This window comes from Enterobacter cloacae complex sp. IR5428, from assembly GCF_049238585.1.
Classification (GTDB): Bacteria; Pseudomonadota; Gammaproteobacteria; order Enterobacterales; family Enterobacteriaceae; genus Enterobacter; species Enterobacter intestinihominis.
The window spans coordinates 1-112,950 of the sequence record NZ_JBMKHV010000006.1; the positions used below are offsets into that span (position 1 = coordinate 1).

The 112,950-nt window shown below is 54.9% G+C and carries 113 protein-coding genes, 2 tRNA genes and 1 other RNA gene (1 of these 116 only partly in view); 68 read left to right on the top strand and 48 right to left on the bottom strand.

Going from position 1 to position 112,950, the window contains the following annotated elements; genetic code table 11:
* Nucleotides 1-151: 151 nt before the first annotated feature.
* The 8 genes from rutG to ACOTXC_RS10045 form a co-directional block, all read right to left on the bottom strand.
* A complete protein-coding gene (gene rutG, locus ACOTXC_RS10010) occupies nt 152-1,468 on the bottom strand; it encodes a pyrimidine utilization transport protein G (protein ID WP_063149022.1) in 1,317 nt (438 codons plus the stop codon).
* 21 nt (nt 1,469-1,489) lie between these two features.
* Nucleotides 1,490-1,984: an NADH-dependent FMN reductase RutF gene (rutF, locus tag ACOTXC_RS10015; protein WP_023299762.1), complete on the bottom strand. Its 495-nt coding sequence runs from the start codon at nt 1,982-1,984 to the stop codon at nt 1,490-1,492.
* A gap of 9 nt (nt 1,985-1,993) precedes the next feature.
* Nucleotides 1,994-2,584, bottom strand: coding sequence for a malonic semialdehyde reductase (locus ACOTXC_RS10020; RefSeq protein ID WP_022647679.1), 591 nt, complete (start codon nt 2,582-2,584; stop codon nt 1,994-1,996).
* Nucleotides 2,585-2,593: 9 nt separating this feature from the next.
* The gene (rutD, locus tag ACOTXC_RS10025) at nt 2,594-3,394 is read right to left on the bottom strand and encodes a pyrimidine utilization protein D (protein ID WP_022647680.1); all 801 of its coding nucleotides are present in this window, start codon (nt 3,392-3,394) and stop codon (nt 2,594-2,596) included.
* Nucleotides 3,395-3,401: 7 nt separating this feature from the next.
* On the bottom strand, nt 3,402-3,788 hold the full coding sequence (gene rutC / locus ACOTXC_RS10030) for a pyrimidine utilization protein C (protein WP_015570870.1): 387 nt from the start codon (nt 3,786-3,788) through the stop codon (nt 3,402-3,404).
* Nucleotides 3,789-3,799: 11 nt separating this feature from the next.
* A complete protein-coding gene (gene rutB, locus ACOTXC_RS10035) occupies nt 3,800-4,489 on the bottom strand; it encodes a pyrimidine utilization protein B (protein ID WP_332953642.1) in 690 nt (229 codons plus the stop codon).
* Nucleotides 4,489-5,580 carry a pyrimidine utilization protein A gene (gene rutA / locus ACOTXC_RS10040; RefSeq protein WP_421767609.1) on the bottom strand — a complete coding sequence of 364 codons (1,092 nt, stop codon included), beginning with the start codon at nt 5,578-5,580 and terminating at the stop codon, nt 4,489-4,491. Before rutA ends, rutB begins: the two co-directional genes overlap by 1 nt.
* Nucleotides 5,581-5,921: 341 nt before the next feature.
* Nucleotides 5,922-6,401, bottom strand: coding sequence for a hypothetical protein (locus tag ACOTXC_RS10045; RefSeq protein ID WP_058647427.1), 480 nt, complete (start codon nt 6,399-6,401; stop codon nt 5,922-5,924).
* A gap of 620 nt (nt 6,402-7,021) precedes the next feature.
* Here ACOTXC_RS10045 and ACOTXC_RS10050 point away from each other — a divergent pair.
* Complete coding sequence (locus ACOTXC_RS10050) at nt 7,022-7,762, top strand: hypothetical protein (protein ID WP_421767610.1); 741 nt, start codon at nt 7,022-7,024, stop codon at nt 7,760-7,762.
* A gap of 951 nt (nt 7,763-8,713) precedes the next feature.
* On the opposite strand, the gene ACOTXC_RS10055 is transcribed toward ACOTXC_RS10050, so the two are convergent.
* Both ACOTXC_RS10055 and ACOTXC_RS10060 read right to left on the bottom strand, forming a co-directional pair.
* A complete protein-coding gene (locus ACOTXC_RS10055; protein WP_421767611.1) occupies nt 8,714-9,016 on the bottom strand; it encodes a VOC family protein in 303 nt (100 codons plus the stop codon).
* Nucleotides 9,017-9,294: 278 nt separating this feature from the next.
* Nucleotides 9,295-9,480: a GNAT family N-acetyltransferase gene (locus ACOTXC_RS10060; protein WP_421767612.1), complete on the bottom strand. Its 186-nt coding sequence runs from the start codon at nt 9,478-9,480 to the stop codon at nt 9,295-9,297.
* A gap of 502 nt (nt 9,481-9,982) precedes the next feature.
* Between ACOTXC_RS10060 and rutR the strand changes: the two genes are divergently transcribed.
* Nucleotides 9,983-10,621, top strand: a complete 639-nt coding sequence (gene rutR, locus ACOTXC_RS10065; RefSeq protein WP_022647683.1) for an HTH-type transcriptional regulator RutR — start codon at nt 9,983-9,985, stop codon at nt 10,619-10,621.
* Between the two features lie 435 nt (nt 10,622-11,056).
* Here rutR and ACOTXC_RS10070 read toward each other — a convergent pair whose 3' ends face one another.
* Both ACOTXC_RS10070 and putA read right to left on the bottom strand, forming a co-directional pair.
* Nucleotides 11,057-11,449, bottom strand: a complete 393-nt coding sequence (locus ACOTXC_RS10070) for a lysozyme inhibitor LprI family protein (protein WP_063853802.1) — start codon at nt 11,447-11,449, stop codon at nt 11,057-11,059.
* Nucleotides 11,450-11,549: 100 nt separating this feature from the next.
* Nucleotides 11,550-15,512 carry a trifunctional transcriptional regulator/proline dehydrogenase/L-glutamate gamma-semialdehyde dehydrogenase gene (gene putA, locus ACOTXC_RS10075; RefSeq protein WP_063149021.1) on the bottom strand — a complete coding sequence of 1,321 codons (3,963 nt, stop codon included), beginning with the start codon at nt 15,510-15,512 and terminating at the stop codon, nt 11,550-11,552.
* 422 nt (nt 15,513-15,934) lie between these two features.
* Between putA and putP the strand changes: the two genes are divergently transcribed.
* Together putP and ACOTXC_RS10085 are read left to right on the top strand one after the other, a co-directional pair.
* The gene (gene putP / locus ACOTXC_RS10080; protein WP_022647686.1) at nt 15,935-17,443 is read left to right on the top strand and encodes a sodium/proline symporter PutP; all 1,509 of its coding nucleotides are present in this window, start codon (nt 15,935-15,937) and stop codon (nt 17,441-17,443) included.
* A gap of 72 nt (nt 17,444-17,515) precedes the next feature.
* Complete coding sequence (locus ACOTXC_RS10085) at nt 17,516-17,932, top strand: DUF3574 domain-containing protein (RefSeq protein ID WP_421767613.1); 417 nt, start codon at nt 17,516-17,518, stop codon at nt 17,930-17,932.
* 70 nt (nt 17,933-18,002) lie between these two features.
* Here ACOTXC_RS10085 and ACOTXC_RS10090 read toward each other — a convergent pair whose 3' ends face one another.
* Complete coding sequence (locus ACOTXC_RS10090; RefSeq protein ID WP_048965883.1) at nt 18,003-19,187, bottom strand: NupC/NupG family nucleoside CNT transporter; 1,185 nt, start codon at nt 19,185-19,187, stop codon at nt 18,003-18,005.
* A 251-nt stretch (nt 19,188-19,438) separates the two neighbouring features.
* Between ACOTXC_RS10090 and efeU the strand changes: the two genes are divergently transcribed.
* The 5 genes from efeU (at nt 19,439) to ACOTXC_RS10115 (ending at nt 25,944) form a co-directional block, all read left to right on the top strand.
* Nucleotides 19,439-20,272: an iron uptake transporter permease EfeU gene (efeU, locus tag ACOTXC_RS10095; protein WP_038415809.1), complete on the top strand. Its 834-nt coding sequence runs from the start codon at nt 19,439-19,441 to the stop codon at nt 20,270-20,272.
* A gap of 41 nt (nt 20,273-20,313) precedes the next feature.
* Nucleotides 20,314-21,441 carry an iron uptake system protein EfeO gene (efeO, locus tag ACOTXC_RS10100; RefSeq protein ID WP_421767614.1) on the top strand — a complete coding sequence of 376 codons (1,128 nt, stop codon included), beginning with the start codon at nt 20,314-20,316 and terminating at the stop codon, nt 21,439-21,441.
* 3 nt (nt 21,442-21,444) lie between these two features.
* On the top strand, nt 21,445-22,728 hold the full coding sequence (efeB, locus tag ACOTXC_RS10105; RefSeq protein ID WP_421767615.1) for an iron uptake transporter deferrochelatase/peroxidase subunit: 1,284 nt from the start codon (nt 21,445-21,447) through the stop codon (nt 22,726-22,728).
* A 499-nt stretch (nt 22,729-23,227) separates the two neighbouring features.
* Nucleotides 23,228-24,019 (top strand): phosphate starvation-inducible protein PhoH, encoded by a 792-nt coding sequence (gene phoH / locus ACOTXC_RS10110; RefSeq protein ID WP_017384762.1) that lies wholly within the window; start codon nt 23,228-23,230, stop codon nt 24,017-24,019.
* Between the two features lie 419 nt (nt 24,020-24,438).
* Nucleotides 24,439-25,944 (top strand): alanine/glycine:cation symporter family protein, encoded by a 1,506-nt coding sequence (locus ACOTXC_RS10115; RefSeq protein ID WP_022647693.1) that lies wholly within the window; start codon nt 24,439-24,441, stop codon nt 25,942-25,944.
* A 213-nt stretch (nt 25,945-26,157) separates the two neighbouring features.
* On the opposite strand, the gene ACOTXC_RS10120 is transcribed toward ACOTXC_RS10115, so the two are convergent.
* The 4 genes from ACOTXC_RS10120 to ACOTXC_RS10135 form a co-directional block, all read right to left on the bottom strand.
* Nucleotides 26,158-26,295, bottom strand: a non-coding RNA gene (locus ACOTXC_RS10120) — RtT sRNA.
* Nucleotides 26,296-26,340: 45 nt separating this feature from the next.
* A tRNA-Ser gene (locus ACOTXC_RS10125) sits at nt 26,341-26,428 on the bottom strand.
* A 137-nt stretch (nt 26,429-26,565) separates the two neighbouring features.
* Nucleotides 26,566-27,243: an isochorismatase family protein gene (locus tag ACOTXC_RS10130; protein ID WP_003858068.1), complete on the bottom strand. Its 678-nt coding sequence runs from the start codon at nt 27,241-27,243 to the stop codon at nt 26,566-26,568.
* Between the two features lie 20 nt (nt 27,244-27,263).
* Entirely contained in the window at nt 27,264-28,124 is an 861-nt protein-coding gene (locus tag ACOTXC_RS10135) for a pirin family protein (RefSeq protein ID WP_199008414.1), read from the bottom strand.
* A 109-nt stretch (nt 28,125-28,233) separates the two neighbouring features.
* Here ACOTXC_RS10135 and ACOTXC_RS10140 point away from each other — a divergent pair, with 109 nt between their 5' ends.
* On the top strand, nt 28,234-29,139 hold the full coding sequence (locus ACOTXC_RS10140; RefSeq protein WP_032622131.1) for a LysR family transcriptional regulator: 906 nt from the start codon (nt 28,234-28,236) through the stop codon (nt 29,137-29,139).
* Nucleotides 29,140-29,428: 289 nt separating this feature from the next.
* Here the strand turns inward: ACOTXC_RS10140 and ACOTXC_RS10145 are convergent.
* Nucleotides 29,429-29,516, bottom strand: a tRNA-Ser gene (locus ACOTXC_RS10145).
* Between the two features lie 229 nt (nt 29,517-29,745).
* Here ACOTXC_RS10145 and ghrA point away from each other — a divergent pair.
* The 4 genes from ghrA (at nt 29,746) to ACOTXC_RS10165 (ending at nt 32,659) form a co-directional block, all read left to right on the top strand.
* Nucleotides 29,746-30,684 carry a glyoxylate/hydroxypyruvate reductase GhrA gene (ghrA, locus tag ACOTXC_RS10150; protein ID WP_421767616.1) on the top strand — a complete coding sequence of 313 codons (939 nt, stop codon included), beginning with the start codon at nt 29,746-29,748 and terminating at the stop codon, nt 30,682-30,684.
* Between the two features lie 84 nt (nt 30,685-30,768).
* Nucleotides 30,769-31,506, top strand: coding sequence for a phosphatase (locus tag ACOTXC_RS10155; RefSeq protein WP_421767617.1), 738 nt, complete (start codon nt 30,769-30,771; stop codon nt 31,504-31,506).
* Between the two features lie 19 nt (nt 31,507-31,525).
* A complete protein-coding gene (locus tag ACOTXC_RS10160; RefSeq protein WP_022647698.1) occupies nt 31,526-32,080 on the top strand; it encodes a TorD/DmsD family molecular chaperone in 555 nt (184 codons plus the stop codon).
* Nucleotides 32,081-32,176: 96 nt separating this feature from the next.
* Nucleotides 32,177-32,659: a DUF1097 domain-containing protein gene (locus tag ACOTXC_RS10165; RefSeq protein WP_072200882.1), complete on the top strand. Its 483-nt coding sequence runs from the start codon at nt 32,177-32,179 to the stop codon at nt 32,657-32,659.
* 43 nt (nt 32,660-32,702) lie between these two features.
* Here ACOTXC_RS10165 and csgG read toward each other — a convergent pair whose 3' ends face one another.
* Genes csgG through csgD form a run of 4 tightly spaced genes read right to left on the bottom strand, consistent with a single transcriptional unit; the run spans nt 32,703 to nt 35,050 of the window.
* Nucleotides 32,703-33,536: a curli production assembly/transport protein CsgG gene (csgG, locus tag ACOTXC_RS10170; RefSeq protein WP_023299773.1), complete on the bottom strand. Its 834-nt coding sequence runs from the start codon at nt 33,534-33,536 to the stop codon at nt 32,703-32,705.
* A gap of 26 nt (nt 33,537-33,562) precedes the next feature.
* Nucleotides 33,563-33,979 carry a curli production assembly/transport protein CsgF gene (gene csgF, locus ACOTXC_RS10175; RefSeq protein ID WP_003858054.1) on the bottom strand — a complete coding sequence of 139 codons (417 nt, stop codon included), beginning with the start codon at nt 33,977-33,979 and terminating at the stop codon, nt 33,563-33,565.
* 26 nt (nt 33,980-34,005) lie between these two features.
* The gene (gene csgE, locus ACOTXC_RS10180; RefSeq protein ID WP_105322630.1) at nt 34,006-34,395 is read right to left on the bottom strand and encodes a curli production assembly/transport protein CsgE; all 390 of its coding nucleotides are present in this window, start codon (nt 34,393-34,395) and stop codon (nt 34,006-34,008) included.
* A 4-nt stretch (nt 34,396-34,399) separates the two neighbouring features.
* Nucleotides 34,400-35,050, bottom strand: a complete 651-nt coding sequence (gene csgD / locus ACOTXC_RS10185) for a biofilm master transcriptional regulator CsgD (RefSeq protein WP_006809293.1) — start codon at nt 35,048-35,050, stop codon at nt 34,400-34,402.
* A 742-nt stretch (nt 35,051-35,792) separates the two neighbouring features.
* On the opposite strand from csgD, the gene csgB reads away from it, so the two are divergent.
* From csgB to ymdB, 5 genes are all read left to right on the top strand, one after another.
* A complete protein-coding gene (gene csgB / locus ACOTXC_RS10190) occupies nt 35,793-36,248 on the top strand; it encodes a curli minor subunit CsgB (protein ID WP_023299774.1) in 456 nt (151 codons plus the stop codon).
* A gap of 39 nt (nt 36,249-36,287) precedes the next feature.
* Entirely contained in the window at nt 36,288-36,743 is a 456-nt protein-coding gene (gene csgA / locus ACOTXC_RS10195) for a curli major subunit CsgA (RefSeq protein ID WP_003858043.1), read from the top strand.
* Nucleotides 36,744-36,799: 56 nt separating this feature from the next.
* Nucleotides 36,800-37,132, top strand: coding sequence for a curli assembly chaperone CsgC (gene csgC, locus ACOTXC_RS10200; protein ID WP_206227142.1), 333 nt, complete (start codon nt 36,800-36,802; stop codon nt 37,130-37,132).
* Between the two features lie 153 nt (nt 37,133-37,285).
* Nucleotides 37,286-37,606, top strand: coding sequence for a type 1 fimbrial protein (locus tag ACOTXC_RS10205; protein ID WP_206227145.1), 321 nt, complete (start codon nt 37,286-37,288; stop codon nt 37,604-37,606).
* A gap of 81 nt (nt 37,607-37,687) precedes the next feature.
* Nucleotides 37,688-38,224, top strand: coding sequence for an O-acetyl-ADP-ribose deacetylase (ymdB, locus tag ACOTXC_RS10210; protein ID WP_022647704.1), 537 nt, complete (start codon nt 37,688-37,690; stop codon nt 38,222-38,224).
* Nucleotides 38,225-38,265: 41 nt separating this feature from the next.
* Here ymdB and mdoC read toward each other — a convergent pair whose 3' ends face one another.
* Nucleotides 38,266-39,405 carry a glucans biosynthesis protein MdoC gene (gene mdoC / locus ACOTXC_RS10215; RefSeq protein WP_022647705.1) on the bottom strand — a complete coding sequence of 380 codons (1,140 nt, stop codon included), beginning with the start codon at nt 39,403-39,405 and terminating at the stop codon, nt 38,266-38,268.
* Nucleotides 39,406-39,660: 255 nt separating this feature from the next.
* Here mdoC and mdoG point away from each other — a divergent pair, with 255 nt between their 5' ends.
* The 3 genes from mdoG (at nt 39,661) to ACOTXC_RS10230 (ending at nt 44,047) form a co-directional block, all read left to right on the top strand.
* Complete coding sequence (gene mdoG / locus ACOTXC_RS10220) at nt 39,661-41,214, top strand: glucans biosynthesis protein MdoG (protein WP_032622136.1); 1,554 nt, start codon at nt 39,661-39,663, stop codon at nt 41,212-41,214.
* Entirely contained in the window at nt 41,207-43,735 is a 2,529-nt protein-coding gene (mdoH, locus tag ACOTXC_RS10225; RefSeq protein ID WP_023299777.1) for a glucans biosynthesis glucosyltransferase MdoH, read from the top strand. The genes mdoG and mdoH overlap by 8 nt, the downstream gene beginning before the upstream one ends.
* A gap of 84 nt (nt 43,736-43,819) precedes the next feature.
* Nucleotides 43,820-44,047, top strand: a complete 228-nt coding sequence (locus ACOTXC_RS10230) for a YceK/YidQ family lipoprotein (protein WP_003858030.1) — start codon at nt 43,820-43,822, stop codon at nt 44,045-44,047.
* 7 nt (nt 44,048-44,054) lie between these two features.
* Here the strand turns inward: ACOTXC_RS10230 and ACOTXC_RS10235 are convergent, their stop codons facing one another.
* The 3 genes from ACOTXC_RS10235 to ACOTXC_RS10245 form a co-directional block, all read right to left on the bottom strand.
* The gene (locus tag ACOTXC_RS10235) at nt 44,055-44,429 is read right to left on the bottom strand and encodes a MysB family protein (protein WP_003858026.1); all 375 of its coding nucleotides are present in this window, start codon (nt 44,427-44,429) and stop codon (nt 44,055-44,057) included.
* Between the two features lie 79 nt (nt 44,430-44,508).
* Nucleotides 44,509-45,744, bottom strand: coding sequence for a multidrug efflux MFS transporter MdtG (gene mdtG / locus ACOTXC_RS10240; protein WP_022647708.1), 1,236 nt, complete (start codon nt 45,742-45,744; stop codon nt 44,509-44,511).
* 141 nt (nt 45,745-45,885) lie between these two features.
* On the bottom strand, nt 45,886-46,812 hold the full coding sequence (locus ACOTXC_RS10245; protein ID WP_022647709.1) for a Kdo(2)-lipid IV(A) acyltransferase: 927 nt from the start codon (nt 46,810-46,812) through the stop codon (nt 45,886-45,888).
* Between the two features lie 218 nt (nt 46,813-47,030).
* Here ACOTXC_RS10245 and ACOTXC_RS10250 point away from each other — a divergent pair, with 218 nt between their 5' ends.
* Entirely contained in the window at nt 47,031-48,080 is a 1,050-nt protein-coding gene (locus ACOTXC_RS10250) for a rhodanese-related sulfurtransferase (RefSeq protein WP_023299780.1), read from the top strand.
* Nucleotides 48,081-48,118: 38 nt separating this feature from the next.
* On the opposite strand, the gene ACOTXC_RS10255 is transcribed toward ACOTXC_RS10250, so the two are convergent.
* The 9 genes from ACOTXC_RS10255 to mdtH all read right to left on the bottom strand — a co-directional run bounded on the left by ACOTXC_RS10255 (nt 48,119) and on the right by mdtH (nt 54,803).
* Nucleotides 48,119-48,697: a YceI family protein gene (locus tag ACOTXC_RS10255; protein WP_022647711.1), complete on the bottom strand. Its 579-nt coding sequence runs from the start codon at nt 48,695-48,697 to the stop codon at nt 48,119-48,121.
* 1 nt (nt 48,698) lies between these two features.
* Nucleotides 48,699-49,265 carry a cytochrome b gene (locus ACOTXC_RS10260; RefSeq protein WP_421767618.1) on the bottom strand — a complete coding sequence of 189 codons (567 nt, stop codon included), beginning with the start codon at nt 49,263-49,265 and terminating at the stop codon, nt 48,699-48,701.
* Nucleotides 49,266-49,491: 226 nt separating this feature from the next.
* The gene (locus ACOTXC_RS10265; protein WP_022647713.1) at nt 49,492-49,605 is read right to left on the bottom strand and encodes a YceO family protein; all 114 of its coding nucleotides are present in this window, start codon (nt 49,603-49,605) and stop codon (nt 49,492-49,494) included.
* A 50-nt stretch (nt 49,606-49,655) separates the two neighbouring features.
* Nucleotides 49,656-50,774, bottom strand: coding sequence for an N-methyl-L-tryptophan oxidase (gene solA, locus ACOTXC_RS10270; RefSeq protein WP_048966095.1), 1,119 nt, complete (start codon nt 50,772-50,774; stop codon nt 49,656-49,658).
* 114 nt (nt 50,775-50,888) lie between these two features.
* Entirely contained in the window at nt 50,889-51,143 is a 255-nt protein-coding gene (bssS, locus tag ACOTXC_RS10275) for a biofilm formation regulator BssS (RefSeq protein WP_023299782.1), read from the bottom strand.
* Between the two features lie 274 nt (nt 51,144-51,417).
* On the bottom strand, nt 51,418-51,663 hold the full coding sequence (gene dinI / locus ACOTXC_RS10280; protein WP_022647715.1) for a DNA damage-inducible protein I: 246 nt from the start codon (nt 51,661-51,663) through the stop codon (nt 51,418-51,420).
* A 75-nt stretch (nt 51,664-51,738) separates the two neighbouring features.
* Nucleotides 51,739-52,785, bottom strand: coding sequence for a dihydroorotase (pyrC, locus tag ACOTXC_RS10285; protein ID WP_063853809.1), 1,047 nt, complete (start codon nt 52,783-52,785; stop codon nt 51,739-51,741).
* Between the two features lie 128 nt (nt 52,786-52,913).
* Nucleotides 52,914-53,474, bottom strand: a complete 561-nt coding sequence (locus ACOTXC_RS10290; RefSeq protein ID WP_023305855.1) for a lipoprotein — start codon at nt 53,472-53,474, stop codon at nt 52,914-52,916.
* 120 nt (nt 53,475-53,594) lie between these two features.
* A complete protein-coding gene (gene mdtH, locus ACOTXC_RS10295; protein ID WP_022647718.1) occupies nt 53,595-54,803 on the bottom strand; it encodes a multidrug efflux MFS transporter MdtH in 1,209 nt (402 codons plus the stop codon).
* A 236-nt stretch (nt 54,804-55,039) separates the two neighbouring features.
* On the opposite strand from mdtH, the gene rimJ reads away from it, so the two are divergent.
* The 4 genes from rimJ (at nt 55,040) to murJ (ending at nt 58,875) form a co-directional block, all read left to right on the top strand.
* Nucleotides 55,040-55,624, top strand: a complete 585-nt coding sequence (rimJ, locus tag ACOTXC_RS10300; RefSeq protein WP_003858007.1) for a ribosomal protein S5-alanine N-acetyltransferase — start codon at nt 55,040-55,042, stop codon at nt 55,622-55,624.
* Between the two features lie 9 nt (nt 55,625-55,633).
* Nucleotides 55,634-56,284: a YceH family protein gene (locus tag ACOTXC_RS10305; RefSeq protein WP_045307934.1), complete on the top strand. Its 651-nt coding sequence runs from the start codon at nt 55,634-55,636 to the stop codon at nt 56,282-56,284.
* Nucleotides 56,285-56,286: 2 nt separating this feature from the next.
* Nucleotides 56,287-57,210 carry a Gfo/Idh/MocA family protein gene (locus ACOTXC_RS10310; RefSeq protein WP_058647113.1) on the top strand — a complete coding sequence of 308 codons (924 nt, stop codon included), beginning with the start codon at nt 56,287-56,289 and terminating at the stop codon, nt 57,208-57,210.
* Between the two features lie 129 nt (nt 57,211-57,339).
* On the top strand, nt 57,340-58,875 hold the full coding sequence (gene murJ / locus ACOTXC_RS10315; RefSeq protein WP_017384735.1) for a murein biosynthesis integral membrane protein MurJ: 1,536 nt from the start codon (nt 57,340-57,342) through the stop codon (nt 58,873-58,875).
* Nucleotides 58,876-58,933: 58 nt separating this feature from the next.
* Here murJ and flgN read toward each other — a convergent pair whose 3' ends face one another.
* The 3 genes from flgN to flgA form a co-directional block, all read right to left on the bottom strand.
* A complete protein-coding gene (gene flgN / locus ACOTXC_RS10320; protein WP_421767619.1) occupies nt 58,934-59,359 on the bottom strand; it encodes a flagella biosynthesis chaperone FlgN in 426 nt (141 codons plus the stop codon).
* A gap of 4 nt (nt 59,360-59,363) precedes the next feature.
* Nucleotides 59,364-59,657 (bottom strand): flagellar biosynthesis anti-sigma factor FlgM, encoded by a 294-nt coding sequence (gene flgM, locus ACOTXC_RS10325; RefSeq protein WP_003858002.1) that lies wholly within the window; start codon nt 59,655-59,657, stop codon nt 59,364-59,366.
* A 93-nt stretch (nt 59,658-59,750) separates the two neighbouring features.
* Nucleotides 59,751-60,410, bottom strand: a complete 660-nt coding sequence (gene flgA, locus ACOTXC_RS10330) for a flagellar basal body P-ring formation chaperone FlgA (protein ID WP_421767620.1) — start codon at nt 60,408-60,410, stop codon at nt 59,751-59,753.
* 157 nt (nt 60,411-60,567) lie between these two features.
* Here flgA and flgB point away from each other — a divergent pair, with 157 nt between their 5' ends.
* From flgB to flgL, 11 genes are all read left to right on the top strand, one after another.
* Entirely contained in the window at nt 60,568-60,984 is a 417-nt protein-coding gene (gene flgB, locus ACOTXC_RS10335; RefSeq protein WP_022647724.1) for a flagellar basal body rod protein FlgB, read from the top strand.
* Between the two features lie 3 nt (nt 60,985-60,987).
* Nucleotides 60,988-61,392, top strand: coding sequence for a flagellar basal body rod protein FlgC (gene flgC, locus ACOTXC_RS10340; protein WP_003857997.1), 405 nt, complete (start codon nt 60,988-60,990; stop codon nt 61,390-61,392).
* 11 nt (nt 61,393-61,403) lie between these two features.
* Nucleotides 61,404-62,114, top strand: coding sequence for a flagellar hook assembly protein FlgD (flgD, locus tag ACOTXC_RS10345; protein ID WP_003857994.1), 711 nt, complete (start codon nt 61,404-61,406; stop codon nt 62,112-62,114).
* A 26-nt stretch (nt 62,115-62,140) separates the two neighbouring features.
* The gene (gene flgE, locus ACOTXC_RS10350) at nt 62,141-63,391 is read left to right on the top strand and encodes a flagellar hook protein FlgE (RefSeq protein ID WP_276170111.1); all 1,251 of its coding nucleotides are present in this window, start codon (nt 62,141-62,143) and stop codon (nt 63,389-63,391) included.
* Between the two features lie 20 nt (nt 63,392-63,411).
* Entirely contained in the window at nt 63,412-64,167 is a 756-nt protein-coding gene (locus ACOTXC_RS10355; protein WP_022647727.1) for a flagellar basal body rod protein FlgF, read from the top strand.
* Nucleotides 64,168-64,178: 11 nt separating this feature from the next.
* Entirely contained in the window at nt 64,179-64,961 is a 783-nt protein-coding gene (flgG, locus tag ACOTXC_RS10360) for a flagellar basal-body rod protein FlgG (protein ID WP_000625853.1), read from the top strand.
* Nucleotides 64,962-65,018: 57 nt separating this feature from the next.
* The gene (gene flgH / locus ACOTXC_RS10365; RefSeq protein ID WP_023299788.1) at nt 65,019-65,717 is read left to right on the top strand and encodes a flagellar basal body L-ring protein FlgH; all 699 of its coding nucleotides are present in this window, start codon (nt 65,019-65,021) and stop codon (nt 65,715-65,717) included.
* A gap of 12 nt (nt 65,718-65,729) precedes the next feature.
* Nucleotides 65,730-66,827 carry a flagellar basal body P-ring protein FlgI gene (locus ACOTXC_RS10370; protein WP_022647728.1) on the top strand — a complete coding sequence of 366 codons (1,098 nt, stop codon included), beginning with the start codon at nt 65,730-65,732 and terminating at the stop codon, nt 66,825-66,827.
* Entirely contained in the window at nt 66,828-67,781 is a 954-nt protein-coding gene (flgJ, locus tag ACOTXC_RS10375) for a flagellar assembly peptidoglycan hydrolase FlgJ (RefSeq protein WP_023305862.1), read from the top strand.
* 75 nt (nt 67,782-67,856) lie between these two features.
* Nucleotides 67,857-69,497, top strand: coding sequence for a flagellar hook-associated protein FlgK (flgK, locus tag ACOTXC_RS10380; RefSeq protein ID WP_154051624.1), 1,641 nt, complete (start codon nt 67,857-67,859; stop codon nt 69,495-69,497).
* A 16-nt stretch (nt 69,498-69,513) separates the two neighbouring features.
* Complete coding sequence (gene flgL, locus ACOTXC_RS10385) at nt 69,514-70,467, top strand: flagellar hook-associated protein FlgL (protein ID WP_063146112.1); 954 nt, start codon at nt 69,514-69,516, stop codon at nt 70,465-70,467.
* 75 nt (nt 70,468-70,542) lie between these two features.
* Here flgL and ACOTXC_RS10390 read toward each other — a convergent pair whose 3' ends face one another.
* Entirely contained in the window at nt 70,543-71,754 is a 1,212-nt protein-coding gene (locus ACOTXC_RS10390) for an MFS transporter (protein WP_063152017.1), read from the bottom strand.
* Nucleotides 71,755-71,863: 109 nt separating this feature from the next.
* Here ACOTXC_RS10390 and ACOTXC_RS10395 point away from each other — a divergent pair, with 109 nt between their 5' ends.
* Nucleotides 71,864-72,802, top strand: coding sequence for a LysR family transcriptional regulator (locus tag ACOTXC_RS10395; RefSeq protein WP_022647733.1), 939 nt, complete (start codon nt 71,864-71,866; stop codon nt 72,800-72,802).
* Between the two features lie 40 nt (nt 72,803-72,842).
* Here the strand turns inward: ACOTXC_RS10395 and rne are convergent, their stop codons facing one another.
* A complete protein-coding gene (gene rne, locus ACOTXC_RS10400; protein WP_023305866.1) occupies nt 72,843-75,950 on the bottom strand; it encodes a ribonuclease E in 3,108 nt (1,035 codons plus the stop codon).
* A 570-nt stretch (nt 75,951-76,520) separates the two neighbouring features.
* Between rne and rluC the strand changes: the two genes are divergently transcribed.
* The gene (rluC, locus tag ACOTXC_RS10405) at nt 76,521-77,468 is read left to right on the top strand and encodes a 23S rRNA pseudouridine(955/2504/2580) synthase RluC (protein WP_003857970.1); all 948 of its coding nucleotides are present in this window, start codon (nt 76,521-76,523) and stop codon (nt 77,466-77,468) included.
* Between the two features lie 79 nt (nt 77,469-77,547).
* Here the strand turns inward: rluC and ACOTXC_RS10410 are convergent, their stop codons facing one another.
* Nucleotides 77,548-78,132, bottom strand: coding sequence for a Maf family protein (locus ACOTXC_RS10410; protein WP_421767621.1), 585 nt, complete (start codon nt 78,130-78,132; stop codon nt 77,548-77,550).
* A 140-nt stretch (nt 78,133-78,272) separates the two neighbouring features.
* On the opposite strand from ACOTXC_RS10410, the gene yceD reads away from it, so the two are divergent.
* The 14 genes from yceD (at nt 78,273) to ptsG (ending at nt 90,600) form a co-directional block, all read left to right on the top strand.
* A complete protein-coding gene (yceD, locus tag ACOTXC_RS10415) occupies nt 78,273-78,794 on the top strand; it encodes a 23S rRNA accumulation protein YceD (RefSeq protein WP_003857966.1) in 522 nt (173 codons plus the stop codon).
* Nucleotides 78,795-78,810: 16 nt separating this feature from the next.
* Nucleotides 78,811-78,984 (top strand): 50S ribosomal protein L32, encoded by a 174-nt coding sequence (rpmF, locus tag ACOTXC_RS10420; RefSeq protein WP_003857964.1) that lies wholly within the window; start codon nt 78,811-78,813, stop codon nt 78,982-78,984.
* Nucleotides 78,985-79,065: 81 nt separating this feature from the next.
* A complete protein-coding gene (gene plsX / locus ACOTXC_RS10425; RefSeq protein WP_152811225.1) occupies nt 79,066-80,100 on the top strand; it encodes a phosphate acyltransferase PlsX in 1,035 nt (344 codons plus the stop codon).
* A gap of 6 nt (nt 80,101-80,106) precedes the next feature.
* On the top strand, nt 80,107-81,060 hold the full coding sequence (locus tag ACOTXC_RS10430; protein ID WP_003857960.1) for a beta-ketoacyl-ACP synthase III: 954 nt from the start codon (nt 80,107-80,109) through the stop codon (nt 81,058-81,060).
* Nucleotides 81,061-81,075: 15 nt separating this feature from the next.
* The gene (gene fabD, locus ACOTXC_RS10435) at nt 81,076-82,005 is read left to right on the top strand and encodes an ACP S-malonyltransferase (protein WP_022647738.1); all 930 of its coding nucleotides are present in this window, start codon (nt 81,076-81,078) and stop codon (nt 82,003-82,005) included.
* A 12-nt stretch (nt 82,006-82,017) separates the two neighbouring features.
* Nucleotides 82,018-82,752, top strand: coding sequence for a 3-oxoacyl-ACP reductase FabG (fabG, locus tag ACOTXC_RS10440; protein ID WP_022647739.1), 735 nt, complete (start codon nt 82,018-82,020; stop codon nt 82,750-82,752).
* 154 nt (nt 82,753-82,906) lie between these two features.
* The gene (gene acpP / locus ACOTXC_RS10445; protein ID WP_003857954.1) at nt 82,907-83,143 is read left to right on the top strand and encodes an acyl carrier protein; all 237 of its coding nucleotides are present in this window, start codon (nt 82,907-82,909) and stop codon (nt 83,141-83,143) included.
* 91 nt (nt 83,144-83,234) lie between these two features.
* A complete protein-coding gene (gene fabF / locus ACOTXC_RS10450; RefSeq protein WP_022647740.1) occupies nt 83,235-84,476 on the top strand; it encodes a beta-ketoacyl-ACP synthase II in 1,242 nt (413 codons plus the stop codon).
* A gap of 120 nt (nt 84,477-84,596) precedes the next feature.
* Complete coding sequence (pabC, locus tag ACOTXC_RS10455) at nt 84,597-85,406, top strand: aminodeoxychorismate lyase (protein ID WP_421767622.1); 810 nt, start codon at nt 84,597-84,599, stop codon at nt 85,404-85,406.
* Between the two features lie 2 nt (nt 85,407-85,408).
* Nucleotides 85,409-86,431: a cell division protein YceG gene (yceG, locus tag ACOTXC_RS10460; protein ID WP_017384722.1), complete on the top strand. Its 1,023-nt coding sequence runs from the start codon at nt 85,409-85,411 to the stop codon at nt 86,429-86,431.
* Nucleotides 86,421-87,062, top strand: a complete 642-nt coding sequence (gene tmk / locus ACOTXC_RS10465; RefSeq protein WP_022647743.1) for a dTMP kinase — start codon at nt 86,421-86,423, stop codon at nt 87,060-87,062. The genes yceG and tmk overlap by 11 nt, the downstream gene beginning before the upstream one ends.
* Nucleotides 87,059-88,030, top strand: a complete 972-nt coding sequence (gene holB / locus ACOTXC_RS10470; RefSeq protein ID WP_126490368.1) for a DNA polymerase III subunit delta' — start codon at nt 87,059-87,061, stop codon at nt 88,028-88,030. Before tmk ends, holB begins: the two co-directional genes overlap by 4 nt.
* Nucleotides 88,031-88,073: 43 nt before the next feature.
* Entirely contained in the window at nt 88,074-88,868 is a 795-nt protein-coding gene (locus ACOTXC_RS10475; protein WP_023299800.1) for a metal-dependent hydrolase, read from the top strand.
* 298 nt (nt 88,869-89,166) lie between these two features.
* Complete coding sequence (ptsG, locus tag ACOTXC_RS10480) at nt 89,167-90,600, top strand: PTS glucose transporter subunit IIBC (protein ID WP_006809245.1); 1,434 nt, start codon at nt 89,167-89,169, stop codon at nt 90,598-90,600.
* A gap of 138 nt (nt 90,601-90,738) precedes the next feature.
* Here ptsG and fhuE read toward each other — a convergent pair whose 3' ends face one another.
* A complete protein-coding gene (fhuE, locus tag ACOTXC_RS10485; RefSeq protein WP_032622149.1) occupies nt 90,739-92,928 on the bottom strand; it encodes a ferric-rhodotorulic acid/ferric-coprogen receptor FhuE in 2,190 nt (729 codons plus the stop codon).
* Between the two features lie 353 nt (nt 92,929-93,281).
* On the opposite strand from fhuE, the gene hinT reads away from it, so the two are divergent.
* The 8 genes from hinT to ACOTXC_RS10525 all read left to right on the top strand — a co-directional run bounded on the left by hinT (nt 93,282) and on the right by ACOTXC_RS10525 (nt 99,366).
* Nucleotides 93,282-93,641 carry a purine nucleoside phosphoramidase gene (gene hinT, locus ACOTXC_RS10490; protein WP_006809243.1) on the top strand — a complete coding sequence of 120 codons (360 nt, stop codon included), beginning with the start codon at nt 93,282-93,284 and terminating at the stop codon, nt 93,639-93,641.
* 1 nt (nt 93,642) lies between these two features.
* Entirely contained in the window at nt 93,643-94,017 is a 375-nt protein-coding gene (locus ACOTXC_RS10495) for a YcfL family protein (RefSeq protein ID WP_022647747.1), read from the top strand.
* A 13-nt stretch (nt 94,018-94,030) separates the two neighbouring features.
* A complete protein-coding gene (gene lpoB, locus ACOTXC_RS10500) occupies nt 94,031-94,675 on the top strand; it encodes a penicillin-binding protein activator LpoB (protein ID WP_085929697.1) in 645 nt (214 codons plus the stop codon).
* Nucleotides 94,656-95,480 carry a thiamine kinase gene (gene thiK / locus ACOTXC_RS10505; RefSeq protein ID WP_045307947.1) on the top strand — a complete coding sequence of 275 codons (825 nt, stop codon included), beginning with the start codon at nt 94,656-94,658 and terminating at the stop codon, nt 95,478-95,480. The genes lpoB and thiK overlap by 20 nt, the downstream gene beginning before the upstream one ends.
* Nucleotides 95,481-95,491: 11 nt before the next feature.
* The gene (gene nagZ, locus ACOTXC_RS10510) at nt 95,492-96,517 is read left to right on the top strand and encodes a beta-N-acetylhexosaminidase (RefSeq protein WP_063163632.1); all 1,026 of its coding nucleotides are present in this window, start codon (nt 95,492-95,494) and stop codon (nt 96,515-96,517) included.
* A gap of 31 nt (nt 96,518-96,548) precedes the next feature.
* On the top strand, nt 96,549-97,091 hold the full coding sequence (ycfP, locus tag ACOTXC_RS10515; protein WP_022647750.1) for an alpha/beta hydrolase YcfP: 543 nt from the start codon (nt 96,549-96,551) through the stop codon (nt 97,089-97,091).
* 236 nt (nt 97,092-97,327) lie between these two features.
* Nucleotides 97,328-98,632, top strand: a complete 1,305-nt coding sequence (locus tag ACOTXC_RS10520; RefSeq protein ID WP_022650789.1) for an NAD(P)/FAD-dependent oxidoreductase — start codon at nt 97,328-97,330, stop codon at nt 98,630-98,632.
* A gap of 194 nt (nt 98,633-98,826) precedes the next feature.
* Nucleotides 98,827-99,366, top strand: a complete 540-nt coding sequence (locus tag ACOTXC_RS10525) for a glycine zipper 2TM domain-containing protein (RefSeq protein ID WP_017384715.1) — start codon at nt 98,827-98,829, stop codon at nt 99,364-99,366.
* A 59-nt stretch (nt 99,367-99,425) separates the two neighbouring features.
* Here the strand turns inward: ACOTXC_RS10525 and comR are convergent, their stop codons facing one another.
* The gene (gene comR, locus ACOTXC_RS10530; RefSeq protein WP_022647753.1) at nt 99,426-100,061 is read right to left on the bottom strand and encodes a TetR family copper-responsive transcriptional repressor ComR; all 636 of its coding nucleotides are present in this window, start codon (nt 100,059-100,061) and stop codon (nt 99,426-99,428) included.
* Nucleotides 100,062-100,306: 245 nt separating this feature from the next.
* Here comR and bhsA point away from each other — a divergent pair, with 245 nt between their 5' ends.
* Nucleotides 100,307-100,564 carry a multiple stress resistance protein BhsA gene (gene bhsA / locus ACOTXC_RS10535; protein WP_006809234.1) on the top strand — a complete coding sequence of 86 codons (258 nt, stop codon included), beginning with the start codon at nt 100,307-100,309 and terminating at the stop codon, nt 100,562-100,564.
* Nucleotides 100,565-100,640: 76 nt separating this feature from the next.
* Here the strand turns inward: bhsA and ldtC are convergent, their stop codons facing one another.
* From ldtC to ACOTXC_RS10550, 3 genes are all read right to left on the bottom strand, one after another.
* Nucleotides 100,641-101,606, bottom strand: coding sequence for a L,D-transpeptidase LdtC (ldtC, locus tag ACOTXC_RS10540; protein ID WP_023299804.1), 966 nt, complete (start codon nt 101,604-101,606; stop codon nt 100,641-100,643).
* 144 nt (nt 101,607-101,750) lie between these two features.
* Nucleotides 101,751-105,197 carry a transcription-repair coupling factor gene (gene mfd / locus ACOTXC_RS10545; protein WP_421767623.1) on the bottom strand — a complete coding sequence of 1,149 codons (3,447 nt, stop codon included), beginning with the start codon at nt 105,195-105,197 and terminating at the stop codon, nt 101,751-101,753.
* A 145-nt stretch (nt 105,198-105,342) separates the two neighbouring features.
* Complete coding sequence (locus ACOTXC_RS10550) at nt 105,343-106,416, bottom strand: acyltransferase family protein (protein WP_421767624.1); 1,074 nt, start codon at nt 106,414-106,416, stop codon at nt 105,343-105,345.
* A 256-nt stretch (nt 106,417-106,672) separates the two neighbouring features.
* Between ACOTXC_RS10550 and lolC the strand changes: the two genes are divergently transcribed.
* The 5 genes from lolC to cobB are packed head-to-tail and all read left to right on the top strand — an operon-like array spanning nt 106,673 to nt 111,612.
* The gene (gene lolC, locus ACOTXC_RS10555) at nt 106,673-107,872 is read left to right on the top strand and encodes a lipoprotein-releasing ABC transporter permease subunit LolC (protein ID WP_157507968.1); all 1,200 of its coding nucleotides are present in this window, start codon (nt 106,673-106,675) and stop codon (nt 107,870-107,872) included.
* A complete protein-coding gene (lolD, locus tag ACOTXC_RS10560; protein WP_022647757.1) occupies nt 107,865-108,566 on the top strand; it encodes a lipoprotein-releasing ABC transporter ATP-binding protein LolD in 702 nt (233 codons plus the stop codon). The genes lolC and lolD overlap by 8 nt, the downstream gene beginning before the upstream one ends.
* Nucleotides 108,566-109,810 carry a lipoprotein-releasing ABC transporter permease subunit LolE gene (gene lolE / locus ACOTXC_RS10565; protein WP_022647758.1) on the top strand — a complete coding sequence of 415 codons (1,245 nt, stop codon included), beginning with the start codon at nt 108,566-108,568 and terminating at the stop codon, nt 109,808-109,810. The genes lolD and lolE overlap by 1 nt, the downstream gene beginning before the upstream one ends.
* A 54-nt stretch (nt 109,811-109,864) precedes the next feature.
* The gene (gene nagK, locus ACOTXC_RS10570) at nt 109,865-110,776 is read left to right on the top strand and encodes an N-acetylglucosamine kinase (RefSeq protein WP_421767625.1); all 912 of its coding nucleotides are present in this window, start codon (nt 109,865-109,867) and stop codon (nt 110,774-110,776) included.
* A gap of 14 nt (nt 110,777-110,790) precedes the next feature.
* Complete coding sequence (gene cobB, locus ACOTXC_RS10575; RefSeq protein WP_022647760.1) at nt 110,791-111,612, top strand: Sir2 family NAD+-dependent deacetylase; 822 nt, start codon at nt 110,791-110,793, stop codon at nt 111,610-111,612.
* A gap of 34 nt (nt 111,613-111,646) precedes the next feature.
* Here cobB and potD read toward each other — a convergent pair whose 3' ends face one another.
* On the bottom strand, nt 111,647-112,681 hold the full coding sequence (gene potD, locus ACOTXC_RS10580) for a spermidine/putrescine ABC transporter substrate-binding protein PotD (RefSeq protein WP_022647761.1): 1,035 nt from the start codon (nt 112,679-112,681) through the stop codon (nt 111,647-111,649).
* On the bottom strand, nt 112,678-112,950 hold the 3' end of the coding sequence (gene potC / locus ACOTXC_RS10585; protein WP_015570805.1) for a spermidine/putrescine ABC transporter permease PotC. 519 nt of this gene lie beyond the right edge of the window; 273 of the gene's 792 nt are visible here — the last part of the coding sequence; the start codon falls outside the window, past its right edge; its stop codon occupies nt 112,678-112,680. The genes potD and potC overlap by 4 nt, the downstream gene beginning before the upstream one ends.

Here is a 112,950-nt window from a genome sequence, read left to right on the forward strand (position 1 = left end):
GCCATCATCTTTAATGGAATAACGCTTGCGTACTACGACCGAAAAACCCAGAGTGTGCTCCGGATAGACTGAAAAGTGTTACCTATGTTCCCGGTCTGATCTGTTACCTATGTATCCGGTCATACAGTAGCGTCAACCGGCTATTTCAGGATCAGGGGGTGACGGCTTCCGCTTGCGCTTTATCCCCTTTGCGGCGGCTAAGCAGGGCGTTGAGCAGGATCGCGCCGAAGGTCGCCGTACCAATCCCGCCCACCGTAAACCCGCCCAGCGTCAGGGCGAAGTCGCCTGCGCCCAGCACCAACGTGACCGCCACCATGATCAGGTTACCGTTCTGGCTCAGATCAACATGATTCTGCACCCAGATGCGTGCCCCCGCGACGGCAATCAGACCAAATACAACAATCGAGGCGCCGCCAATCACGGGTGCCGGGATGGTGTGGATCAATGCGCCGAATTTTGGGGAAAAGCCGAGCAGTATCGCCATCACCGCCGCCGCCACGAAGACCAGCGTCGAGTAGACTTTGGTCACTGCCATCACGCCGATGTTTTCCGCGTAGGTCGTCACGCCGCTGCCGCCGACCGAGCCGGAGAGCATGGTCGCCAGACCGTCTCCCACAAATGCCCGCCCCATATACGGGTCCATATTGCGCCCGGTCATTCCCGCTACGGCTTTCAGGTGGCCCAGGTTTTCAGCCACCAGAATCACCGCGACAGGCGCGATGAGCATCATCGCCTGAGCGTTAAAGGTGGGTGAGGTCACCTGCGGCATGCCGAACCAGGCGGCCTGGTGAATCAGTGTGAAATCAACCGGCTTGCCGAGACCAAACACGTTCGCCAGCAGCGCGTAGATCAGACAGGCCGCAATCAGCCCGACCAGGATCAGCAGCCGCTGGATCATCCCGCGCGTAAAGACCGCCACCACGCCGATGCACAGCACCGTAATCACCGCCATCCAGCTTTCAAACGGCGAGCCGGATACGCTCTTCACCGCAATCGGCGCGAGGTTCAGGCCTATCGCCATCACCACCGCCCCGGTGACGACGGGGGGCATCATCCGCTCGATCCAGCGCGTGCCGACTTTCATCACCACCAGACCGGTCAGGGTGTAGACCAGCCCACAGGCGATAATGCCGCCGAGGGCCACGCTCAGGTTGGGGTTAATGCCCTGACCGTTAAACCCGGTCGCTGCAATAACGACTCCCACAAAGGCGGCGCTGGAGCCCAGATAGCTGGGCACGCGCCCGCCGGTGACAAAAAAGAACAGCAGGGTACCCATACCCGACATCAAAATGGCGAGGTTAGGATCCAGCCCCATCAGCATGGGCATCAGCACCGTCGCACCAAACATCGCGACCGCATGCTGCACGCCCATCACCATTGTCTGCCCGAGCGGGAGCCTTTCATCCGGCGCGACCACGCCTGCTTCTGTAGAGGTCGATTTCAACTGCCAGTGAGGAAGTCCGAACATGTTCTGTCTCCTGAATGCGGATTAACAGGCGGGTCGCATAAGTGCGTGATAGCCGCGGTCGAACCACACCAGCCCTTGCGGTGCCGGGTGGCGAACGATGGATACGATGTCGCAAAACAGAATGTCGTGGGTGCCGACGCTAACCACCTGGCTGATGCGGCAGTCGAACGAGGCCAGGGCATTTTCCAGACGTGGACAGCCCGTGTCGCCTGTCTGCCAGCGGGCAGCGGCAAAGCGTTCCGCCATCGGCGTTTTACCGCCAAACAGGTTGGATAATGGCTCCTGTCCGGCACTCAGCGTGTTAACGCACAGGGTGCGGTTCTCGCTGAAAATCGGCCAGACGGACGCGCCACGGTTGAGGCAAACCAGCAGAGTGGGCGGGGAATCGGTCACGCTGCATACCGCGCTGGCGGTAAAGCCCGCCATTCCCGCAGGGCCGTCGGTGGTGATGATATTGACCGCCGCACCGACGCAGGCCATGGCATCACGGAAGGTTTGTTGATCGGGTGTCGTCATGATGGCTCCTTACGCCAGCCCGCAGGCGTCTTCGAAGGTCAGACGCGGTAAGCGCCCATAGACTTTGCTCATATCGCCATAACCGATGTTAATCAGCAGATTGCTTTTAAGCAGCGTGCCCGTGAAAAAGGCCGCGTCCACTTTTTCCCGGTCAAAGCCGGACATCGGCCCGGTGTCGAGCCCGAGCGCGCGGCAGGCGAAGATCAGGTACGCGGCCTGCATCGAACTGTTGCGAAAGGCGGTCTCTTCCGCCAGTGCGGGGCTGGAGGTAAACCAGCTTCTGGCATCGCCGTGCGGGAATAGTACAGGCAGGCGCTCATAAAACTCGCTGTCCCAGGCGACAATTGCCGTGACCGGGGCGGTGAGCGTTTTCTCAAGGTTGCCGCTGGAGAGCGCCGGGCGCAGCTTCTCTTTTCCTTCCGGGCTTCGCACAAAGACAATGCGCGCCGGGGAGCAGTTGGCGGACGTCGGCCCCCATTTCATCAGGTCATAAATCTCGCGCAGCGTCTCGTCACTGACCGGTATATCCAGCCAGCCGTTATGGGTACGTGCGCCGGTAAACAGTGTTTCCAGCGCGGCGGGCGTGATGGCTTCGCTCATTCAGGCTCCTTACAAAGCGGGTTCAGGGCTGTGCAGCAGGCTGGCAAGCCCGTTCAGCAGCAGCGTGTTAAAGATGTCCGGCGCGGTCACGTTGCAGGCATGCCCGCCCTGGCGCATGACCGTTTTGCGGGCGTGCGGGAGGGCGGCGTGCAGTTCCGCGGAGCAGACGGACGGCACCAGCAGATCGTCGGTGGAACAAATAATCTGCACGGGGCAGCGAACGCGTGCAGCGTGGCGGCTGAAATCGGCCTGTTTCAGCGCATGCAGCCTGCGCAGCAGATTGGCTTTGCCCTGGAAATGGGCCAGCGCCAGCGCTTCCTCGGCCTCCAGCCGCGGAGCGCGGGCGGCCATCCAGTCTGCCGGGTAAAGAAACAGCGGCTGTGCCTCTACCCACGCCTGAGCCCCGCCCGCATGCAGCAGACGTTCGCGAACGTCAAAACAGCGTCGGGTATGGGCATTGAGGGTCAGCCAGCCGTTGACACAAACCAGCGCGGTGAGGGCGTCAGGCTTATCGATAGCCAGCCGCAGGCCGACCAGCGCCCCCAGCGCGTGGCCGACCACGCAGTAACGGGCGATCCCGGCCCCGGCTAACGCCAGTGCGAGCTCGTCAGCCATGTGTGCGAGGGTGTAGTCTTCCGGCAGGGTATCCGGGTTATTCCCCGTGCCCCGCTGGTCGTAGCACACCACCTGATACTCCTGCCCCAGCACGGCGAGCTGAGGCAGCCAGTAGCTCCCGCTGCCGCCGAGCCCGGCAATCAGCACCACCACGGGCGCGCCCGCAAAGGGGGGCGGGGAAATGGACAGTTTCATGGCGGCCTCACTTCGCGATGTGCGCAACGGTGGCAATTTCAACCAGCGCTTCAGGCTTTACCAGCCCGCACTGGATGCAAAATCGCGCCGGTTTATCGCCGGGGAAAAACTCCGCGTAGATCTCGTTAATCGCGGCGTAGTTTTTCCAGTCGGTGATAAAGATGCTGTTGAAGGTCACGTCCTCCATCGTGCCACCCGCCGTTTCGATCACGGTTTTGATCGTCTCCAGCACGTGGCGGGTTTGCGCCTTTGGGTCATCGATAAACACCACGTTGTTGTCTTTATCAAACGGCAGCGTGCCTGAGACATACACCACGCCGTCGGCGAGGGTACCGGGGACAAACGGGGCTATCGGGGTGCTGGTGCCCGGCGGAATAATCACGGATTTCGGCATAGCGGTTCTCCTCAGGCGATGCGGGCGAGCGGGGGATCCAGCGCGTCGCAGAAATCGGCGACGTTACTGACCCAGCCAAAAAAGGTTTCGATATTGAACAGGGCGGCTTTCTGGGCAAAATCCGGCCCGGCCTGATGGGTAGCGTCTTCCAGCACCACGCCAAAATACTCGAGGAAGAAGCCGTCGCGCAGGGTGGACTCCACGCAGACGTTGGTGGCAATGCCCGTAAAGACCAGATGACGAATGCCCCGGCTGCGCAGCAGGCTGTCGAGCGGGGTATTGAAAAAGCCGCTGTAGCGCGGTTTCGGCAGGACGATATCGCCAGCTTCCGGTACCAGATCATCCACCAGCTGATAATCCCAGCCGCCTTTCGCCAGCAGCGTGCCCTGGAGTTCAGGCCGTTGGCGCATGGTTTTCAGGGCGTTGGATTTGTGAAAGTTGGGTGAGCCGGGACCGCCAGCTTCGACGTACTGGTCGTCCCAGCCATTCTGGAACCAGACGATCAGCATGCCCGCAGCACGCGCGGCGCTCACGGCGGTTTTGATATTCTCAATCACCGGCTGCGTGGCCGAGACGTCGAACCCGGCCAGATCCAGATACCCGCCTTTACTGGCATAAGCGTTTTGCATATCCACCACGATCAGCGCGCTCTGCTGCGCGTCAAAGGTGATGGCCTCCGGGCGAGCGTTGAGGGTCGTCATTACGCCACCTCCTTCGTCACGGCAGGGATGTGGGCGCGGCACTGCATCAGCGGCTGAATACGCTCGCCGAAGGTTTCCACGCCGGTGAGAAAATCATCGAAGGTCAGCAGCACGCCTTCGGCGCCGGGCACGGCAGCCACTTCGTCGAGCATTCTGGCGACGCTGGCATACGAGCCAACCAGGGTGCCCATGTTGATATTAACGGCAGACGTCGGGTCGGCCATCTGGCGAACGTTGGTGTCCGCGCCGGAGCGGGTATCCTTCTGGCTCTGCTCGGTCAGCCAGCTCAGGGCTTCGTCATCCGCGCCGTCCTTGTATCGTTCCCACTTGGCGCGCGCGGCGTCGTCGGTTTCGTCGGCAATCACCATAAACAGCACGTAGGAGCCCACGTCTCGCCCGATTTTGTCGGCGGCCGCTTTCATGCGTGCCGCGGTGGGCGCGAAGGCGGCAGGGGTGTTAACGCCTTTGCCGAAGCAGAAGTTGAAGTCGGCGTATTTCGCGGAGAATTCCATCCCCGCGTCGCTCTGTCCGGCGCAAATCACCTTCATCGGCACCGACGGCTGCGGGCTGACGCGGCAGTCGTTCATGGTGAAGAAATCGCCTTTGAAATCGCTTTTGCCGGTGCCCCACAGATCGCGCAGCACCTGCACATATTCAGTCAGGTAGTCGTAGCGACGGGAGAAGTAATCGTCACCCGGCCAGATCCCCATCTGCTCGTACTCCGGCTTTTGCCAGCCGGTGACCAGGTTAACGCCAAAGCGCCCGCCGGAGATGGAGTCGATGGTGGATGCCATCCGCGCCACGATCGCCGGGGGCAGGGTAAGGGTGGCGGCGGTGGCGTAGATCTGGATCCGCGAGGTGACCGCCGCCAGGCCCGCCATCAGGGTAAAAGACTCCAGGTTGTGGTCCCAGAATTCGGTCTTACCGCCGAAACCGCGCAGCTTGATCATCGAGAGCGCAAAGTCGAAATGGTAGTGCTCCGCTTTCTGCACGATGGCTTTATTCAGCTCAAAGGTCGGCATGTATTGCGGGGCAGTGGTCGAGATAAGCCAGCCGTTGTTGCCGATCGGTACAAATACGCCAATTTTCATCACGAACCTCTCTTCATCTCTGTGTGGGTGAAAGTCAGACGTGGCGCTGCATCCTGCATATCCTGTTCAGCCTCGTGAAAAGGGTTTTGCAAAGGGGATGCCAGTTTTTAAAAGGGCTTTATTGTTAAAGTGTTAACGCAAGGTTGGTGAATAGAGTGCAAATAAAGTGGACTAAATGGTCAAAATAGATGCACGCAAACAGGCAACGATGCGCGATGGCGGTGCAGAAGCGGTAAGGAATTGGGGAGCGGGTCGTCCGCATTGAGCAAAAAGCAAAAGTTAGTAATCGCTCTCGTTGCTGATGAGGGCCGCACCCGTGGCAGGATAAAAGGTGTTGTTATTCAATCTATCCAGGGTACAGATTCTCCAATATAAGTGTGTGTGCAGCAGCGGCAAGTCACCTTAACATCCTTTATCGTGATTGAAGTATTTACCTCTTGCAGAATTCCATTCTCATCAACAAACAGACCCGGATAAAAACTGCTTTCGCCAATGCAGAATAAATCTCTTCGCTGATGCTCATGTAGCGCGACCAACCAGAATACAGGCTCGGTGGTATCAAGACGTCCACATACTTCGCTGAATATTTCATTCCACGATTTGCCAATCTTTTTGATCAGAAAATAAAACAATGGTGTGTAGTCTCGGCCATGCTTCTGTCCGCCATGTATTGACTCGCGCTTGGCCAGTAGTTCATCCCCGACTCTTTTACGATTACGTTCCCAGCAATATTCAGCACCTGGATTATTAGAATGGTGCCGCGTAGTCGTGTTGACGCTGCAATACAGTTTACGAGGCTTATTCTGTTTATGAGTACGCATAATTCGATCCCGTGCATCCTTTATTCTATGAGTTAGTAACTCCTGCCGGAGCTAGATTTAATAGTTGGAGGCTGCATAAAAAATTGCCGTGTTTAAAGGTAATTTCATTTTGCTGAAATACCCTCCCATTGACAACAACTAAAAGCCCGCTGCTGGCTGTGAATTCAACGGTTCGGAGCAATCACCAGCTTGGACGTTCAGGTTGTTCTGTCTAATTTCAGGTAATGGGAAATTCACCATGTAAATATATTTCACAAATCCATGTATCATGTGTATGAATTGTTTTCATGACCTGTTTCTTCTATAATTTGTGCCAGGACATAAACATCAAACATAATTTAGGTCGCAAAGATATGTATAAATGCCTCAGGTTGCCTTTTGACAAAGTAAAAATCGACAGAATGTGTGATGAGAAAGGTAACAATGCCTCATACGTAAGAATCACCTACAATGAGTTCTACTATTATTTAAGTTACTACGATCTGAGACCAGTCACACCAAATTTTAATTCCATTGAATGCATTCCCAAAAACAGCGATCTTTATATCATTGTATATAAAATATCACCTAATAGCTATAGGATATGCTGGCTAGGAGATTGCGATTGCATCGAGTTCAGAATGATGGACACTGAAAGAAATCGTGGTAAATCTGCATGTTTAGCTGTATTGCTTGGTCTGATTTTATGTACACTTTCTATAGGTGCGTATTACTCATCTAGCACAGATATATTTGTATGTTATGTCCCATTTTTATTACTAAGTTTGTTTGGTTTTATCCTGACACTCCTTAATTTTTGTCATACATACTCAGATGAATTCCTTCAATTTCGAGATTTGATGCGAAAAAACCTTATGCAAGAAAAAGATTTATTTTCCTCTGTTACAAACTTATCAAAAAGTTGCCAGCATAAACAAGATTATGAGCTAAACCTAAGATTACCTAAGGAACTCAACCGAAGAATAGTTTCAATAGACTCTGTATACCGGGAGAGAAGAAAAGTAACTGTATACGAGCCCAATACTGGTTCAGATTTGTCTTATAGTACAAGTTATACAAAATGCATGGTGAATATGGTTTGTGATGGAGAAAAATTTACATTTGAGTATAAGGAGGCTTCTGGTGATCCAGCTCCATTTATTGCAAAGGGCGATAAAGCCAAACTATATTGGTATGGACCGGAACACGAAGTAATTCCTAGTGATCGCGAAGATATTACCTATGGAACACGACTTATCTGTTTACATAATATAACAACGGATAACTTTTATGAAAGTCGCATGTGTAATGAACCGGGTAATGTTTTCAAACTATCGCAGAAGGGAGGACGGGATATTTATAACCACTACTCGCAATGTTGATTAAAAAATCATCTATCATGCGATCCCACTAGATGCACTCCCAATAAGAGCTGGATGCAGCCATCGAGCCGCACCAGCCGTCTTTTCTTCACTCTTTTAATTCTCCGCAATCACTTGGACATACAGCATTTTATATCCACTGGGACTGATAACATATCAGTTCAAAAATATCCTATATAAAACAACTGCAACTAAAAAAATAAATGCTGCTAGTGAGCTTTTCCCAAGACCGGACTCGTATTTTAAAACCATAAAAACCATAAAAACCATAAAAACCAAAAGAAGAAAAGCCAGAGCAGGCAGTCTCCATACCACAAAAAACACCGTTAATTTTGGCATAATTGATAATACATCACTGATCCTTTCATTGTAATATCTGCTTCCTCGGGATGCTCAGACTGTTCTCTCTATATCCGTCAGGGCATGGGAGGCATTTAACGACGAAACTCCCGCAGCGTTAGCGAGGACAAAAAATGAGCTACGACTTCAGCCATAATAATCCCCCATACTGCAAAACTGGGTTTTCTACCGTGGTGCTTCGTGGGCCAATTTTCTGGGATTCAGACCCGGAACGCGCCATTTCAGCAATATTTCAGACCAGTTTTGTTGTAATCTAAAGCAGTCAGCTCTCGATCTTCCAGGATAAGTATCGCCTGTGTCCTTTTCCGTGTCACCCTGACAAACAGAAAGTTCCGTCCATTTATGTAAAATAACAGCCGATACACCTTCAGAAATCACGGTAGTTGACCGGCTGCTATGAGCAGAGGAACGGAAATACAGGAAATGATGTAAGCGCTTTTCATGATACAGAGAAAGTAATTATGCCAAACGCATTAATTGACCAACGCTTTTACTGAACTGATATCACCCGTCAGACGATCCTGCCTGAATATTTGCGCAGGATCGTCTATCAGCATTGGGGAAGTATATTAGCGACTATCGCGTCTCGTGTTAAACCGCCTCTATATTGTACCCATCAGGATCAAGGATGAACGCGGCGTAATATCCAGGGTGATAATGGGGCCTGTAACCCGGCGCACCATTATCTTTTCCACCTGCCTGGAGGGCGACACGGTGGAATGCCTCAACATCCTCTTTGTTTTTTGCATTGAAGGCAAGATGCATTCGGGGTGTGGAAGGAGTTCCCTGTGTTAACCAGAACGCACCGCCAGGATCTTGCCCTTCATCGAGTTGGGCGGGACCAAAACCTACCGCCTTGCCCGGCCAAGACTGGCAAGAACATTTGTGTAACATTACTTACTGTCTTCAAGATTTATGACGTTGAATCCGGTGTGGTCAATCATTTTTTACTCTCGTCAGCAAAGAAGAATAACAGTAAAACATTAAACCATCGGGTGAGGTTGGATTTGGTATAAGAATTGGTGATTGCGTCTGTTCTTTACCTGTGTGAAACGATCACTCCCAGAGCTGGTATGTTTGTTCTCTATTGATTCTTGCGCTGATATTTGTAAGGTCCACTCCTGACACGATGCAGCCAGCACCGATGGTCCGCTGTGAGCGAAAATCGGACGTTATATACACATCCCCATTATCTTGAGTATGCTCCGCTGTGAATCTGTTTCGAAAACGATGTCGCTGATGTATTGTATTCCCTGCTTTTTATAGAATCTATGAGCATGTTCGCTTTGCTCGAGAACCTCCAACCATAAAAATTTTTTTCCATCACTTCGGGCAAGATCTATGACTTTTTTAAACATTAATTGACCGTAATGCTGATTCGTTTTAGTTGGGGCAAGGTAGAGTTTGTCAAGAAGAACACCACTAATGTCTGTATTAGTGATAGTCGCTTGCCATGTCAGCTTCGCAAAACTAATCCGATGATCTATTTCCGCTATATACCAGCTTATGTTTTGTCATTAATATTCTGCTCAATAACAGGAAGAGAATATTCACATTCCAAATAATTATACAATCCTGATTCTGACTGCCACATATGCTTAAAGTGCGCTGGATAGATGCGATAGCCAAGCTCTTTTAGTAATACTGAATCGGCTAATGTTGCTTGTCGTATGACTAAAGGCATGGGAAAAGCCCTTACTTAACGAGAAAAAAGTGATATCAAATTTGTAATATAAGTGGGCTGTTAAGTCTACCTGTCCGTACATTTTCCTTTTTGATTTGGTGCAGCCCCGCTCCCCAAAATGTCGAGAGAAAGCAGGGCTTTTGCTATGCTATGGCAAACCAATAAGGAGAGCGAAAATGACACAAGGCGCAGTGAAAACACCCGGTAAACGTTCGCAGGCGGTGAGCGCCAAGAAACAGGCGATCCTCAGCGCTGCGCTGGAGACATTTTCGCAGTTTGGTATTCACGGTACGCGCCTTGAGCAGGTGGCGGAGCAGGCCGGGGTGTCCAAGACCAATCTGCTCTACTACTACCCGTCGAAAGAGGCGCTATATGTGGCGGTGATGCAGCAGATCCTGGATATCTGGCTCGCACCGCTTAAAGCATTTCGCGAAGAGCTGGCCCCGCTGGTGGCGATAGAGGAGTACATACGCCTGAAGCTGGAGGTATCGCGTGATTATCCCCAGGCATCGAGGCTGTTTTGTCTGGAGATGTTACAGGGCGCGCCGCTGTTGCAGGCGGAGCTGACGGGAGATCTAAAGCAGCTGGTGGACGAAAAATCGGCCATTATTGCCGGATGGGTCGCCAGCGGAAAACTGGCGCCCGTCGATCCGCAGCATCTGATTTTCATGATTTGGGCCTCAACCCAGCACTACGCTGACTTCGCGGCCCAGGTCGAGGCGGTAACCGGTAAAACGCTCCAGGACGAGGCGTTTTTCCAGAGCACCCTGGAAAACGTGCAGCGGATGATTATCGAAGGGATCCGTGTGCGCTAATTTCCCTCACCCTAACCCTCTCCCGCGGGGCTGAGGGATCCCCAGTAATTTTTTTATGCAGAAGCAATAAAGTTGCTTTCTAAATGACTGAGGGCTGTCAGCGATGCCCTGGTCCGGCTGTAAATCGCTGAGGCGTTTCCTGCAGGCCGGGGCGAGGCGCAGGGATGCGCCGAGAGGGCGGCTTTACAGGGACGTTGCCTCCGCCCGTACCCGATAAGCCGGAAGGAATAAGCCGAGGGCACCGCGAAGCGGCGATTTACCGCCGGGAGCCCGGGTCGCCAGGGTGGTGGCGACTGAGCCACCCTGGCACGTTCACCGGTCATGTCGTTACAGAGTAGCAAGGAACATAAAGTGAACGGAATGACCGCCACCGCCGTATGTTCCCCTCACCCTAACCCTCTCCCCGGAGGGGCGAGGGGATTGCTCAGTGCCGCGTCAGCCCGGCGGGAGGGGACAGCTTAAGTCGCCCTCTTCACACTGCATCAGCGTGGCCAGAAACGCTTCGCGCTCCACGGTTTTTTCCGCCAGACACTGGTTCACAATCATTGGCTGAACGCTCCCGCCTTCCGTACCCGAACCGATAAACGCACAGTCCGCGTCGCGCAGGCTGATCCACGCCTGCTGCGCCTTTTTCAGCAGATCGCGCTGAGGTGCAGCCGCACGTTTGATGGCGGCCTGATAGGTCTCGTTGAGCTTTTTATCGGCGGCCTGGTACTGCTGCGCGCTACAGGTGTTCAGTTCAAGCTGGGTGGTCGCGTTATCGCACTCGTCGGCCAGCGCGCTGGCGCTCATGAGCAGGGCTGCACCTGCGAGAAATACTCTTTTCATCATCCCCTCCATGTAAAAAAGCCGGATACGCTGTGCTTATCCGGCCTGGGCTATTTTGTAGCCCCGGTAAGCGTAGCGTCACCGGGGAAAGTTTACACGATTAACCGATTGTCATCAGGCTGGCGTTACCGCCTGCCGCCGCGGTGTTGACGCTGAGCGAGCGCTCCACGTACAGACGCTCCAGCAGCAGGTTGGTTTCCCCGCGCGCAAAGCCCTGCACGGAAACGATGGCACCGCTGCGGGCCGCAACCTGCTCACACAGTTCGCGCAGCTGGTCGGAATCACCGTGGTAGATCACCGCGTCAAACGGCTGGGTCAGCAGGGCATCGGCCTTCGCAAAGCGAATGCGAGCCGAGACCGCTTTTGGCAACTGTTTGGCGAGGTCGCGATGCAGCGCATCTTCCGGCCACAGCACCTCACAGCCCGTTGCTGTAGCGGCTGCCAGCTGCACCAGCGCATCCTGCTCGTCATCCGCCATGCACAGCACACGCTCGCGCGGCATCAGCGTCCAGGTGTTGCGCTCACCGGTTGGACCCGGCAGCAGGCGCTGGGTACCGGCCTGCGCCAGCTCGCCGTACTGCTGCGCAATTGCACGCAGTTCAGGGCGGTTTTCTGCCCACTTAATCAGCGCCTCCAGCGGCTGGGTCAGCACGGCTTTCACCTGCGCATCCACCGGATAGTCCGCGTCCTGACGCGCCAGGGTCACGCCCAGGGCGTTCTCCGGACGGTTAGCCAGCAGACGGTACAGGTAGAGCGGGCCACCCGCTTTCGGACCGGTGCCGGAGAGGCCTTCACCGCCGAACGGCTGCACGCCCACGACTGCGCCGACCATATTACGGTTGACGTACAGGTTGCCGACTTTAGCATTGCCGGTCACCTGGGCAATGGTTTCGTCGATACGGGTATGCACGCCGAGCGTCAGGCCGTAACCCGAGGCGTTGATCTGATCGATCAGCTCGTTGAGGTTGTTACGGTTGTAGCGCACAACGTGCAGTACCGGGCCGAAGACCTCTTTTTTCAGCTCGTCGAAGCTTGCCAGCTCAATCAGCGTTGGCGGCACGAAGGTGCCGGTCTGCCACTCGCGGGCATCTTCACTATTCTCACGCACCGCCTGGAACACCGGACGGCCTTTGGCACGCATGGTCTGAATGTGGTTTTCGATATTGGCTTTGGCTTCCGCGTCGATCACCGGCCCGATATCGGTGGTGAGACGGCCCGGGTTGCCCATGCGGCATTCCGCCATCGCACCGCGCAGCATCTTCAGCGTGTGGTCAGCCACGTCATCCTGTAAGCACAGCACGCGCAGGGCGGAACAGCGTTGACCCGCGCTGTCGAAGGCAGAGGCCAGCACGTCAACGACGACCTGCTCAGTGAGCGCGGAGGAGTCCACGATCATGGCGTTCATGCCGCCGGTTTCAGCGATCAGTGGCGTTGGACGGCCCTGCGCATCCAGACGGGTGGCGATGTTGCGTTGCAGCAGGGAGGCTACTTCGGTCGAACCGGTAAACATCACGCCGCGCACGCGGTTATCGGAGGTCAGTTTGGCACCCACCGTTTCACCGCGCCCCGGCAACAGCTGCACCACGCCCGCCGGTACGCCCGCTTCCAGCAGAATGTTGATGCCCTGAGCGGCAATCAGCGGAGTCTGCTCTGCCGGTTTTGCCAGCACGCTGTTGCCTGCGGCAAGGGCCGCGGCAATCTGGCCGGTGAAGATTGCCAGCGGGAAGTTCCACGGGCTGATACAGACCACCGGGCCGAGCGGACGGTGCGTTTCGTTGTCGAAATCATCGCGCACCTGACCGGCGTAGTAGTGCAGGAAGTCGACCGCCTCGCGCACTTCGGCGATGGCGTTGCTGAAGGTTTTACCCGCTTCACGCACCAGAATGCCGATAAGCTGCTGCATCTGATCTTCCATCAGCACCGCCGCGCGTTCCAGAATGGCGGCACGCTCCTGCGGCGGGGTGGCAAACCAGATTGGCGCGTTGTTCACCGCGCTCTCCAAAGCCTGATCCACTTCCGCTTCTGTGGCTTCGCGCACGTAGCCGACGATATCCTTCGGCTCTGCCGGGTTGATCACCGGCTGCATTTCACCGTCTTCAACGGACTGCTCAAGGATCGGTTTGGCCTGCCACTTCTGCAATGCGCTGTTAAGCAGGGCAGAAGAGAGCGACGCCAGACGGTGTTCGTTGGCGAGATCCAGACCCGCCGAGTTGACGCGACCTGCACCATACAGCTCGCGCGGCAGGGCAATCTTCGGATGCGGCAGACCAATCTGGCCTTCCTGCGCCGCCATCTTCTCTACGGCCTGTACCGGATCGGCCACCAGTTCGTCCAGCGGCAGGGTGGTATCGGCGATGCGGTTAACGAAGGAGGTGTTCGCCCCGTTCTCCAGCAGACGACGCACCAGGTAGGCCAGCAGGGTTTCGTGAGTACCTACCGGGGCATAAATACGGCACGGACGGTTCAGCTTGCCGTCGGCCACTTTACCGGTCACCTGCTCGTACAGCGGTTCACCCATGCCGTGCAGACACTGGAACTCGTACTGGCCCGGATAGTAGTTCTGACCCGCCAGGCTGTAGATCGCCGCCAGGGTGTGGGCGTTGTGGGTGGCGAACTGCGGATAAATCAGGTTCGGCACGCCGAGCAGTTTTTTCGCGCAGGCGAGGTAAGAGACGTCGGTGTAGACCTTGCGGGTATAGACCGGATAGCCTTCCAGACCTTCCATCTGGGCGCGTTTGATTTCGCTGTCCCAGTAGGCGCCCTTCACCAGACGGATCATCAGGCGGCGACGGCTACGGCTGGCCAGGTCAATCAGGTAGTCAATGACGAACGGGCAGCGTTTCTGGTAGGCCTGGATAACGAAACCAATCCCGTTCCAGCCCGCCAGCTCCGGCTCGAAGCACAGTTTTTCCAGCAGATCGAGGGAGATCTCCAGACGATCCGCCTCTTCGGCGTCGATGTTGATGCCGATGTCATACTGGCGCGCCAGCAGGGTCAGGGACTTCAGGCGCGGGTAGAGTTCTTCCATCACCCGGTCGTACTGCGCGCGGCTGTAGCGCGGGTGCAGGGCGGAAAGCTTGATAGAGATGCCTGGCCCTTCATAAATACCGCGACCGTTGGACGCTTTACCGATGGCGTGGATCGCCTGCTGGTAAGAGACCATGTAGGCCTGCGCGTCGGCGGCGGTCAGCGCCGCTTCACCCAGCATGTCGTAGGAGTAGCGGAAGCCTTTGTCTTCCAGCTTGCGGGCGTTCGCCAGCGCTTCGGCAATGGTTTCCCCGGTGACGAACTGCTCGCCCATCAGGCGCATCGCCATGTCCACGCCCTTACGGATCAGCGGCTCGCCGCTCTTGCCGATAATACGGTTCAGGGAGCGCGACAGGTTGGCTTCGTTATGGGTGGAGACCAGCTTGCCAGTAAACAGCAGGCCCCAGGTGGCGGCGTTCACAAACAGGGACGGGCTGCGGCCAATGTGGGAGTGCCAGTTGCCGTTGCTGATTTTGTCGCGGATCAGGGCATCGCGGGTGGCTTTATCTGGGATACGCAGCAGCGCTTCCGCCAGACACATCAGCGCCACGCCTTCCTGCGAGGAGAGGGAGAACTCCTGCAACAGACCCTGCACCATACCGGCGCGTCCGCTGGCGGTTTTCTGATTACGCAGCTTGTCGGCGAGCTGATACGCCAGGCTGTGCGCCTGAGCGGCAACGGCTTCCGGCAGGCGCGCCTGCTCCAGCAGCATCGGCACGGCGTCGGTTTCGGCACGGCGATAGGCGCCGGTAATGGCGGCGCGGCTGACGGACTGCGGCAGGATCTGCTCGGCAAATTCCAGGAACGGCTGGTGGTTCTCATCAGCGGCCGTCGCGGCCTCTTCGCCTTCGTTCGCAGCGCCCGCCAGCAGGGCAGGCAGCTCCGGCAGACCTTCTTCACTCTCCAGTCTTTCCAGATAGTTAAAAATCGCCTGCTTGATTAACCAGTGCGGCGTGCGGTCGATACGGGTCGCAGCGGTTTTAATCCGTTCGCGGGTAGCGTCATCCAGCTTAACCCCCATGGTGGTCATCCCCATGCCAAAACTCCTGTTGTTCTGTAATAGCGTTCTGTTGATAGCGTGAAATATCCACCATGTTGCAACTTTGTGCAACCGTGTTAAATGTGACCTGGTCTGCAAGCTGGAAAATGAATGGATTGTTAACGATTAGTTAGCTGTGAAAAAGAACGCGCGGCGGTTTCTGAGCCCAGTTTTTATGCGGTGCTTAACACTTTTTAAAGGTGCAACCCATAAAAGCGTGAGCGAGTGCAACCTATAGGAAAGACGTATAAAACCAGGGATGAAATTCATGTAAATGCAGTGTTAAATCGTTTGTCAGTGGGATGCGTATACGGCAGGATAGCGCGCCCAACGGAAACACATACACACATCACTACGTTCCGGTGATGACATAACAAGGCAGCCCGGACGGCTGTCGCTCGACATTTTGGAGAATTTGAATGGCTATTAGCACACCGATGCTGGTGACATTTCTCGTTTATATTTTTGGCATGATCCTGATAGGGTTTTTGGCATGGCGTTCCACTAAAAACTTTGACGACTACATCCTCGGCGGGCGCAGCTTGGGCCCGATGGTCACCGCACTCTCAGCGGGCGCATCCGACATGAGCGGCTGGCTGCTGATGGGGCTGCCGGGCGCGATTTTCATCTCCGGTATCTCCGAAAGCTGGATCGCCATCGGCCTGACCGTTGGCGCATGGATCAACTGGAAGCTGGTAGCAGGCCGTCTGCGTGTGCATACCGAAGCCAACAACAACGCCCTGACGCTGCCGGATTACTTCACCGGACGCTTTGAAGATAACAGCCGCATATTGCGTATTATCTCTGCGGTGGTGATCCTGCTGTTCTTCACCATCTACTGTGCCTCCGGCATTGTGGCGGGCGCGCGCCTGTTCGAAAGCACCTTCGGCATGAGCTATGAAACGGCGCTGTGGGCCGGTGCGGCCGCGACCATCCTCTATACCTTCGTGGGCGGATTCCTGGCGGTAAGCTGGACCGATACCGTGCAGGCGAGTCTGATGATTTTCGCCCTGATCCTGACCCCGATAATTGTGATTTTTACCGTCGGCGGCTTTGGCGAATCGCTGGAAGTGATCAAGCAGAAGAGCATCGAAAACGTCGATATGCTGAAAGGGCTGAACTTCGTGGCCATCGTCTCCCTGATGGGCTGGGGCCTGGGCTACTTCGGTCAGCCGCACATTCTGGCGCGCTTTATGGCGGCGGATTCTCACCACACCATCGTTCACGCGCGTCGCATCAGCATGACGTGGATGATCCTGTGTCTGGCGGGGGCGTGCGCGGTCGGTTTCTTCGGTATCGCCTACTTCAACAACAACCCGGCGCAGGCGGGCGCGGTGAACCAGAACGCCGAGCGCGTGTTCATCGAGCTGGCGCAGATCCTGTTCAACCCGTGGATTGCCGGTATCCTGCTCTCCGCGATCCTGGCGGCAGTCATGTCCACCCTGAGCTGTCAGCTGCTGGTGTGCTCCAGTGCCATCACCGAAGACCTCTACAAAGCGTTCCTGCGTAAGGGCGCGAGCCAGAAAGAGCTGGTGTGGGTAGGGCGTTTTATGGTGCTGCTGGTGGCGCTGGTGGCGATTGCGCTGGCGGCTAACCCGGAAAACCGCGTGCTGGGGCTGGTGAGCTACGCGTGGGCGGGCTTTGGCGCCGCATTTGGTCCGGTGGTGCTGTTCTCCGTTCTGTGGTCACGCATGACCCGCAACGGCGCGCTGGCGGGGATGATTATCGGTGCGGTTACCGTTATCGTCTGGAAACAGTTCGCGTGGCTGGGCCTGTACGAAATTATCCCGGGCTTCATCTTCGGCAGCCTCGGTATTGTGGTGTTTAGCCTGCTGGGTAAAGCGCCGTCTGCATCTATGCAGAAGCGCTTTGCGGAAGCGGATGCGCATTACCACTCAGCGCCGCCGTCTAAGCTCCAGGCTGAGTAATTTCCCCCTCACCCTAACCCTCTCCCCAAAGGGGAGAGGGGACAGACCGTTCACCCGTTCGAGATGAGAAGGATGATTAAAACAGGGTTGATGATGGCAGCATCACTGCTGCTGGCGGGGTGTAACGCTCCCACGCAGCATGCGGCGGTGGAGACCTGCAAAGCGGATAACCAGATGCAGCAGACTACGCTCTATTTTGGCTTGAATCGCCCGGCAGGGGCGCAGATTACCGGCAGCGAGTGGCAGCAGTTTGTCGACCAGGACGTGACGCCGCGTTTTCGCGATGGCTTAACGGTGGTTGATGCCCGCGGGCAGTGGCTGGGGAACGACGGAAAAGTGGCGCGTGAACCCAGCAAAGCGTTAATGCTCATCCATGGTAAAGACGCGCAGAGCGAGAAGAACATCGAAGCGTTGCGCGGGATCTATAAGTCTCGTTTCGCGCAGGAATCGGTGATGCGGGTCGACCAGCCGGTGTGCGTGCAGTTTTAATGAGAACGGCGGGAATTCCCGCCGTTGTTGTTTTGTAGGCCGGGTAAGCGAAGCGCCACCCGGCATTGCATCAGAGCACCAACCCCGCAAAGCTCGCCGACAGCAGGCTCACCAGCGTCGCACCGTATACCAGGCGCAGACCAAACCGCGACACCACGTTACCCTGTTGCTCGTTCAGGCCTTTTATTGCCCCCGCTACAATGCCAATCGAGGCGAAGTTAGCGAACGACACCAGGAACACGGACAAAATACCCAGACCGCGCGAGGACATTTGATGGGCTATTTTTTGCAGCTCAATCATCGCCACAAATTCATTCGCCACCAGTTTTGTTGCCATAATACTCCCCGCGTTTAAGGCATCGCTCAGCGGAATACCAATAAGCCACGCCAGCGGATAAAACACGTAACCCAGAATCTGCTGGAAGCTCAGGCCAAATACGCTGGAGAAGAGGGCATTAACGGCGCTAATAAGGGCGATAAAGCCAATCAGCATCGCCAGAATAATCATCGCCACCTTAAAACCGGCCAGAATATATTCGCCCAGCATTTCAAAGAAGCTCTGGGATTCATGCAGCTTTTCCAGTTTGATATCGGATTCGGCTTCCGGGCGGGCCGGGTTAATGACCGAAAGGATAATAAAGGTGCTGAACATGTTCAGGATCAGTGCCGCGACGACAAATCTGGCGTCGAGCATGGTCATATAGGCACCGACAATCGACAGCGAAACCGTCGACATCGCCGTTGCAGCCATCGTAAACAGGCGGCGCGAGGAGAGATCGCCCAACACGCCCTTGTAGGCAATGAAGTTTTCAGACTGACCGAGTATCAGTGAGCTCACCGCGTTAAAGGATTCCAGCTTGCCCATGCCGTTCAGTTTTGACAGCAGCGTCCCGATAACCCGAATAAAGATCGGCAGAATACGCCAGTGCTGCAGAATACCAATCAGCGCCGAGATAAAAATAATGGGGCAGAGCACGCCAAGGAAAATGAACGCCAGCCCTTTTTCACCCATCCCGCCAAAGACAAAATTCGTCCCTTCGGCAGCGAATTTAAGCAGTGATTCAAAGAAACCGGAGACATGTTTAATAATGAACAGGCCGCTTTCTGCATGCAGAAAAAAGAATGCCAGCGCGATTTCAATCACGATCAGCTGTAAAACGAAACGAATGCGAATTTTTCGGCGGTCGAAACTCACCAGCCAGGCAAGCGCAAGAATAATCACCAGCGCCAGCAGGAAATGGACAATTTTAAACATGGTTTATTTTCAGTTGGTTTTCGAGGCGGACATTTAGCCACAGCCCCGGTTAACCGTAAATGGGCATTTTCGTTATACCTTATAAACGCAACGGTTACTCAGGCAATTATTATTCCGCAATGCGTTTACATCTGGTCATCAAAACTCCACATATTTCGCTTGTTTTTCTTGTAGCCGTAATGATAATCACTATCACAAGAATTTACCTTTCTTTGCATCAGTTGACCGCGATAAACATTTAAGGTGTCTGCATGTTTGTTCCTTTTCTCATTATGTTACGTGAAGGCCTTGAAGCGGCCCTGATTGTTAGCCTTATCGCCAGTTATCTGAAGCGCACCCAGCGTGGACGCTGGATCGGCGTGATGTGGGTTGGCGTCTTCCTGGCCGCGGCGCTCTGCCTGGGGCTGGGTATTCTTATCAACGAAACCACCGGAGAATTTCCTCAGAAAGAGCAAGAGCTTTTTGAAGGCATTGTTGCCGTAATAGCGGTGGTGATCCTCACCTGGATGGTGTTCTGGATGCGCAAGGTCTCCCGTAACGTGAAGGTACAGCTGGAGCAGGCGGTGGATAACGCCCTGCAAAAAGGCAACCACCACGGCTGGGCGCTGATCATGATGGTTTTTTTCGCCGTGGCGCGTGAAGGCCTGGAGTCAGTGTTCTTCCTGCTCGCGGCTTTTCAGCAGGACGTGGGCATCTGGCCGCCGCTGGGCGCGATGCTTGGGCTGGCCACGGCGGTTGTGCTTGGCTTCCTGCTCTACTGGGGCGGAATTCGTCTTAACCTGGGCGCGTTCTTCAAGTGGACCAGCCTGTTTATTTTGCTGGTGGCCGCGGGGCTGGCGGCAGGGGCGATCCGCGCCTTCCATGAAGCGGGCCTGTGGAACCACTTCCAGGACGTGGCGTTTGATCTTAGTAACGTTCTCTCCACCCACTCACTGACCGGCACGCTCCTTGAAGGTATCTTCGGCTATCAGGAAACGCCGAGCGTCAGCGAGGTGGCGATGTACTTTATCTATCTTATTCCGGCGCTGGTGCTGTTCTTCATGCCATCGCGCCCCAGCGCTCAGCCGTCGCGTACTGCGCCGTGAAGCGCTTTGTTTAGTTACAACATACTTTAAAGGGAAGAGACATGGCTATTCAATTCCGTCGTAGCGCGTTACAGGTTGGTGTGGCAGCGCTGTTCGCGTCTGCCTTCGCCGCTCAGGCAGCAGATATTCCGCAGGTAAAAGTCACCGTCAACGATAAACAGTGCGAGCCGATGACCATCACGGTTAACAGCGGTAAAACCCAGTTTATTATTCAGAACCACAGCCAGAAGGCGCTGGAGTGGGAGATCCTGAAAGGCGTGATGGTGGTAGAAGAGCGTGAAAATATCGCGCCTGGCTTCAGCCAGAAAATGACCGCTAATCTTCAGCCGGGGGAATATGACATGACCTGCGGCCTGCTGACTAACCCGAAAGGTAAGCTGATCGTCAAAGGCGCAGCGACGGCGGAGGCGGCCAAAGGCACCGCGCTGCTGAGCCTCGGCGACGCCATTACCGCCTATAAAGCCTACGTCACCAAAGAGACGGCTGACCTGGTGGCAGGCACCAAAGCCTTTACCGACGCGGTGAAAGCGGGCGATATCGAAAAAGCGAAATCCCTGTATGCGCCTACACGTCAGCACTACGAGCGCATCGAGCCGATTGCCGAGCTGTTCTCTGACCTCGATGGCAGCATTGACGCCCGCGAAGATGACTACGAGCAGAAGGCCGCCGATCCGAAATTCACCGGCTTCCACCGCCTGGAAAAAGCCCTGTTTGGCGATAGCTCCACCAAAGGGATGGAGAAATACGCCGATCAGCTCAACAGCGACGTGCTGGAGCTGCAAAAACGCATCAGCGAGCTGGCCTTCCCGCCGTCGAAAGTGGTGGGTGGTGCAGCGGGCCTGATTGAAGAAGTGGCCGCGAGCAAAATCAGCGGCGAAGAAGATCGCTACAGCCACACCGACCTGTGGGACTTCCAGGCAAACGTCGACGGCGCACAAAAAATTGTCGATCTGCTGCGGCCCCAGCTGCAAAAAGAGAACGGCGAACTGCTGGCGAAAGTGGATGCCAACTTTAAGAAAGTTGACGCCATCCTGGCGAAATACCGTACCAAAGACGGGTTCGAAACCTACGACAAGCTGACCGATGCTGACCGTAACGCGCTGAAAGGCCCGATTACGACGCTGGCGGAAGATCTCTCCCTGCTGCGTGGCGTTCTGGGTCTGGACTAAGCGATGAACAAGCATGATGAGTACGACGTGGCGGAACCTTCCCGACGTCGATTGTTAAAAGGGGTAGGGGCGCTGGGCGGCGCGTTTGCCCTGGCGGGCGGCTGTCCGGTGGCGCATGCGGCAAAACCGCAAAGTGCCCCCGGCACGCTCTCCCCGGATGCGCGTATGGAAACGCAGCCGTTTTATGGTGAGCACCAGGCAGGAATCCTGACGCCGCAGCAGGCCTCGATGATGCTGGTGGCTTTCGATTCGCTGGCGAGTGATAAGGCTGACCTTGAGCGTCTGTTCAGGCTGTTGACCACGCGCATTGCCTTCCTTACGGCGGGCGGTCCGGCACCGGAAACACCGAATCCGCGCCTGCCGCCGATGGATTCCGGGATCCTCGGGGCGTTTATCGCTCCCGATAATCTGACCATCACCGTGTCGGTGGGGGAATCGCTGTTTGATGATCGCTACGGTCTGGCGAAGCAGAAGCCGAAAGCGCTGCAAAAAATGACGCGATTCCCGAATGACTCTCTCGACGCGGCGTTGTGCCACGGCGATCTGCTGTTGCAGATCTGCGCCAATACCCAGGATACGGTGATCCACGCCCTGCGCGATATCATCAAGCACACCCCGGATCTGCTCAGCGTGCGCTGGAAGCGGGAAGGTTTTATCTCTGACCACGCCGCGCGCAGTAAAGGGAAAGAGACGCCGGTCAACCTGCTGGGCTTCAAAGACGGTACCGCCAACCCGGACAGCAGCAATACCGTGTTGATGAAAAACGTGGTCTGGGTGACGGAGGATCAGGGCGAACCGGCCTGGGCGGTGGGTGGCAGCTATCAGGCGGTGCGTATCATTCAGTTCCACGTGGAGTTCTGGGACCGCACGCCGCTGAAAGAGCAGCAGACGATCTTCGGCCGCGATAAGCAAACCGGCGCACCGCTCGGCATGAAGCACGAGCACGATGAACCCGACTACGCCCGCGATCCGAACGGAGATGTTATCGCGCTGGACAGCCATATTCGTCTCGCCAATCCTCGCACCAAAGAGACCCAGTCCAGCCTGATGATGCGCAGGGGCTACAGCTACTCGTTGGGGGTGACCAATTCCGGTCAGCTTGATATGGGACTGCTGTTTGTCTGCTATCAGCACGATCTGGATAAAGGGTTCCTCACCGTGCAGAAGCGGCTCAACGGCGAAGCGCTGGAGGAGTACATCAAGCCCATCGGCGGTGGCTATTTCTTTGCCCTGCCCGGCGCGCGTGACGCGAAGACCTGGCTCGCTCAGGGTCTGATAGAAGCCTGATAATCGTCCCTGCGACAGTTCGCGGGGACATTATTTTTCCATATGACTATCTTGTTGTTATATTTCTGTAATATTCATATATGAGACTGATTCCGCTGCAGGAGCAGTCTTAAAGGTTGCATCTAGGTAAAATAAATGTTGCATTTATGATAATTCCTGATGTACTTAAGATAAGACAGCGGTAGTTCCCGGCAGTGATACTGACTCACTATGGAGATCGCGAATGGTTGCGTCCTGTACTGGACAAGGTAAACACATCAACCGCAGCACCCGGCGCGGAGGCTCAGACTCCGGCAGCGATTTCCTCACCACAAAATTCTCCCCTCCACCTCTAAATACGATTTCTACCGACGTGCATAACGGTGCGCGTAGCCGTTCTGTATCGTCATCCGGTAATGCAAGCAATGGCTTACAAGGAAGCCAACCCTCTGATGTTCGTGCGCATAATCGTGCCGATGCTGGCGCGTGTGATGAATACCAACAACTCAAGGTGCTATCCATGGGAAGACAGAAAGCAGTGATCAAAGCTCGTCGCGAAGCAAAACGTGTGCTGAGACGGGATTCACGTAGCCATAAACAGCGTGAAGAAGAATCGGTCACCTCGCTTGTGCAGATGAGCGGCGTAGAATCCATTGGCATGGCGCGGGACAGCCGCGATGCATCGCCAATAGTGGCGCGGAATGAAGCTCAGGCGCACTACCTGAATGCTATCGAGAGTAAACAGCTCATCTTTGCAACCGGGGAAGCCGGATGCGGGAAAACCTGGATCAGTGCCGCCAAAGCGGCGGAGGCGCTGATTCATAAGGACGTGGAAAGGATCATCGTTACCCGTCCGGTACTGCAAGCGGATGAAGATCTGGGCTTCCTGCCTGGCGATATTTCTGAGAAGTTTGCCCCGTACTTCAGGCCCGTCTATGACGTGCTGGTGAAGCGGTTGGGCGCTTCCTTTATGCAGTACTGCCTGCGACCAGAGATTGGCAAGGTGGAAATCGCGCCGTTCGCCTATATGCGCGGACGTACATTTGAAAATGCGGTCGTTATTCTTGACGAGGCTCAGAACGTGACCGCTGCGCAAATGAAGATGTTTTTAACGCGCCTCGGGGAGAACGTGACGGTTATCGTCAACGGCGATATTACCCAGTGTGACTTGCCGTCGGGCGTGAAGTCTGGCCTGAGCGATGCTATGTCACGTTTTGAGGAAGATGAGATGATAGGGGTGGTCCGCTTCACAAAAGAGGACTGCGTCCGCTCAGCGCTGTGTCAACGAACGCTGGAAGTGTACTCCGACTAAGATCATTTCACATTTTAAGTCATTTCTTCCCGGCGTCATGCCGGGAAGCTTCTTTTATCCCCTCTGTTCGCATGGCTTTTTTTTAATCATATTTATTTCCTATAGCATTCAACGGGATTTACGCACCGTTTTTCGGTAATAATAATATTGCTGTTAATTTGCTGCGAACGCTTTTTATACAGTTAGAAAAAATGTGATATGTATTTACAATACCCACAAAATACCTGTAAATATAATGATCGCGCTAATTGTTAGGTGAAAATTAAACGTGAATGTTGTCACAGAACATGACTAAGCAGTAAAAATTAAGTTGGTGTCTTTTGGGTAATTATCTATGTTTCGTACTTGTTCAAATTAAATTCTAAGAAGAAACACACCAGGGGATCGTTTCCTCTGGAACATCACGCTGAGGGTCATACATGAACGAACTGGTTAGTGCAATTAACGGTGTTATCTGGAGCCCTGCGTTAATATTTTTATGTCTGGGTGTCGGTCTCTATTTCTCACTGCGTAGTCGTTTTCTACAATTACGTCATATAAAACATATGATTACCCTGATGTTTCAGGGCGGGGCTACCGATGCCGGCGTATCATCGTTTCAGGCGTTGACGATGACGCTGGCGGGCCGCGTAGGGACAGGGAATATCGCCGGTGTGGCGACCGCCATTACCTTTGGTGGCCCCGGTGCGCTTTTCTGGATGTGGGTAGTGGCATTTTTAGGCGCCAGCTCTGCTTTTGTTGAATCCACGTTAGGTCAGGTTTATAAAGAAAAAATTAACGGCGAATATCGTGGGGGACCTGCCTTTTATATTGAAAAAGGGTTGGGGGTGAAGTGGTACGCATGGTTATTTGCTATTGTGACCATTTTCTCCTGCGGTTTATTACTTCCGGGCGTACAGGCAAACTCAATTGCCGCCAGCCTGGATATTGCCTTCGGTCTTAACCCAAACGTTACGGCGGCAATACTGGCTGTACTGTTAAGCTTCATTATTTTCGGTGGTGTAAAAAGGATCGCCAGCTTTAGCAGTATGGTCGTTCCGTTTATGGCGCTCGGCTATATTATTGTTGCCTGCGTTATTATCGCGATCAATATTGAAAAACTGCCTGCTGTTATCCTGCTGATCTGGAAAAGTGCTTTTGGCCTTGAAGCGGGATTTGGCGCTATTCTGGGCCAGGCTATCATGTGGGGCGTTAAACGCGGCGTCTATTCCAACGAGGCGGCGCAGGGTACCGGGCCACATGCCTCCTCGGCAGCAGCCGTAAGTCATCCGGTGAAACAAGGGCTGGTTCAGGCGTTCTCCGTATATATCGACACGCTGTTTGTCTGCTCCGCGACCGGGTTTATGCTGTTGATCACCGGGCTTTATAATGTTCAGGGCGTTGACGGCGCAGCCCTTTATACCGGTATTGCAGGCGTGGCGGCGGGTCCTGGCTATGTGCAGACAGCGATGGAAAGTATGATGCCGGGCTTTGGTAATTACTTTGTCGCCATCGCGCTATTCTTCTTTGCCTTCACCACCATCATTGCCTATTACTATATCGCTGAAACCAATATCGCCTACATCAACCGTAAAATTCACCGTCCGTGGCTGACGTTCCTGCTTAAATTATGTCTGATGGCTTCCACGGTATATGGCACAATCCGCACCGCGGATCTGGCATGGGGATTAGGGGATATCGGGGTAGGGCTGATGGCCTGGCTCAACATTATTGCCATTGTCCTCTTGCATAAAAAAGCCTTTGCCAGCCTGAAGGATTATGAAACCCAGAATGCGCAGGGAATTGATCCACAGTTTGATCCGGTTCGGCTTGGGATTAAAAATGCGGATTACTGGCTGGGGGAGCGCAGAGATGAAGAGGGGGGATTGCCGGGGCAGGTTTCTTCTCCTGAAGGAAAGCAGCCGGCGGGGAAGTTGAATAACTGAGGAATAGTTTAAAACGGGCCCGTGCTTATGCGCGGGCTTTTTTTATGGGTGAGGCGGTATCACCCGAACCGGCGGGGATTGACTCGCTTCGCTCTCAGTCTGTCCAACTGGCTGCGCCAGTTGTCGAACCCCGGTCGGGGGTTCTCATCCCCCCGCAGACGTGCAACATGCGAAAAAAAAGCCCGCATTTTCATGCGAGCTCTTCTTAAAATATGGCGGTGAGGGGGGGATTGACTCGCTTCGCTCGCCCTGCGGGCAGCCTGTTCGCTATGCTCTCAGTCTGTCCAACTGGCTGCCGCCAGTTGTCGAACCCCAGTCGGGGGTTCTCATCCCCCCCTTTTCGGAGAATATAAAAGAAAAAAGCCCGTACTTTCGTACGAGCTCTCATCTTAAATATGGCGGTGAGGGGGGGATTCGAACCCCCGATACGTTGCCGTATACACACTTTCCAGGCGTGCTCCTTCAGCCACTCGGACACCTCACCATATTGTTTTGCTGCCTGACCGCTTGGGGGGCAACGGGGCGCTACTATAGGGAGTTGCGCGAAAGCGGTCAAGCAGATTTTCTGCATTCGTGCCTGTTCGGTTAAGCCTTAATCAGCTTATGGCGCACCGCGCAGGATCAACGCTGCGAATCGAGCACTTCGCTGTTTTTCACGACGTCCTGCGCTTTGCTGTAACTTTCGATCAGCAGCTGGTAGGCAGGGAAGATGTGTGTGTACACCTCTGCCCATTCTCCCGCATCTTCACGGTTCCACGTGCGCTGGATCTCTGAGGCCACTGCCGCTGTGTCCATCGGTACCACGCCTGCCTGCACCACGCGCGCCAGGGTGATCTCTTGCGCCATTTTGCTGTAGGTGCCGGAGGCATCAATCACCGCAAACACTTTATATCCGTCCGCCACCGCGCTGATGGACGGGAAGGCCATGCAAACGCTGGTAATCGTCCCCGCGATAATCAGCGTTTTGCGTCCGGTGGCTTTCACCGCCGCCACGAACTCAGGATTATCCCAGGCGTTGATCTCACCCTTGCGTGCCACATACTGTGCGTGCGGCGCATTGGCGTGGATCTCCGGGATAAGCGGGCCGTTCGGTCCCTGTGGAACCGACGCCGTGGTGATCACCGGGATCTTCGCCAGCGAGGCGATCTTTGCCAGCGCTGCTGCACGAGCGCGCAGCTCAGGCATTGGCATGTCTCCAACAGTCTGGAACAATCCGCTCTGGTGATCGATAAGCAGCATAACGGCATCATTGACGTCAATAACGGGACGTGCACCGTTGAAGTTTGCAGGGGTAGACATAATGCGCTCCTTTATTACGTTTAGATTTGGCCAAAGCGGCCGGAGTTGAAATCGCGAATAGCTTCGGCGATTTCGGTTTTACTGTTCATCACAAACGGGCCATAGCCCACGATGGGTTCATTCAGTGGCTCCCCGGCCATCAGCAACACTTTGGCATCGCTGCTGGCTTCTAGATGCAGCTTGTCGCCGCTCTGACTCAGCACGACCAGCTGCGCCTCACCCGCAGGCGTGGTGCCGTTCACTGTCACGCTGCCCTCAACAACAACCAGCGCCGTGCTCCAGCCTTCGGGCTGATTGAGCGTCAGGTGGCTGCCCTGGTGCAGCGCGAGATCCCATACGTTAAGCGGTGAGAAGGTATGCGCCGGGCCGTTTACCTCTCCAAAGCGGCCAGCAATCACGCGCATTGTTCCGCTGTTATCCGGCAGGGTGACCACCGGGATATCCGCCTGAGTGATGCTCTGGTAGCCAGGCGTCGCCATTTTGTCTTTAGCGGGCAGGTTGACCCACAGCTGCATCATTTTCAGTTCACCGCCTTTCTGCGAGAACGCGCTGGAGTGGAACTCCTCGTGCAAAATGCCTGCGCCTGCCGTCATCCACTGCACATCGCCTGGACCAATAACGCCGCCTCTGCCGGTGGAATCACGGTGCTCAACTTCGCCTGAGTAGACGATGGTCACCGTTTCAAAACCGCGATGAGGATGCTCGCCCACGCCGCGTTTTGCGCCATCCGCCGGGAAGGTATGTGGTCCGGCGTAGTCAAGCAGCAGGAACGGGCTCAGCGGTTCGCCGTGCGTCTGGTAAGAAAACATCGAACGAACCGGAAAACCATCACCGACCCAGTGCGGACGAGGTGCGGTATACACGCCTGTTACGTTTTTCATGATTAACTCCTGATGTCCTGTTGATGTAAATAGCTTATATTCAGGGTTAATATCCCGGTAGATAGCAAAAATGACATTCACTGTTCCTTAAATGGAACAATGGGGGCGTATGCAGGATCTCAATGATTTCGTATGGTTTGTGAAGGTGGTGGAGCATGGCGGCTTTGCGGCAGCGGGGCGGGCGCTCGATCAGCCAAAGTCGAAACTGAGCCGTCGGATTGCGCAGCTGGAAGAACGCCTGGGTGTTCGGTTGATACAACGTACCACGCGGCAGTTTGCGGTGACTGAAGTGGGGCAGACGTTCTATCAGCACTGTAAAGCCATGCTGGTGGAGGCTGAAGCTGCGGAGGAGGCGGTGGCTGCTTTACAGGCTGAGCCGCGCGGTATGGTCAGGATCACTTGCCCCGTAACCCTACTGCACGTTCACGTGGGGCCCATGCTGGCGAGGTTTATGGCGCGCTATCCGGGAATTAACCTCCAGCTTGAAGCCACCAACCGCAGGGTCGATCTGGTGGGGGAGGGGGTGGATGTGGCGATCCGCGTTCGTCCGCGCCCGTTTGATGACAGCGATTTGGTATTAAGGGTGCTGGCGGACAGGGGTCACTGTCTGGTTGCCGGGCCGACACTGATTGAACGGATGGGCAATCCGGCGATGCCTTCTGAGCTCAGCGAATGGCCGGGTTTAAGTATGGGCGCTGGTAAACACCTGCATAAGTGGGAGCTGAGCGGGCCGGAGGGGGCGAAAGCAGACATTCACTTCACGCCGCGCCTGGTGACTACCGATATGCTGGCGCTGCGGGAGGCAGCGATGGCGGGCGTGGGCGTGGTACAGTTGCCCATTTTGATGGTGAAGGATCAGCTGGCTTCAGGTGAGCTTGTTCGGGTGCTGAATGCCTGGGAACCCAGACGGGAAGTGATCCATGCGGTGTATCCTTCCCGGCGCGGCCTGCTGCCATCGGTCAGGACGCTGGTGGATTTTCTGACCGAAGAGTATGCAAAGATGGTTGAGGACTAGCTTTTCGTAGGTCGGGTAAGCGTAGCGCCACCCGACATAAAGAGCGCAGGGAGCGAATAGAATATAAAAGAAAAAAGCCCGCATTTTCATGCGAGCTCTTCTTCAAATATGGCGGTGAGGGGGGGATTGACTCGCTTCGCTCGCCCTGCGGGCAGCCTGTTCGCTACGCTCACAGTCTGTCCAACTGGCTGCGCCAGTTGTCGAACCCCGGTCGGGGGTTCTCATCCCCCATTGCGGAGAATATATAAGAAAAAAGCCCGTACTTTCGTACGAGCTCTCGTCTTGAATATGGCGGTGAGGGGGGGATTCGAACCCCCGATACGTTGCCGTATACACACTTTCCAGGCGTGCTCCTTCAGCCACTCGGACACCTCACCATATTGTCATCCCGTTGTTGTCGGGACGGGCGCTAATGTAAGGAAAAGCCGTACTGCCGTCAACCCACTTTTTCAGTAATTTAGCGTGTTTAGACAAACTTCAGGCAACCTGATTTCGAAATGTGCGAAAAGCGCCTCTTTTATCAGCAACGCGGTTTAGCGAGAAATTTGTTATGCTGACAAGCCAGTTGAAAATGAAAATAAAACAGCGCACTAAAAGGCAATGACTATGGATATTATCTTCTATCACCCCACTTTTGATACGGCTTACTGGATTAAGGCGCTCACGGCGGCACTGCCTGGCGCACGCGTTCGCGAATGGAAACAGGGCGATAATGAACATGCCGACTACGCGCTGGTCTGGCATCCCCCGGTCGAAATGCTTCAGGGACGCCGTTTGAAGGCGGTGTTTGCTCTTGGTGCAGGGGTGGATTCCATTCTCAGTAAGCTGAAGGCACACCCTGAAATGCTGCCGGAAGATATTCCCCTGTTTCGTCTGGAAGATACCGGTATGGGGCAGCAGATGCAGGAATATGCCGTGAGCCAGGTGCTGCACTGGTTCCGCCGTTTCGACGATTATCAGGCGTTTAAACAGCAATCCCACTGGGAACCGCTTCCGGATTATCAGCGTGAAGATTTCACCATCGGCATCCTCGGCGCGGGTGTACTGGGTTCGAAAGTCGCCGAAGCGCTCGCACCGTGGGGCTTCCCACTGCGCTGCTGGAGCCGGAGCCGTAAGGAGTATCCGGGCGTCGAGAGCTTTGCCGGAACGGACGAACTCCCGGCGTTCCTGAAAGGGACTCGCGTCCTCATTAACCTGCTGCCGAATACGGCGGAAACGGTCGGCATTATCAATGGCACGCTCCTCAACCAGTTGGCAGAAGACAGCTACTTAATGAACCTGGCGCGCGGGGTACACGTTGTGGAAGACGATCTGCTGAAAGCGCTGGATAGCGGTAAACTGAAAGGCGCAATGCTGGATGTGTATAGCCGCGAACCGCTGCCGACAGACAGCCCGCTCTGGGCACATCCACGTGTGGCGATGACGCCCCATATTGCGGCCGTGACGCGACCGGCGGAGGCCGTGGCGTATATCTCGCATACCATCAGCGAAATAGAGAAGGGCAACGCGGTGACCGGACAGGTCGACAGACAGCGAGGCTACTGAGAGAAACCCGGCGTTCGCCGGGTTTTTGCTAATATTCGCCGCTGATAACTGCTATCCTTTGGAAAAACCGCAGAGGAGAGAAAGATGTATCCCGTTGACCTGCATATGCACACCGTCGCCAGTACCCACGCTTACAGTAACCTCCATGATTATATCGCTCAGGCGAAGCTGAAAGGCATCAAACTGTTTGCGATAACCGATCACGGTCCGGATATGGCGGATGCGCCGCACTACTGGCATTTTGTGAATATGCGTATTTGGCCACGTCTGGTTGACGATATCGGGATACTGCGCGGCATCGAAGCGAACATCAAAAATACCGACGGTGAAATTGACTGCACCGGCCCGATGCTGACCTCGTTAGATCTGATCCTCGCCGGCTTCCACGAGCCGGTCTTTGCGCCCCAGGATAAAGAGACCAACACCGCGGCGATGATTGCCACCATTGCCAGCGGCAATGTGCACATTATCAGCCACCCGGGAAATCCGAAATACCCGATCGATATTCAGGCCGTGGCACAGGCCGCAGCGAAGCACCGCGTGGCGCTGGAGATCAACAACTCCTCGTTCGTGCATTCGCGTAAGGGCAGTGAGGCCAACTGCCGCGACGTTGCGGCGGCCGTGCGTGACGCGGGCGGAATGGTGGCGCTGGGCTCTGATTCACACACGGCCTTCACGCTGGGTGATTTTAGCGAGTGCCTGAAAATATTGCGGGACGTGAATTTCCCGGAAGAACAGATCCTGAACGTCACGCCGCGTCGTATGCTCGACTTCCTTGAGTCGCGCGGTATGGCGCCGATTGATGAATTTGCCGATCTTTAATTAATAACGGAATAAAAACATGAATGAGTTTTCCATCCTTTGCCGCGTGCTGGGCACCTTATATTACCGCCAGCCGCAGGATCCGCTGCTGGTTCCGCTGTTTACCCTGATTCGTGAAGGTAAACTGGCGCAGAGCTGGCCGCTGGAACAGGATGAGTTGCTGGAACGCTTGCAAAAAAGTTGCGATATGCAGCAGATTTCAACGGATTACAACGCGCTGTTCGTGGGAGAAGAGTGTCGCGTGTCGCCGTATCGTTCTGCCTGGCAGGAAGGTGCGACCGAAGCGGAAGTTCGGGCGTTTCTTTCAGAACGCGGCATGCCGCTGACGGATATGCCTGCCGATCATATCGGTACCCTGTTGCTGGCGGCCTCATGGATTGAAGATAAAGCAGGTGATGATGAGAATGAGGCGATTGAAACCCTGTTCGAAACGTATCTGCTGCCGTGGGTCGGAACCTTCCTGGGTAAAGTTGAAGCCCACGCCACCTCTCCGTTCTGGAGAACGCTGGCTCCGCTGACGCGTGACGCTATCGCTGCCATGTGGGATGAGCTGGAAGAAGAGAGTGAAGAGTGATTTAAATCACAAAAATCCTGCAACGATACATTTCAACTTGCACGTAACGTGCTTCTGATCTCATTTCTAGGGTGCGCATCTGCTAAGATGCGCACCATGAACATATTACTTTGTATTGCAATCACGACTGGCATCCTCTCCGGCCTCTGGGGTTGGGTGGCGGTATCTCTCGGTTTGTTGAGCTGGGCCGGTTTTCTTGGCTGCACGGCCTATTTCGCCTGTCCGCAGGGTGGTTTTAAAGGGCTCTTTATTTCAGGCAGCACGTTACTGAGTGGCGTGGTCTGGGCGCTGATCATTATGAAGGGCAGCGCGCTGGCGCCGCATGTGGAAATCCTGGGGTACGTCATGACTGGTATTGTGGCTTTCCTGATGTGCGTTCAGGCAAAACATCTGCTGTTGTCCTTTGTGCCCGGCACGTTCATGGGTGCCTGCGCGACCTTTGCAGGCCAGGGGGACTGGAAGCTGGTGGTCCCTTCGCTCATGCTGGGATTACTGTTTGGCTACGCTATGAAGAACAGCGGTCTCTGGCTTGCAGCCCGACGCGAGAAGAGCCAGAACGTTCCTGTGGTAGGTAAATAAAAAAAAGGCGAGACGAAAATCTCGCCTTTTTATACGCCGCCAATCATGACTCCGGCGGAACCGACATCTCACGGTATTTCACCAGCACCGCATTACTCACGTCACTTTTATTCTGAAGATCCCACAAGCCGCGATCGATGCCGTCATTAATCAGGAAAATCACCCCGGTTTCGATGGCCGACATCAGACACAGCATGACCGGCTCGTTAGAGGTATAGCCAATTTCAGCCTCCAGCAAACGCTGGTAGTCGATAAAGCGGAATACCCCCGCCTGCACTTCATATGAGAGAATCGTTTTACTGGTGGTCACGGAGGATAAAATTTCACCCGTGCTTACGTTAACCACGCGCAGGTTGACGGCAATCTGATCCAGCTGATACTGCGTGTCGGCCCCGATACCAAAGTAACGGGCACCCGCGCCGCCCGATTTCACGTTACTTTCGTAGCCGATAATCGAGCCTTCCACCATGATATTGGCTGCGGTGAGAGACTGTAGCGGCATGCGGTTATTGACGCCAACGGTACCATTCTCCTGTGCAGCACGAATGATTTTTCGTTCGTTAAGCAGGTTTTGCAGCCCCTGGCGTTCCAGCGGGATAAACCAGCGCGAATCTTTCAGGGCGGTAACCAGCATCGCGGTGGCGCTCTGCGGTACGGCCGTGGAGAAGTTACTGGCCGGATACGGTTTGAACTGGCCCGTCTCATCCTGAATGTTATAGACCGAGACGAATATCTTCCCGGTAGGGCCGGGCAGATGCGTCAGATCCCGATAGCTCTGGGCACGGGGCATTAGGGTGGGTTTAGCGGCTTCTTTTGGCGGGGCAGTTAAACAACCGCTTAATAAGCACACTGCAACTAAAATAAAAAAGCGCTGCATGATAATTGTCCTTATTTCGGGGTTGTTTAGAAATCAGTTGAACTGGTCTGCAAACCGGAAACCTGGATTGTCGACGTCTTACCGGTTTTTCGGTCCGTCACATTTAACTGAAGCTGCCCGTCTTTATTGGCAATATCGACGATAAAGTCATTAGTGACCATCCGGCCGGGTTTTCCGGTATTAATGTTGGTTAATAAGCCACCTAATATTTGCGACTGGATGGCCTGAGTAAAATTATCCAGAGCTGACGGGGTCTCGATACCGAAATCATCGTCATAGCTGGGGTCTTTATAGGAGTTTTGAGCCTGCGCCTGGTTAAGCATAAAGGCTCCGTTATTCGGGTTGCCGCCAAAATTAGGGTTGCGGAACTGGAATGTCATATTTCCGGCCCAACTCAACGGCGCAATGAGCATTAACGAAATCACTGTGTGTGCGAGACGCATTACAGCCTCCGAAATAGGTGTCGTTGCTAGAACTCATCTTTTGCTAAATCGCCTGTGCTCAAAAGGGCTTTATCTAACTGTAGGCGGTTAATAGCTTCTTCTGTTTGTGCCAGTGCGAAAGCGACGTTCTGATCGAGGTCTCTTTTCGTTGGGAATAAAAAAGTCTGGTAAATAACGTCCTGATTAGCGGTTATTGTGATCCAGCTTCCCCACCGCGCACTGGGCCGTTCGTTGATGGTTAAATTACCCGGATAATCGCTTTCCCACTTATCGCTGAAGGCACGATAAAAATCGTGTCCGACAGAGGTGACAGTGTGGTCGGTCAACAGTCCAGGAACTTCCACCTCAACAGCCTGAAGGTTTCCGGCAGCAAGCATAATGCCTGCGGCGGCAATCCAACTTAGGGTGCGTTTCATGCTATTAACGCCTGAGGTTATCGTTTGCCCACGACACCGCCTGCGTGCGATTTTTAACAGCTATCTTTTTGAAAAGATTATAAAGATGCGTCTTAACCGTATTTTCGCTGATAAATAACGAACGGGCGATTTCAATATTTGAAGCACCAATACGCAGTTTGTTCAGGATCTCTTTCTCACGGTGCGTCAGAAGGGCCGATTCCGAACTGTTATAGCGATAATTTCCGGAGTGGGTAATGAGGTAGCTGGCCAGTTTTTGCGAGAAATAACACTCCCCCCGCAATATGCCCTGCAAACCCTCCACGACACGATTTTCTTCTTCTGTAACGTAAAACACGCCGTTAATATGCGGCCAGCTCTCAATTTCGCGGAAAGGATACTCATCAGGCGTATTCAATAACAACACGCGGATATTATTGTTTTTCCTGCTTAAATTATCTTGCCAGTAATGGATCAGTTTTTTATCCGCTTCCATCATATCGAGAAGAATGATGCTGCCAGGAGCGATATCATCAAAAGAACGTTGAATGTTATGAAGTTTCCCGTTAAGTGACAGGCATTGTTTTAAATGCTGCAATAACGCTGTCGCTTGTAAGGAAGGTTTTGTGATCAACAATAATGTATGACCGGGTAAGCTATGGACTTCATTAAACATGATGAAACCCCACGTTATTTATGACACCCGGCAGCTGCCCTCGTATTATTGAAAAGGGCACCAGAAGTACTGCAGGTGTGGCACTGCTGTGTGTAGTTAAAAAACCTTCCTCCAAAGGAGGCGGTAAAATTAAAAACAAATAACGTACTGCTGTTTTCAATCTAGCTATTGCAAACTTTAAAGCAAGTGTTAATCGTGTAACAGAATGTAAAATTCGATATTTATTTGTGTATTTTGCAGGGTTAATAGATTTTAAGATAAGGGGAAAGTTGTACAGGTGTATAAACGTGCACAGATTTTAAAAACCATACGGTATATTATAATGAGTTGTATTATCTGGTTTTTTATTATTGTAAGCCAGCCGGTAAAAAGTATGAACTCTGCTAAAAACATAAGACTTCCCTAAGCCGGAATTTTTTCTTAAGAAAACTTGCTTCGTGTCACGCGCGTGACAAAGGGCATTGTCGTTTTTGTCTGAAGAAGCCGGTACAGGTTGGACAGCCTGTCTCGCTGTTGTACAAGCGCAGGAAGACATTTTTGGTTTCTGCTTTAGGCGAGTATCCCGTCGTTTCAGGCGAGATTTACGACTTTGAGGTGAAGGGGAATATAAAAATAAGGCGCACGGGTGAGATATTAAACATGTTTCGGCAGACATACTCTTTTCCGTAACGCGGCGTTAACAAAACGAATCGCGTTAACGGAGTAAGGAATACTTTTTTATAGCCAGGTCCAGGGTGACAGCATGAAAAACAAAACGTTGTTTATGATGTTTACATTACTGGGTGCGCCTGGGTTTGTAATCGCAGGTGATTCAGATTTAGCCAGTTCTGAATATAATTTTGCGATAAATGAATTAAGTAAAGCTTCATACAATCAGGCAGCCATTATTGGTCAACAGGGTTCAGGAAATAATGCTGATGTACGCCAGGGCGGTTCTAAATTGCTGTCCGTTATTTCCCAGGAGGGCGGGAATAACCGCGCGAATGTTGATCAGTCAGGGACGTATAACCTTGCTTATATCGATCAGACCGGCAACGGCAACGATGCGAGTATTAAGCAGGGCGCTTTTGGCAACACCGCCATGATTATCCAGAAAGGCTCGGGTAACAGGGCGAATATAACGCAGTATGGTACGCAGAAAACAGCAGTTGTAGTACAGAGACAGTCGCAAATGGCTATTCGCGTTATTCAACGCTAGCGATGTGTGACGCCTTAATCAATCCGATGGGGGTTTACCATGAAACTTTTCAAAGTGGCAGTTATTGCAGCAATCGTAGTTTCTGGCAGTGCTTTCGCAGGTGCGGTACCACAATTTGGCGGCGGTCACGGTGGTGGCTGGGGTGGCGGCAATAACGGCCCTGACTCAACCCTGAGCATTTACCAGTACGGCGGCGGTAACTCCGCGCTTGCTTTGCAGACGGACGCCCGAGATTCTGAATTGACCATTACCCAGCATGGTGGCGGTAACGGCGCAGACGTTGGCCAGGGCTCTGATGACAGTTCTATCGATCTGCTGCAAAAAGGCTTTGGTAACAGCGCCACCATCGACCAGTGGAATAGCAAAGATTCTGTTATCAACGTGAAACAGTTCGGCGGCGGCAACGGCGCGGCGGTAGACCAGACAGCGTCCGGCTCAACGGTGACTGTGCACCAGGTTGGCTTCGGCAACAACGCGACCGCACACCAGTACTGATTCATTTCTGTACCAAAAAACAGGGCATCCGCCCTGTTTTTTTTCGGGAGGATCTCATGAGCACATTCATTCTCCTTGCCGCGCTTGCCAGCCAGATAACGTTCAGTACCTCACAGCAGGCAAATGTGACAACCATTATTCCTCAGGTCACGCTGGCAGACGCCTGCGAATGTCAGGTTGAGGTGTTATCTGTCCGGCAGGGGCAGGGGGGACAAAGTACATCGCGGCAGAAAAATACTCTTTTTATACCCGCTAATCTGCCGATTGATCTAACGCGAATCAGTTTAAATATTCGCTCAGGGGATGCGGTAAAAATAATCGTCACCGTTTCCGATGGAAAATCGCTTCATTTATCACAGCAGTGGAACACACCGGCAAGTACGCTTTAATCATTCATAAAATCAATGATTTAATAAAGTGGCGGCGCTGCACAGGTAAGCTATGCTGATATCAAGAACCCAGCAAACGGGTTGCTTAAACAGATACGTCATAACGGAGCGTTTTTACCCCTCAAGGACGAATTTCATTGAGGAGTACAAATAATGTTCAAATCCGCAGCGTGTATTATTTCTGGTCTGGGACTGATCCTGTCCTCTTTTTTTTCTCCGGCTTATTCAGCAACTATAGAGAATGGTGGGGTGATTCATTTTCATGGCGCGGTGGTCGCTGACCCGTGCGAAGTCACGCCCCGGCATCAGCAGTTTGCAATTTCCTGCCCGGAAAATAACCGTATGAAAACGCATACCATCAGTTATGACGAGGCGCTCCGGGGCCATCATCCTCACTCAGCGCTGGCCGCTGTCACCATGAAATACCTGAATGAAAAGAAAACGCTTGCGGTCGTTCAGGTGGATTACCGTTAATCGCCGTTTTTTTTCGCGACAGTTTTTCTCCTTCTCCCTCTGCGATACACTGATGAAAAAGGCGGGTTGCAGAGGGTGTTTATGAGACCGCAAATCGACGTTATTCATGGCGATATCACGACGGTGCACGTTGACGTGATCGTCAACGCAGCCAATTCCTCCCTCTTGGGTGGGGGCGGGGTGGATGGTGCCATTCACCGGGCCGCGGGCCCTCAGCTCCTTGAAGCATGCAAAACCGTGCGCCAGCAGCAGGGAGAGTGCCCGCCGGGGCATGCTGTTATTACGCTTGCGGGCGATCTCCCGGCCAAAGCGGTGATCCATACCGTTGGACCCGTCTGGCACGGTGGCGACCGCCATGAGGCTGAGATTCTGGAGCAGGCTTATCGTAACTGCCTGCGGCTTGCGGCAGATAACGGCTATAAGACCATGGCGTTCCCCGCCATTAGCACCGGGGTGTACGGTTATCCAAAGGAAGCGGCAGCTACGATCGCCGTGAATACCGTTTATCACTACCTTTCCCTCAAACCCATGCCGGAAAAAGTCATTTTTGTCTGTTTCGATGAGCACACCGCCGACCTGTATCAGCGGCTTTTGACCGCGCGCAGCCAGGCATTTTGATGTCTGAAAAGCAAAAACGGCGCTCTGGAGGCGCCGTTTTGTTATCCCGCTTTAACCTGAGGTTTGCCTGAGAACAGGAAACGCAAAAGCGGGATCCGCAGGTGGATTTCATACAACACGATGGCAATGCCAACCACAAAGACCAGACCGGTGAAGAAGCCCAGCGCATTCGATTTGATATGCGGCGTAATGTACGCCCCGAAAAACAGCGTCAGCGGATGGTGGACCAGGTAGATAAACAGTGAAGCATTAACGAAATAGGTGACGCGACTGGATTTAAAATTCAGCAGACGATGGCCAAGGGCGAACACCACGTTAACCATCCACAGGCCCATCAGCATCGTTATCACGCTCTCTGTCTCATACATCCACGCGTCCCCGCTGCCAAAGCGCTGATTGAGAAGATAGGCGGCAAAGGCCAGCGCAGCACCCACCGCACACCAGGGGGAGGGGGTGGTAAACAGCGCTTTAAGCCGGGGATGAATAAATGCCAGCGCCCCAATCAGGAAGAAGGGAATGTAGAACAGGGTCTGCATCACCACGAAATTAAACAGCCCATCGCTCAGAATGGGAGGGTAGACAATGAGCAGCGTACGCCTGACGGCGGCATACGCGACCCCCAGCGCAAGAAACAGCAGCGACAGCTTGCCCAGGGTGATGTTGGCGAAGAAGGTCGAGGTTGCGGCGCTCGCGCGCTGGCGCAGTTGACTGAAGATCAGCAAACTCACCGTGGTTAGCACCACCAGTACCAGCAGGAACCAGAGGTGGGAAATCAGCTCCCAGACCAGGGTGTTGTATTTCTCATAGAACGAGAGATTAGGCCAGTTTTCCGCCTTGCCTTTAACATGCTGCAACATGATGAACTGCGGCAGCGTCAGCAGCGGAATGGCCGTCAACATTGGTATGCCCACGCGCTCCACGCGCACTTTCCACCACCGCTTGAGGGGATAGCGCAAGAAGAGCATGTAAGAGAAATAGCCTGAAATGACGAAAAACACCTGCATGCGGAAGGCATGGATAAAATCATTGAACAGCGTCAGCCACCAGGAGGGCATCTGGCTGTTCACATGCCAGGTGTGGCTGGAATAGATCAGTGAAATATGAAAAGGGATCCCCAATAGCATGAGCCATGCGCGGATCGAGTCGAGGAAATATTCACGTTGTACAGGGGTTGTGCTCATATAACTTTGCGCATTCTCAGACTTTTCGCCTTATCCCTAAGGCTCATAATGGTTACATTCGGAGCCAACCCTACACCAAGACCGACACCCTGTCTCCAGGATAAGCACGCAAAGTGAAAAGCGGGTTCTTTCATTTGCTTAATCCATGAGCCAGCGAGCTGAACAAAGCAGTGATAATGTTGTCGGATTGCCTGAGTTTCCATTAAAATGGATCGGATCGATATAAGCACACAAAGGGGGAAGTGCTTACTTATTATGAAACATAAACCACAAATGATGAAAATGCGTTGGTTGGGTGTAGCAGTGCTGTTGTCACTGTATACCTCATCTGCACTGGCCTTTAACATCGATGATGTCGCAAAACAGGCTAAATCGATGGCGGGCAAGAGCTACGAAGCGCCAAAAAGTAACCTGCCCTCCGTTTTCCGCGACATGAAATACGCGGACTATCAGCAGATCCAGTTCAATCACGATAAAGCGTACTGGAACAATATTAAAACCCCGTTCAAGCTTGAATTTTACCACCAGGGTATGTACTTCGACACGCCGGTTGCCATCAATGAAGTGACGGCGACCGCGGTACGTAAAATCAAGTACAGCCCGGATTATTTCAATTTTGGCGATGTGCAACACGATAAAGACACGGTGAAAGACCTCGGCTTCGCAGGCTTCAAGGTGCTTTACCCGATTAACAGCAAAGATAAAAACGACGAAATCGTCAGCATGCTTGGCGCCAGCTACTTCCGCGTGATTGGCGCGGGGCAGGTGTACGGGCTTTCTGCGCGCGGTCTGGCAATTGATACCGCGCTGCCATCAGGTGAAGAATTTCCACGTTTTCGCGAGTTCTGGATCGAACGTCCAAAACCAACCGACAAACGTCTGACAATTTATGCGCTGCTGGACTCCCCTCGTGCGACAGGCGCTTATCGCTTCGTGATCATGCCAGGGCGTGACACGGTGGTTGACGTGCAGTCTAAAGTTTACCTGCGCGATAAAGTGGGCAAACTGGGCGTCGCGCCGCTGACCAGCATGTTCCTGTTCGGGCCGAATCAGCCGTCTCCGGCGACTAACTTCCGCCCTCAACTGCATGATTCTAATGGCCTTTCCATACATGCTGGTAACGGCGAGTGGATCTGGCGTCCGCTGAACAACCCGAAACACCTCGCCGTCAGCAGCTTTGCGATGGAAAACCCGCAGGGCTTTGGTCTGCTGCAACGTGGCCGTCAGTTCTCCCGCTTTGAAGATCTGGACGACCGCTACGATCTGCGCCCAAGCGCCTGGGTTACACCGAAAGGCGACTGGGGTAAAGGCAAGGTTGAGCTGGTTGAAATTCCAACCAATGATGAAACCAACGATAACATCGTGGCGTACTGGACACCGGATCAGCTGCCTGAAGCCGGTAAAGAGATGAACTTCAAGTATGCGATCACCTTCAGCCGTGACGAAGACAAACTGCACGCACCGGATAACGCGTATGTGATGCAGACGCGTCGTTCTACGGGGGACGTGAAGCAGTCCAACCTGATTCGTCAGCCGGATGGCACGCTGGCATTTATCGTGGACTTCACCGGGCAGGATATGAAAAAACTGGCGCCGGATACTGCCGTGACGGCACAGGCCAGCATTGGCGATAACGGTGAAATCGTTGAGAACGCCGTGCGTTACAATCCGGTCACCAAAGGGTGGCGTTTGACCCTGCGCGTGAAGGTGAAAGATCCGAAACAGACCACTGAAATGCGCGCCGCGCTGGTCAGTAACGATAAGCCGCTGAGTGAAACCTGGAGCTATCAGCTACCTGCCAATGAATAATACATCTGAATATATTGATGCCATGCCGCTAACGGACATTGAAAAAGCGGCACTCCCTGCGAGCGACATCCGCGCGGTTCACACCGCGCTGGATGGTGAACATCGTCACTTTTCCCGTGATGATGATACGCCGCTGGGGTCAGTGAAGGCACGTCTGGAGCAGGCATGGCCAGACTCGCTGGCAGAAGGGCAGTTAATCAAGGATGACGAAGGGCGTGACCAGCTACAGGCGATGCCGAAGGCCACGCGTTCCTCTATGTTCCCCGATCCGTGGCGCACCAACCCGGTGGGTCGCTTCTGGGATCGCCTGCGTGGGCGTGACGTGACGCCGCGCTATCTGTCACGTCTGACCAAAGAACAACAGGCGTCCGAGCAGAAATGGCGTACCGTGGGAACGATTCGTCGTTACATTCTGCTGCTGCTGACGCTGGCACAGACGGTTGTCGCCACCTGGTACATGAAAACTATTCTGCCGTACCAGGGCTGGGCATTGATTAACCCTGCTGACATGATTGGCCAGGATATCTGGGTCTCCTTCATGCAGCTGCTGCCGTATATTTTACAGAGCGGCATCCTTCTGCTGTTTGCCGTGCTGTTCTGTTGGGTCTCCGCCGGGTTCTGGACGGCGCTGATGGGCTTCCTGCAACTGCTGATGGGGCGTGACAAATACAGCATTTCCGCGTCGACGGTCGGGGATGAACCCCTCAATCCTGAGCACCGTACCGCGCTGATCATGCCTATCTGTAACGAAGATGTTGACCGCGTATTCGCCGGGCTGCGTGCCACCTGGGAGTCCGTAAAGGCGACCGGTAACGCGGCGCATTTCGACGTCTACATCCTGAGCGACAGCTACAACCCGGATATCTGCGTGGCAGAGCAAAAAGCCTGGATGGAGCTGATTGCTGAAGTGCAGGGCGAAGGGCAGATCTTCTACCGTCGTCGTCGTCGTCGTGTTAAGCGTAAGAGCGGGAACATCGATGACTTCTGTCGTCGCTGGGGTAACCAGTACAGCTACATGGTGGTACTGGATGCGGACTCCGTGATGAGCGGCGACTGCCTGAGCGGGCTGGTCCGTCTGATGGAAGCCAATCCGAACGCGGGTATTATTCAGTCCTCGCCAAAAGCGTCCGGTATGGACACGCTATATGCGCGCTGCCAGCAGTTTGCGACCCGCGTCTACGGGCCGCTGTTTACTGCCGGTCTGCACTTCTGGCAGCTGGGTGAATCTCACTACTGGGGCCACAACGCTATTATCCGCGTGAAGCCATTCATCGAGCACTGCGCCCTGGCGCCGCTGCCGGGTGAAGGATCGTTTGCCGGGTCCATTCTGTCGCATGACTTTGTGGAAGCCGCGCTGATGCGTCGCGCAGGGTGGGGCGTCTGGATTGCCTACGATCTGCCGGGCTCGTATGAAGAGCTGCCGCCGAACCTGCTGGATGAGCTCAAGCGTGACCGCCGCTGGTGTCACGGTAACCTGATGAACTTCCGCCTGTTCCTGGTGAAGGGGATGCACCCTGTTCACCGTGCGGTGTTCCTGACGGGCGTCATGTCCTATCTGTCTGCGCCGCTGTGGTTTATGTTCCTGGCACTCTCGACCGCGTTGCAGGTTGTGCATGCCCTGACGGAGCCGCAGTACTTCCTGCAACCGCGCCAGCTGTTCCCGGTGTGGCCGCAGTGGCGTCCGGAGCTGGCGATTGCGCTGTTCGCGTCGACCATGGTGCTGCTGTTCCTGCCTAAGCTGCTCAGTATCATTCTGATCTGGTGTAAAGGTTCGAAGGAGTACGGTGGTTTCTGCCGCGTAACCCTTTCACTGCTGCTGGAAGTGCTGTTCTCGGTCCTGCTGGCACCGGTGCGTATGCTGTTCCACACGGTATTCGTGGTGAGCGCGTTCCTGGGATGGGAAGTGGTGTGGAATTCACCGCAGCGTGACGATGACTCTACGCCATGGAGTGAAGCCTTTATGCGCCACGGCTCTCAGCTGCTGCTGGGCCTGGTGTGGGCCGTTGGTATGGCCTGGCTGGATCTGCGTTTCCTGTTCTGGCTGGCGCCAATCGTCTTCTCGCTGATCCTGTCGCCATTTGTGTCGGTGATCTCCAGCCGTTCTACGGTGGGCCTGCGTACCAAACGCTGGAAGCTGTTCCTGATCCCGGAAGAGTATTCTCCGCCGCAGGTGCTGGTGGATACCGATACCTATCTGGAGCAGAACCGCAAACGCACGCTGGATGATGGCTTTATGCACGCCGTGTTTAACCCGTCATTCAACGCGCTGGCAACCGCGATGGCGACTGCGCGTCACCGTGCCAGCCAGGTGCTGGAGATCGCCCGCGATCGCCACGTTGAGCAGGCGCTGAATGAGACGCCAGAAAAGCTTAACCGCGACCGTCGTCTGGTGCTGTTGAGCGATCCGGTGACGATGGCACGGCTTCACTACCGCGTGTGGACTTCTCCGGAGAGATACTCTTCGTGGGTGAACTACTACAAGGACGTGAAGCTGAATCCGCTGGCCCTGAAGGCGAAGTAAGTTGTTAAGTAGGGCGGGTAAGCGAAGCGCCACCCGCCAAATAAAATACCGGCTGTGAGGCCGGTATTTTTTTAGAGGTCAGAAATGAAAGTAATCATCGTCGTCATGATGGCATGCCTGCTCAGCGGCTGCGGCAGCATCATCAGCCGCACCATTCCCGGACAGGGCCACGGGAATCAGTACTACCCCGGCGTACAGTGGGATGTCCGCGATTCCGCATGGCGCTATCTCACCGTGCTCGATCTGCCGTTTTCGCTGATTTTTGACACGCTACTGCTGCCCATCGATGCCAGCCACGGCCCTTACGAGTAACGAGAGCTTATCGCTCGTCCCATTCGTCCGCTGCGGCCTGACCTTCTTCGGTATCCAGCGGCGGTTCGAGCTGAAACTCACCTTCATCCCATTCATGCAGCGTATTTTCTTCCAGCCACTCCTGACGTAACTCAATTTCGTCATAGTCGCCGTCGAATACCGCCTGCGCACCTTCACCACTCAATATCGGCAGACATTCTCCGTCTTCACCTTCATCAGCAAAGAATTCGGCCTGCCACATAATATCGCCGTCCTGAAGGACGTATTTTTGGATATTGAGTTGTTGCACGTCAGCATCTTCTTCCTCAATGCCGGGATTATCGGCGAGGAATTCTTCGCGAGCGGCATCGATAGCTTCTTCCAGCGTGGCGTACATTGTCATTGGTGTCTCCCTGTTTTTCGTGAAGGTATTCAGGGAAAGAATAGCTGATTATATGATTGTGCAAGTATGAATGCGTAAATTAGCCGTCACGATGTTGTGTTATGCGCGCCGGGCGTAGCGCCCGGGATAAGCTGAGCCAGGAATAAACAGCGTTGAACAGCACGACGCCTGCCGTCACGATAAAGACCGCCCGGAAACCGAAACTGGCCGAAACCCCCGCGCCGACCAGCGGCCCGGTGACGTTACCCAGATCGCGAAACGACTGGTTGTAGCTGAAAATACGCCCGGCAATCTGGTTGGTGGAGTTATAAACCAGCAGCGTCTGCACCGCCGGAAGCAACGCGCCGTCCGCTGCGCCCAGCAGAAAGCGCAACACGCCGAGCTGCCAGGGAGACTGCACCATCGACATGGGGATCAGCAGCAGGACGGAGAGGATCAGGGCGCAGATCAGAATTTTCTCCGGGCCGATGCGATCGCCCAGCTTGCCGAGTCGCGGCGCGCTCAGCAACGCGGCCACGCCGGGAACAGAGGCGATCAGGCCGCTAATAAAAGCAATGTTGCTGACGTTTCCCGCCAGATCGCGGACATAGAGCGTCAGAATAGGCGCGATTGAACCGGTGGCCACCTGAATAATCATGGTGGTCACAAACAGGCTCAGCACCAGCTTTGGGTTTTTCAGCGAGGCCAGCACATCCCGGGCGTGCAGCATCTCTTTTTTGGCTACCGGCGTGAAATTCTCACGGATGCAGATAAGCGTCACGAGGAAGCAGAGGAACAGCACGCTGGCGGTAATGAAGAATACCGGCCGCAGTCCGTAGTGGTCGGCCAGCAGCCCGCCCGCCAGCGGACCCAGCAGTGCGCCGCTTACGCCGCCAGTGGAGAGCGTACCCAATGCCCAGCCGCTTTTATGGCGTGGGATTTGGGTTGCGATCAGGGCGTTGGCATTGGGGATAAATCCCCCGAGCAGACCCAGGAGCGCGCGTAATATTAGGAACTGCCAGACATTTTGCGCCACCCCCATCAACAGCATTATGATCGCCATGCCGAGCGCGGAGCGCAGCAGCATAATTTTGCGGCCTTTGCGATCCGCAAGCCCACCCCAGAAAGGCGACGCAATGGCGGAGAACAGGAACGTAATGCTGAACACCAGGCCGGACCACATATTCAGTGCGCTATGGCCGGTGACGCCGAGCTGTTCAACGTAGAGGGGCAGGAAGGGCATTACCAGGCTAAAGGCGGCGCCAGTAAGAAAACAGCCCAGCCATGCAACCGTCAGGTTGCGTTTCCAGTTTATGGGAGCATCTGTGGAGGACATAACTATCCGCATAATGAGGTGCAGGGCACCGTGGCCAGTGAGGTAATAAGCCTGCTAATTATGCGCCTGGGGTATGATTGCCGCAATGACGGGGAGCTTTTAAAGCTAAAACTGCTTGCGGCCCGGAAGACCGCATGCAGATTAATAACGAGAAGGGACGCCCTGAGGCCGGGTTTTGAAGCGGCGATGCAGCCACATGTACTGCTCGGGAGCGAGCATAATGCATTTCTCCACAATGCCGTTCATCCAGCGCGCGGTAGTTTCCGCGTCGTCGAGCGGCGGAGCGAGTTCCGGCTCCAGCATGATGAGCTGATAGCCTGAACCGTCCGGCTTACGGCGCGGTACAAACGGCACGATAGCCGCTTTGGACATCCGCGCCAGCATCCAGGTCCCGGTGGTCGTCGCGGCCTCTTCCACCGCAAAGAACGGGACAAACACGCTGGATTGCGGGCCATAGTCATGATCCGGGGCATACCAGACCACTTCACCTGATTTGAGGGCGCGGATCATCCCTTTAAGGTCTTTGCGGTCGATCATGCTTTTATTCGAGCGCATGCGTCCGTTGGTCTGTATCAAATCGATCACCGGATTATCGTTGGGACGATAAACGCCAATACCCGGCGCCTGCATGCCGAACATGCGCGCGCCAATTTCGAGCGTCAGGAAATGAACGCCAATCAGCAGGACGCCAGTCTGGTTGGCCTGGAGATTATGCACCGGATCCATGCCGGTTCCGGCCACTTCCGTCCAGCGCGCCATGCGCTTATCCGACCAGAACCAGGCCATACCGGTCTCCATCAGTCCCATGCCGACAGATTCGAAGTTTTTAACCACCATGTCGTGACGCTCAGATTCGCTCATCTGAGGAAAGCAAAGCTCAAGATTTCGATACGCGATCCTGGCGCGACGCTTCATAAATTGTTGAGCAATGCGGCCCAGTCCTTTACCCATGCGGAAAATTACGGGATAAGGCAGCTGTACAATTAGCCACAACAAGCCAATGCCTGACCATGTTAACCAATAGCGTGGGTGTAAAAGCGCGGCAGTAAATTTCGGTAACTGGGTCATGTCTGTCCTGTGTTCTAACGTCCTGAAGGGCTATTGTCTCATTTTTTGAGGCATAGCCAAAATGTCTGTCATCGAAACATGAAAGAATATGCAAGTGTTAAGTCTGATTAATCAGGTTGACTGAAATGTAGCGTAAATTGTGTGGATGTAAATTGTCTTTGTTTGCTATATCATGCCGACCGATTTTTATTTCTCAACGATTGCAGGACTTGTACACCATGCCAGTGTTACACAACCGCGTTTCGAATGAGATGTTGAAAGCGCGTATGTTGGCCGAAACCGAACCGCGCACAACGATCTCTTTCTATAAATATTTTACCATCAACGATCCACAGGCGACCCGCGATGCGCTTTACCAGGCTTTCACCGCCCTGAACGTGTTTGGTCGCGTCTATCTGGCGCGTGAGGGTATTAACGCGCAGATCAGCGTGCCGGAAAGCAAAGTCAGCGCCTTCCGCGATCTCCTTTATGGTTTTGATCCGGCGCTTAACGGCTTACGCCTGAACATTGCGCTGGATGATGACGGCAAATCGTTCTGGGTGCTGCGCATGAAGGTGCGTGAGCGTATTGTGGCGGATGGCATCGACGATCCGAACTTCAATGCCGCTAATGTGGGGGAGTACCTCAAGGCCGCTGAAGTGAACGCGATGCTCGACGATCCGGATGCAGTGTTCATCGATATGCGTAACCACTACGAATATGAAGTGGGCCACTTCGAGAATGCGATGGAAATTCCTGCCGACACTTTCCGCGAACAGCTGCCGAAAGCGGTTGAGATGATGCAGGAGCATAAAGACAAAAAGATCGTTATGTATTGCACCGGGGGGATCCGCTGCGAAAAAGCCAGTGCCTGGATGAAACACAACGGTTTTAATAAAGTCTGGCATATTGAGGGTGGGATCATTGAATATGCCCGCCGCGCCCGCGAACAGGGGTTACCGGTGCGTTTTATCGGTAAAAACTTTGTGTTTGATGAGCGTATGGGCGAGCGAATTTCAGAGGACGTAATCGCTCACTGCCACCAGTGCGGTACGCCGTGCGACACGCATACCAACTGCAAAAACGACGGTTGTCATCTTCTGTTTATTCAGTGTCCTGCATGTGCCGAGAAGTTTAATGGCTGCTGTAGCGAGCTGTGCAGTGAAGAGAGTATCCTGCCTGAAGAAGAGCAACGTCGTCGCCGTGCCGGGCGCGAGAACGGGAATAAGATCTTTAATAAATCCCGGGGCCGACTGAATACCAAACTGGGTATTCCGGACCCGGAGTAAAACATTGCCCGGCGGCGTAAAAGCCTGCCGGGCCTGTTTTATGACTTCTGCTGAACGCCTTCCACCGAAATAATCAGCTCTACATCCTGCGATGCCGGTCCTAAATCTGTGGTGATATTAAAATCTTTCAGATGAATTTTGCCGGCGGCTTCAAAGCCAGCACGTTTTCCGCCCCACGGATCGTCGCCCTGGCCGATTAATTTCGCATCCAGTGTTACCGGTTTTGTTACGCCGTTCAGCGTAAGATTACCGGTAATAGCGAGCTTATCACCGTCTTTCTTCACTTCTGTCGACGCGAAAGTAGCTTGCGGGAATTTGCCTACGTTCAGGAATTCAGCGCTGCGCAGATGTTTATCACGCTCGGCGTGATTAGTGTCGACGCTGTTAGTATTAATGGTGACGTTTACTTTATCGGCAGCAGGGTTTTTCTCGTCGAAACTAAATGTGCCATCGAAATCATTGAACGTACCATATAACCAGCTGTAACCCAGATGCTGAATACGGAAATTGACGAAGGCATGCTGGCCTTCTTTATCAATTTTATAGTCGGCGGCAATGGCCGAACCGGTGGTAAATAACAGCGAACCTAATGCGATACCCAACAGGCGTTTTTTCATTTTATGCTCCAGAGTCAACTGACGAACGGCCAAGCATGCGCTTCAGCGTATCGTCTTTATCGATAAAGTGGTGTTTCAGGGCCGCAAGGCCATGCAGAACAGACAGGATCACCACGCTCCATGCCAGCCACAGATGAACCACACCTGCGGTGTCAGCCTGTGAACCGGCGTCAGCCAGCGTGGCAGGGACGTCAAAGAGCCCAAACACGCTGATCGGTTTGCCGTCTGCGGTCGAAATGAGATAACCGCTGATCAGAATGGCGAACAGCAGGGCATAGAGTGCGATATGTGCGCCAACAGCGCTTATGCGGGTAAGACGGCCATGGATTTTGGGGGCTGGAGGGGGCGGAGAGAGATGTCGCCAGATCACGCGAAAAACCAGACCCATCATCAGCAGAACCCCAATGCTTTTGTGCAATTCGGGGGCCTGATGATACCAACCGTCATAATAGCTTAATGTCACCATCCAGAGGCCGAGACCAAACATGGCATAGACAGCAAGTGCAAATAGCCAGTGTAAACACATGGATATTATTCCGTAGCGGCTGGAGGAGTTACGCCATTGCATATGAATTTCCGTTCTCAAATGACTGAGCAATAAAAATGGCCGGATTAATTAAATAATGCAACTGAAAAAAAGGAATAATGTTATTTAGTTATTTTATTTCAGCGAATTTGAATATGTTTCCGCAATGTATTTCAATCGCTTCGTTCAATAAATTTGAGATGACTTTTTATAAAAACTATAAGTTAAATAAGTTTAAAGGAGTGTCAATAAACGTCAGTGATGGTTTTCAGAAGAATACAATAAAGATGACGTCAACAATCGCCAGCAGCGACCAAAGGACAATGTAGAGCATGAAATGCTCGCGGATGTTATTGATAAGGTAATTCACCAGTCTGCGCATCATGATCCTCTCGCAAATCAGGCTCCGGTTATTCGGAGCCTGTAGCGGTATTATCGGCTAAAGCGCGAGAGCGCGAAGGGTTTGAGATCAAACGAAGGCGCAATCCCCTGAGCAAACTGGGCGGCGATTTCACCTAACACAGAGGCAAATTTAAACCCGTGACCGCTGAGCCCGGTTACGATCAGGGTGTTGTCGTGCCCAGGCAGGGTGTCGATGATGAAGTCTTCATCTGGCGTATTGTCATAGGTGCACGCTGCGCCATAAAGCAACCCGCCTACGCCCGGCAGAATATTACGCAGGAACGTGAAGGCTTCGGAACCATCCTGCGGATAGGCTCCGTACGGCTTGCGTTCTTCCGCAGAGGAAATTACCTGTCCGCCGTTATGTTTGCCAATCTTGAGCGCGTCTTTTTCCGAGGGGAAACCGTAGTACTGGTCGCCATTAGGTAACTCGCCCGTGAACGCCGGGAATTTGTTCTGGCTGCTGTAACGCCCGTCAGACTGGAACCAGGAGAAGACTTTGCGTACCGGCTGGATGGGCAGATCCGGCAGCAGTTTCGTCACCCACGTTCCCGCACTCACCAGCAGGCGCGTGGCGGTATATTCACCTTCAGACGTGGTGACGGTTGAACCCCCGGCATGGTGGGTGATACCCGTGACCGGACAGTTAAACAACTGTGCGCAGCCCGCTTTGGCGGCGAGATCAATCCAGGTCTTAATGGCCGTTTCGCTGTGCAGTACCCCGGAATTGGCTTCAAACAATCCAATGTAGTCTTCAGGGACAGAAATTTCCGGCCAGCGCGCCATTATGTCGTTCGCATCCAGACGCTCAACGTCCAGACGGTAGGCTTTCGCGCTCTCCTCGACATTCGCCAGAAACGTGGAGTTGGCGGGCCCCAGGTTAATGACCCCGGTGCGCTCAAAAATGCGTTCTTCGGTGAGTGCGGCCAGCTCATCCCACAGCGTCTGAGCCCGAAGCACCAGCGGTACATAGCGCTCACCTTCGCCGTAAGCGTGACGGATAAGACGGGTATCGCCGTGATGGCTTCCTTCAGAATGAGGGGGTAGGTGGGCGTCAATCATCAGCACATTCAGACCCGCCTGCGTGGCGTAATAACCGGCTGCAGATCCAACGGAGCCGCTTCCGATAATGATCAAATCGTATTTCATAGGCTTCTCTTTACTAACGCTTTGTTAGCAGAGTAATTAACTATGTGGGCTTATACAAGAGCGAAATAAATAAGGCACCGCGAGGGTGCCTGTTGAGTGAAAAGGGGCATAAGGTCAATGCCGTTTATACTCATTTTCCTGGTAGTCGCCAGATTCTATTTTTGCGATGCCTGCTTCCAAAATAGAAATAAACTGACGGGCGACGTCTGTTGTAAGCCACAGCGTCTGTCCAACTTCCGCTTCGTCACGGTTTAGCTGATTCGGGGTCTGGTAGTGCAAACGCAGCATCAGCGCATCGTAGCTGTCTACGGTGCTGATATCCCAGCCAACGAGTGGATGGGTCTGGATGACTTCATTATTCTTTTCCATTATAACCCCCTTAATGCGTGTTAGAAGACAACGACTTTGAGGTTCAATGCATGTTTTTCTGAAAGCTTTTTCAGTATATCAATTAATAAGGGTTCCGCAGGAAAAAATAAACGGGTAGCAACACATTTTTCTGCTTTTTAGGATTGTTCGAACAATAAAACGTCATCTTGTTCACGATTTTCTAAGAAGATACTGAAATATTTTGAACTTTCAGGAGACGAAACGAAAAAAAGCCGGGGCGACCCGGCAAAAAAACACAATGAGGGAGCAAATTTTAATCAGTGATAAACCAGTCGTCGGCGCTTTCCCATGTTTCCTGCAAAATTTCGCTGATGCGGTCTTTGTCTTCTTTCGCGCCGCCAATGACGGAAAGATGGTTTGCTGTCGCATAACGTACCGTTATGGCGCCATCGTTTTCAGGAAAAGTGCTGTTAATACGTCGGGATAGCTCACCCGCCAGAGCGTCGAGTGCGCCAGCAGGCAGGACGGTGGTTTTGGCAATGGTGACTTCAATACGCATAAATGCCCCCTGTGTAATATACTGTTTATTTATACAGTTATATTGGCGGTTTGACAACAGGGGGATGACAGTTTTTTAGCTTTTTACCGTCCAGCTTACGGTTTCACCGGCCAGGAAGGGGATCAGCGTATCGTCGGTGAGCTCAATCGACGCTTCAACCTGGCTTTCTTTGCGCTCCAGCTCAATGAACGTGTCATTAACCGGCAGACCGTAGAAACGCGGGCCGTTAAGGGAGCAGAAGGCTTCGAAATGGCCTAACGCATTCATCTCGTCAAAGACGGTTGCGTAACTTGCCAGGGCGGTCGGGGCGTTAAAGCAGCCTGCACAGCCGCAGCTCGCCTCTTTTCGGTGACGGGCATGCGGGGCGGAATCCGTGCCGAGGAACGCGCGCGGGAAGCCGCTGGCGACCAGCTCACGTAGCGCCTGCTGGTGGATATTGCGCTTGAGGATCGGCAGACAATACAGATGTGGACGAACGCCACCCACCAGCATGTGGTTACGGTTAAACATCAGGTGCTGCGGGGTGATGGTGGCGGCAATCAATTCGTTTCCATCCCGGACATACTCTGCGGCATCTTTGGTCGTAATGTGTTCAAACACTACCTTCAGCCCAGGAAGACGCTGGCGCAGCGGCTCCATGACCGTTTCGATAAAACGCGCTTCGCGATCGAAAATATCAATGTCAGCGTGGGTCACTTCCCCGTGCACCAGCAGTGGCATTCCCAGTTTTTGCATACGCTCCAGAACGGGCATGATGGCGTCGATGCTCGTCACCCCATGGCTGGAGTTGGTGGTGGCGTTTGCCGGGTAGAGCTTCGCGGCGGTGAATACACCTTCGTTAAATCCGCGCTCAACCTCATTGGGATCCAGCGAGTCCGTCAGGTAGCAGGTCATCAACGGAGTAAAATCGTGCCCGGCCGGAACGGCGTCAAGGATACGCTGGCGATAGGCGATCGCGGCCTCGACGGTGGTGACTGGCGGAACCAGGTTAGGCATAACAATCGCACGGCCATAAATTTCGCTGGTATACGGCACGACGGTTTTCAGCATGTCGCCATCACGAAGATGGATATGCCAGTCGTCTGGGCGGCGGATTTTGAGAACCTGGGATTGTACAGTCATGGAAGCTCCGGCTTGAAAGGGATCAGTCATAAGATGGCTGTTTTTGCCGGACACAAATCATAAGCGGAAACGTTTTCGTTTGCACACTATTCCGTTAAAAAAAACGGGCGCCTGAGCGCCCGGAGTATTTAGTCGGTGAAAGGAATGATGATTTCACCCGGTTTCACCTCTATCCCTTTGGCATATTTTTTCGCCAGAGATTCGCCCTTACTCTTGTCTTCGCTCAGAACGTAGGCGGGCTGCTGGTTGAAATAGTTCTGTAACGACTGGTTGAGATAAGGCATCAGCGTTTGCAGCACCGGTTTCATTTTATCCGGCGTGACGACCGCATCGACGATTTCCATCTCTTGCAGGAAAATTGCCCCTTTCTCTTTATTGAAGACCGGCAGCGCCTTGAGCTTCAGCTTGATATCCGCTTTCTGATTGCCGAAGAGCGAGGTCATGTCGAGGCTGGCATCGCCGGACAGGGTGACTTTGTTAGGCTCCTCGCGCCCAATCTGGCTGGCGAGATTCGTCAGGACGATATGTGCATCCGCAAGGCCGGGCACGCCGATATCTTTTGAAAAGTTATTATGTTTTTCCAGCGCCTGATTAATTTCCTGCTCACTGACGGTGTACTGCGTAAGCTGGTTACATCCCACCAGCAGCCCACTGACAATTAACGCAGCGGCAATAACGATCTTTTTCATGGTGTTCCTCAACATAAAATCGGCGCATCTGTCCTGATACGCCAGTATGTCAGGGTGATCCTGGAGAAACCAGCAGAAAAAACTGATAGTGAAGGGAGGTAAATATCCTCCCCCAGAAGGTCAGGCGCCAGGCTCCAGCATCCCGCGGGTGCTGCGTTTATCACTGAACTGCCACCAGAGGGCAATCAGCGTCATAAAGCCGACCATACCGAGCATGACCCACGGCAGCTCCGGCTGATGGAGCGCTTTTCCGGCATCAAACAGCCAGCCGCCACCGGTGTAACCCAGCGCGCCGCCAAGCGCCAGTCCGAGACGGCTGAAGCCCATGTAGCTGCCACGGGCCCGGGCGTCGGCAAGTGACGCGCTCAGGGTTTCACGGGCCGGCTCGGCAATGATTGAGCCAATATAGAAGGTGCAAATCAGCATAAACAGCTGCTGGAGTGAACTCACCAGGCCGATGGGCATCATGCTCAGCGTCATCAGCAACAGCCCGGCCATCAGACGGTGCTCAAGCCGGAAACGGCGCTCGCTCCACCGGGCAATCGGATAGAGCAGAGTCAGAGAAAGGCAGGCCTCAATGGCATACATCCATTTTACCGCCGCCGGCGTGCCGGCAATATCGTTAACCATAATCGGCAGCATCAGCATGACCTGCACGGCGAGCATGTAGTAGCCGGTCAACGTTAAAACATAGGTGACGAAGCGTTTATCGCTCAGCACGCGGTCAAGCCCTTCCCGCACCGGCGCTTTTACCGTCGACAGCTTCCATGCGGGCAGAAACAGACCGTTAAACAGCGCGCAGAGAATAAACAGCACCGCGCCGGTGGCGCAGACCAGGCGGAAATCGTATTGCAGCAGCCAGCTTCCCAGCAGGGCGCCCACCACCGCGCCAGCGCTGTCCTGCATCATCAAAATTGAGAAGAAACGACCCCGGTGTTGTGGGCGGATCAGCTTGACTACCAGCGCGGTACGCGGTGGGTCGAAAAGGGTGCCGCCAATCCCGGAAAGGAAACAGGAGAACCACAGCAGCCAGGGGTCATGAGCGATTGCCATCGTGGCGAATCCCGCCGCACGTAACAGCATGCCGGTGACGATCATCGGTTTCGCACCAAAGCGGTCGGCTATTGCCCCGCCAAACACGCCAAGACCCTGTTGTACAAACTGGCGTAAGCCCAGCGCGATCCCGACCATTAGCGCCGCCCAGCCCATTTGATCGACAAAACGAATCGATATAAGTGGAAAAACGACAAAAAAGCCGAGCACGACCAGCATGTTATCGACGAGCAGGAAATATTTACCCAGGCTCCTGGCCTGTGATACGCGGGACATTTTCCCTCCAGGGAAAATAAAAGGTGAGCACGCTAATATTCTGCGGTGTCGCCGCGCTTTTTCACATACCTGCTGGCGACAATATTTTTTTATCAAAAAGGTGCTTTGATAGAGAGTTCTCATCGAAAAATGTGAAAAGCGATAAAAATGGTATGTCACTGTTTTCACAGAAGGCACAGGCGCAGGTATAGTAAAGCTAACAGGCAGAGCAGAAGCGACGGGAAGGAGTGGTATCGATGTTTGGCTATCGCAGTAATGTGCCAAAAGTGCGTCTGACGACGGACAGGCTGGTCGTTCGTCTGGTGCATGAGCGTGATGCCTGGCGTCTGGCGGATTATTACGCCGAGAATCGCCAGTTTTTAAAACCCTGGGAACCCGTTCGGGACGAGAGCCATTGCTACCCCTCTGGCTGGCAGGCGCGCCTCAGTATGATTGCGGAATTTCACAAACAGGGAAGTGCGTTTTATTTCGCGCTTCTCGATCCGGAAGAGAAAGAGATCGTTGGCATTGCCAATTTTTCAAACGTAGTACGCGGGTCGTTTCACGCCTGCTATCTCGGGTATTCCATCGGCCAGAAATGGCAGGGGCAGGGGCTCATGTTTGAGGCGCTGACGGCGGCGATTCGCTACATGCAGCGCACGCAACATATCCATCGCATTATGGCGAACTACATGCCGCACAATAAGCGCAGCGGCGATCTGCTGGCCCGCCTGGGGTTTGAGAAAGAGGGCTATGCCAAAGATTATCTGCTGATTGACGGCGAGTGGCGGGACCATGTCCTCACCGCGCTCACCACGCAGGAGTGGACCGCGGGTCGTTAAGGAGAAAAGATGAAATATCAGTTAAATGGCGCCGAAGCGCGCGTGATTGGCTGTCTGCTGGAAAAGCAGGTTACGACGCCGGAACAGTATCCTCTTTCCGTGAATGCCGTCACGATGGCCTGCAACCAAAAGACGAACCGTGAGCCGGTGATGAACCTTGGCGAGTACGAGGTGCAGGATATCCTTGATGAGCTGGTGAAGCGCCACTACCTGCGCACCGTCAGCGGCTTCGGTAATCGCGTCACTAAATATGAACAGCGCTTTTGTAATTCCGAATTTGGCGATTTAAAACTCAGCGCCGCAGAAGTGGCGGTTATCACCACGCTGCTGCTGCGCGGGGCGCAGACGCCGGGTGAACTGCGCACACGCGCCTCCCGCATGCATGAGTTTCAGGATATGCAGGACGTTGAACAGACGCTGGAGGGATTAGCCTCACGCGAGGACGGTCCTTACGTGGTGCGTCTGGCCCGCGAACCGGGCAAGCGTGAAAGCCGCTACATGCACCTGTTTAGCGGCGACGTGGAGTCCTCTACGCTAGCCGTCGAATCCGACACGCCAGCATCAAACGACAGCCTGACCGCGCGCGTGGCAGCCCTGGAAGACGAGGTTGCCGGGCTGAAGCAGCGTCTGGATGCTTTACTCGCACACCTGGGAGATTAACCGTGACTACATTACGCATTGGAGTGGTGGGGCTGGGCGGGATTGCGCAAAAAGCCTGGCTGCCCGTTTTAGGCGCCGCGTCAGACTGGACGCTGCAAGGGGCGTGGTCGCCCACTCGCGAGAAAGCAGAGCGCATCTGCAAAACCTGGCGCATCCCTTATGCTGGCTCACTCCAGGATTTAGCCCGTGAATGTGATGCGGTATTTGTGCATACCTCAACCGCGACGCACTTCCAGGTGGTGAGCGAGTTGCTGAACGCAGGCGTTCACGTCTGCGTTGATAAGCCTCTGGCGGAAAATGTGCAGGATGCTGAACGACTGATTGAGCTGGCCGCGCGTAAAAAGCTGACGCTGATGGTCGGCTTCAACCGCCGTTTTGCGCCGCTCTATCAGAAGCTTAAAGCGCAGTCCGGCTCGTTTGCCTCTCTGCGTATGGATAAGCACCGTACCGACAGCGTGGGGCCGAACGATCTGCGGTTCACGCTGCTGGATGATTATCTCCACGTCGTGGATACGGCCCTTTGGCTGAGTAACGGAAAAGCCCAGCTGCAAAGCGGCACGCTGCTGACCAACGAGCAGGGTGAAATGGTTTACGCCGAACATCATTTTGCCGTTGAGCATTTACAGGTGACGACCAGCATGCATCGTCGGGCGGGCAGCCAGCGCGAGTCCGTGCAGGCCGTTACGGATGGCGCGCTGTATGACGTCACCGATATGCGTGAGTGGCGGGAAGAGAAGGGCAATGGCGTGCTCGCGTTACCCGTTCCCGGCTGGCAGAGCACCCTGGAGCAGCGTGGCTTTGTGGGCTGCGCGCGTCACTTCATTACCTGCGTGCAGAATCAGACGGTTCCTGAAACGTCCGGGGAGCAGGCCATTCTGGCGCAGCGCATCGTGGAACGACTCTGGCGCGAAGCCATGTCGGAATAACTCGCTGTAACATCTGCCGATAGTAATTCGTTGAAATCCGGTTAGACTAAGCGCCGCTTGTTGGCTTTGCCGGGTGGCGCTTTCGCTTATCCGTCCTGGAAATCCGTAGGGTTGTGGAACTTCACGTTAATGAACTTATTAAAATCGCTGGCGGCCGTCAGCTCGATGACCATGTTTTCCCGCGTGCTTGGCTTTGCTCGCGATGCCATTGTGGCAAGGGTTTTTGGCGCAGGGATGGCGACTGACGCCTTTTTCGTTGCGTTCAAGCTGCCGAACCTGCTGCGCCGTATTTTTGCCGAAGGGGCTTTCTCACAGGCATTTGTCCCGATCCTCGCGGAATATAAAAGCAAGCAGGGCGAAGATGCCACCCGCGTCTTTGTGGCGTACGTTTCCGGTTTACTGACGCTGGCGCTGGCGATCGTGACCGTACTGGGGATGCTGGCAGCGCCCTGGGTAATCATGGTAACGGCGCCGGGCTTTGCCGACACGGCGGATAAATTTGCCCTGACGACGCAACTGCTGCGGATAACCTTCCCCTATATTCTGCTGATTTCGCTGGCGTCGCTGGTGGGTGCCATCCTGAATACCTGGAACCGCTTCTCCGTGCCGGCCTTTGCCCCCACGTTCCTTAACGTCAGCATGATTGGCTTTGCGCTGTTCGCCGCGCCGCATTTTAACCCACCGGTGCTGGCGCTGGCCTGGGCCGTGACCGTCGGCGGGGTGTTACAGCTTGCTTACCAGCTCCCGCACCTGAAAAAGATCGGCATGCTGGTTCTGCCGCGCATTAATTTCAAAGATGCGGGCGCAATGCGCGTTATCAAACAGATGGGACCGGCAATACTCGGCGTGTCCGTCAGCCAGATCTCGCTCATCATCAATACCATCTTCGCCTCTTTCCTGGTGTCGGGCTCGGTGTCCTGGATGTACTACGCCGACCGGCTGATGGAGTTTCCATCCGGGGTGCTGGGCGTGGCGCTGGGGACTATTCTGCTGCCGTCGCTGTCGAAAAGTTTCGCCAGCGGCAACCACGATGAATACTGCCGCCTGATGGACTGGGGTCTGCGTCTCTGTTTTCTGCTGGCGCTGCCAAGCGCGGTGGCGCTGGGGATCCTGGCGAAACCGCTGACGGTGTCGTTGTTCCAGTATGGAAAATTCACCGCCTTTGATGCCGCCATGACCCAGCGTGCACTGGTAGCCTACTCAGTGGGGCTGATGGGGCTGATTGTCGTGAAGGTGCTTGCGCCCGGCTTCTATTCACGTCAGGACATCAAAACGCCGGTTAAGATTGCCATTGTGACGCTGATCATGACGCAGCTGATGAACCTGGCGTTTATTGGTCCGCTGAAACACGCGGGTCTGTCACTGTCGATTGGTCTGGCGGCCTGTCTCAACGCCGGGCTGCTGTACTGGCAGCTGCGTAAGCAGGATATCTTCACCCCGCAGCCGGGCTGGGCAAGCTTCTTGCTGCGTCTGGCGATCGCGGTAGTAGTGATGGCGGCCGCGCTGGTTGGAATGTTGTATGTCATGCCTGAGTGGGCGCAGGGCACCATGCCTTACCGCCTGATGCGTCTGATGGCCGTGGTGGTGGTCGGGGTGGTGGCGTACTTTGCCACGCTGGCGGTGCTTGGCTTCAAGGTAAAAGAGTTTACCCGCCGCACGGTATAAACGCCAAAAGGGGAGTCACCAGAAGGTGCTCCCCGCTTCATGACATGCCGCTAGTGCGTCAAATCGAAATCTTTTTCCCGCCCGTGATACGTGCCGTGGCCGTTTGACCATCCGCACCGTACAGCCCCGGCTCTTTATAGGGCTTTAACACCTCAAGCGCCTGCTGATTACGGATAATCTGACCTTCCAGCAGCCAGCCGTTATGCTGGTTGAGATCGCGAAGATGCTGGGTTTTTTCTGTAATGGTCTGCCAGCGTTCGTTGATCTCATCATTGGCGCTGCGTTTCGTGCCTTGCTCAGCGCGTCGCTGTTTTTCCAGATAATCCAGGGTCGCCAGCAGCGAGCTTTTATCTTCAGTAATGCGTTGCAACGCGCTGCCGTTGATTTGACCAGAAGAGAGGTGGTGCTGTTCTGCGTCCATCACCGTTTTCAGGTCGTTCAGGACCACCGTCATCTGATCCAGTATTTCTGACAGTCGACTCATACGGTTAGTTACTCTGGAGGAAACTCTGTGCGTCCTGAATCAGCGCATCAGCGATTTTGCTGGTATCCATTTTCAGTTCGCCGTTACGGATAGCCGTTTTCAGCGCTTCAACTCGTTCCATGTTGATATCGCTGCTGCCTGGCTGCATCAGCTTCGACTGCGCATCGCTCAGCGTGACGCTGGTGCTGTTAGCCGTCGAGGTTTTTTCCAGACGCGTTTTTTGCGGGGCAGCCTCATTCGTTTCGCGAGGTTGTACAGTGCTAACCGGCTTCAGGGCTGATGTACGATCAATGCTCATAGTGTTGTCCTCATCGAGGGTTCGCGGCGTTTGCGCCTGACATCATCATTTGTTGAATATTTATCGGCAGTGGCCGCGAAATCTTTAAAAAGATTACAGGTTAATCAGAATATTCCCATCAGGACCGACCGTGCCGCTGACCACCTGGCCTGAGGACATTCTGACCCGGGCATTTTGCGCCACTGCGGCATTATTCAGCGCTTTTCCTTCACTGTTGATACTAAAGCCTTCGCCAGTGGCGACCACCATCACCTGTTGTCCCGCCTTCACCCGCCACGCCTGGCGCAGCATGGATAGCTGTATCGCCTGTCCAGGAGCGACATCGCGCAGGCTGACCGCCTCCTGAGCCTGGTTGATATCCAGCATCGTCCGCGGTGGAAGCTGATCCAGACGGCCTCGCTTCAGCGTTACGCTGTCTGGTTGCAGCAGGCTGCCCCGGGGAATGGGAACGGCGGCGACAACATAATTGCCTGTCGCCTGAACCGCAACCTGTAAATAACGTTTTTCGTTGGCGCAACGCGCCAGCACATTCACGTTGCCCCATAAGCGGGTGCTGCCGGTCACGCTAAATGACGGGGCTTCGCAGGAAGGGTAAAGGTTAGGCGGGGTGCGTACGGTCACGCGTACGTCATCGCTGAAACCGGCCAGCTTCTGCGCAAAGAATGCATTGAGCTGGTTCTCTAACCCCTCAGCCTGCACAAGAGGGCTCAAAAGCAGCAGGGTCGCCGCAAGGCCACGTTTAAAAGTCCGCATCGCACGTTCCACCATGTCCAGAATTAAGCAAATTCTACCCGCAGTGGTTTTCCATCAACGCAACAAATAGCGACGCATTTTGCGCTTATTCCGTCGATAGGGGAGACGGGGTGAGATTTAAGCTGTGAACTGAAATTTTCTCATCAGCGGAGGAGACATGCTCGATAAACTCGACGCCGCGTTACGTTTTCAGCAGGAAGCGCTCAACTTACGCGCCCAGCGGCAGGAAATTTTAGCCGCCAATATCGCCAACGCGGACACCCCCGGGTATCAGGCGCGCGATATTGATTTTTCCAGTGAACTCAAAAAAGTGATGGAGCGTGGACGTGCCGAAGGGACGGGTGTCTCACTTGCCCTGACATCCTCACGGCATATTCCCGCTCAGGCGATGACCGCGCCATCAACTGACTTACTTTATCGTGTCCCCGATCAGCCCTCGCTTGATGGCAACACCGTCGACATGGACCGGGAACGCACACAGTTTGCCGATAACAGCCTGCAATACCAGACAGGCCTGACGCTACTCGGCGGGCAAATCAAAGGCATGATGACCGTCCTGCAGGGGGGCAATTAGTAAATGGCCTTGCTGAATATTTTTGATATCGCCGGTTCGGCATTAACGGCGCAGTCCAAACGACTGAACGTGGCAGCCAGTAACCTGGCCAACGCCGATAGCGTGACCGGCCCTGACGGACAACCGTATCGCGCTAAACAGGTCGTCTTCCAGGTTGATGCTGCACCGGGTGCGGCAACGGGCGGCGTGAAAGTGGCGGACGTGGTTGAGAGCCAGGCGCCCGACAAGCTGGTTTACGAGCCAGGCAACCCGCTCGCGGATGCCAGCGGCTACGTGAAAATGCCGAACGTGGATGTGGTCGGGGAGATGGTGAACTCCATGTCCGCGTCACGCAGCTACCAGGCAAACGTCGAAGTGCTTAATACCGTGAAGAGCATGATGCTCAAAACACTCACTCTCGGCCAGTAAAGGAGACACGCATGTCCATCGCCGTAAACGTGAATGACCCGACAAATACCGGCGTCAACAGCACCAGTAGTGCAACCGGTTCCAGCTCCCTCACCGGGAGCAATGCCTCCGATTTACAGAGCAGCTTTCTGACCCTGCTGGTGGCACAGCTGAAAAATCAGGACCCGACCAATCCGATGCAGAATAACGAATTGACCACGCAGCTTGCGCAGATCAGTACCGTCAGCGGCATTGAGAAACTGAACACCACGCTCGGCTCGGTCTCCGGTCAAATCGATAACAGCCAGTCCTTGCAGGCCGCCAACCTGATCGGTCACGGGGTGATGATCCCGGGGACCACGATTCTGGCGGGCACCAGCACCACCGATGGCACGTCCACCACCACCACGACGCCGTTTGGCGTTGAGTTGCAGCAACCGGCCGACAAAGTCACCGCCACCATCAAAGACGCCAGCGGCAACGTGGTGCGCACGATTGAGATTGGCGAGCTTAAAGCGGGCGTTCATACCTTTACCTGGGATGGCAGCCTGACCGACGGCACTAAAGCGCCTAACGGCTCGTATCAGGTTGCGATTAGCGCCAGCAACGGCACCACGCAGCTGGTGGCTCAGCCGCTACAGTTTGCCCTGGTTCAGGGCGTCATCAAAGGTAGCGATGGCAACAAACTGGATTTGGGTACCTCCGGTACCACCACACTCGACGAAGTTCGGCAGATTATCTAAGCCTTCATACTTATCAGGAGTAAGTCATGGCCTTTTCTCAAGCGGTCAGCGGCCTGAATGCTGCGGCCACCAACCTGGACGTCATTGGCAACAACATCGCCAACTCCGCGACCTATGGTTTTAAATCCGGTTCTGCGTCTTTTGCAGATATGTTTGCAGGCTCTAAAGTGGGCCTGGGCGTGAAGGTTGCGGGTATCACCCAGGACTTCACCGACGGGACGACCACCAACACCGGTCGTGGTCTGGATGTCGCCATCAGCCAGAACGGTTTCTTCCGTATGGTGGATGCCAACGGTTCCGTGTTCTACAGCCGCAACGGCCAGTTTAAGCTGGATGAAAACCGTAACCTGGTGAACATGCAGGGGCTACAGTTAACCGGTTATCCGGTTGCCGGCACGCCGCCGACGGTGCAAACCGGTGCGAATCCGCAGGCGATCACCATCCCAACGACGCTGATGGCGGCGAAGTCCACCACCACGGCCTCTCAGCAGATCAACCTGAACTCCACCGATACCGCGCCAACCGTCGCCTTCGATCCGTCCAACCCTGACTCTTACAACAAGAAAGGCACCGTGACGGTGTTTGACAGCCAGGGTAATGCGCACAACATGAACCTGTTCTATGTCAAAACAACTGACAACAAATGGGATGTGTATACCCAGGATGGCAGCGTAGCGGGTTCTCCTGCAAAAAAAGCGGCACAGATGAGCTTCGACAGTAACGGTAACCTGGCGGGTGTTTATAACTACGACGCTGCTGGCGTGATAAGCGCTACGCCAAACGCCACCCCAGCTATCAACATTACTACTGGCATCATTAGCGGTGCGGAGCCTGCCGAGTTCTCTCTGAGCTTCCAGAGCTCCATGCAACAGAACACCGGTGCGAACAACATCGTGGCGACGAGCCAGAACGGTTATAAGCCGGGCGATCTGGTGAGCTACCAGATCAACGATGACGGCACCGTTGTCGGTAACTACTCCAACGAACAGACCCAGGTGCTGGGCCAGATCGTGCTGGCAAACTTTGCCAACAACGAAGGCCTGAAGTCCGAAGGGGATAACGTCTGGTCTGCCACGCAGTCTTCCGGTGTTGCCCTGCTGGGTACCGCGGGTTCCGGTAACTTCGGCACGCTGACCAACGGCGCGCTTGAAGCCTCCAACGTCGATCTGAGTAAAGAGCTGGTGAACATGATTGTCGCGCAACGTAACTACCAGTCCAACGCGCAGACCATCAAAACCCAGGATCAGATCCTCAACACGCTGGTTAACCTGCGTTAAGCGGCTGACGGGAAAGCGCAATGGATCACGCAATATATACAGCGATGGGGGCTGCAAGCCAGACGCTCAATCAGCAGGCTGTTACCGCCAGCAACCTGGCGAACGCCTCCACGCCTGGTTTTCGTGCACAGCTCAACGCACTGCGTGCGGTGCCGGTAGAAGGGCTGTCATTGCCCACGCGTACGCTGGTCACCGCCTCCACGCCCGGCGCCGACATGACGCCAGGCCAGATGGATTACACCGCGCGTCCGCTGGACGTTGCCCTTCAGCAGGACGGCTGGCTAGCGGTGCAAACGGCTGACGGCGCAGAAGGGTATACCCGCAACGGTAACATTCAGGTGAGCGCCACCGGACAGTTGACGATTCAGGGGCATCCGGTGATGGGCGAAGCCGGTCCGCTGACGGTGCCGGAAGGGTCAGAGTTGACCATTGCGGCAGACGGGACGATCTCGGCATTGAATCCGGGCGACCCGGCCAACACCGTTGCGCCTGTCGGTCGTCTGAAGCTGGTGAAAGCGGAAGGAAACGAAGTGCAGCGTGGTGATGACGGGATGTTCCGTCTGACCCAGGCGGCGCAGGCCACGCGTGGCGCCACGTTACAGGCCGACCCGACCATCCGCGTGATGTCCGGCGTGCTGGAAGGCAGTAACGTCAAACCGGTCGAAGCCATGACCGACATGATCGCCAGCGCCCGCCGCTTCGAAATGCAGATGAAAATCATCAGCAGCGTCGATGAAAACGCAGGCAAGGCTAACCAACTTCTGGCTATGAGTTAACAGGACTCCCTATGATCAGTTCTTTATGGATCGCGAAAACCGGTCTGGACGCACAGCAAACCAATATGGATGTAATTGCCAACAACCTGGCAAACGTCAGCACCAATGGTTTCAAGCGCCAGCGTGCGGTTTTCGAAGATTTGCTTTATCAAACGATTCGTCAGCCAGGGGCGCAGTCTTCTGAGCAAACCACGCTGCCGTCCGGTCTGCAAATTGGTACCGGTGTCCGCCCGGTCGCTACCGAGCGTCTGCACAGCCAGGGCAATCTGTCCCAGACCAACAACAGCAAAGACGTTGCCATCAAAGGTCAGGGTTTCTTCCAGGTGCAACTGCCTGACGGGACCTCCGCCTATACCCGCGATGGTTCGTTCCAGGTGGATCAGAATGGTCAGCTGGTGACGGCGGGCGGCTTCCAGGTTCAGCCTGCGATCACCATCCCGGCGAACGCGCTGAGCATCACCATTGGCCGTGACGGTATCGTCAGTGTCACTCAGCAAGGTCAGGCCGCGCCGGTCCAGGTTGGTCAGCTCAACCTGACGACCTTCATGAACGATACCGGACTGGAAAGCATCGGTGAGAACCTCTACACCGAAACGCAGTCTTCCGGCACGCCAAATGAAAGTACCCCCGGCCTGAACGGTGCGGGGCTGCTGTACCAGGGGTATGTGGAAACCTCGAACGTTAACGTGGCGGAAGAGCTGGTGAATATGATCCAGGTCCAGCGCGCCTATGAAATTAACAGTAAAGCAGTGTCGACGACCGACCAGATGCTGCAAAAACTGACGCAACTCTAAGGTGTAGCCCGGTGCGGTAAACGTCGCACCGGCTCCCTGTTTTCGAAGATGAAGGCAATGCAAAAAAACGCGGCGTTTCGTTATCCGATCCTGACTGTTCTGGCTGTCACCCTCAGCGGGTGTGCCTGGATCCCGTCTAAACCATTGGTACAGGGTGCGACTACCGCCCAACCCGTTCCCGGCCCCTCGCCGGTGGTGAACGGCTCTATTTTCCAGACCGCGCAGCCGATTAACTACGGTTATCAGCCGCTGTTTGAAGACCGTCGTCCGCGTAACGTCGGCGATACGCTGACCATTGTGTTGCAGGAAAACGTCAGCGCGAGCAAGAGCTCGTCGGCGAACGCCAGCCGCGACGGCAAAACCAATTTTGGCTTCGACACCGTACCGCGCTATCTGCAAGGGCTGTTCGGCAACGCCCGTGCGGATGTGGAAGCCTCCGGCGGCAACACCTTTAACGGTAAAGGTGGCGCGAACGCCAGCAATACCTTTAGCGGAACGCTGACGGTAACGGTTGACCAGGTTCTGGTGAACGGCAACCTGCACGTGGTGGGCGAAAAACAGATCGCCATTAACCAGGGTACGGAATTCATTCGCTTCTCCGGTGTGGTTAACCCTCGCACTATCAGCGGCACCAACACCGTACCGTCCACACAGGTGGCGGATGCGCGCATTGAGTACGTCGGCAACGGCTACATCAACGAAGCGCAAAATATGGGCTGGCTGCAACGCTTCTTCCTTAACTTATCGCCGATGTAAGCGAGGTGACCTATGTATAAATTTCTCTTCGCCGTGGCGCTGTCGCTGGTCGCTACCGTTGCGCAGGCCGATCGCATTCGCGATCTCACCAGCGTGCAGGGCGTGCGCGAAAACTCCCTGATTGGCTACGGCCTGGTGGTGGGGCTGGATGGGACGGGTGACCAGACGACCCAGACGCCATTCACCACCCAGAGCCTGAACAACATGCTCTCTCAGCTCGGTATTACCGTACCGGCGGGGACCAACATGCAGCTGAAAAACGTGGCGGCGGTGATGGTGACCGCGTCTTATCCGGCCTTTGCACGTCAGGGGCAAACCATCGACGTGGTTGTCTCGTCGATGGGTAACGCCAAAAGCCTGCGCGGCGGTACGTTGTTGATGACGCCGCTGAAAGGCGTCGACAGCCAGGTGTATGCTCTGGCGCAGGGCAACATTCTGGTTGGCGGGGCAGGCGCGTCGGCGGGCGGCAGCAGCGTACAGGTGAACCAGCTGAATGGGGGACGTATTACCAACGGCGCGATCATCGAACGTGAGCTGCCGACCCAGTTCGGCACCGGCAACACCATTAACCTGCAACTGAATAACGAAGACTTCACGATGGCGCAGCAGATTGCTGACACCATCAACCGCAGCCGGGGTTACGGCAGCGCCACCGCGCTGGATGCCCGCACCGTGCAGATCCGCACGTCAACCGGTAGCAGCAACCAGGTGCGGATGCTGGCCGATATCCAGAATATGGAAGTGAACGTGTCGGTGCAGGATGCAAAAGTCATTATCAACTCCCGTACCGGATCGGTGGTGATGAACCGCGAAGTGACGCTGGACAGCTGCGCCGTGGCGCAGGGCAACCTCTCCGTGACGGTTAACCGTTCGGCCAACGTCAGCCAGCCGGACACGCCGTTTGGTGGCGGTCAGACGGTGGTGACGCCGCAAACGCAGATTGATTTACGACAGAGCGGCGGATCGTTGCAGAGCGTGCGCTCCAGCGCCAACCTGAACAGCGTGGTACGTGCCCTGAACGCGCTGGGTGCAACGCCAATGGATCTGATGTCCATTCTGCAATCCATGCAAAGTGCAGGCTGCCTGCGCGCTAAACTGGAAATCATCTAAATGCTGACCGATAGCAAACTGTTGACCAGTGCCGCCTGGGATGCCCAGTCGCTCAACGAGCTCAAAACCAAAGCGGGCAAGGATCCGGCGGCGAATATCCGCCCGGTTGCCCGTCAGGTGGAAGGCATGTTCGTGCAGATGATGTTGAAAAGCATGCGTGAAACCCTGCCGAAAGATGGCATGTTCAGCAGCGATTCCACACGGCTTTACACCAGCATGTACGATCAGCAGATTGCCCAGCAAATGACCGCCGGAAAGGGGCTCGGCCTGGCGGACATGATTGTGAAACAGACCGCAGCCGCTCAGGGGCTCCCGCCTGAAGAGGCCCCGCCGCAGGTGCCGCTGAAGTTTGATCTGGAAAAGGTGACCAGTTATCAAAATCAGGCGCTGACGCAGATGGTGCGTAAGGCGATGCCGAAGCCGACAGAAGCGCGTGACGAGCCGCTCTCCGGCGACAGCAAAGACTTCCTGGCGCAGCTCTCCCTGCCGGCGCGTCTTGCCAGTGAAGAAAGCGGCGTGCCACACCATCTGATTCTGGCGCAGGCGGCGCTGGAGTCGGGTTGGGGGCAACGTCAGATCCGCAGGGAGAACGGCGAGCCGAGCTTCAACATCTTTGGCGTGAAGGCCACTTCCAGCTGGAAGGGGCCGACCACGGAAATTACCACCACCGAATATGAGAACGGTGCGGCAGTGAAGGTGAAAGCCAAATTCCGCGTCTACAGCTCGTATCTGGAAGCGTTGTCGGATTATGTCGGGCTGCTGAGCCGGAATCCGCGCTACACCGCCGTGACCCAGGCAACCACGCCAGAGCAGGGCGCTCAGGCATTGCAGAATGCCGGCTACGCGACCGATCCAAACTATGCACGCAAGCTGACCAGCATGATCCAACAGCTGAAATCCATGTCTGAGAAGGTCAGCAAAGCGTATAGCACAGATCTCGAAAATCTGTTCTGAAAGTTCTCAAGTCCCGGTGGAGGTTGCCGATAACCTTCATCAGGACTCGTGTCTGAACGTATAAAAGGAACCCCCATGTCCAGTTTGATTAACAGCGCCATGAGTGGCCTCAGTGCTGCGCAGTCGGCACTCAATACCGTCAGTAATAATATTTCAAGCTACAACGTGGCAGGTTATACCCGCCAGACTACCATTCTGGGCGCATCAAACAGCACCCTGACCGGCGGCGGCTGGGTGGGTAACGGGGTCTATGTCTCCGGCGTTCAGCGTGAATATGATGCGTTTATTACCAACCAGCTGCGCGCGGCGCAGAACCAGAGCAGCGGCCTGACCACTCGCTACCAGCAGATGTCGAAAATTGACGACGTGCTGTCGGATACCACGAACTCGCTTTCTGCCAACCTCCAGGATTTCTTTAAAAGCCTGCAAACGCTGGTGAGTAACGCAGAAGATCCGGCTGCACGCCAGACGGTACTCGGGAAGGCAGATGGTCTGGTAAACCAGTTCAAAACTAACGATCAATATCTCCGCGATCAGGATGCGCAGGTCAATACGGCGATTTCTACCAGCGTCGATCAGATCAATAACTATGCGAAGCAGATTGCCAACCTTAACGATCAGATTTCCCGGCTGACTGGCGTAGGTGCGGGCGCATCCCCGAACGAACTGCTCGATCAGCGCGATCAGCTGGTGAGCGAACTGAACAAAATTGTCGGTGTGGACGTGACCGTACAGGACAGCGGCACCTACAACATCTCTATCGCCAACGGCTACACCCTGGTACAGGGCAGCAACGCCAGCCAGCTGGCTGCGGTGAAATCCAGCGCGGACCCTGCACGTACAACGATTGCGTATGTGGATGCCGCAGCGGGCAACGTGGAGATCTCAGAAAAACAGATCACCACGGGGTCGCTTGGGGGGCTGTTAACGTTCCGTTCTCAGGATCTGGATCAGGCGCGAAATACGCTTAACCAGATGGCGCTGGCGTTTGCGGATGCCATGAATACCCAGCACCAGGCGGGCTTTGATGCCAACGGGGATAAAGGCGGCAAGCTGTTTGATTTTGGCTCCCCGGCAGTGCTGAGTAACGGTAAGAACACCGGAAGCGCGTCCGTGACGGCAACGATGACGGACAGTACCAAGGTCCAGGCGACAAACTACAAAGTTGAGTATAACGGTACTGACTGGACAATCACGCGTCTGTCAGACAACACCAGCTTCACGGCTATGCCGGATACCAGCGGTAATCTGTCGTTTGATGGCCTCAACGTCAACATTAGCGGCTCGGCCAATAATAAAGACAGCTTTATCGTGAAGCCGGTGAATGACGTTATCGTGAATATGGACGTTGCGATCAGCGACGAATCCAAACTGGCGATGGCTTCCGCGAAAGGAAGCGGCGAAAGCGACAATACCAATGGCCAAAAGCTGCTGGATTTGCAGAGCGCCAAGCTGGTGGGGGGGAACAAAACCTTTAACGATGCTTATGCCGCGCTGGTCAGTACGGTGGGCAGCACCACGGCGTCGCTGAAAACCAGCAGCGAAACCAAAGTTAACGTTGTTACGCAGCTGACCAAACAACAGCAGTCAATCTCCGGGGTTAACCTGGACGAAGAGTATGGCAACCTGCAACGCTATCAGCAGTACTATCTGGCGAATGCGCAGGTGCTGCAAACGGCGAGCACGCTGTTTGATGCATTGATCAATATCCGCTAAGGCTGAGGCATAAAAAATGCGTATTAGTACTCAAATGATGTATGAGCAAAGCATGCGCGGCGTGACGAACTCCCAAAGTCTCTGGCTCAGCTACGGCGAGCAGATGTCTACGGGGAAGCGTATCAACCGTCCGTCTGACGATCCGATTGCCGCTTCGCAGGCCGTTGTGCTCTCTCAGGCCCAAACGCAAAATAGCCAGTATGCGCTGGCGCGCTCCTTCGCTACGACGAAAGTCTCGCTGGAGGAAAACGTGTTATCGCAAGTGACAACCGCTATCCAGGCTGCTCAGGAAAAGATTGTCAATGCAGGCAACGGTACGTTAAGTGACGATGACCGCGCTTCGCTGGCAACGAACCTGCAAGGTATTCGCGATCAGCTCATGAACCTGGCTAACAGCACGGACGGTAACGGTCGCTATATTTTTTCCGGTTACAAAACCGAAGCGGCGGCTTTCGACCAGGCTACGGGTGATTATAAGGGCGGCGGAACGCCAATCAGCCAGCAGGTTGACTCTGCGCGCACGATGCAAATCAGCCATACGGGCACTGAAGTTTTCGATAGCTTCACCAGCAATGCGAAGCCAGAGCCAGATGGTAGTACGCCGGAAACGAATTTGTTCAAGATCCTCGACTCCGCAATTGAAGCGCTGAATAAGCCGATTGGCGATGACGAAACGAAGGCTGAAGCATTTACGGCGGCTATTGATAAAGCCAACCGTGGCCTGAGCAACTCCCTCAACAACGTGCTGACCGTGCGCGCCGATCTCGGCATCAAGCTGGATGAGCTGGGCAAGCTGGACGCTCTGGGTGAAGACCGCGCGCTGGGTCAGACGCAGCAGATGAGTAACCTGGTTGACGTAGACTGGAACTCGGTGATTTCGTCCTACACCATGCAGCAGGCGGCGTTGCAGGCCTCGTATAAAGCCTTTAGCGATATGCAGGGTATGTCTTTGTTCCAGATGAACAAATGAGACTCTGACCTGTTTGACATGTCTTGAAACTGGGCATGTTTTGACTGCCCAACCCGTCCGGGTTGGGCATTTTTTTTACACACTTTCTGCCTGTGCGGACATCACCCGGGCGCTTTCAATCACTCTGATAGCCAGCGCAATGGCACCACACAGGGTTGCCAGTGCTACCACGCCCGTCCAGCCTGCCAGCGTATAGATATTGCTGCCTAATGCCGAACCCAGCGCCATTCCGATGAAAATGACGGTAAACAGCAGGGCGTTAAGGCGCCCACGGGCCTGCGGCTCAAGGCTGTAGACCAGGTTCTGGTGCGCCACGAGGCTGGACTGCAAACCGAGATCGAAACCGACCGCGGAGAGGGCAATCAGGAGCAACTGGCCGTGTACACCCAGGGCTGGCATCAGGAACATCAGGGCAAACGAGAGGGTCACCAGCGCGGCACCCAGTTGGGTCACTTTACCGGCGCCCAGCTTATCGGCCAGACCGCCTGCCAGCGGTGCGGCCAGCGCGCCTGCGGCTCCGGCAATACCAAACCCACCCGCCACGGCGCTGCCAAGGTGATACCGTTCCAGCAGCATGACCGCCAGCGTCGACCAGAACGCACTAAAAGCAATCGACAGAAAACCCTGAGCCAGCGCAGCCCGACGCAGCGCCGGGTAGCGACGCCAGAGGTGTTCCATGGAGCGCATCAGTGCCGGGTAGCTCAGCGTGGAATGAACGGCGAAGCGGGGAAGTACGGCCCACATCACCACGCCGATAAAGGCAATGCTTGCGGCGGCCAGCTGATACATCACTCGCCAGCCAAAGGCTTCACCCACCACGCCGCTCACGGTTCTGGAGAGCAAAATCCCCAGCAGCAGGCCGGTCATCACCGTGCCGACCGTTTTTCCCTGTTTGCCTTCCGGCGCGAGGATCGCTGCGGCCGGGACAATATCCTGCGCCATGGTGGCGGCCATGCCAATCAGCAGGCTGGTGAGCAGCAGGGAATGCAGTTGTCCGGTCAGGCTACAACCCAGCAGGAACAGCGCCAGAGCTGCACTTTTTATCAGGATCAACGTTCTGCGGTCATAACGATCGCCGAGCGGGAGCAGAAACAGGATACCTAAGGCATAACCCGCCTGGGTGAGCGTCGGGACCATGCCCATGCCTTCGATGCTCAGGTGCAGGTCTGAGCCCATCAGCGGCAGCAGAGGCTGGGCATAATAGATGGATGCCACGCTGAAGCCCGCACCGAGCGCCAGCATTAAGATTACCCAGCGGCTTACGGCCCGGGTGGTGGTTGTGTTCATAAGATGTTCCTCATTCGTCGTGTGCGCCTATTTTTTATCAGTACGCCTTGCGACGGTAGCGGGCGCGGTGGTAAAACGCTTATACGTGTAGCGTATAGGTGTAAATGATATGAAACGGACTGAGCGTATAGATCGGGTAGAGCTGATGCGAACCTTTGTTCGCATTGTGGAGGCGGGGTCCCTTTCTGCGGCGGCACGTCAGCTGGCAACAACCCAGGCCACGGTGAGCCGACGGTTGCAGTCACTTGAAACCATGCTGGGCGTGCGCCTGATGCTGCGCACAACCCATACCACACGGCTTACCGATGACGGTGAACGTTGCTATCAGCATGCCAGACGGGTGATTGACAGCTGGCTGGCGCTGGAAGACGAGGTGGGGCAGACGGAAGATGAACCGGTCGGGGTGCTGAGGGTGCGCGCGCCTCACGCGTTTGGCCAGGATCAGCTACTAAAACCGTTAACCCAATTTTTGCAGCGCTATCCCCAGCTTTCTGTTGAGTGGATGCTTAACGATCGCTCGGTTGATTTCCTCGGCGACAACCTTGACTGTGCTATTCGGGTGGGCGTGGAAGTCGACCCGGCAACCGTGTCTGTGCTACTGGCTGAAGTGCCGCGCTCGGTGGTAGCGTCACCGGCACTCCTTGCCCGTTTTCCCGCGGTTAACACGCCGGACGATCTGCAACATCTCCCCTGGATTGCCATTAGCTCTTTTTATCAACGCCATGTGGAGCTCTTCCACGAGGCAACACCCACCCCGGCGAGAGTTACCATTACGCCACGCCTGAGTACCGACAGCTTGTATGTAGCGCGCAATACGGCACTCACCGGGCTAGGCGTGGCGGTGGTATCCAGCTGGACGGTACAGGATGATATTCGGGAAGGGCGACTGGTGCATTTACTGCCAGAGTGGCAGCCAGCAGCGCTACCGGTACATCTGGTTTATCCCTGGTCACGCTATTATCCGGCGCGCTTGCGGCGTTTTCTGGAGCTGATGCGGCAGATAATGCCGGAGGTCACCGGGATGAGAAAGCCCCTGCAACAGCCATAAAAAAGCCGACCCGAAGGTCGGCTTTCAGTCTTAGCGTGCGTTATTCAACAGGCTGAGGACGAGTAGCTGGGGCAGTAGCCATGTGCGTCGCACTGTGACCACCGGCAGCACCTTTACCTTCGAAGTTGAATTCCGGACGAACCCAGTCACTATGGCGTGGTGCTTCAGGCACGTACTCAGGTGCCGGGGCACGAGTCATTGGCGCGGTAGCAATGTGAGCAGGCGCTACAGCTTCAACGATCTCAACCGGCTCAGATTTCACTTCAGGCGCTTTGACCTCTTCGACAACAGGTTCAACCTGAATCTCGACGTCCTGAACAACCTCTTCCGTCACCGTTTCGACGGCAACGTCTGCGGGCTCTTCTGCTGCGGATACAGGCTTAGCGTCTTCCGCGACTTCTTCAGCCACCACGGTATCTTCTTCGGCAATGATCTGCGGTGCGGCATCAACCGGTGCAGCAATCACTTCAGGATGGGTCGTTTCCACTTCCACAGCCTGCGGCGGCGCTGTTTCAACAACCTGCGGTTCGACCACGGTTGCCGCTTCAGTCACGACGTCTTCCACTGCGACGACCGGTGCAATCACCTCTTCGGTCACAGCCTGTTCTTCAACAGCCTGCTCCGGACGTGCAACCGGATAACGGATCCAGACTTTACCGGATGCCATCTCAGGTGACGCGCACGCCACGGTCATTGGCATTGGAGACTGGGTCGGGTAACGCTCGTCACGATAACGACGGCGACGCTGACCGCTCACGCGCAGATGGCGTGGAGAACGGCGGGAGCGACGCGGCATACCTGCGTTATCACGGTTTTCGCTGCTTTCGTCCTGCTCAACCTGATTTTCCACTACGGCTGGCAGGTCAACTTTCGCAACCTGAGTGCCCGTTGTGCTTTCAGCCGCTTCAACCGCGATAACGTCGTTTTCTTCGGCCTGAACAACACCCACACGTACTTTCTGGGTCAGCTGGCGCTGCTTACGACGCGGCATAACCTGAGTACGCTCTTCCTGCTCAGTGTCCTGCTGTTCTACAGGCGCTTCGCGATTCAGGTTTTTGACTTCCTGCTGAGCCTGGCGTTTGTCATCGTTACGACGACGGTTACGCTCGCGGCGAGGCTGCTGCTCGTCACGCTGTTTGCTCTTCTCGGACTCATCGCCCGCCTGCTGGCGAATCTCACGATCTTCAACGTTCTGCTGTTGCTTCTCGCGACGGTTGCGACGGTTGTCCTCGCGCTGTTCACGACCTTCGTTGTTATCGGAACGATTATCACGGCGCTCATTACGATCGCCACGGTCGTTGCGGTCACGACGGTTGTTCTGACGCTTACGACGGTCCTGCTGACGCTCTGGTTTCGCTTCTTTTGGCGCTTCTTTCGGCTCCTCAGGCTGAACTTCTTCGGCGGCAAACATTTTTTTCAGCGCACCGATGATGCGGCTCAGGAGACCAGGCTGCTCAGGCTGCGCTTTTGGCGCGGCAGGAGCCACTTTCTGCACAGCAGGTTTTTCCGCTGGTTTTTCCAGCGTCGCTTCTGGCGGTGCTTCCGGCATGATGAAGGTCGCTAAAGCTGGCTGCTCAGGCAGTTTACGCTCGGCAGGCTCTTCATCAGACGGCAGCGCCATTTCTTCTTCATGCAGCTTCGGCAGCAGGTAGCTGAGGGTGCTTGTCTCTTCGCCTTTGCGCACGCGCAGCACGTGATAGTGCGGGGTTTGCATCTCGTCGTTTGGCACGATGATGCAGCGAACGCCGCCCTGACGCGCTTCGATTGCGCTCACCGCTGCACGTTTTTCGTTCAGCAGGTAGGAGGCAATCGGCACCGGAACAATAGCGTGAACCTCTTTGGTGTTCTCTTTCAGCGCTTCTTCTTCAATCAGACGCAGAATAGAGAGGGAGAGAGATTCATTGTCACGAACGGTACCTGTACCGGAACAGCGCGGGCAGACGTGATGGCTGGACTCACCCAGAGACGGGCTGAGGCGCTGACGGGACATCTCCAGCAGGCCAAAGCGAGAAATATGGCTGATCTGGATACGCGCGCGATCCTGGCGCACCGCTTCACGCAGACGGTTTTCAACCGCACGCTGATGGCGAACCGGGGTCATGTCGATGAAGTCGATAACGATCAGACCACCCAGGTCGCGCAGGCGGAGCTGGCGGGCGATTTCATCAGCGGCTTCAAGGTTGGTATTGAAGGCGGTCTCTTCGATGTCGCCGCCGCGGGTTGCTCGCGCGGAGTTGATGTCGATGGCGGTCAACGCTTCGGTGGTATCGATAACGATAGAACCGCCGGACGGCAGACGCACTTCACGCTGGAAGGCAGACTCGATCTGGGATTCAATCTGATAATGGCTGAACAGCGGGATTTCACCGGTGTACAGTTTAATTTTGCTGGTGAAATCCGGGCGACCCAGTGCGGCGATGTGCTGGCGAGCCAGCTCAAGCACTTTCGGGTTATCAATCAGAATTTCACCGATGTCCTGACGCAGATAATCACGGAAGGCACGCACGATGACGTTGCTTTCCTGGTGGATCAGGAACGGCGCAGCACGGCTTTCTGCCGCTTTCTTGATGGCTTCCCAGTGTTTCAGGCGGAAGCTCAGGTCCCACTGCAACGCTTCGGCAGATTTGCCAACGCCTGCGGTGCGCACGATAAGGCCCATGCCGTCTGGCAGTTCAAGACTTGCCAGTGCTTCTTTCAGCTCGGTACGGTCATCGCCTTCGATACGGCGAGAGATGCCACCCGCACGCGGGTTGTTTGGCATCAATACCAGATAGCTTCCTGCCAGACTGATAAAGGTGGTCAGCGCGGCGCCTTTGTTGCCACGCTCTTCTTTATCGATCTGGACGATAACTTCCTGACCTTCACGCAGAACATCTTTGATGTTCGGACGGCCATGGGAGTTGTAGTTTGCAGGAAAATATTCGCGGGCGATTTCTTTGAGAGGAAGGAAACCGTGACGCTCAGCACCGTAATCAACAAATGCAGCTTCAAGGCTTGGTTCAATGCGGGTGATTTTGCCTTTGTAAATGTTCGCTTTTTTCTGTTCGTGTCCAGGACTTTCGATATCCAGATCGTACAGGCGCTGCCCATCCACAAGGGCGACACGCAACTCTTCTTGCTGAGTTGCGTTGATTAACATTCTTTTCATCGTAACTTACTCGTTATTCTTACATTGACGACAAAGCTGCGGGCAAGGTGACGCTTTCCGGGGTATGAACCGATGGCCTCGTGTCTATTCACGTCGCCAACCTCACGGTTGTCGCTCGCTTAAGAGGCGCAGAGTGTCGGTTGCCTGTATTTCATAGGGAAACACAGCGCAATTATCAGGGGAATTGCCTGGGAAAACTCTCCAGAGAACAATCCTTATACCGGGAAGTACTGCAACCCGCAGCCCGCTAACTGCCTGAAAGATCAATACGTCTTACGCCATTGCTGCGTGGATGATCGGTCAGACAAAATTGGTCATTCCGTCGACATCCTTACAAAACCCGGATTTAACGCGGAAAACGAATTCATTATTCCACTGCTCGCCGGGTTATAGCAAGATGACTTTTACCAATTATCACCCGGTTACTCACAGTTTCTTCACTTCAACGGGGTGATTGGTTTAATAACCACCAAATCGATTGCGCGAAAGGGGAGTGGTCCGGATAAAAGTAAATATAAGCATAGAAAAATGAGTGGCGCTAATGTCAGACGCTATTTAGAATCGCCAACCATGAAAACAGAGACTCCAGCCGTAAAAATGGTTGCCATCGCCGACGACGAGGCGGGGCAACGTATCGATAATTTTTTGCGCACCCAATTGAAGGGTGTGCCAAAAAGTATGATTTATCGCATCTTGCGTAAGGGTGAGGTGCGGGTGAACAAAAAACGTGTGAAGCCCGAGTACAAGCTCGAGGCGGGCGATGAAGTCCGCATTCCACCGGTACGTGTTGCAGAGCGTGAAGAAGAGGTCGTTTCTCCGAAGCTGCAAAAAGTCGCGGCTTTGAGCGACGTTATCCTTTATGAGGACGACCACATTCTGGTGCTGAATAAACCGTCCGGAACGGCGGTACACGGGGGGAGCGGTCTGAGCTTCGGCGTGATCGAAGGTTTACGTGCGCTGCGCCCGGAAGCGCGTTTCCTCGAACTGGTTCACCGTCTTGACCGTGATACCTCAGGCGTGCTGCTGGTGGCGAAAAAACGTTCTGCACTGCGTTCCCTGCATGAACAGCTGCGCGAAAAAGGGATGCAGAAAGATTATCTGGCGCTGGTGCGCGGCCAGTGGCAGTCCCACGTGAAAGTGGTGCAGGCGCCGCTGCTGAAAAATATTCTGCAAAGCGGTGAGCGCATTGTTCGTGTTAATCAGGAAGGGAAACCGTCTGAGACGCGATTTAAAGTAGAAGAGCGCTACGAATTTGCCACGCTGGTGCGCTGTAGTCCGGTGACGGGGCGTACTCACCAGATTCGCGTCCATACCCAGTTTGCAGGCCATCCGATTGCGTTTGACGATCGCTATGGCGATCGCGAGTTTGATAAGCAGTTGGCGGGTACGGGGCTGTCGCGTCTGTTCCTGCATGCGGCAGCGCTGAAGTTTACCCATCCTAATACCGGTGAAGTTATCCGTATTGAAGCGCCGCTGGATGAGCAGTTGAAACGCTGCCTGAAAGTTCTGCGCGGCTGATTATGTGCCGGGTGGCGCTGCGCTTACCCGGCCTACGAAATCCGTAGGCCCATGCAAGCGAAGCGCCGCTGGGCAAAAATCACATCGTCAGCGGATTACACTCTTCTCGCCTTAACATCTGGCACAGCGCAATCAGCGGCAACCCCACCAGCGTGTTGGGATCCCGCCCGTCCAGCTTGTCGAACAGTGCAATTCCCAGCCCTTCACTTTTGAAACTCCCTGCGCAGTTCAGAGGACGTTCCCGACGCACGTAATCCATAATCTCCTCCTCGCTGAGATGACGGAAGTGCACATCAAATGGCTCACACTCGGTTTGCAGATGACCGGAGGCCGAATTATAAAGCGCCAGGCCGGTATAAAAGGTCACGATACTGCCTCGCGCACGCAAAAGCTGCTGGCAGGCGTTTTCTTCCGTAAGCGGTTTACCGGTGATTTCGCCGTCCAGCACACAAACCTGATCGGAGCCTATAATCAGATGAGCGGGGTAACGTACGGCCAGCGACTGTGCTTTCTCTTTCGCGAGACGGGTCACCAGATGACGCGGTGACTCGCCCGGCTGTGGCGTTTCATCCACCTCCGGCGCGGCGCATTCAAACGGGATCCCGAGCTTTTCCAGCAGCATTCGGCGATAAGGTGAAGTGGAAGCAAGGACGAGATTTGGCATATTTTTATCACCAGATATAGCGTATCGATGCCAGCCATTTTAAACTACAGGCCGCATTGTGTGCGAATAATTGGCAAAAGGCAGCTCTGGTTGCCTTTTTCTTTGACTCTATGACGTTACAAAGTTAATATGCGCGCCCTATGCAAAAGGTAAAATTACCCCTGACTCTTGATCCGGTTCGTACGGCTCAAAAACGCCTCGATTACGAAGGAATCTATTCTTCCGATCAGGCTGAGCGTATTGCCGAATCTGTAGTCAGTGTGGACAGTGATGTAGAGTGTTCCATGTCGTTCGCTATCGACAACCAGCGCCTCGCCGTTTTAACCGGTGATGCAAAGGTGACGGTAACGCTCGAATGTCAGCGCTGCGGGAAACCGTTTGTACAGCATGTTCACACAACGTATTGTTTCAGTCCGGTTCGTTCTGACGAACAGGCTGAAGCACTCCCGGAAGCGTATGAACCGATTGAGGTTAACGAATTCGGTGAAATCGATCTTCTGGCGCTGGTTGAAGATGAAGTCATCCTCTCCCTGCCAGTCGTTCCGGTGCATGATTCTGAACACTGTGAAGTGTCCGAGGCGGACATGGTCTTTGGGGAACTGCCTGATGAAGCGCAAAAACCAAATCCATTTGCCGTATTAGCCAGCTTAAAGCGTAAGTAATTGAGGAGTAAGGTCCATGGCCGTACAACAGAATAAACCAACCCGTTCCAAACGTGGCATGCGTCGTTCCCATGACGCGCTGACCGCAGTTACCAGCCTGTCTGTAGACAAGACTTCTGGTGAGAAACACCTGCGTCACCACATCACCGCTGACGGTTTCTACCGCGGCCGCAAGGTTATCACTAAGTAATCACGCGTCAGCGTGATTAGGCTTAGTGAGGAACTTCCCCGTGAAAACGGGGAGTTTACCGAACCAGGCTGCGACGATACCTTGACACGTCTAACCCTGGCGTTAGATGTCATGGGGGGAGATTTTGGCCCTACCGTGACAGTGCCTGCAGCATTGCAGGCACTGAATTCTAATTCGCAACTCACACTTCTTTTAGTCGGTAATCCCGACACAATCACGCCATTACTTGCAAAAGCTGACTTTGAACAACGTTCGCGTCTGCAGATTATTCCTGCGCAGTCAGTTATTGCCAGTGATGCCCGGCCATCGCAGGCTATTCGTAATAGCCGCGGCAGCTCTATGCGAATGGCGCTGGAGCTGGTGAAAGAAGGGCGAGCGCAGGCTTGCGTCAGCGCGGGAAATACTGGCGCGCTGATGGGGCTGTCGAAATTATTGCTCAAGCCGATTGAGGGCATTGAGCGTCCGGCGCTGGTGACGGTGTTACCGCATCAGCAGAAGGGCAAAACGGTGGTGCTCGATCTGGGCGCTAACGTAGATTGTGATAGTACAATGCTGGCTCAGTTTGCCGTGATGGGGTCGGTGCTGGCAGAAGACGTGGTCGGGATTACTAATCCCCGCGTTGCGTTATTGAATATTGGTGAAGAAGAGACCAAAGGCCTGGACAGTATCCGCGACGCTGCGGAAATACTCAAACAGGTTCCCTCCATCAACTATATTGGTTATCTCGAAGCCAATGAGTTGCTGACGGGCAAAACGGATGTATTAGTGTGTGATGGCTTCACCGGAAACGTGACGTTGAAGACCATGGAAGGGGTCGTACGAATGTTCCTTTCTCTGCTGAAATCGCAGGGAGAAGGTAAAAAAAGGTCCTGGTGGCTGATTTTATTAAAGCGTTGGTTACAAAAAAGCCTGACGCGGCGATTCAGTCACCTCAACCCCGACCAGTATAATGGCGCCTGTCTGTTAGGATTGCGCGGCATCGTGATTAAGAGTCATGGCGCCGCCAATCAGCGAGCATTTACCGTCGCGATTGAACAGGCAGTGCAGGCGGTGCAGCGACAAGTCCCTCAGAGGATTGCCGCTCGCCTGGGATCTGTATTAGCTAAAAGTGACTGAGCGTACATGTATACGAAGATTTTAGGTACCGGCAGCTACCTGCCAAAACAAGTGCGTACCAACGCCGATCTTGAAAAAATGGTAGATACGTCTGACGAGTGGATTGTCACGCGCACAGGTATCCGTGAACGTCGTATCGCCGCGCCAGACGAAACTGTGTCCACCATGGGCTACGAAGCCGCTCAGCGAGCGCTTGAGATGGCGGGCATTGATAAAGAACAGATCGGGCTTATTGTGGTGGCGACAACATCTGCCACGCATGCCTTCCCAAGCGCAGCGTGCCAGGTGCAGAACATGCTCGGCATCAAAGGCTGCCCGGCATTTGATGTTGCAGCGGCGTGCGCGGGTTTCACCTATGCGCTGAGCATCGCCGATCAGTATGTTAAATCGGGTGCCGTAAAATATGCGCTGGTGATCGGTGCTGATGTGCTGGCGCGTACCTGCGATCCAACCGATCGCGGCACAATCATTATTTTTGGCGATGGCGCGGGCGCGGTACTGCTGGGGCAGTCCGAAGAACCAGGCATTATCTCCACGCACCTGCACGCTGACGGTCGCTACGGCGAGCTGTTAACGCTGCCTAACGCCGATCGCGTTAATCCGGACAGTTCGATTTACCTGACAATGGCGGGTAATGAAGTGTTCAAGGTGGCCGTGACCGAACTCGCTCACATTGTTGATGAGACGCTGGAAGCGAACAATCTGGATCGCGCCGCACTCGACTGGCTGGTACCGCATCAGGCTAACCTGCGTATTATCAGCGCGACGGCGAAGAAGTTGGGCATGTCTATGGATAACGTTGTGGTGACGCTTGATCGCCACGGCAACACCTCTGCGGCATCGGTACCGTGCGCATTTGACGAAGCGGTACGCGATGGACGAATTAAACGGGGCCAACTGGTCTTGCTTGAAGCCTTTGGTGGTGGGTTCACCTGGGGTTCCGCGCTGGTTCGTTTCTAGGATAAGGATTAAAAAATGACGCAATTTGCTTTTGTGTTCCCGGGACAGGGCTCACAAACTGTTGGGATGTTGTCTGAAATGGCAGCAAACTATCCGGTTATTGAAGAGACTTTCCGTGAAGCTTCTGACGCGCTGGGTTATGATCTGTGGGCGCTGACCCAGCAGGGCCCAGCTGAAGAGCTGAACAAAACCTGGCAGACTCAACCGGCACTGCTGGCAGCCTCCGTCGCATTGTGGCGCGTATGGCAGCAGCAGGGCGGCAAAACGCCGGCGCTGATGGCGGGTCATAGCCTGGGTGAATACTCTGCGCTGGTCTGCGCAGGGGTGATTGCCTTCGCTGACGCGGTCCGTCTGGTTGAATTGCGTGGTAAGTTTATGCAGGAAGCGGTGCCAGAAGGCACGGGCGGCATGTCTGCCATCATCGGTCTGGATGATGCTTCTATTGCTAAAGCCTGTGAAGAATCTGCTGAAGGTCAGGTCGTTTCTCCGGTAAACTTTAACTCGCCAGGCCAGGTAGTTATCGCGGGTCATAAAGAAGCGGTTGAGCGTGCAGGCGCTGCCTGTAAAGCTGCGGGTGCAAAACGTGCACTGCCGCTGCCGGTGAGCGTGCCGTCTCACTGTGCGCTGATGAAGCCCGCTGCCGATAAACTGGCGGTTGAGCTGGAAAAAATGACCTTTAACGCACCGACGATTTCCGTTGTGAATAACGTCGATGTGAAGTGCGAAACCGCGCCGGAGGCTATCCGTAACGCGCTGGTTCGCCAGCTCTACAGCCCAGTTCAGTGGACCAAAACCGTTGAATTTATGGCGTCTCAGGGCGTTGAACATCTGTATGAAGTCGGTCCAGGTAAGGTACTTACCGGTCTGACAAAACGTATTGTAGACACCCTGACTGCCTCGGCGATTAACGAGCCGGAAGCAATGAAAGCGGCACTCTCGCAATAAAAGAGGAATACCATGAGTTTTGAAGGAAAAATTGCCCTGGTGACCGGCGCAAGCCGCGGTATCGGGCGTGCTATTGCTGAAACACTGGTTGCGCGCGGCGCGACGGTGATCGGGACTGCGACCAGCGAGAATGGCGCACAGGCCATCAGCGAGTATCTGGGTGCGAACGGCAAAGGTCTGGTACTGAATGTGACTGAACCAGCATCTATCGAATCTGTTCTGGAAAATATTCGCGCAGAGTTTGGCGAAGTGGATATTCTGGTCAATAATGCCGGGATCACTCGCGACAACCTGTTGATGCGAATGAAAGATGATGAGTGGAACGATATTATCGAAACCAACCTGTCATCGGTATTCCGTCTGTCAAAAGCGGTAATGCGCGCTATGATGAAAAAGCGTCATGGACGTATTATCACTGTAGGTTCTGTGGTTGGTACCATGGGAAATGCTGGTCAGGCTAACTACGCTGCGGCGAAAGCAGGTCTGATCGGTTTCAGTAAGTCGCTGGCGCGCGAAGTCGCGTCCCGCGGAATTACTGTAAACGTTGTTGCTCCGGGCTTTATTGAAACGGACATGACGCGTGCGCTGACCGATGATCAGCGTGCGGGTACGCTGGCGGCAGTTCCAGCGGGTCGTCTTGGCGACCCTAAAGAAATCGCCAGCGCGGTTGCATTTTTAGCCTCTGACGAAGCGGGTTACATCACTGGTGAAACCCTCCACGTCAACGGCGGGATGTACATGGTTTAATCACGATCGAAAATATTTGCGTTATTTGGGCAAATGGCCTCAAAATAACGTAAAATCGTGGTAAGACCTGCCGGGATTTAGTTGCAAATTTTTCAACATTTTATACACTACGAAAACCATCGCGAAAGCGAGTTTTGATAGGAAATTTAAGAGTATGAGCACTATCGAAGAACGCGTTAAGAAAATTATCGGCGAACAGCTGGGCGTTAAGCAGGAAGAAGTTGTGAACTCCGCTTCCTTTGTTGAAGACCTGGGCGCAGATTCTCTTGACACCGTTGAGCTGGTAATGGCTCTGGAAGAAGAGTTTGATACTGAGATTCCGGACGAAGAAGCTGAGAAAATCACCACCGTTCAGGCTGCCATTGATTACATCAACGGTCACCAGGCGTAAGTGAACATCTCCAGGCGGTCATTCGACCGCCTGAGTTTTATCTTTTGTAGTCCCACGAATCTCTTTTTTTATCCCTCCCTGGAGGACAAACGTGTCTAAGCGTCGTGTAGTTGTGACCGGACTTGGCATGTTGTCTCCTGTCGGCAATACCGTAGAGTCCACCTGGAAAGCTCTCCTTGCCGGTCAGAGCGGCATCAGCCTAATCGACCATTTCGATACTAGCGCCTATGCAACGAAATTTGCTGGCTTAGTAAAGGATTTTAACTGTGAAGAGATCATCTCGCGCAAAGAACAGCGCAAGATGGATGCCTTCATTCAATATGGAATTGTCGCTGGCGTTCAGGCCATGCAGGATTCTGGCCTTGAGATTACGGAAGAGAACGCTACCCGTATCGGCGCTGCTATCGGCTCCGGGATTGGCGGTCTTGGCCTGATCGAGGAAAACCATACATCTCTGGTGAATGGCGGCCCGCGTAAAATCAGCCCGTTCTTCGTTCCGTCTACGATTGTAAACATGGTGGCAGGTCACCTGACCATTATGTTCGGCCTGCGTGGCCCAAGCATCTCAATCGCGACAGCCTGTACGTCTGGCGTGCATAACATCGGCCAGGCCGCGCGTATCATCGCGTACGGCGATGCAGATGCTATGGTTGCGGGCGGTGCTGAAAAAGCCAGTACCCCGCTGGGCGTCGGTGGCTTCGGTGCAGCGCGTGCGCTCTCTACCCGAAACGATAATCCTCAGGCGGCGAGCCGTCCGTGGGATAAAGACCGTGATGGTTTCGTGCTGGGTGACGGTGCAGGCATGATCGTACTGGAAGAGTACGAACACGCGAAAAAACGTGGCGCGAAAATTTATGCTGAAGTTGTTGGCTTTGGCATGAGCAGCGATGCTTACCACATGACGTCTCCTCCAGAGAACGGCGCAGGTGCTGCGCTGGCGATGGAAAACGCCATCCGTGATGCGGGCATTACGCCGGCACAGATTGGCTACGTTAACGCGCACGGGACATCTACCCCTGCGGGCGATAAAGCAGAAGCGCAGGCGGTTAAGTCTATCTTCGGCGAATCTGCCAGCCGTGTACTGGTGAGCTCCACGAAATCCATGACCGGTCACCTCCTGGGTGCGGCGGGTGCAGTAGAATCAATCTACTCTATTCTCGCGCTGCGCGATCAGGCTGTACCGCCAACCATCAACCTGGATAATCCAGATGAAGGTTGCGATCTGGACTTCGTTCCCCACGAAGCGCGCCAGGTTAGCGGTATGGAGTACACCCTGTGTAACTCCTTCGGCTTCGGTGGGACTAACGGTTCTCTGATCTTCAAAAAGGTCTGAGTCTGGTTAGTCGCTGACGATAATAAAGGTCCGCTTGCCGGGCCTTTTTTATTAGGTGATATCCCCTTGTCCGGCTAACCACATCCTGCCAGACTGAGCCTCCATGCATAAGGAGCCACTATGTTTTTAATTAATGGCCTTGAGCAAGAAATGCTGCCGGCAAGCGACAGGGCGACCCAGTTTGGCGATGGCTGTTTCACGACCGCGCGTATTCTCGACGGTGGCGTGTGCCTGCTCGGGGCCCATATCCTTCGTTTACAAAAAGCCTGCGAAGCATTACTGATCCCCTTCTCGCAGTGGGACATTCTTGAAAGTGAAATGCGTCGGCTGGCGTCAGAGAAAGCAAGCGGCGTCCTGAAAGTCATTATCAGCCGCGGCAGCGGTGGTCGGGGCTATAGCGGTTCTGCCTGCCAGCATCCTGCGCGGATCCTTTCCGTTTCAGATTATCCTTCCCATTACGCGCACTGGCGTGAAGAGGGCGTAGTCCTGGCGCTTAGCCCGGTACGTCTGGGGCGAAACCCGATGCTCGCTGGCATAAAACATCTTAACCGTCTTGAACAGGTGCTTATTCGTACTCATCTTGAGCAGACGGAGGCCGGGGAGGCGCTGGTTCTTGACAGCGAAGGGTACATTACGGAATGCTGTGCGGCTAATTTACTCTGGCGGAAGGGCAGTGACGTATTCACGCCTTCGCTGGAGCAGGCCGGAGTCAACGGCATTATGCGGCAGTTTTGTTTGCAACAGCTGGCACGCGCAGGCTTTCGCGTTGTCGAAGTTAACGCTAAGGAAGAGGCGCTGCTGGTTGCCGAAGAAGTTGTTATCTGCAATGCGCTGATGCCCGTTGTCCCCGTTCGCGCTTATGACCGCAAGTGCTGGTCATCCCGCGAGCTGTTCCAGTTTCTGGCCCCGTTATGTGAGCAAACCAGGTAGTCATGAAGAAAATGTTACGCTTTGTCCTCCTTCTTATCGTTGCGTTCGGAATCGCTGGCGGAGCGGGAGTGTGGAAAGTCCGTCAGCTGGCTGAAAGTCAGATCCTGATTAAAGACGAGACGATATTTACCCTGAAAGCGGGGACCGGGCGGCAGGCGCTTGGTCAGCAGCTGTATGACGACAAAATTATCAATCGCCCACGCGTATTCCAGTGGCTGCTGCGTATTGAGCCGGACCTGTCCCACTTCAAGGCCGGTACCTATCGTTTCACCCCTGGCATGACCGTGCGCGAGATGCTGCAACTGCTGGAGAGTGGTAAAGAAGCCCAGTTTCCATTGCGTTTTGTAGAAGGTATGCGTCTGAGCGATTATCTCAGGCAACTGCGTGACGCGCCGTACATCAAGCATACGCTGAAAGATGACCGCTACCAGACCGTGGCAGACGCCTTAAAATTCGAACATCCCGAGTGGGTGGAAGGCTGGTTCTGGCCCGATACGTGGATGTATACGGCAGGCACGACGGATGTGGCAATTCTGAAGCGCGCGCACAACAAAATGGTCGCGGCGGTAGACGCTGCGTGGAAAGGGCGAGCAGAGGGCCTGCCTTATAAAGATCAAAACCAGTTCATGACGATGGCCTCGATCATCGAGAAAGAGACGGCCGTTGCTGCCGAACGTGACCAGGTTGCCTCGGTGTTTATTAACCGTCTGCGCATCGGCATGCGTTTGCAAACCGATCCTACCGTCATCTACGGCATGGGCGAAAACTACAACGGCAGGATTTCCAGAAAAGATCTGGAAACGCCAACGGCGTATAATACCTACGTGATTAGCGGCCTGCCGCCTGGACCGATTGCGACGCCGAGTGAAGCATCGTTGAAGGCCGCCGCGCACCCGGCCAAAACGCCGTATCTCTATTTTGTGGCTGACGGAAAAGGGGGGCATACGTTCAATACCAACCTGGCCAGCCACAATCGCTCCGTTCAGGACTATCTGAAGGCACTTAAGGAAAAAAATGCGCAGTAAATACATTGTCATTGAGGGACTCGAAGGGGCGGGCAAAACCACCGCCCGTAACGTGGTGGTGGATACGCTGAAATCGCTTGGCGTCGCCGACATGGTCTTCACCCGCGAGCCGGGCGGTACGCAGCTGGCGGAAAAACTGCGCAGCCTGGTTCTGGATATCAAATCCGTTGGCGATGAAGTTATTACCGACAAAGCGGAAGTGCTGATGTTCTATGCGGCGCGCGTTCAGCTGGTGGAGACGGTGATCAAACCCGCTCTGGCAGAAGGCAAATGGGTGATTGGCGATCGCCACGATCTCTCAACCCAGGCGTATCAGGGCGGTGGACGGGGTATCGATCAGGCCATGCTGGCTACGCTTCGCGACGCGGTTCTGGGCGATTTCCGTCCTGACCTGACGCTGTATCTGGACGTGACCCCTGAGGTGGGCCTGAAGCGCGCCCGTGCCCGCGGCGAACTGGACCGCATTGAACAGGAGTCTTTTGATTTCTTTAACCGCACCCGTGCGCGTTATCTGGAACTGGCCGGGCAGGACAAGACCATTCGTACCATCGATGCGACGCAATCCCTTGAAGACGTTACATGTGATATTCAGCAGACCGTTACGCAGTGGCTACAGGAGCAGCAGGCATGAAATGGTATCCATGGTTGCGCCCACACTTTGAACAGCTGATCGGCAGCTATCAGGTTGGTCGGGGGCATCATGCGTTACTGATCCAGGCGCTGCCGGGAATGGGTGATGATGCGTTGATTTACGCCATAACCCGCTTTCTGATGTGCCAACAGCCGGAAGGACATAAAAGCTGCGGTAAGTGCCGGGGTTGCCAGCTCATGCAGGCGGGCACGCATCCTGACTATTACACCCTCGAACCTGAGAAGGGCAAAAATACGCTCGGTATCGACGCGGTGCGTGAGGTCAGTGAGAAACTGTACGAATATGCGCGTCTGGGGGGGGCGAAAGTGGTGTGGCTGAAAGATGCCGCGCTGCTCACGGAAGCCGCAGCCAACGCGCTGTTAAAAACCCTGGAAGAGCCGCCAGAAAACACCTGGTTTTTCCTCTCCTGCCGCGAGCCGGAACGCTTGCTGGCGACGCTGCGCAGTCGCTGCCGTCTTCACCACCTTGCTGTCCCTCAGGAATCCTGGGCACTCGCCTGGCTTGAGCGGGAAGTGACGGTGTCACAAGACGCGGCGCTCTCAGCGTTGCGCCTGTGCAGCGGTGCGCCTGCGGCTGCGCTGGCCTTATTACAGCCCGAAGTGTGGTCCCAGCGTGAAACGCTGTGTCGTGCGGTTGAATCAGCCCTCGACAGCCATGACTGGCTGAGCGTGCTGCCAGCGCTGAACAGCGATCAGGCTCCGGAACGGCTGCACTGGCTGGCCGCACTACTGCTGGATGCGCTCAAAATTCAGCAGGGGGCTACGCTTCTGACTAACCCTGACGTGTGGGCGCTGGTCACCACGCTGGCGAATCGCCTGTCAGGGCAGTCGCTGCACGCTATCCTTCATGATATCTGCCAGAGTCGTGAACAACTTTTGACGGTAACCGGTCTCAATCGCGAGCTTTTACTGACCGACCAGTTACTGCGTATTGAACACTACCTGTAACCGGGCGTCATACCGCCGGTTTCCCACCTCTGAGAGAGACATTATGTTTTTAGTCGACTCACACTGCCATCTCGATGGCCTGGATTATCAATCCCTGCATAAAAATGTGGACGACGTGCTGGCGAAAGCCGCCGCGCGCGATGTGAAATTTTGCCTGGCCGTGGCAACCACGTTGCCGGGTTACCGCTCCATGCGTGAACTGGTAGGCGAGCGCGATAATGTCGTCTTCTCCTGCGGCGTGCATCCGCTGAATCAGGATGAAGCGTACGACGTTGAGGATTTACGCCGTCTTGCCGCAGAAGAGGGCGTAGTGGCGATGGGCGAGACCGGCCTGGACTATTTCTACACTCCGGAAACGAAACCTCGCCAGCAGGAATCCTTCCGTAACCACATCCGCATTGGCCGGGAACTGAATAAGCCGGTTATCGTTCACACCCGAGATGCGCGCGCCGACACGCTGGGTATCCTGCGGGAAGAAAAGGTGACGGATTGCGGTGGCGTACTACACTGTTTCACAGAAGACAGAGAAACGGCGGGTAAGCTGCTTGATTTGGGCTTTTATATCTCGTTCTCGGGAATTGTCACGTTCCGTAATGCTGAGCAACTGCGTGATGCGGCGCGCTATGTTCCGCTGGATCGTATTCTGGTGGAAACCGATTCCCCGTACCTGGCGCCGGTGCCTCATCGTGGCAAAGAGAACCAGCCAGCGATGACCCGGGATGTCGCTGAGTATATGGCCGTTCTGAAAGGTGTCAGTATTGAAGAACTGGCTCGCGTGACAACGGAAAACTTCGCCAGCCTGTTCCATATTGACCCCGCCCGCCTGCAATCTGTCTGATACACCTGTTATTTTTAGGCTCGTAATTAATAAGTAAAGCGAGTAAAGTTCACCGCCTCATTCGGGGCGGTGATGGCGTTTTTAGACACATCCAGACATGCTTTATGTAAATATCTGCAAGTTTTTTGGCCGTCTTGAACTGAAACGTGATAGCCGTCAAACAAACTCAGAGGGAATTATTTTACTCTGTGTAATAAATAAAGGGCGCTTAGATGTCCTGTCCACGGCGCGGTACTCCCCCCGGGCCAATGCGTGAAAACGTAAAAAAAAGCACAAATACTCAGGAGCACTCTCAATTATGTTTAAGAATGCATTTGCTAACCTGCAAAAGGTCGGTAAATCGCTGATGCTGCCAGTATCCGTACTGCCTATCGCAGGTATCCTGCTGGGTGTCGGTTCTGCAAACTTCAGCTGGCTGCCAGCCGTAGTTTCCCACGTGATGGCCGAAGCAGGCGGTTCTGTTTTTGCTAACATGCCGCTGATCTTCGCTATCGGTGTTGCTCTGGGCTTCACCAATAACGACGGTGTTTCCGCTCTGGCGTCCGTTGTTGCTTACGGCATCATGGTGAAAACCATGGCTGTGGTTGCGCCGCTGGTACTGCATTTACCTGCTGAAGAGATTGCCGCTAAGCACCTGGCGGACACCGGTGTTCTCGGTGGTATCATCTCCGGTGCGATTGCAGCGTATATGTTTAACCGCTTCTATCGCATCAAGCTGCCTGAGTATCTGGGCTTCTTCGCGGGTAAACGTTTTGTGCCGATCATTTCTGGTCTGGCCGCGATTTTCACCGGTGTGGTCCTGTCCTTCATCTGGCCACCAATCGGTACGGCAATCCAGACCTTCTCTCAGTGGGCAGCTTACCAGAACCCGGTTGTGGCGTTCGGTATCTACGGCTTCATTGAGCGCTGCCTGGTACCATTTGGTCTGCACCACATCTGGAACGTTCCATTCCAGATGCAGATTGGTGAATACACCAACGCAGCAGGTCAGGTGTTCCACGGCGACATCCCACGCTACATGGCGGGCGACCCAACGGCAGGTAAACTGTCTGGTGGCTTCCTGTTCAAAATGTACGGTCTGCCGGCCGCTGCAATTGCTATCTGGCACTCTGCTAAACCAGAGAACCGTGCAAAAGTGGGCGGTATCATGATCTCCGCAGCGCTGACCTCGTTCCTGACCGGTATCACCGAGCCGATCGAGTTCTCCTTCATGTTCGTTGCGCCGATCCTGTACATCATCCACGCGGTACTGGCAGGTCTGGCATTCCCAATCTGTATCCTGCTGGGTATGCGTGACGGTACGTCCTTCTCTCACGGCCTGATCGACTTCATCGTTCTGTCCGGTAACAGCAGCAAGCTGTGGCTGTTCCCTATCGTGGGTGCGGGCTACGCAGTGGTGTACTACACCGTCTTCCGCGTGCTGATCAAAGCACTGGACCTGAAAACGCCGGGTCGTGAAGATGCAACGGAAGACAGCAAAGCCGGTGTGACCAGCGAAATGGCACCTGCTCTGGTTGCTGCTTTCGGCGGTAAAGAGAACATCACTAACCTGGACGCGTGTATCACTCGTCTGCGTGTGAGCGTTGCCGACGTTGCGAAAGTCGACCAGCCGGGTCTGAAAAAACTGGGCGCAGCAGGCGTCGTTGTTGCAGGTTCTGGTGTTCAGGCAATCTTCGGAACGAAATCCGATAACCTGAAAACCGAAATGGATGAGTACATCCGCAACAACTAAGCTGTGATCTGGGGAGACTAAGGCAGCCGAATGGCTGCCTTTTTTATTACTCGGTTTGGGGGGCCGGGTGGCGGCTGCGCCTTACCCGGCCTACGTGATGGGTAGGCCCGGTAAGCGCAGCGCCACCGGGCTTAATACTCAGAAGTCGTAGCTCGCGCTAACCGAAACGTTCAGTGGCGCGCCATACACTACATACGATCCGACGTAGTCGTAATACTCTTTGTCGAACAGGTTGTTGACGTTAGCCTGAACAGCAAAGTCTTTGGTGACCTGATAGCGACTGAACAGGTTCACCAGCCCATAGCTGCCTTGCTCCGCGCGGGAACGTCCTGCCGGACCGCCTTCCACGTCCGTCCACACTTTGTTCTGCCAGTTTACGCCACCGCCCACGGTCAGTTCCGGCAGCATTGGCAGTTGATAACGAGTGAACAACTTCATGGTTGTGCGCGGCTGATCGGAGCTGACAGCGTTGCCATTCTTATCTTCTGCAATGTAACGCGTCGCGCCAAAGGTCAGCTGCCAGTTATCGGTCAGTGCACCGTTGAGCTCAAACTCGACCCCTTTGCTGACCACCCCGTCCAGCGATTCATAAATCGACTCACCGCTCGGCATGTAGGTATACGTGTTGCTGGCCACGTTATCCTGCTCAATGCGGAAAATCGCCAGCGAGGTGGTGAGGCGGGTATTAAACCAGTCTGCCTTCACCCCGGCTTCGTAGCTTTTACCCGTGGTAGGGTCGAGATAACGTCCACTGGCATTGCGCTTATCCTGCGGCTGGAAGATAGAGGTATAGCTGACGTAGGTCGACCAGTCCTCATTGATGTCATACACCAGGCCGGCATACGGCGTGACATCATCTTTGGTGCTTTCCAGACGTGTATTCGGCGAACCAGCGGGGTTATAGCGAATGTTGTATTGGGTGTAACGCGCCCCCAGGATCAGGTGCAACGGATCGGCGAGTGAGAAACGCGCAGAGGAATAGGCTGAAGACTGGCGAATATCATCCTTGCTGTAGAGTTTCCACGGCGTCCACTGCGGATCGGCAATGTTCCCGTTCCAGTTCTTAAAGTTGCCGACATCAACCATGCCGTATACTGCATCCGGCATGGTGTTGTCGTAATGGTTACGCTGACGGCTAAAGCTGCCGCCGAACATCATCTCGTGCTGACGGCCAAAGAGATCGAAGCCGCCGCGCAGGAAGGCATCGACCGCATCCTGTTTACGTTCCCCGCGGTTCCAGCCGCCGTAACCCACCAGGCCAGCGCCGGTCTCTTTATCCGGATAACCGGACATATACATCAGCTTAGAGTCAAAGTTGGTTTCAGCATGCATGCCGTTGATGTGCGCTTCCCAGCCATTATCGAAACGCTGGGTCAGGTTAGCGAAGATGCGGGTGCTGTCTTTATCTGAATAGGCCCAGTCAGGCGCGACGGTCTGGCTGCGATTGTAGTTGGTCTTACTTCCGTCGCTGTACCAGGTCGGCAGCCCGCCCCAGGTTGGGTCGGCGGTATGGCTTTCCTGATACTCATACCCTACAGAGAGGGTCGTGCTGTCGGTAACATCTGCATCCATCACGCCGTAGAGGAATTTCTTCCGGTAGTGGTAGTTATCCACGAAGCTGTCGTTGTCCTGATAACCCGTGATCAGACGACCCCGTACCTTACCTGATTCCACCAGCGGCGCCTGGAGATCCAGCACGTAACGCTGCTTGTCCCAGCTGCCGTAGCTGGCGGAAACGTTGCCTTTAAATTCCTGGCTGTCCGCATGCTTGCGCACCATATTAACGTACGCCGCCGGGTTGCCCGTCCCGGACATCAGGCCTGTGGCGCCGCGGACCACTTCAATGCGGTCATAAATTGCGGTATCGGCGGCGGTATCACCAAAGTTCCACACTTCACTGATGGACGTTGGAAGGTCGTCATAGGCGTAGTTGCTGACGAAAAATCCGCGTGAGTAAAATACGGTACGATCGCTGTCCTGCACCTGCGCCGTGATGCCCGTGGTGTTCGTCAGCACCTGGCCGATGGATTGCAGATTCTGGTCAGCCATACGTTGCTGGCTGATAACGCTGACGGACTGTGGGATGTCGCGGGGAACCAGCAACAGTTTGGTGCCGGTGGTGGTGGTTTTTACGCTGTAATCCTGATCCTGGCTGGCAGAAAGATCCTGTGTGTTATCAAAACCCCCATCAACGACGACGGTATCTTCGGCTGTTGAAGCAGCGAAAGCGGTGGTTGGCGTCAATGCCATAGCAATGCAGGCGGCCAGCAACGAAGGTGTTGCGGCAGGCTGACGTTGCCCATCCCTGGTGTGATTAATGAAAGACATCATCAAACCCTTAGTGAATGGTGAAGGTAGTGCGCGACAGTCCCGCTAGCACGGGCTGACGTCGTTTTCTATGTTAAAAATGCGCATGAAAATGCAAATGCGAAATATACGCATTGTGATTAACGCTGTAAACAGATGTTTCGGGATGAACTGAAATCAGGTTTCAGAAAAGAAATGTCCTAAAGCGATGCCTCTTCACCCAGATGGGCGATAATCAGGAAAGAAATAACGGGAGAAGGTTGAAAGGACAGGAGAAACTCGCTCATACTCTTGTGTTGTGTCACACAGTAAAACAGACAATGTGTGTTAACAACGGACGCACGACGCCAGATTAAACATAAAAGGAAAAGGTCATGGCTGAAGAAACGATTTTCAGTAAAATTATCCGCCGGGAAATTCCGTCGGATATTGTCTATCAGGATGAACTGGTCACGGCTTTCCGCGACATTTCTCCCCAGGCGCCGACGCACATCCTTATTATTCCCAATATTCTGATTCCGACCGTCAATGACGTTAAAACCGAGCATGAAGTGGCGCTGGGCCGTATGCTTACGGTGGCCGCGAAAATTGCTGAGCAGGAAGGGATTGCTGAAGATGGATACCGTTTGATCATGAACTGTAATCGCCATGGCGGCCAGGAAGTCTATCATATTCATATGCATCTTCTGGGTGGACGTCCACTGGGACCGATGCTGGCACATAAAGGTCTTTAATATGTTAACTGGGCGTATTGCAGCGCTGATCGTGACGCTGGTTATGGTTGGGTGCAGCGCGCGTCCCGCCATCCCGGTCAGTGAAGAACAGACGCTGGTGATGGAGTCCTCAGTGCTTGCTGCGGGCATCACGGCGGAAAATCCTTCGTTGACCATAAGCGAAATCCAGTCTTCTGCCTCCTCTACGCTCTATAACGAAAGGCAAGAGCCAGTGACGGTGCATTATCGCTTCTACTGGTATGACGTGAGAGGTCTTGAGATGCACCCGCTTGAGGCGCCGCGTAGCGTGACGGTCCCGGCAAGATCGTCGGTCACGCTCTACGGCAGCGCCAGTTATCTGGGTGCACATAAGGTGAGACTTTATCTTTATTTGTAAGGAGTGAACCTTGATTAAAACAATGAGCCGTTATGCGCTCCTGAGTGCGTTCGCACTCTTTCTGGCAGGCTGTGTGACGCGAACGGAAGAACCTGCACCGGTGGATCAGGCGAAGCCGGGAACGGAACAGCCGACCACACCGGCGCAACCTGTTCCAACCGTGCCGTCTGTACCGACTATTCCTGCGCAGCCTGGCCCGATCGAACATCCGGACGATACCGCGCAGCCTGCGCCGCGAGTGCGGCACTATGACTGGAACGGCGCGATGCAGCCGATGGTGGGCAAAATGTTGCAGGCACAGGGCGTTACGCCTGGCAGTGTGCTGCTGGTGGACAGCGTGAACAACCGTACAAACGGTTCCCTGAATGCGGGAGAAGCGACGGAAACCCTGCGCAACGCGCTGGCAAACAACGGTAAATTTACGCTGGTCTCAGCCCAGCAGCTCGCGGTCGCCAAGCAACAGCTTGGTCTGTCGCCTCAGGACAGCCTGGGTTCGCGCAGTAAAGCGATTGGTATCGCCCGCAACGTTGGCGCGCAGTATGTCCTTTATTCTAACGCGACAGGCAACGTGAACACGCCGTCGTTGCAGATGCAGTTAATGCTGGTTCAAACCGGCGAAATTATCTGGTCAGGTAAAGGTGCCGTTACGCAACAATAAGCGCACGCGTCAGGATGTCCTGACGCGTTATTTCCCCCAGTACCGTGTTATCGCGCCGCAAGCCCCCGTCGGGCTTGGCGGCGCGAGTTGCATTATTGAGCGTGGCGACCATCGGCTGGTTTTACGTCAGCATCACGATGCCGCCGCGCCTGCCGCCCATTTTCGTCGCCAGTTCCGCGCCCTGAAGCGCCTTCCCGCCGACCTTGCCCCGAAACCTCATCTCTTTATCAGGGACTGGATGGCAGTGGCGTTTATTGCGGGTGAGATCAAAAGCGAGCTTCCCGATACGCCCACGCTGGCAGCCATGCTGTATCATCTGCATCGACAGCCGCGTCTGGGCTGGCAGGTGACGTTACTTCCATTACTGGATAGCTATTGGCAGCAGGCTGCGCCTGGACGACGCACGCCCTTCTGGCTGGCGCAGCTTAAGCGGCTGCGTAAAGCGGGAGAGCCGAAGGCGTTACGTCTGGCGCCGCTGCATATGGATGTCCATGCGGGGAATATCGTTCATACCACGGCGGGCGAGAAACTTATCGACTGGGAATATGCCGGGGACGGTGACGTGGCGCTTGAACTCGCTGCGGTCTGGATGCCTGATGAGGCTTCGCGCGTGCAGCTGATAACCGCCTATGCCCGAAACGCCAACATAAATGTACTCACCCTTGCGCGGCAGGTCGCGCGCTGGCGTCCGTGGGTGCTGATGCTGATGGCGGGATGGTTTGAAATGCGCCTTCAGCAGACAGATGACGAACAATTTATTGCGCTGGCAAATGATGCCTGGCGTCAGTTACAAACGAAAGGATAAGAGAGGTTGGTGTGGGTCCAGTAATGTTGGATGTTGAAGGGTTTGAGCTGGATGCGGAAGAGCGCGAAATTCTGGCGCACCCGCTGGTAGGGGGGCTGATTCTTTTCACCCGCAATTATCACGATCCGGCGCAGTTGCGCGAGCTGGTTCGCCAGATCCGCGCGGCGTCACGCAATCGCCTGGTGGTGGCCGTCGACCAGGAAGGTGGACGCGTGCAGCGTTTCCGCGAAGGGTTTACCCGTTTACCCGCCGCACAATCTTTTGCTGCGCTGCTGGGTACTGAAGAGGGCGGTCAACTGGCGCAGGACGCAGGCTGGCTGATGGCCAGCGAGATGATCGCCATGGATATCGATATCAGCTTCGCCCCGGTGCTGGACGTAGGACACATTAGCGCGGCAATTGGTGAGCGTTCGTATCATGACGATCCACGTATCGCGCTGGCAATGGCGACGCGCTTCATTGACGGTATGCACGATGCGGGCATGAAAACCACCGGCAAACATTTCCCTGGCCACGGGGCGGTGACGGCGGATTCCCATAAAGAAACCCCGCGCGATCCGCGCCCGGAAGCAGACATTCGCGCTAAAGATATGTCTGTTTTCCGCTCGCTGATTACCGATAACAAGCTGGACGCTATTATGCCTGCGCACGTCATCTACAGTGACGTTGATCCGCGTCCGGCCAGCGGCTCTCCGCACTGGCTTAAAACCGTGCTGCGTCAGGAGTTGGGCTTCAATGGCGTTATTTTCTCTGACGATTTATCCATGGAAGGGGCGGCGATCATGGGAAGCTATGCCGAACGTGGGCAGGCTTCGCTGGATGCAGGTTGCGATATGATCCTCGTCTGCAATAATCGTAAAGGGGCGGTGAGCGTGCTGGATAACCTGTCGCCGATCAATGCTGAACGTGTTACACAATTGTATCATAAAGGTTCATTTAGTCGTCAGGAGCTGATGGACTCGGCGCGCTGGAAATCGGTAAACGCCCGGCTTGAAGCCCTGAACGAGCGCTGGCAGGCACATAAAGCAGCCCTTTAATTCATCCCGGAAGGCGTAGCGTGGTGAGACGATGATCATTTATTTACACGGTTTTGACTCAAACAGTCCTGGTAATCATGAGAAAGTGCTGCAATTGCAGTTTATCGATCCGGATGTCCGGCTGATCAGTTACAGCACGCGTCATCCGAAACATGACATGCAGCATCTGCTTAAAGAAGTGGACAAAATGTTGCAGCTCAATATCGACGATCGTCCGCTGATCTGCGGCGTGGGGTTGGGGGGATACTGGGCAGAGCGCATCGGTTTTTTGTGCGATATCCGTCAGGTCATTTTTAATCCTAACCTGTTTCCAAACGAAAACATGGAAGGCAAGATTGACCGTCCGGAAGAGTACGCCGATATCGCAACAAAATGCGTGAGCAATTTCCGCGAAAAGAACCGCGACCGGTGTCTGGCGATCCTCTCCCGCAACGATGAAGCGCTGGACAGCTCCCGCGCTGCCGAACTTCTGCATCATTACTACGAAATTGTCTGGGATGAAGAGCAGACCCACAAGTTCAAAAATATTTCCCCGCACTTGCAGCGTATTAAGGCCTTTAAGACGCTGGGCTGAACTCCCTGAACATGACAAAGGCCCGGTACGTGAAAGCGTGCCGGGCCTCTTTTTTGTCAGAGTTGTCTACTTTTAAACCATCAAAACTTGATACATATCAATTTTGGTATGACCAATGCGCCTGACGTGCTATTCTCAATGAATCTGAATGGTTTCAGCGCAGTAACCTGTTGTTAATTAAGGGTTATTTATATAACTTTTAATTAACAATTGGTTAATAATTTGAGGGGGTCACGTTGACTACGCCATTGAAAAAGATAGTGATTGTCGGCGGTGGTGCTGGCGGACTGGAGCTGGCGACGCAGCTGGGTAAGAAACTGGGTCGCGGTAAGAAAGCCAAAATCACGCTGGTGGATCGTAACCACAGCCATCTGTGGAAGCCGTTACTGCACGAAGTGGCGACCGGGTCGCTGGATGAGGGCGTGGATGCGCTCAGCTATCTGGCGCATGCGCGTAACCACCACTTCCAGTTCCAGCTGGGTTCGGTGGTGGATATCAATCGTGAAAACAAAACCATCACGCTGGCTGAGCTGCGTGATGATAAAGGCGAGTTGCTGGTTCCTGAGCGCAAGCTGGCCTATGACACGCTGGTGATGGCCCTGGGCAGTACCTCCAATGATTTCAACACCCCAGGCGTAAAAGAGCACTGCATCTTCCTGGATAACCCGCATCAGGCGCGTCGTTTCCATCAGGAGATGCTTAACCTGTTCCTGAAGTACACCAACAACATGGGTGCTAACGGCAAGGTCAACATTGCTATCGTGGGCGGCGGCGCAACGGGCGTTGAATTATCGGCGGAGTTGCACAATGCGGTCAAACAGCTGCACAGCTACGGCTACAAAGGGCTGACTAACGAAGCGCTGAATGTGACGCTGGTGGAAGCAGGTGAACGCATTCTGCCTGCGCTTCCGCCGCGTATTTCCGGCGCGGCGCACAACGAGCTGACCAAACTGGGCGTGCGCGTGCTGACCCAGACCATGGTGACCAGCGCGGATGAGGGCGGCCTGCATACCAAAGACGGCGAGTACATCCAGGCCGACCTGATGGTCTGGGCTGCGGGGATCAAAGCGCCTGATTTCATGAAAGATATCGGTGGGCTGGAGACAAACCGCATTAACCAGCTGGTGACAGAGCCGACGCTGCAAACCACGCGCGATCCGGACATCTTCGCCATCGGCGACTGTGCCTCCTGCGCACGTCCGGAAGGCGGGTTTGTGCCTCCTCGCGCCCAGGCCGCGCACCAGATGGCAAGCCTCGTGCTGCATAACATCCTGGCGCAGATAAAAGGCAAACCGATGAAAGCCTATGTCTACAAAGACCACGGCTCTCTGGTGTCGCTCTCAAACTTCTCCACCGTGGGCAGCCTGATGGGTAACCTGATGCGCGGCTCCATGATGGTGGAAGGGCGCATCGCCCGCTTCGTGTACATTTCTCTGTACCGTATGCACCAGATTGCGCTGCACGGCTACTTCAAAACCGGCCTGATGATGCTGGTTGGCCGCATCAACCGCGTTATCCGCCCACGCCTGAAGCTGCATTAATTTCTCCCTCCCTCCGGGCTCTCCGGAGGGAATTCTTAGCACATCATGCTGTGCATTTCGCTCCTGACGCTTAAGAGTTCTCTTAAACAGACGCTATCCCAGCTCATCCCGCGGTTTTTTGATCCTTTATCTTATTGGCGAAGCGTTTATTGCGCTGCAAAATTGCTACCAATTGCAACAAAGGAGGAAGTCCCGTGAATAAATCAATGTTGGCGGGTATAGGGATTGGCGTCGCAGCTGCGTTAGGTGTGGCTGCCGTTGCCAGTCTGAACGTACTTGATCGTGGCCCGCAGTATGCGCAGGTGGTTTCCGCTACACCGATCAAAGAGACGGTCAAGACGCCTCGTCAGGAGTGCCGTAATGTTTCTGTCACCCATCGTCGTCCGGTTCAGGATGAAAACCGTATCGCTGGCTCCGTGCTGGGCGCGGTTGCTGGTGGGGTGATTGGTCATCAGTTTGGTGGTGGCCGTGGTAAGGATGTCGCGACGGTAGTTGGTGCGCTGGGTGGCGGTTATGCCGGTAACCAGGTGCAGGGCGCGATGCAGGAAAATGATACCTACACCACAACGCAGCAGCGCTGTAAAACCGTGTATGACAAGTCTGAAAAAATGTTGGGCTACGACGTAACCTACAAAATTGGCGATCAGCAGGGCAAAATCCGCATGGATAAAGATCCTGGTACGCAGATCCCTCTCGACAGCAATGGTCAGCTGATACTGAATAACAAAGTGTAAAAAAGATGTTCTCTGAACTTAGCTCCTCATGCGCTCAGGCTGAGGAGCTTTTTTTTGCGTCAGAGTTTAAGAAGTTCAGGCCACAGGCGCAGCGTTGTTTGCGTAATCCCCTGCAGTTTTTCCAGCGTCGCGCCTTCACGGGCGCTGATGGACATCCCCTGTAGAATACAGCTCAGATACTGGGCCAGCTCCTGCGGACGGCAATGCGCCGGAATTTCACCGCGCTGCTGGCGTTGAGCCAGAAACGTGCTGAGCGTCTCCTCCTGCATCGCATGGCGCGATTTGACCGTGTTGGCAATCTCTTTCGACGATGCCGCGAGGGTCGCGGAGGTGTTGATCATAAAACAGCCCGCGGGCGTGTCTTTACTGGTAAAGCAGGTTGCGACTGCGCAGAAATAATCCTGCAATGCCTGCTCAACCGTTTTTTCTTCACAGAATAGCTGGGCTTCGTGTTTTGCCGCGAAGCGCGAGATGTATCTGTCCAGAACGGCCCGGAATAAGCCTTCTTTGTTGGTGAACTCTGCGTACAGGGTAGGGGCTTTCGCGCCCGTTGCTTCCACCAGGTCGGAGAGCGACGTGGCTTCATACCCATGCTGCCAGAAGAGCGTCATGGCCTTATCGAGCGCCGCATCCCTGTCGAACACTTTTGGTCGGCCACGGCTTTTCTTTGCGCAACGCGTGACATCGGTTGTCATGTGCCGTTGGTCCTCTGTTGTTTTGTTGAATAGTCATTATAAAAATAAACGTCTGCGACGACCAGCGGTGATTTCTTAAAAATAATTTAATTTTATCTTTATGAAATATAAGGAAAATGAAATTAATTTAACGACCATTATAAAAATGGGTTGACGTGTGACCTGGATCACATCTATCATTTACCTATCGATCGTTAACTAAATAACTAACGACCACTACATCATCTGCCCAAAGGTATAAAATCATGAAAAACGTTAAAACCCTCATCGCTGCCGCCGTTCTGAGTTCACTCTCTTTCGCAAGCTTCGCTGCTGTTGAAGTGCAATCCACTCCAGCAGACCAGCAGAAAGTCGGTACCATCTCTGCCACTGCCGGGACTAACCTCGGCTCTCTGGAAGATCAGCTGGCACAAAAAGCTGACGAAATGGGTGCGAAATCATTCCGCATCACCTCTGTGACCGGTCCTAACACCCTGCACGGTACCGCAGTTATCTACAAATAAGCGTAACGCAACCCTCCGTTATGCCACTGCAAAAAAAAACGCCCTGCTAATGCAGGGCGTTTGTCGTTATTACCGTTTACATTGACTGCTGAGCAACCTCATGATGCCGCGTGACATCGGTTGGCATCCCGGAGCGCGCTTCCATCGCCCGCTCCATCACTGCGCCATCGGTGTTTGCATTCGTTTTAAAGCTCACCATCGAGGCATTCAGATTAATCGGCAGCGTCTGCGGATCGTCATTAATGTTTTTCGATAGCGGCTGGTGGATCTCAACCAGACGGACGCCACCCGGCTCTTCAGACACTTTAATCGGCGTATTGATGATATTCACTTTCGTGCCAGGGGCGATCACGCGGTAGAGCGTTTTGATGTCGTCATCGCGCAGGCGAATGCAGCCGGAGCTGACGCGCATCCCGATCCCAAAATCCGCATTCGTTCCGTGCAGAAGATAAACCCCACCGTAGGCCGCCAGGCGAATTGCATGGTGCCCCATCGGGTTATCCGGGCCAGCAGGCACCACGGCAGGCAGGTCGATACCTTGAGCTTTATAACGGGCGCGAATGTTTGCCGTCGGGGTCCAGGTTGGATTAGCGCGCTTATCAGAGACGGTGGTGACCATGGTAGGGGTCAGCGTATCGCCCCCCAGTTGACCAATACCGATAGGGTAAACGGTAACTTCGTTCTTGCCCGGCGGGTAGTAATACAGACGCAGTTCGGCGAGGTTAATTACAATGCCCTGACGCGGCGCGTCCGGCAGGATGGTTTGCAGCGGAATCGTCAGTACGCTGCCCGCCCGGGGCACATAGGGATCTACGCCCGGGTTGGCCTGCAACAGCGCCAGGAACCCGACGTTATATTTTTTAGCAATCGCTTCCAGCGAACCGCCATCGTTTTCAACCACGTGAAAGCGGTTTTCACCTACGACGTTGCTGCCGGCGGGCGGAAGAGGCCAGGTATTTGCGCGAGCAGGGAGCGCGACGGCAACCGTCGCGGCCAGCGCAACCACAGTTAACCAGCGGGTAAAACGCGAAGAAATCATCATTATCATAATCCATACAAATGATAAGGTTATTGTTTTATAAGGCGTTAATGATAATTATGGCGAATGTATGGTCGGGAAGATCGGGCGAAGTGCAAAGAGTTTGTAAATTGTCCCCCACCAGCCGGGCGCTGGCGGGGGAAACCGTTATGCGATGGCGTTCTCTTCCAACTGACGCATAAAGTTACGCACCCAGTCCATGCGGATTTTACGTTCCGTCAGATCCTGAGTAAATTTCAGACGCGTCGGGCCATCAAGACGGAAATGCTGCGGCTGTTTTTGCAGAAGGCCAATCAGCCACATCGGATCGACGTGGTTCTTCTCGGCAAACTCAATTACGCCGCCTTTCTCGTTGCCTTCAAGCTTGCGAATGCCCAGCTTCTGCGCCTGCTGACGCAGGCGGGCAATATCCAGCAGGTTGCGCGCCGCATCGGGCAATATCCCAAAACGGTCAATCAGTTCGACTTTAATCTCTTCCAGCTCGCCTTCACGTTTCGCGCTGGCAATGCGTTTGTAGAACGACAGACGGGTATTCACGTCAGGAATAAAATCATCCGGCAACAGGGAAGGCATGCGCAGTTCCACTTCGGTCTGCTGGCTGGTGAGATCTTCCAGAGACGGTTCACGTCCGGCTTTAAGCGCGTCGACGGCATTTTCCAGCAGCTCCATATACAGAGAGAAACCGATGGTTTCCATGGAGCCGCTCTGGTCTTCACCCAACAACTCACCGGCGCCGCGGATCTCCAGGTCGTGCGTCGCCAGCGCAAAGCCAGCACCCAGATCTTCCAGCGAGGCGATAGCTTCCAGACGCTTTTGCGCGTCGGTGGTCATCGCCTTCGGATGCGGCGTCAGCAGCCACGCGTAGGCCTGATGGTGCGAACGCCCGACGCGCCCGCGCAGCTGATGCAGCTGGGCCAGGCCGAAGTGATCCGCGCGTTCGATGATGATGGTGTTCGCCGTCGGAATGTCGATCCCGGTCTCAATGATGGTGGTACATACCAGCACGTTGAAACGCTGATGGTGGAAGTCGTTCATCACCCGCTCCAGCTCGCGCTCGCGCATCTGGCCGTGACCAATGGCGATGCGCGCTTCCGGCACCAGCTCTGCCAGCCTGTCGGCGGCTTTCTGAATGTTTTCAACGTCGTTATACAGGTAATATACCTGGCCGCCGCGCAGCACTTCACGCAGGATCGCCTCGCGAACCACCAGATTGTCGTACTCGCGAACAAAGGTTTTCACCGCCAGACGGCGCGCCGGCGGGGTGGCAATAATCGACAGATCGCGCATGCCGCTCATCGCCATATTCAGGGTGCGCGGGATCGGCGTGGCGGTCAGGGTCAGAATGTCGACGTCGGCGCGCATCGCTTTGATGCGCTCTTTGTGGCGCACCCCAAAGCGGTGCTCTTCATCGACGATCAGCAGCCCCAGATCTTTCCACTTCACGTCGCTTTGCAGCAGCTTGTGGGTGCCGATCAGAATGTCAATTTTGCCTTCGCTTGCCTGTTCCAGGATTTGCGTCTGCTCTTTGGCGCTGCGGAAACGCGACAGCATCTCAATGCGTACCGGCCAGTTGGCGAAGCGGTCGCGGAAGTTGTCGAAGTGCTGCTGGGCGAGGAGGGTAGTCGGCACCAGTACCGCCACCTGCTTGTTGTTTTCCACCGCCAGGAAAGCGGCACGCATTGCTACCTCGGTTTTACCGAAGCCCACGTCGCCGCAGACTAAGCGATCCATCGCCAGCGGCTGGCACATGTCGCTCAGCACGGCATTTATGGCCTGAGCCTGATCCGGCGTAGTTTCAAACGGGAAGCTGTCGCAGAACAGCTGGTACTGCTCTTTATCATGCTTAAACGCATAACCTTCTTTGGCCGCACGCTGGGCGTAAATGTCCAGCAGCTCGGCGGCCACGTCGCGCACTTTTTCCGCCGCCTTCTGCCGCGCGCGTGACCAGGCGTCGCCGCCCAGCTTATGCAGCGGCGCGTTATCTTCCGCGCCACCGGCGTAGCGGCTGATAAGGTGCAGGGACGACACTGGCACGTACAGTTTGGCGTCGTTCGCGTAGGTCAGCATCAGGTATTCACCTTTGATGCCGCCTGCTTCGAGGGTGGTCATTCCCTGATAGCGACCCACACCGTGTTCCAGGTGAACGATCGGCTGACCGGGGTGCAGTTCGGCCAGGTTGCGGATCAGGGTGTCCGGGTTGATGGTGCGACGGCTGTCCTGACGACGGCGCGCCACACGCTCGCCCAGCAGGTCGCTTTCACAAATCAAGGCCAGGTTATTGAGCGTATCAATAAATCCGTGCTCGGCGGAGCCGATCATCAGGTAACGACCATTTCCGGTCGCTTCGCTCAGGCGATGAATGCGCTTCGGCGCAACTTTGATCCGTCCTAGTAGTTCGCCCAGCGCTTCACGACGACCCTCACTCTCAACGGAGAACACCACTGGCCCGGTGAAGGAATCAAGAAACTTGCGCAGGTTATCGAGCGGGGATTTCTGCTGCGCCTGGACGGCCAGATCGGGCAGCGTCCGGAACGCGAGATTGGTGTTCGCCGCCTTATCGGCAAGCGAATCGGTTTTGAGCTGCATACGCGGCCAGCGTTTTAGCTCGGCGTTGAGCTCGTCGGTACGCAGCCACAGCATTTCCGGCGGCAGCAGCGGACGCATCGGGTCAACGCCCCGGTTTTCAAAGCGGACGCGCGTTTCGCTTTCAAAGCGGCTGGCGCTGGCGTCGATATCCCCGGTGTTAACAATCAGCGTATTGGCCGGGAAGTAGCTGAACAGCGCCGGCAGCGGTTCGTTAAAGAACAGGGGCTGCCAGTATTCGATCCCCGCCGGAAGGGTGCCTTTGCTGACCTGCTGGTAGATATGTTCGGCATCACGTTTCACGTCGAACCTGTCGCGCCACTGGCTGCGGAACAGTTCGATGGCGGTTTTATCCGTCGGGAACTCATGGGCGGGCAGCAGATTAATGGAGTCCACTTCCTCCAGCGTGCGCTGGGTGTCGGCGTCGAACACGCGCAGGCTGTCGATCTCATCATCGAAGAAATCCAGACGATACGGCTGGTCGCTGCCCATTGGATAGAGATCCAGCAGCGCACCGCGCGTCGCGTATTCGCCGTGCTCCATCACCTGATCGACATGACGGTAACCGGCTCCGTCAAGCTGCACGCGCAGGGCATCGCGCGACAGGCGCTGGCCTTTTTTCATCACCAGCGCATGGCCGTGCAAATAGCTGTGCGGACAGACGCGCTGCATCAGGGTATTCACCGGCACAATCAGCACGCCGCGCTGCATGGTGGGGAGCTGATACAGCGTCGACAGGCGTGAGGAGATGATCTCCTGGTGCGGAGAGAAACTGTCGTAGGGAAGCGTTTCCCAGTCGGCCAGGCTGAATACCAGACTGTCGGTGAACTGACGAATTTCGTCGTGCAGGCGCAGGGCGTTTTGCATGTCCGGGGCAACCAGCACCACCGGCCCCGGATGGCGCTCGGCAATTTCCGCCACCAGCGTGGCGCAGGCCGCGCCTGTCAGTTCGCCCAGCTGGCGTTGGTCACCTGCTTTTACAGGCAAGGAAAAACGATAGTGTTCAGGCATGGCTATGTCAGGGTCTCTTGGGGATATACCAACAGTATTGGGGCATATCACTGATACGCAATGTCTTTATTATCCTCGATCGTTTTGCATAAGCAAATCGTAACCGCACAAGAGGAAAAGTGCCCCCGGATGGGGGCAGGGTAGGTTAGCGGCTGGCGAGCTGTGGCGTAAGCCGTGCGGGAGGGGAGAAGAAAAGGTCGCCAAAGAGGGCGGTCGAGAGCTTACGTGCGCCCAGTCCAACCAGCGTGCAGACGAGCAGGCTGACGAACGGATAGACCAGAATCAGCGTTAACTCCGCCCAGATCGGCCAGTACGCCGCATTCATTTCGCGAATCAGGAGCAGGCTAAACGCCTCAATTAAAATGCGGTGAGTGGTATAAATCGCGATGGTGTTTGAACCGATGACGTTCAGCAGATTATTGGGATGAACGGCATAACGCTGCTCGAAGCTGTAAAAGAGCTTCATGATGACCACGATCGACAGCAGTGAGAGCGGCAGAGGAACATTAGCGAACCACAGCACTACCGACACCGCGCCAGAGGCGATAAGTACCAGCCAGCTGCGGCGCAAATTCATCCCTGTCATCCACGCCATCAACTGCGCGCCGTACCATGCGCCGAGGCTGTAGTAGATCATGTTGCGCACCACGCTGTTCATTCCCCACCACGGTAACGGCAGGAAGTTGATGGCGATGCTTGCCAGCGCCAGAATCCCCAGCATCGGCAGTTTCCAGCGGCTCAGCAGTTTACAGAGCGTGAAGTAGACTACTAAGGCGTACAAGTACCACAGGCTGGTGCTGGCCGTGAGCATTCCCAGTACAAACCCTGAAACGGAATCGGCGTAGGCCGCATTGGATGCTGTCGCCAGTTCACGCTCGGGGGCGAGCCAGGCATTCAGATGGGTCAGCGCCTGCCATTGCAGGACGCCCCACAGGGCCAGCACCCAGACAATGCTCCAGATCCGCTTGTCGAGACTGGTGCGCCAGTTCACCTCGTCAATATATCGACGAATCAAATAGCCGGAGATGAAGAAAAACACCGGCATACGGAACGGGGCGAGGTAAAGATTAAAATAGACCCAGCATTTGGCGAGCAGGCCCGATAACGGATGCTGTAGCCCGTCCAGGTGAGGATAAAAGGTGATCACCGAGTGGTAAATCACCACCAGGCAGATGCACAGCCCTTTTATCTGGTTAATCCATAATGCTTTTTGTTTCATTGTGCGTGACGACCTTGTTGCCATAAACGAAAGGTCGATTGTTGTAAAATGAAACCCCGATGTAACGGGTAACAGTCTGTATCAGGACGATTTTCGGAAAAGGTGGAGACTGTCTGGCGGAAGTTCAGTCAGTAGCATGATGATTTATCTGAATTTTTCGGAAAAATGATTACCGAATCTTACGGTTTCAGTCATTTACGCTTAGCGGATTCGCTTATATACTCGTGGGTCTGCTATCAGCAAACAGACGGATTTCATGTATCAACCTGTCGCACTCTTCATAGGCTTACGTTACATGCGTGGGCGCGCCGCGGACCGCTTCGGTCGCTTTGTCTCCTGGCTTTCGACTATTGGCATTACGCTTGGCGTGATGGCTCTGGTGACGGTGCTTTCCGTCATGAACGGCTTCGAGCGCGAGCTGCAAAACAATATCCTGGGGCTGATGCCGCAGGCCGTTCTCTCTTCCACTCAGGGCTCCGTTAACCCGCAACAGCTGCCGGAAAGCGCGGTGAAGTTACAGGGTGTCACGCGCGTTGCGCCCCTCACGACGGGCGATGTGGTGCTGCAAAGCGCCCGCAGCGTGGCGGTCGGGGTGATGCTGGGTATCGATCCGGCGCAAAAAGATCCGCTGACGCCGTTCCTGGTCAATGTGAAACAAACCGACCTGGAAGCGGGTAAATACAACGTCATCCTCGGTGAGCAGCTTGCCGGGCAGCTCGGGGTCAACCGTGGCGATCAACTGCGCGTGATGGTGCCCTCAGCCAGTCAGTTTACGCCGATGGGGCGTCTGCCAAGCCAGCGCCTGTTCAACGTGATTGGCACGTTTGCGGCGAACAGCGAAGTCGATGGTTACCAGATGCTGGTTAACATTCAGGACGCCTCGCGTCTGATGCGCTACCCGGCGGGAAATATCACCGGCTGGCGTCTGTGGCTTGATGCGCCGCTGAAGGTGGATACCCTTAGCCAGCAGACGCTACCGGAAGGAACGAAATGGCAGGACTGGCGCGACCGCAAAGGCGAACTGTTCCAGGCCGTGCGCATGGAGAAAAACATGATGGGGCTGCTGCTGAGCCTGATCGTGGCCGTTGCCGCGTTTAATATCATCACCTCGCTCGGGCTGATGGTGATGGAGAAGCAAGGCGAAGTCGCCATTCTGCAAACCCAGGGGCTGACGCCGCGCCAGATCATGGCGGTATTTATGGTCCAGGGCGCCAGCGCTGGCATCATCGGCGCGCTGCTCGGCGCGGCGCTGGGTGCGCTGCTCGCCAGCCAGCTCAACAATCTCATGCCGATTATCGGCGCGCTGCTTGATGGTGCGGCGCTGCCGGTGTCTATCGAGCCGCTCCAGGTGGTCGGTATTGCGCTGGCCGCGATGGCTATTGCGCTGCTCTCTACGCTTTATCCTTCCTGGCGGGCTGCCGCCACTCAACCCGCTGAGGCTTTACGTTATGAATAAGATCCTGTTGCAGTGCGACAACCTGTCCAAACGCTATCAGGAAGGCACTGTGCAGACCGACGTGTTGCACAATGTGAGTTTTAGCGTGGGTGAAGGCGAGATGATGGCAATTGTTGGCAGCTCCGGCTCCGGCAAAAGTACGCTGCTGCACCTGCTGGGCGGGCTGGACACGCCAACCGAAGGCGATGTGATCTTTTCCGGGCAGCCGCTGAGTAAAATGTCGTCTACGGCGAAAGCCGAGCTGCGTAACCGTGAGCTGGGTTTTATCTATCAGTTCCACCACCTGCTGCCGGACTTTACGGCGCTGGAAAACGTCGCAATGCCGCTGCTGATTGGTAAAAAGAAACCCGCAGAAATCAATGCCCGCGCCAGCGACATGCTAAACGCGGTAGGGCTGGGTCATCGCGGGAATCATCGTCCGTCTGAGCTTTCCGGCGGCGAGCGTCAGCGTGTGGCCATCGCCCGTGCGCTGGTCAACAACCCGCGCCTGGTGCTGGCGGATGAGCCGACAGGTAACCTCGATGCGCGTAACGCAGACAGCATTTTCCAGCTTCTCGGCGAACTGAACGCCGCGCAGGGAACCGCGTTTCTGGTGGTCACGCACGATTTGCAGCTGGCTAAGCGGATGGGCCGTCAGCTGGAAATGCGCGACGGTCGTCTGAATGCAGAACTGACGCTGATGGGAGCGGAGTAATGGCTTCACCGTTATCGTTACTCATTGGGTTACGCTTTAGCCGCGGTCGTCGCCGGAGCGGGATGGTTTCCCTTATCTCCGTGATCTCCACCATCGGTATCGCCCTGGGCGTGGCGGTTCTAATCGTGGGCTTAAGCGCCATGAATGGCTTTGAGCGCGAACTGAATAACCGCATTCTGGCCGTTGTACCCCACGGTGAAATCGAGCCGGTTAACCAGCCGTGGTCCAGCTGGCGTGATGCCCTGAACAAAGTGGAAAAGGTACCCGGCATTGCGGCGGCTGCACCTTACATCAACTTTACCGGGCTGGTAGAGAGCGGGGTAAACCTGCGCGCCATTCAGGTGAAAGGGGTGAACCCACGTCAGGAGGAGCGTCTGAGCGCGCTGCCTCGCTATGTGCAAAATGGTGCATGGGCAAACTTTAAGGCTGGCGAACAGCAGATCATCATGGGCAAAGGCGTTGCCGATGCACTGAAGGTGAAGCAGGGCGACTGGGTCTCGATCATGATCCCGAACGCCAGCGCTGATCACAAATTGCAGCAGCCTAAGCGCGTGCGTCTGCACGTCACCGGTATTTTGCAGCTGAGCGGCCAGCTCGATCACAGCTTCGCGATGGTGCCGCTGGAAGATGCGCGCCAGTATCTGGATATGAGCGACAGCGTGACGGGCATTGCCATTAAGGTTAACGACGTTTTCAACGCCAATACACTGGTGCGTGACGCTGGCAGCGTGACCAATAACTATGTCTACATCAAAAGCTGGATCGGCACTTACGGGTATATGTACCGTGATATCCAGATGATCCGCGCGATTATGTATCTGGCGATGGTGCTGGTGATTGGCGTGGCGTGCTTTAATATCGTCTCTACGCTGGTCATGGCTGTTAAGGACAAGAGCGGCGACATTGCCGTGCTGCGTACCTTAGGGGCGAAAGACGGTCTTATTCGCGCCATCTTCGTCTGGTACGGTTTGCTGGCGGGGCTGTTTGGTAGCCTCTGCGGCGTGGTCATCGGCGTGGTGGTGTCTCTTCAGCTGACGCCGATTATCAACGGGATTGAGGCGCTTATCGGCCATCAATTCCTGTCAGGCGATATCTATTTTATTGACTTCCTGCCGTCTGAACTGCACTGGCTGGACGTCATTTATGTGCTGGTTACAGCACTTTTACTGAGTCTGCTGGCAAGCTGGTATCCGGCGCGTCGCGCAAGCCGAATTGATCCGGCGAGGGTATTAAGTGGCCAGTAATTTCGTCATGGTTTAGCGGTCTTTTGGCCGCTGAATCAAACAGAGGAATGCATCATGTATTACGGATTTGATATTGGCGGCACCAAGATTGCGCTCGGCGTGTTCGATAAAGACCTTAAGCTACAATGGGAAACCCGCGTGCCTACGCCGCGCGATAGCTACGATGAATTTTTAACCGCCATTGCCGCGCTGGTGGCGCAGGCGGATGAACGCTTTGGCGTCAAAGGCAGCGTCGGCATTGGTATACCGGGTATGCCCGAAACCGACGACGGCACGCTGTATGCCGCCAACGTTCCTGCTGCCAGCGGCAAACCGCTGCGTGCCGATCTTTCTGCTCTCCTTGAGCGCGACGTGCGCTTAGACAACGATGCCAACTGTTTTGCTCTCTCAGAGGCCTGGGACGACGAGTTTCGTCGCTATCCGTTGGTGATGGGGCTGATCCTCGGAACGGGCGTCGGTGGCGGGATTGTCATTAACGGCAAGCCCATTACCGGGCGCAGCTACATTACCGGAGAATTTGGTCATATCCGTCTGCCGGTGGATGCGCTGGACGTCGTTGGTCGTGATTTCCCGCTTACCCGCTGCGGCTGTGGTCAGCACGGCTGCATTGAGAGTTACCTTTCAGGGCGCGGGTTTGCATGGCTTTATGAACACTTCTATCATCAGAAACTTGAGGCCCCTCAAATCATTACGCTGTGGGAGCAAAGAGACGCGCAGGCGCGTGAGCACGTTGAGCGCTATCTTGATTTGCTGGCGGTGTGTCTGGGGAATATCCTGACCATCGTCGACCCGGATCTGCTGGTGATCGGGGGAGGGCTGTCAAATTTCACTGCGATTACGGAACAGCTGTCCGGGCGTTTGCCCCGACATTTATTGCCGGTCGCCCGCGTGCCGCGCATTGAGCGTGCGCGACACGGGGACGCAGGAGGCATGCGCGGAGCCGCATTCCTTCATCTCACCGATTAGTTTACGAGGTTACTATGCTGTCGCGTCGCCAGGGTCGACTCAGCCGTTTTCGCAAAAATAAACGCCGCTTACGTGAACGCCTGCGTCAGCGGATCTTTTTCAGAGACAGGATGATGCCAGAAGCGATGGATAAACCCAGAGTGGTGGTGTTGACCGGGGCGGGGATCTCCGCCGAATCCGGTATTCAGACCTTCCGCGCGGCGGACGGGCTGTGGGAAGAACACCGAGTAGAAGATGTGGCGACGCCGGAAGGTTTCGCCCGCGATCCGGCGCTGGTTCAGGCGTTTTACAACGCCCGTCGTCGCCAGCTTCAGCAGCCGGAGATTGCGCCAAACGCGGCGCACCTGGCGCTGGCAAAGCTGGAGGAGGCGCTGGGGGATCGTTTTCTGCTGGTGACGCAAAACATCGACAATCTTCATGAAAGAGCCGGAAACCACAACATCATTCACATGCACGGCGAACTGCTCAAGGTGCGGTGTGCATGGAGTGGGCAGGTGCTGGAGTGGAAAGAGGACGTGCTGGACGAAGACCGCTGCCACTGCTGTCAGTTCCCTTCGCGTCTGCGTCCCCATGTGGTCTGGTTTGGCGAAATGCCGCTGGGAATGGATGAGATCTACAGCGCCCTGGCCATGGCGGACGTCTTTATCGCCATTGGTACCTCAGGACATGTCTATCCGGCGGCGGGGTTTGTTCACGAAGCGCGACTGCAAGGTGCCCATACGGTGGAGCTTAATCTGGAGCCAAGCCAGGTCGGGAGTGAGTTTGAAGAGAAGCATTACGGTCTGGCCAGCGAGGTGGTGCCAGCCTTTGTGGATAAACTCCTGAAGGGGCTGTAAGGGTAACGGGCGACCTTGCGTCGCCCGTTGTGCATTAACGGCCTGCTTTTAGCTTCTGATAATACTCTTCATACAGGCGGCTCGCGTCACCGACGTCGTTCTGCCATTCCCCTTTGCTGATGGTTTCAGCGTCCGGATAAAGCGATTTATCATTCGCCACTTCAGGACTTAACAGCTTCCGCGCGGCCAGGTTTGGTGTCGGATAACCAATAGTTTCCGCCACCTGTTTTGCCACATCCGGGCGCAGCAGGAAGTTAATCAGCTTCAGGGCGCCATCGACGTTTTTCGCATTAGCCGGGATCGCGAGGCTGTCCATCCAGAAGATGCCGCCCTCTTTCGGCCAGACCACCTCCAGCGGCGTACCGGCCTGACGCGCCACAAACGCAGAGCCGTTCCAGACCATCCCCAGATTCACTTCACCTTCCATATAAGGGTTAGCCGGGTTATCCGAGTTGAACGCCGCCACGTTTGGCATCAGCTTTTTCAGTTCGTTATACGCCGCTTCGATCTCTTTCGGATCGGTGGTGTTGCCGGAGTAGCCGAGTTTACGCAGCGCAATCTGGAACACTTCGCGCGCATCATCGGTTAACAGCAGGCTGCTTTTGTATTCCGGCTTCCACAGGTCAGCCCAGGATGAAACCGTTTTTGGATCAACGGCATCGCTGTTGACGCCAATTGCCGTCGCGCCCCAGATGTACGGAATGGAATAATCGTTGTTCGGGTCGAATGGCTTGTTTAGCATCTCAGGATCGAGGTTTGAAAAATTGGTTAGCTTCGTTTTATCGATCTTCTGGATCATGCCTTCTTTGCGCATCTTGTCGACGAAATAGGTCGACGGCACCACCAGGTCATACGCGCCATCTTTATAGGTTTTGAGCTTGGCGTACATGGTTTCATTCGACTCGTAGGTCGAATAGATCACCTTGATGCCCGTCTCTTTGGTGAACTGCTCCAGCAGGCCCGGCGGCACATACTCGGTCCAGTTGTAGAAATAGAGCGTTTTGCTGTCATCAGCATGCGCGGCACCCATTCCGAGCACCAGTGCCGCAGCGGCAAGCATTTTTTTCATTTCTGTGTCCCCTGAGATTTTGTTTTATCACGAGCAATAACCTGGCTGGCAATCACCAGAACCAGCGATAACACCAACAGAATAGTCGCCAGCGCGTTCACTTCGGGTGAAACACCGACTTTCACCATTGAGTAGATCTTCAACGGCAGAATTTCGTAGCTCGGCCCGGTGACGAAGGAGGACACGACCACGTCGTCCATCGACAGGGTAAAGCTGAGCAGCCATCCGGCTGCCACGGCAGGCATCGCCAGCGGCAGGATGATTTTGCG

Excerpts from the sequence above, each read along its gene's own strand:
- rutG (WP_063149022.1), bottom strand. The coding sequence starts at position 1,468 with ATGTTCGGACTTCCTCACTGGCAGTTGAAATCGACCTCTACAGAAGCA.
- rutF (WP_023299762.1), bottom strand. The coding sequence starts at position 1,984 with ATGACGACACCCGATCAACAAACCTTCCGTGATGCCATGGCCTGCGTC.
- ACOTXC_RS10020 (WP_022647679.1), bottom strand. The coding sequence starts at position 2,584 with ATGAGCGAAGCCATCACGCCCGCCGCGCTGGAAACACTGTTTACCGGC.
- rutD (WP_022647680.1), bottom strand. The coding sequence starts at position 3,394 with ATGAAACTGTCCATTTCCCCGCCCCCCTTTGCGGGCGCGCCCGTGGTG.
- rutC (WP_015570870.1), bottom strand. The coding sequence starts at position 3,788 with ATGCCGAAATCCGTGATTATTCCGCCGGGCACCAGCACCCCGATAGCC.
- rutB (WP_332953642.1), bottom strand. The coding sequence starts at position 4,489 with ATGACGACCCTCAACGCTCGCCCGGAGGCCATCACCTTTGACGCGCAG.
- rutA (WP_421767609.1), bottom strand. The coding sequence starts at position 5,580 with ATGAAAATTGGCGTATTTGTACCGATCGGCAACAACGGCTGGCTTATC.
- ACOTXC_RS10045 (WP_058647427.1), bottom strand. The coding sequence starts at position 6,401 with ATGCGTACTCATAAACAGAATAAGCCTCGTAAACTGTATTGCAGCGTC.
- ACOTXC_RS10050 (WP_421767610.1), top strand. The coding sequence starts at position 7,022 with ATGATGGACACTGAAAGAAATCGTGGTAAATCTGCATGTTTAGCTGTA.
- ACOTXC_RS10055 (WP_421767611.1), bottom strand. The coding sequence starts at position 9,016 with ATGTTACACAAATGTTCTTGCCAGTCTTGGCCGGGCAAGGCGGTAGGT.
- ACOTXC_RS10060 (WP_421767612.1), bottom strand. The coding sequence starts at position 9,480 with ATGTTTAAAAAAGTCATAGATCTTGCCCGAAGTGATGGAAAAAAATTT.
- rutR (WP_022647683.1), top strand. The coding sequence starts at position 9,983 with ATGACACAAGGCGCAGTGAAAACACCCGGTAAACGTTCGCAGGCGGTG.
- ACOTXC_RS10070 (WP_063853802.1), bottom strand. The coding sequence starts at position 11,449 with ATGAAAAGAGTATTTCTCGCAGGTGCAGCCCTGCTCATGAGCGCCAGC.
- putA (WP_063149021.1), bottom strand. The coding sequence starts at position 15,512 with ATGGGGATGACCACCATGGGGGTTAAGCTGGATGACGCTACCCGCGAA.
- putP (WP_022647686.1), top strand. The coding sequence starts at position 15,935 with ATGGCTATTAGCACACCGATGCTGGTGACATTTCTCGTTTATATTTTT.
- ACOTXC_RS10085 (WP_421767613.1), top strand. The coding sequence starts at position 17,516 with ATGATTAAAACAGGGTTGATGATGGCAGCATCACTGCTGCTGGCGGGG.
- ACOTXC_RS10090 (WP_048965883.1), bottom strand. The coding sequence starts at position 19,187 with ATGTTTAAAATTGTCCATTTCCTGCTGGCGCTGGTGATTATTCTTGCG.
- efeU (WP_038415809.1), top strand. The coding sequence starts at position 19,439 with ATGTTTGTTCCTTTTCTCATTATGTTACGTGAAGGCCTTGAAGCGGCC.
- efeO (WP_421767614.1), top strand. The coding sequence starts at position 20,314 with ATGGCTATTCAATTCCGTCGTAGCGCGTTACAGGTTGGTGTGGCAGCG.
- efeB (WP_421767615.1), top strand. The coding sequence starts at position 21,445 with ATGAACAAGCATGATGAGTACGACGTGGCGGAACCTTCCCGACGTCGA.
- phoH (WP_017384762.1), top strand. The coding sequence starts at position 23,228 with ATGGGAAGACAGAAAGCAGTGATCAAAGCTCGTCGCGAAGCAAAACGT.
- ACOTXC_RS10115 (WP_022647693.1), top strand. The coding sequence starts at position 24,439 with ATGAACGAACTGGTTAGTGCAATTAACGGTGTTATCTGGAGCCCTGCG.
- ACOTXC_RS10130 (WP_003858068.1), bottom strand. The coding sequence starts at position 27,243 with ATGTCTACCCCTGCAAACTTCAACGGTGCACGTCCCGTTATTGACGTC.
- ACOTXC_RS10135 (WP_199008414.1), bottom strand. The coding sequence starts at position 28,124 with ATGAAAAACGTAACAGGCGTGTATACCGCACCTCGTCCGCACTGGGTC.
- ACOTXC_RS10140 (WP_032622131.1), top strand. The coding sequence starts at position 28,234 with ATGCAGGATCTCAATGATTTCGTATGGTTTGTGAAGGTGGTGGAGCAT.
- ghrA (WP_421767616.1), top strand. The coding sequence starts at position 29,746 with ATGGATATTATCTTCTATCACCCCACTTTTGATACGGCTTACTGGATT.
- ACOTXC_RS10155 (WP_421767617.1), top strand. The coding sequence starts at position 30,769 with ATGTATCCCGTTGACCTGCATATGCACACCGTCGCCAGTACCCACGCT.
- ACOTXC_RS10160 (WP_022647698.1), top strand. The coding sequence starts at position 31,526 with ATGAATGAGTTTTCCATCCTTTGCCGCGTGCTGGGCACCTTATATTAC.
- ACOTXC_RS10165 (WP_072200882.1), top strand. The coding sequence starts at position 32,177 with ATGAACATATTACTTTGTATTGCAATCACGACTGGCATCCTCTCCGGC.
- csgG (WP_023299773.1), bottom strand. The coding sequence starts at position 33,536 with ATGCAGCGCTTTTTTATTTTAGTTGCAGTGTGCTTATTAAGCGGTTGT.
- csgF (WP_003858054.1), bottom strand. The coding sequence starts at position 33,979 with ATGCGTCTCGCACACACAGTGATTTCGTTAATGCTCATTGCGCCGTTG.
- csgE (WP_105322630.1), bottom strand. The coding sequence starts at position 34,395 with ATGAAACGCACCCTAAGTTGGATTGCCGCCGCAGGCATTATGCTTGCT.
- csgD (WP_006809293.1), bottom strand. The coding sequence starts at position 35,050 with ATGTTTAATGAAGTCCATAGCTTACCCGGTCATACATTATTGTTGATC.
- csgB (WP_023299774.1), top strand. The coding sequence starts at position 35,793 with ATGAAAAACAAAACGTTGTTTATGATGTTTACATTACTGGGTGCGCCT.
- csgA (WP_003858043.1), top strand. The coding sequence starts at position 36,288 with ATGAAACTTTTCAAAGTGGCAGTTATTGCAGCAATCGTAGTTTCTGGC.
- csgC (WP_206227142.1), top strand. The coding sequence starts at position 36,800 with ATGAGCACATTCATTCTCCTTGCCGCGCTTGCCAGCCAGATAACGTTC.
- ACOTXC_RS10205 (WP_206227145.1), top strand. The coding sequence starts at position 37,286 with ATGTTCAAATCCGCAGCGTGTATTATTTCTGGTCTGGGACTGATCCTG.
- ymdB (WP_022647704.1), top strand. The coding sequence starts at position 37,688 with ATGAGACCGCAAATCGACGTTATTCATGGCGATATCACGACGGTGCAC.
- mdoC (WP_022647705.1), bottom strand. The coding sequence starts at position 39,405 with ATGAGCACAACCCCTGTACAACGTGAATATTTCCTCGACTCGATCCGC.
- mdoG (WP_032622136.1), top strand. The coding sequence starts at position 39,661 with ATGAAACATAAACCACAAATGATGAAAATGCGTTGGTTGGGTGTAGCA.
- mdoH (WP_023299777.1), top strand. The coding sequence starts at position 41,207 with ATGAATAATACATCTGAATATATTGATGCCATGCCGCTAACGGACATT.
- ACOTXC_RS10230 (WP_003858030.1), top strand. The coding sequence starts at position 43,820 with ATGAAAGTAATCATCGTCGTCATGATGGCATGCCTGCTCAGCGGCTGC.
- ACOTXC_RS10235 (WP_003858026.1), bottom strand. The coding sequence starts at position 44,429 with ATGACAATGTACGCCACGCTGGAAGAAGCTATCGATGCCGCTCGCGAA.
- mdtG (WP_022647708.1), bottom strand. The coding sequence starts at position 45,744 with ATGTCCTCCACAGATGCTCCCATAAACTGGAAACGCAACCTGACGGTT.
- ACOTXC_RS10245 (WP_022647709.1), bottom strand. The coding sequence starts at position 46,812 with ATGACCCAGTTACCGAAATTTACTGCCGCGCTTTTACACCCACGCTAT.
- ACOTXC_RS10250 (WP_023299780.1), top strand. The coding sequence starts at position 47,031 with ATGCCAGTGTTACACAACCGCGTTTCGAATGAGATGTTGAAAGCGCGT.
- ACOTXC_RS10255 (WP_022647711.1), bottom strand. The coding sequence starts at position 48,697 with ATGAAAAAACGCCTGTTGGGTATCGCATTAGGTTCGCTGTTATTTACC.
- ACOTXC_RS10260 (WP_421767618.1), bottom strand. The coding sequence starts at position 49,265 with ATGCAATGGCGTAACTCCTCCAGCCGCTACGGAATAATATCCATGTGT.
- ACOTXC_RS10265 (WP_022647713.1), bottom strand. The coding sequence starts at position 49,605 with ATGCGCAGACTGGTGAATTACCTTATCAATAACATCCGCGAGCATTTC.
- solA (WP_048966095.1), bottom strand. The coding sequence starts at position 50,774 with ATGAAATACGATTTGATCATTATCGGAAGCGGCTCCGTTGGATCTGCA.
- bssS (WP_023299782.1), bottom strand. The coding sequence starts at position 51,143 with ATGGAAAAGAATAATGAAGTCATCCAGACCCATCCACTCGTTGGCTGG.
- dinI (WP_022647715.1), bottom strand. The coding sequence starts at position 51,663 with ATGCGTATTGAAGTCACCATTGCCAAAACCACCGTCCTGCCTGCTGGC.
- pyrC (WP_063853809.1), bottom strand. The coding sequence starts at position 52,785 with ATGACTGTACAATCCCAGGTTCTCAAAATCCGCCGCCCAGACGACTGG.
- ACOTXC_RS10290 (WP_023305855.1), bottom strand. The coding sequence starts at position 53,474 with ATGAAAAAGATCGTTATTGCCGCTGCGTTAATTGTCAGTGGGCTGCTG.
- mdtH (WP_022647718.1), bottom strand. The coding sequence starts at position 54,803 with ATGTCCCGCGTATCACAGGCCAGGAGCCTGGGTAAATATTTCCTGCTC.
- rimJ (WP_003858007.1), top strand. The coding sequence starts at position 55,040 with ATGTTTGGCTATCGCAGTAATGTGCCAAAAGTGCGTCTGACGACGGAC.
- ACOTXC_RS10305 (WP_045307934.1), top strand. The coding sequence starts at position 55,634 with ATGAAATATCAGTTAAATGGCGCCGAAGCGCGCGTGATTGGCTGTCTG.
- murJ (WP_017384735.1), top strand. The coding sequence starts at position 57,340 with ATGAACTTATTAAAATCGCTGGCGGCCGTCAGCTCGATGACCATGTTT.
- flgN (WP_421767619.1), bottom strand. The coding sequence starts at position 59,359 with ATGAGTCGACTGTCAGAAATACTGGATCAGATGACGGTGGTCCTGAAC.
- flgM (WP_003858002.1), bottom strand. The coding sequence starts at position 59,657 with ATGAGCATTGATCGTACATCAGCCCTGAAGCCGGTTAGCACTGTACAA.
- flgA (WP_421767620.1), bottom strand. The coding sequence starts at position 60,410 with ATGCGGACTTTTAAACGTGGCCTTGCGGCGACCCTGCTGCTTTTGAGC.
- flgB (WP_022647724.1), top strand. The coding sequence starts at position 60,568 with ATGCTCGATAAACTCGACGCCGCGTTACGTTTTCAGCAGGAAGCGCTC.
- flgC (WP_003857997.1), top strand. The coding sequence starts at position 60,988 with ATGGCCTTGCTGAATATTTTTGATATCGCCGGTTCGGCATTAACGGCG.
- flgD (WP_003857994.1), top strand. The coding sequence starts at position 61,404 with ATGTCCATCGCCGTAAACGTGAATGACCCGACAAATACCGGCGTCAAC.
- flgE (WP_276170111.1), top strand. The coding sequence starts at position 62,141 with ATGGCCTTTTCTCAAGCGGTCAGCGGCCTGAATGCTGCGGCCACCAAC.
- ACOTXC_RS10355 (WP_022647727.1), top strand. The coding sequence starts at position 63,412 with ATGGATCACGCAATATATACAGCGATGGGGGCTGCAAGCCAGACGCTC.
- flgG (WP_000625853.1), top strand. The coding sequence starts at position 64,179 with ATGATCAGTTCTTTATGGATCGCGAAAACCGGTCTGGACGCACAGCAA.
- flgH (WP_023299788.1), top strand. The coding sequence starts at position 65,019 with ATGCAAAAAAACGCGGCGTTTCGTTATCCGATCCTGACTGTTCTGGCT.
- ACOTXC_RS10370 (WP_022647728.1), top strand. The coding sequence starts at position 65,730 with ATGTATAAATTTCTCTTCGCCGTGGCGCTGTCGCTGGTCGCTACCGTT.
- flgJ (WP_023305862.1), top strand. The coding sequence starts at position 66,828 with ATGCTGACCGATAGCAAACTGTTGACCAGTGCCGCCTGGGATGCCCAG.
- flgK (WP_154051624.1), top strand. The coding sequence starts at position 67,857 with ATGTCCAGTTTGATTAACAGCGCCATGAGTGGCCTCAGTGCTGCGCAG.
- flgL (WP_063146112.1), top strand. The coding sequence starts at position 69,514 with ATGCGTATTAGTACTCAAATGATGTATGAGCAAAGCATGCGCGGCGTG.
- ACOTXC_RS10390 (WP_063152017.1), bottom strand. The coding sequence starts at position 71,754 with ATGAACACAACCACCACCCGGGCCGTAAGCCGCTGGGTAATCTTAATG.
- ACOTXC_RS10395 (WP_022647733.1), top strand. The coding sequence starts at position 71,864 with ATGAAACGGACTGAGCGTATAGATCGGGTAGAGCTGATGCGAACCTTT.
- rne (WP_023305866.1), bottom strand. The coding sequence starts at position 75,950 with ATGAAAAGAATGTTAATCAACGCAACTCAGCAAGAAGAGTTGCGTGTC.
- rluC (WP_003857970.1), top strand. The coding sequence starts at position 76,521 with ATGAAAACAGAGACTCCAGCCGTAAAAATGGTTGCCATCGCCGACGAC.
- ACOTXC_RS10410 (WP_421767621.1), bottom strand. The coding sequence starts at position 78,132 with ATGCCAAATCTCGTCCTTGCTTCCACTTCACCTTATCGCCGAATGCTG.
- yceD (WP_003857966.1), top strand. The coding sequence starts at position 78,273 with ATGCAAAAGGTAAAATTACCCCTGACTCTTGATCCGGTTCGTACGGCT.
- rpmF (WP_003857964.1), top strand. The coding sequence starts at position 78,811 with ATGGCCGTACAACAGAATAAACCAACCCGTTCCAAACGTGGCATGCGT.
- ACOTXC_RS10430 (WP_003857960.1), top strand. The coding sequence starts at position 80,107 with ATGTATACGAAGATTTTAGGTACCGGCAGCTACCTGCCAAAACAAGTG.
- fabD (WP_022647738.1), top strand. The coding sequence starts at position 81,076 with ATGACGCAATTTGCTTTTGTGTTCCCGGGACAGGGCTCACAAACTGTT.
- fabG (WP_022647739.1), top strand. The coding sequence starts at position 82,018 with ATGAGTTTTGAAGGAAAAATTGCCCTGGTGACCGGCGCAAGCCGCGGT.
- acpP (WP_003857954.1), top strand. The coding sequence starts at position 82,907 with ATGAGCACTATCGAAGAACGCGTTAAGAAAATTATCGGCGAACAGCTG.
- pabC (WP_421767622.1), top strand. The coding sequence starts at position 84,597 with ATGTTTTTAATTAATGGCCTTGAGCAAGAAATGCTGCCGGCAAGCGAC.
- yceG (WP_017384722.1), top strand. The coding sequence starts at position 85,409 with ATGAAGAAAATGTTACGCTTTGTCCTCCTTCTTATCGTTGCGTTCGGA.
- tmk (WP_022647743.1), top strand. The coding sequence starts at position 86,421 with ATGCGCAGTAAATACATTGTCATTGAGGGACTCGAAGGGGCGGGCAAA.
- holB (WP_126490368.1), top strand. The coding sequence starts at position 87,059 with ATGAAATGGTATCCATGGTTGCGCCCACACTTTGAACAGCTGATCGGC.
- ACOTXC_RS10475 (WP_023299800.1), top strand. The coding sequence starts at position 88,074 with ATGTTTTTAGTCGACTCACACTGCCATCTCGATGGCCTGGATTATCAA.
- ptsG (WP_006809245.1), top strand. The coding sequence starts at position 89,167 with ATGTTTAAGAATGCATTTGCTAACCTGCAAAAGGTCGGTAAATCGCTG.
- fhuE (WP_032622149.1), bottom strand. The coding sequence starts at position 92,928 with ATGTCTTTCATTAATCACACCAGGGATGGGCAACGTCAGCCTGCCGCA.
- hinT (WP_006809243.1), top strand. The coding sequence starts at position 93,282 with ATGGCTGAAGAAACGATTTTCAGTAAAATTATCCGCCGGGAAATTCCG.
- ACOTXC_RS10495 (WP_022647747.1), top strand. The coding sequence starts at position 93,643 with ATGTTAACTGGGCGTATTGCAGCGCTGATCGTGACGCTGGTTATGGTT.
- ycfP (WP_022647750.1), top strand. The coding sequence starts at position 96,549 with ATGATCATTTATTTACACGGTTTTGACTCAAACAGTCCTGGTAATCAT.
- comR (WP_022647753.1), bottom strand. The coding sequence starts at position 100,061 with ATGACAACCGATGTCACGCGTTGCGCAAAGAAAAGCCGTGGCCGACCA.
- bhsA (WP_006809234.1), top strand. The coding sequence starts at position 100,307 with ATGAAAAACGTTAAAACCCTCATCGCTGCCGCCGTTCTGAGTTCACTC.
- ldtC (WP_023299804.1), bottom strand. The coding sequence starts at position 101,606 with ATGATGATTTCTTCGCGTTTTACCCGCTGGTTAACTGTGGTTGCGCTG.
- mfd (WP_421767623.1), bottom strand. The coding sequence starts at position 105,197 with ATGCCTGAACACTATCGTTTTTCCTTGCCTGTAAAAGCAGGTGACCAA.
- ACOTXC_RS10550 (WP_421767624.1), bottom strand. The coding sequence starts at position 106,416 with ATGAAACAAAAAGCATTATGGATTAACCAGATAAAAGGGCTGTGCATC.
- lolC (WP_157507968.1), top strand. The coding sequence starts at position 106,673 with ATGTATCAACCTGTCGCACTCTTCATAGGCTTACGTTACATGCGTGGG.
- lolD (WP_022647757.1), top strand. The coding sequence starts at position 107,865 with ATGAATAAGATCCTGTTGCAGTGCGACAACCTGTCCAAACGCTATCAG.
- lolE (WP_022647758.1), top strand. The coding sequence starts at position 108,566 with ATGGCTTCACCGTTATCGTTACTCATTGGGTTACGCTTTAGCCGCGGT.
- nagK (WP_421767625.1), top strand. The coding sequence starts at position 109,865 with ATGTATTACGGATTTGATATTGGCGGCACCAAGATTGCGCTCGGCGTG.
- cobB (WP_022647760.1), top strand. The coding sequence starts at position 110,791 with ATGCTGTCGCGTCGCCAGGGTCGACTCAGCCGTTTTCGCAAAAATAAA.
- potD (WP_022647761.1), bottom strand. The coding sequence starts at position 112,681 with ATGAAAAAAATGCTTGCCGCTGCGGCACTGGTGCTCGGAATGGGTGCC.